We start from the raw sequence: 115,343 nt of genomic DNA, 5'->3' as shown, positions 1-115,343 counted from the left end.
CACCGCTTGAGAGAAGTCAGTTTGGAGAGAAGAACCTGATCTTCATGGGAAAACCTTTGAAGCTGTTTGCGCATGATCATGGTGGTATGGGGCATCATATCCGCCTGATTGTACCACATTTTCCTCAGCAGTTCGGCCAGAAGCGCTGGAGATTTTTTCAGGATAACCCGGCCGGTACCCAGGGCCTGCTGCAGGATGGGACCTGAAACCTGCTGCAGATCCACAAGATCCACGCTGCGCTGTACTGCCGTTTCAAGGGCAGCAGCCAAGGACATTTTTTCCTCAAAGGACAGCGCATGTCTGCATGCTATGGCGATGTCAATGTCACTTGTTTCGGACATCCGTTCCTGAGCCGCCGATCCGAACAGGGTGGCAACAAGAATTTCCGGAAAGTCCTTGAGGACATGTTGGATGGAAGAAACAATGCAGTCATGTTCGGTCATCATGGCTAGCTCGCTCGTTGTGCCCGGTAGATGCATGGTCCGGTGGGGTTACGTGAAAAACGATATCCTTTGCACCCATGCAACGCAAGTGCCCTGTCTTCCAGCAGCCTTTCTTCATGAGGGTACCAAGGCTTTCGTACCCTCGTCTTTCTGCAAGGCGAACAGGAAACCTTGCTCCCACCCCTTTATCTTGACAGATCTTAATCTGCAGGGCAGTTCTCATGCCAAATCCACAGGTTCCCCTGATGCAAGGGGATAATTGGGAAGTCCGGTGCAAATCCGGCGCTGGCCCGCAACCGTGAGAGGGGACGAACACCGCAACAAGCCACTGTTGCCTGCATTGGGGCAGACAATGGGAAGGCGCGGCAACTAGGATGATCCTCGAGCCGGGAGACCAGCCTGTGGAATGTGGTTTTTTGTATGGCTTCGAGGCCGAGCCAGGACATCCTCAGACGAACTCCTTTCCACTCGTTTTCACGTCCGTTATTTTCCTCGAAGCCTCCTCTTCACTTTTGGCATGAAGAAGGAGGTTTTTTCATGCGTTTTTATCTTTTTTTCGCATTGTTATGTTGTTTGTGCGCATCTCCGGCCATGGCCGAAGATGATGGTAGCAGCCCGAACCCAGACCAGGTCTTTGAAATGGACGAGTATGTGGTCACGGGAACGAGCACCAAGGATCAGATCAAAAACATCCCCCGCAATGTAAACGTAATCACGGCCGAGGATATTGAAAAATCCACGGCCCAGAACCTGCCTGAACTGCTGGGCCGGGAGGCAGGGATACAGCTTATTGACGACACCGGGGTGCCTGGTCGCAGCAAGGTAGATATCCGAGGTCAAGGTGAACATGCTGCAACCAATGTTCTGGTTCTGGTGGACGGACACCGCATCAATTCCGTGGACATGAGCGGGGCCAATTTTACAACTATTCCTCTGTCCCAAATCGAACGAATTGAAATCCTTCGAGGCCCGGGCGGGGCATTGTACGGCAACAATGCAGTTGGAGGTGTCATTAACGTCATCACCAAATCCGGAGAGGGCACCCCTTTCGGTGGATCTATCGGCGCAGAGTTCGGAAGCTATAATACAAAAAAATATCAAGCGGCCATCCATGGATCAAAAGATATTTTCAGCATGAACGCCATTGGCTCATATTCTGATTCGGACGGCTATCGAGAAAACGGAGGGATGGAAAAAAAGGATGCACAATTCAAGTTCGGCCTTGACCCTACAGACATTTTCTCCATGAACTTCAGTGTGGCCGTCCATGAGGAAGAGTATGGTATGCCCGGAGGAGTGAACCTCGATGATATCGATGATCGAGACAAACGCCGGGAAAAAAATCCTTGGAATTCTGATGAGGCACATGGATCTATCGAGCAACAGCGCATCCAGGCCAGCTCGACTATCAACCTGGAAGACTATGGTTCATTAGACCTGGATCTCGGCCTTCTATTCAGGGATAATCCCTATACATGGGGATACGGAACTACATATAAGATACAAGAAGACACCTACAACTACGCATTGAGATGGGACAAAAAAATCTTCCTTTATGGACGCGAACATACCGTACAGTTGGGTCTGGACGGTCTTTATTCGGATTACAACAGCTGGGAAGAGATACAGACCTATGCGAAGGAAAACGGTTTGTTTGTGGCAACAGCCTGGTCTCTGACCGATGATCTTACCCTAACGATCGGCAGCCGCTATACCCATTACAATCTTGATCGCAAATCTTTTGAGAACAAGAATTGGAACCACATTTCATATGACAGCGGGCTGATATACTCGCTGGGCAGTCTTGGAAACGTCTATGGATCGGTTGCCACCGGATTTCGTACCCCCTCCGTAGACGACATGAACTACGCAGTGGAAGACATCGAACCCCAAACCACGATAAATTACGAAGTGGGAACCCACCTAAAACCTTGGGAGAGTATCGCCTTTGATGTTGCTGTATTCCGCCAAGAATCCAAACATGAAATATACACAATCCAACCCGATCCCACGGTATGGGACTGGGTGACGGACAATCGCGATGAACCCATTCTTCGTCATGGCATTGAGGCCAGCATAAAATACTGCCCGATACGACCTTTTACGTTACGATTCAACTACACGTGGATACACGCTCGGTTCAAGGATTCCAACAATGTTGTCCCGCTGGTTCCTGAACATTCAGTCAATGCAGGTGTTGATTGGCGCTTTATCGAGCAGGCCTGCATCTCTCTGGACGGAAAATATGTGAGTTCCAAATATGATGGCAATGACAGCGACAACGATACCTATGAAAAAATTGATGCATACACGGTTGTCGACGCCAAACTGACGTGGGAATGCACACAAGCTCTCAGACTCTATGCCTGTGTGAACAACATATTCGACGAGCTGTACGCTACAACTGCGTACGGAGAAACCTACTACGTCATGCCCGAACGAAACTTCTATGCTGGAATGGAATGGAAATTCTAACCCCATAACCTAATAAACAATATCCCTGGATCCGGATCTATTTCGGCTCCAGGGATATTGCCCCTTTTCAGGAATCTGCATGGAACCGTTGCGTCACACAATCTTTTTTACCCTTGTCACCACCCTGTTTCTGTGTGCCGCCGGGACCGCCTCTGCCCAACCCTCCCGTATCCTCACGGATCAGACCGGACGCAAGGTCACTGTTCCCGCCCATCCGTCACGGATCATCGCCCTGGCTCCCAGCGCCATGGAAATTGTCTGCGCCCTTGGCGGTAGGGATAGGCTCGTGGGACGGACACGGTTCAGCGACCATCCACCCGAGGCGGTCGATCTCCCTGTGGTGGGCAGCTATGTGCAATTGGATGTGGAAAAAATCGCGTCTCTTCGTCCTGATCTGTGCATTGCCCTCAAGGACGGAACTCCCTATGTCACCGTACAGACCCTGCGCCGATTGCATATCCCGGTCTTTGCCGTGAACAATGACAGTCTGGATTCGGTGATCCAGGCCATTGGCCTTGTGGGCCAGGTGATCAACCGACCAAGGGAAGCCGCAGAGGTAATGGCGTCCCTGACCCATCGTATCAAAAAGGTTCAGGAACGCATAGCCTGCGCCCCAACGCGTCCGGGAGTCTTGTACCAAATTGACAGCAATCCCATTATTACCGCCGGACAGGGAACCTATATCAACGAACTCATCACCCTGGCCGGAGGACGCAACGTGGCAGCGGCCTTTACGGGCTACCCCCGTTTTTCCATGGAACAGGCCCTGACCCTCATGCCCGAAGTCATTATCATCCCATCCATGGATCGCTCCGGAGCCTGGAAGGAAACAGCCGCAACCTGGCAACAATGGACACACATCCCGGCGGTTCGCCAGCATCGCATCCAACAGGTGAACTCGGACCTCTTTGACCGTCCCTCGCCGCGCATGGTTGACGGCCTGGAAATCCTTGCCCGCATCCTGCACCCGGAATGCTTTGAAAAATCAGCAGACAGCACCCAGATGACAGGCAACAAAAAATAAAACCCGGCTCACAACAACATCCGGATTCTGAAAGAGTTACCAGTTTTTTTGTTTTTTCTCCCACAAAAAAGATACTGCGCACTGCGCACTGTGTACTGTGTACTTAAGTGCACTGCGCTCTGTGTTCTGCGTACTTGATAATAAATACCATGCTCACTCCCTGGCGCATTCTGAAAACCAACCTGCCCATGGCCCTGCTCCTCGTCCTTGCCTGCTGGCTGGGCCTGTCTGCGGGTTCCAGCGGTTTTTCCCTGCTTGATCCGGCCAGACTGTTTCTGGATAGCGGAATGGATCCGGTGCGCTCGGCCATCATTCTTGATCTTCGTCTTCCCCGGGTCTGCCTGGCCGTGCTTGCCGGAGCCACCCTTTCCACCGGCGGTCTGGTCATGCAGGCCCTGCTCAAGAATCCCCTGGCCGAGCCCTACATCCTTGGGGTGTCCGGTGGCGCGGCCGTGGGGGCCATTGGCGCCATCATCCTTTCCCTGGCCCACGTGGCCACCATGGCCATCTCCTTTGCAGGCGGACTGGCCAGCCTCTTTCTGGTTCTGACCGTTGCCGGACGCCGGGCCTCCACCGGCACGGAAGCCATTCTCCTTTCCGGGGTCATGATCAATGCCTTTTGCTCGGCCCTGATCCTGTTTTTCATCTCCATGGTCCCTGCCGACAAGGCAGCAGGCGTCCTGCACTGGCTCATGGGCACCATCCCCTCTGCTGATCCTTCCTCCATCATCCTGACCCTGGGAGTGGTTCTGGCCGGATCAATACTGATCTTCGCCCTGGCCCAACGAATGAACATCTTCCAGCTCGGTCACGAAACAGCCGCATCCCTGGGCATTGACGTGCGTACAACAGCCGTCATCCTGCTCATAACCATCACCCTGATGGTTGCCGCGGTTGTCTGCCAAACCGGGCTGCTGGGTTTTGTGGGCCTGGTGGTTCCCCATCTTTTGCGCCTTGTTCATGGCCATGACCACCGGATTCTTGTACCCTCATGTATCCTGGGCGGCGGCGCCTACATGGTCCTGTGTGATACCCTGGCCCGGAGCCTGCCCTCCCGTGGGGAACTTCCCGTGGGCGTGCTCACGGCCATGATAGGAGCTCCCCTGTTCATCTTTCTGCTGACGAGAAAACGATCATGACCAGTGCCCTGGCCACACGACATCTCGCCTTTTCCTACAACGGGACCCGGGTTCTCCACAACATCACCCTGGACATTCCCAGGGGCAGTCTGTTCACCATCATCGGCCCCAACGGATCAGGCAAGACAACGCTGCTTCGCCTGCTTGCCGGTCTGTGTCGTCCCCTCTCCGGACATATTCTTTTGAATGGCCGGGAGCTGCAACGCTTCAAACGCAGACTCCGGGCCCGCACCCTGGCCATTGTTCCCCAATCCCTGCCCCAGTCCTTCCCCTTTACCGTACAGCAGGCCGTGCTCATGGCCCGGGCGCCCCGCCAGGGCCTCTTGGGCTTTGAAACCCGCACCGATCTGGACATGGCCCAGAACGCCATGCGCTATACCGGCGTGGACCATCTGGCCCACAAATCCATGGACAGGATCAGCGGCGGGGAACGCCAGCGCGCCTTTATTGCCCGGGCCCTGTGCCAGGAACCGGACATCCTGCTTTTGGACGAACCGACCGCCGCCCTGGACTATGCTCACCAGATCAGGATCATGGACCTGCTGGCCGACCTGCGCGCAACCAAAGGCACGACCATTGTTCTAGTTTCCCATGACCTGAACCTCTCGTCCATGTATGCGGACCACATTCTTCTGCTGCATCAGGGCAAGGTGGCCTGTCAGGGAAGTCCCGAGCAGGTTCTGCAATCAGCCATCCTTGAACCGGCCTATGGATGCCGGCTGTTCGTGGATACCCATCCCCAGACAGGCAGACCCCGCATCATGCCCATGCCGGGAAATATCCCGGGGCATCGGGCTTCAACCCCATAGCTGCCAACCACACAACGCCCGCCCCCCCTGCAAAACCACCAGCCAGGGCCTGTTTATATCCCTTTTCGGGTCATGAGAGCCAGATATTCCGTCCCCGCCCCATGGCCGGGCAACCACGTCATATTCATGACTTTCACGAGCAATCAAACCTGTCTTACACGCTCCCTTCAAGGATTTTCAACCTACTTGGCACTATCCAAGCTCATCATTATTTGCTACGGGTCCGGGGTCTTTTCTAAGAGGACACAAGCCTTGCGGTAAGGGAAGATTACCGTGATGGCGACCTTTCCCTCCCTTGTTCACCCCAACCATGGACCTCCTGCTTATGGACCGAACCAGACGCCACTTTCGTATTTGTCTGACACGTACCATGCCCCGTCTCACGGTACTCCTGCCAGTCCTTGTCTTTTTTCTTGCTGGTTGTGCCGCTGTCGGCCCCGACTACACACCGCCCCAAACGGACATGCCGTCCGCCTGGCATACCCCTCTTGATCCGGCCCTGGAGACCAGGGAACACCTGGTTCTGGAATGGTGGAAATTGTATAACGATCCCTTGCTGACCAGATTGATCACCGAAGCTGCCACAGGCAATCTGGGCCTCAAGGAGGCTGTGGCTCGGGTGGATGAGGCCAGGGCTCAACTCGGCATCGCCCTGGGTGAGGAAGTTCCGTCCCTGGATGCCGATGCCGGTATCACCCGTTACAGGACCAGCAAAAACAACTATGGGCTGGGCAAAACCGATACCCTGTATGCACCAGGAGTCTCAGCCAGCTGGGAAGTCGATCTGTTCGGGCGCATCCGCCGTTCCGTGGAAGCAGCAGGAGCCGAATTCCAGGCAACCCGAGAAGATCGCACCGATGTGATGATCTCCCTGTACGCCCAGGTGGCCCGGACCTATCTGAATATTCGTACCTATCAGGCACGGCTGGCCGCTGCCGACGCAAACATCGCATCCCAGAAACAGGTTCTGGGTTTGACCCGTTCCAAATTCAAATACGGACTGGCAACAAGCCTGGACGTGGCCCAGGCCGAACGGGTCCTGGCCAGCTCCGAGGCCACGATTCCGCCCCTGCGTATTGAATTATCCAAAAGCATTAACACCATGGCCGTACTTTTGGGGCGTCAGCCCGGTGCGCTGTATGATACACTGAGCATTCCCAAGGACATCCCCCTGCCTCCCCAAAAGGCCACTCTGGGCATGCCCGCGGATCTCCTCAGGCAACGCCCCGACATCCGCCGGGCCGAACGGCAGCTGGCCGCCCAGACCGCACGTATCGGTGTGGCCAAGGCAGATCTCTATCCGAGCCTCTCCCTGACCGGATCCTTTGGCTATGAATCCGTGAACACCAACGACCTGTTCGAACCGGCCAGCAATGTGTTCGCCTTTGGACCATCCCTGCGCTGGAACATTTTTTCCGCCAACCGCATTCGCAACCGGGTCAAGGCCCAGGATGCCGTGGCCCGGCAGTACATGCTCCGCTATGAAAGCACGGTGCTCAATGCCCTCAACGAAGTGGAAAACGCCTTGCGTGCCTATATCGAAGACCGGGTACGTCTGGAGGCCCTGTCCCGGGCCGTGGACGCGGCCCGAAGGTCGGTAACCCTGTCCACCCAGTTGTACAAACAGGGACTGGTCAATTTCCAGGACGTCCTGGATGCCCAGCGGGACCAGTTCTCCCTGGAAAACGAACTGGCCTCGGCCAGGGGCAGCAGCGCGGCCAATTTCGTCAACCTGTACGCGGCCCTGGGCGGCGGGTGGAACCCGGACGACCCCGAGGCCCTCTTGCCCACCCTCAAGGAAACCGTCTTTGAGTAGGCAGGAAAAAGGATACACGACACCCGCTTTTCCCGGGCACAGCGCACTTCCCACCCACCACCGCGCACGTTTTCAACAACAAGGAGTACCCCATGCATAACGACCACAACCACCACCGCACCTGTTTCGCTGTAGCCCTGCTGGGCATCGCTCTTTTTCTTGCAGCCGGCTGCAAGAAAAAGGAAAACACCTATGTGCCCCCGCCACCGGCAAGCGTTACCGTGAGCAAACCCCTGGTCCAGACTGTGACCAACTACGCCGAATTCACCGGAACCACCGAGGCCCAGCAATCCGTTGAAATCCGGCCCCGGGTGGAGGGGTATCTGGAAAAAATCCTGTTTACCCCCAGCTCATACGTCAACAAGGGTGATCTCCTGTTCGTCATTGATCCTCGTCCCTATGAAGCCAAGCTCAGGGAAGCCCAGGCAGAACTGATGGTGCGCAAGGCGGAACTGGATCTGGCCAAGGCCACCCTGATCCGCAAGGAAAATGCCTACAAGGACAGAGCGGTCAGTGAAGTGGACGTGATCGAGGCCAGGGCCAAGAAGGAACAGGCCCAGGCCCAGGTGGAAAGTGCCAAGGCCAGTGTGGAAACCGCCAGGCTGAACCTCAATTACACCCATATCAAGGCGCCCATCAGCGGACGCATTGACCGCAGTCTGGTGGACAAGGGCAACCTGGTGGGCGCGGGCACCCCCACCCTGCTGGCCACCATTGTTGATGATGATCCCATGTACGCCTACTTCACGGTCAGCGAGCGGGATCTGCTGTACTATCAGGAACACTGCAAGACCGAAACCTTTTCCCTGAACACCGAACAAAAGGCCTTTCTCGGCCTCGCCAATCAACCCGACTATCCCACCCAGGGACATATCGACTATATTGACAACCGCCTGCAATCCACTTCGGGAACCATGCAGGTCAGGGCTGTATTCGACAACGCCAACCACTGGCTTCTTCCCGGCCTGTTCGCCCGCATCCGGGTTCCCCTGGGTCAGGTGGAAGGCGCTCTTTTGATTCCTGATCTTGCTCTGGGAGTGGATCAGCAGGGGGAGTATGTCCTGGTTGTGGATAAGGACAACAAGGTGGAATACCGTTCCGTGACCACGGGAACCCTGGTCCACGGCATGCGGGTGATCACCAAGGGCATCGGACCGGACGACCGGGTCATCGTCAAGGGAGTGCAAAAGGCCCGCCCCGGGGCAACGGTCAATCCCACGGAAGTCAAGCCGGATACGCTGGTCAAGACATCCGCCCCATCAGAAGCCGCATAAGGAGCCCCCATGTTCAGCCGTTTTTTCATCAACCGCCCCATTTTTGCGGCCGTGATCTCCATTGTGATCATCATCGCCGGACTGGTGACCCTGCGCTCGCTGCCCGTGGCCCAGTATCCGGAGATAGCCCCCCCGACCATTTCGGTCTCCACCAACTATCCCGGGGCCAACGCCCAGGTTCTGTCGGAAACCGTGGCTCAGCCCATTGAAGAGCAGGTCAACGGGGTAGAGGGCATGATCTACATGTCCTCCACCTGTGCCAACAACGGGGACTATTCCCTGACCGTGTCCTTTGACATCGGCACGGATCTGGACATGGCCCAGGTCCTGGTCCAGAACCGGGTCAGTCAGGCCACGGCCCTGCTTCCCGAAGCCGTGCAAAGCATGGGCGTGACCACCCAAAAACAATCCACCAACATTCTGCTTTTTGCCACCCTGACCTCGCCCAACAACACCTTTGAACCCCTGTACCTGAGCAACTATGCCACCCTGCGCATCAAGGACGAACTTTCCAGGATCGACGGGGTGGGTTCGGTATCGGTTTTCGGGGCGGGCGATTACAGCATGCGCATCTGGCTCAACCCCAACAAGCTCAAGGCCCGTGGCCTCACCACCACCGACGTGCTCAACGCCATTAACGAGCAGAACGTCCAGGTGGCCGCAGGGCAGATCGGCCAGCCCCCGGCGCCCCAGGACCAGGATTTCCAGTATTCCATAACCGTCAAGGGCAGGCTGACCGACGTCAAACAGTTCGAATCCATCATCGTCAAGACCTTGCCCGGCGGAGCCATGGTCCGCCTCCGGGACATTGCCCGGGTGGAACTGGGTGCCCAGACCTACGACCTGGCCAGCCAGGCCAATGGCATCCCCACGGCCGCCATTGCCGTGTATCAACAGCCCGGCGCCAATGCCCTGGACGTGGCCAAGGAGGTCAAGGCCCGACTGGAGGAACTCAAGCAGAGTTTTCCCAATGATCTGGAGTACTCCATCCCCTTTGACACCACGGAATTCGTGAACGCGTCCATTGACGAGGTTGTGGAGACCATCTTCATTGCCATTGTCCTCGTGTTCATTGTCATCCTGGTTTTTTTGCAGGACTGGCGGGCCACCCTGATCCCGGCGGCAACCATTCCCGTGTCCCTCATCGGCACCTTTGCCGTCATGGCGGGATTGGGAGTGAGCATCAACATGCTTTCCCTGTTCGGCATTGTTCTGGTCATCGGCATTGTGGTGGATGACGCCATTGTTGTGGTTGAAAACGCCACCCGCAACATGGACGACCTCCGCCTCCCGCCCAAGGAGGCGACCATCAGGGCCATGAACGAGGTCACCGGGCCCATCATTGCAACCACATTGGTCCTTTTGGCCGTGTTTGTACCCACGGCCTTTCTGGGCGGCATCACCGGCGCCCTGTACCGCCAGTTCGCGTTGACCATTGCCACGGCCACGGTATTCAGTGCCCTCAACGCCCTCACCCTTTCTCCGGCCCTGTGTGCCATCATCCTCAGGCCCACCTCAACGCACCACAACATCTTTGCCCGGGCGTTCAACTGGACCTTTGACAGATTCCAGAAAGGCTACGGGGCCATGGTTTCGACCATGGTCCGACGAGGCTTCCTCGTCATGATCCTCTTTGCCGGGCTGACCGGAGCCGCAGCCTGGGGATTTCTCCAACTGCCAACGGGATTTGTGCCCTCGGAAGACCAGGGGTACGCCATGGTCAGTGTCCAGCTTCCTGACGCTGCCTCCCAGAAACGGACACTTGGGGTCATTGAAACCCTGAACAAGAAAATCGCCCAGCTTCCCGGGGTACGCAGCTGGATCTCCGTGCCCGGCTATTCCCTCCTCGACGGAGCTGTGGCCTCCAATGCGGCCACCATCTGGGTGGTTTTCGATTCCTGGGACGAGCGCCTTCCCAAGGGACTGGACGTCAAGGCCATGATCGGCCAGCTCTGGCAGATCGCAGGCACCATCCAGGAAGCCAGCGTATTTGCCTTCTCGCCTCCGGCAATCATGGGCCTTGGTCAGGCCGGGGGATTTGAAATGAAGATCCAGGACAAGGGAGATGTGGGGCTGACCGCACTGCAGCAGATGACCCAGGACATCGCCCTGGCCGCCAACGGGCAGTCCACCCTTTCCCAGGTCTATTCCACCTTCAGGGCCAACACGCCCCAGCTGTTTACCGACGTGGACAGAACCCAGACCAAAAGCCTGGGCATTCCCCTGTCCGATGTTTTCAACACCTTGCAGGCCAATCTGGGATCAAAATATGTTAACGATTTCAACATATTCGGAAGATCCTACCAGGTTCGCCTCCAGGCTGATGCCCGGTTTCGCACCAAGGTGGAAGACATCAAGAAGCTCGAGGTCCGGAACAAGGACGGGGACATGATCCCCCTGGGCACCGTGGTTTCGGTGCACAAAACCCTCGGCCCCCAGCTGATCACCCGGTACAACATGTACCCAACGGCCACCCTGAACGGCCAGGGTGCTCCCGGTGTGAGTTCGGGTCAGGCCATGACCATGATGGAAAACATCGCCCAGGCCAAACTGCCCACGTCCATGGGCTATGCGTGGTCGGGCATGTCCTACCAGGAAAAGGTGGCCGGATCGGCCACCATGGTTATCTTTGCCCTGGCCATCATCTTTGTCTATCTGGTCCTGTGCGCCCAGTACGAGAGCTGGACCCTTCCCCTGACCATCATCCTCTCGGTTCCCCTGGCCCTGATCGGAACGGTCATTGCCGTGTACATCCGGAACATGGACGTGAATGTGTACACCCAGATAGGTATTGTCCTGCTCATTGCCCTGGCCTGCAAAACAGCCATTCTCATTTCGGAATTTGCCAAGGAAGGACACGAGTCGGGTCAGGGAATCGTGGAGGCGGCCCTGGAAGCGGCCAGGCTGCGCTTTCGTCCCATCCTCATGACGGCCTTTGCCTTTATTCTGGGCGTGTTCCCCCTGGTCATTGCCACGGGCGCGGGAGCGGCCAGCCGCCAGGCATTGGGCACGGCCGTGTTTGCCGGCATGATCTCGGCCACATTCCTGATGATCTTTTTCGTACCGGTCTTCTACGTGGTCATCCAGGGCATGAGTGAACGATTCTGGAAACGAAAACACGTTCCGATCATGCAGCACAACAAGCCCAGCCACGACGTTGACGAACTCTGAAAAAGAGGAGAGCTTCCCCTGGGAAGAAAGGAAACATGATACCAAGAATGCCGGGAACTGCATGGTGCAGTTCCCGGCATTCTTTTGCGCAGCAGGCTCTGCCCGCCCTACCTGTTGGAAAACAGACCCGCCGGATTCAAAGCCATCAATAAATTGTCTGTCTACCAGCTTACCGGTTCATAAGCTGCCCCAAGACACGTCTTTACACACCGTCATATCCTGTAGTGTGTCGTGTCTATCCTGTACCAGGCAACAATCCTTTCCCCATTGACAACTGTCTCCCACCCGGCGTAGCACCATGTCACTTATTCTCAGGGCGGGGTGCAATTCCCCACCGGCGGTATCCCGGTTTTTCCGGGGAGCCCGCGAGCGCTTCCTGACGGCAGGAAGGTCAGCAGACCCGGTGAGAGGCCGGGGCCGACGGTGACAGTCCGGATGAAAGAGGATGAGACAGCTTCAACGCGCCACGGTTTTTCGCGGCGTCTCTTCTTGATGCCCTTGCGGCTCCTGTCTTTTCTTTCGCCCTGATTCTGGTACCCCATACATCCAAGGAGACCTACCATGAATCAGTCCCTTCTCGACCAGTTTGGTTCCCCCATTCAACGTGTGCAAGCGGCCCTTGAAGCCCTTCGGTCCGGGCAAGGCGTGCTTGTCACGGACGACGAGGACCGCGAAAACGAAGGCGATCTCATTTTTGCGGCCGAATCCCTGACCCAGCCCCAGATGGCCATGCTCATCCGGGAATGCAGCGGCATTGTCTGCCTGTGCATGCCCGAAGAAAAAATCCGCCGGTTGAACCTGCCCATGATGGTGGACAAGAACGAAAGCGCCTACAACACCGCGTTTACCGTATCCATTGAAGCGGCCCAGGGAGTGACCACCGGCGTGTCCGCAGCCGACCGGATCACCACCATCCAGGCGGCCATTGCCGACGACGCCACCAGGGAATCCATCCACTCCCCCGGCCATGTCTTCCCCCTCAAGGCCTGCCCGGGCGGTGTTCTGGAACGTCGCGGTCACACCGAGGCCACGGTTGACCTCATGCGGCTGGCCGGTCTCAAACCCTATGGTGTCCTGTGCGAAGTGACCAACCCCGACGGAACCATGGCCCGGCTTCCGGAAATCGTGGCCATTGCCAACAACCACGGCCTGCCGGTCCTTACGGTGGAAGATATTGTCACATACCGCCAAACCGTCCAGGAAGGGGCTGCCTAGGCGCCTGCCTTTCGATATTCCGTTTCAAACCAACAGGGCTCCTCACCTGTACTCAACAGCACAAAGGGGCGGTTCACCCTGAACCGCCCCTTTGTGCTTGCCAGACACACCGCCACAGGCCTTGCAAACACGGGTTGGCACCTACCGCTCATTCCAGAGGCTGGTTTGATTCCTTGCCGGCTTTGGGGTACGTGCGTACCCGCCTGTCTCTCCTGTGAAGTCCGGCCGATACCGAGATTCCCACTCACGTCATCCACACGACCATGTTCAAAAACATCCGTATCCAGCTCAACATCCGCCAGAAAATCATCATCGGCATGATCCTGTTTTCCCTCTGCTTCGGAGGAATAGCCGCCCTTTCCTATGCCAATATCGTCAAGGTGGAAAACAAGATCATGCTTGTGGAAAAAGCGGATGATTTCAGTAACGTGATCCTGGAAATCCGACGGCTGGAAAAAAACTATTTTCTGTACGGCAACCCCTCATGCATCAAGGAGAGCCAGACCTACATTCAAAAGGGACTCAAACTGCTCAATTCCCTGTCGGGTTCTCTGCACGCCCAGCGGGATATCGGGACCCGCATTGCGGGTTTGCAGCACGAGCTGGAAAAATACGGTGCGCTCCTTCAGGCCATCTGTGAACAGACCATTCCCCAGGATCAGGTTGAGGCCTTTGCCGCCCAACTGCGTGAAAGCGGGCAGAACCTGGTGGCCCAGTCCAAGGAAATAACCCGGTTTGAACGTAACGACATCGTGCGCATCAATACCACCATCAGGCACAACATCCTCTTATCCATCCTTGTGGCCCTGCTGTTGGTCATTGTCCTCATTGTTTTTGTCACCAAACAGGTCATTGCCCCCCTCAAGCTGGTGGAAGACGCTTCCCGGGCCATTGGGCAGGGAAAATTCACGCCGTTGCAGATTGCCAATACCCATGACGAAATCCAGCGGGTCATCATGGCCTTCAATTCCATGGTCACGGAACTGGAAACCCGACAGAATCAGCTTGTTCAGGCTCGCAAGCTCTCCTCCCTGGGGACATTGACCTCGGGCATTGCCCACCAGCTCAATAACCCCCTGAACAACATCTCCACATCGTGCCAGATCCTTGTGGAAGAATCCAACTCCAAGGACGCAGATCCCTTTGCAGGCAAACTGCTCCACAATATCGAGCAGGAAACCAACCGCGCCCGGGACATTGTCAAGGGACTCCTGGAATTCTCCAGGCATCAGGAATTTTCCATCGCCCCCACCAGACTGCACGAAACCGTGGAAACGGCCATCAAACTCATTTCCAGTCAACTCCCCTCAAACATTTCCCTTGTGCACCACATCCCCCGGGACATGCGTCTGCTCCTTGACCGCCAGCGCATGCACGAGGTGTTTCTGAACATGATCATGAACGCCATTCAGGCCATAGAACCGGACACGGGCACCATTACCATCAAGGCCGAAGCCCGGAACGATCGGGCCCTCATCACTGTCTGCGATACAGGCTCGGGCGTTTCACCGGAACATCTGGACCGCATCTTTGATCCCTTTTATACCACCAAGGATGTGGGCAACGGCACGGGCCTGGGCCTTTCTGTTGCCTACGGCATCATCAAGAAGCACAACGGCACCATAAGCGTCACCAGTACGCCTGGTCAGGGCACCTGCTTTCTCATCAACCTGCCCATGGCCCAAACCGACAGCACCGGCGCTGCCAAAGATACCGCCCATGAACAGCACACGCATCCTCATCGTTGACGATGAAGCCATAGCCCGGGAAAATCTCTGCCATGCCCTTGGCAAGGACGGCCATGTCACGGATGTGGCCTCTTCAGGCGAACAGGCTTTGAAGCTGCTGCGCAACAACGACTATGATCTTGTCATCTCGGATCTCAAGATGCCGGGCATCTCGGGCATAGCCCTGCTCGAGCAGGTACGCACCCTGAGCCCCACCACCGAGATGATTCTCATTACCGGCTATTCTTCCGTGAGCACGGCGGTGGAAGCCATGCGCAAGGGAGCCTATACCTACATCGAGAAACCCATCAATCTGGACGAGCTCCGGGTTCATGTGGAGCGGGCCCTGGAAAAAAGGGCTTTGTCGGCCGAGGTCATTGTTCTTCGCCAATCCCTGAAGGCCACCCGGGACCCCCTGCCCATCATCGGACAAAGCCCGGCCATGGCCTCGTTGAAAACCAAAATCCGGCAGGTGGCCCTGATGGGTTGCAACGTGCTCATCCAGGGAGAAACCGGCACGGGCAAGGAGTTGGTGGCCAAGGGCATCCACAAACTGAGCCCGCGCTGCGATGAACGGTTCATGGCCATCAATTGCGGAACCTTTACCGAAGAACTCATGGACAAGGAGCTTTTCGGGCACGAACGCGAGGCCTTCACCGGGGCAGGCAAGGGACAGCCCGGCCTGCTGGAGGTTGCCAACAAGGGAGTGGTTTTTTTCGATGAAGTGGGTGAACTGCCCCTGCACTTGCAGGTCAAGCTCCTCAGGGTCCTTCAGGAGCGGACCTTCATCCGCGTGGGAGGAACCAGGGAAATTTCCCTGGATATCCAGGTGGTGGCAGCGACCAATTGCAACCTGGCCGCCCTGGTGGACAAGGGGGCCTTTCGCCGGGATCTTTTCTATCGTCTCAATGTGGTCACCCTGACCGTGCCCCCGCTGCGGGAACGCAAGGCCGATCTCCCCTTGCTCCTCAATTATTTTCTGGAAAAACACGCCACCAAACAGCACAGGATCACTCGCATCGCCCAGGACACCCTGGAGGCCCTGGAAAACTACAGTTTTCCAGGCAATGTCCGTGAATTGGAAAATATAGTGGAAAGGGCCCTGGCCCTGGGAGCGGGCGAAACATTCACTCCGGACCTCCTGCCCGAGGAAGTGCGCACCCGGTCAGCGTCCCTCCAGGACACGAAAACATCCCACCTCATGACCCTGGAGGAAATGGAGCGCCACTATATTGCTGACATTCTTGCCGCTGTTGGGGGCAACAAGACCCGGGCTGCCGCCATTTTGGGCATCGACCGGGTTTCCTTGTGGCGCAAGCTCAAACGGTTGCACGTTGAAAAGGAATGCGTGTAACCACCATGCACAACGCCCGTTTCCACCATGGCCATGCACGTGAAAACGGGCGTCAGATCCATGGGGCCCACGCCCCCTGCAATTCCCCGGCTAGCTCCCCTCCTGCACCAGAGCCACCTTGGCAAACTCGCCCACCTCGTCAGCCAGCACAATCTCCAGATCCTGCACCACATCGGCATCCAGGGCCTCGATTTCCGCCTTGTTTTTCCGCGGAAAAACAAGCTGTCTGATCCCGGCCTGGGACGCAGCCAGCACCTTTTCCCGGATACCTCCCACGGGCAGGACATCCCCAAGGAGTGTCAATTCACCGCTCACGGCCACATCCTGGCGCACGGCCCGGCCCGTCAACAGGGAAAGCAGGGCCACGAAAATGGTTACTCCTGCCGACGGCCCATCCTTGCTCACCCCTCCGGACGGCAGATGGATATGGATATCCGAAACATCGAAAAATCCCGGATCAATATGGTACATGGCCGCGTTGCTGCGAAGATAGCTGAGGGCCGCCTGGGCTGATTCCCTGAGCACATCTCCCAGGGAACCTGTCAGCAAAAGCTGTTTGCTTCCCTTCATCCTGGCCACTTCCACAAAAATGATTTCTCCACCGGTGGCGGTCCATACAAGGCCCGTGGCCATGCCGACGCGGGGGGCCGAAAGAGCGCGGGTCTGGGTGAACAAAGGCGCCCCCAGCAAGGCAATGATACGCTCTTCATCAAGCACAACCGGAACGTTTGAATCGGCTTCCTGACGGTCCACACGCTGTCGGGCGATCTTGCGACACACATCCGCGATCTTGCGTTCCAGCCCGCGAAGTCCGGCTTCACGGGTATATCCCCTGATCAGGGAACGCACCCCTTCATCGGTCAGCCGGACATCCTGCGTGGTCAAGCCGTGACGCTTGAGCTGGGCAGGGACAAGAAACTGGCGGGCAATGGCCTCTTTTTCCCTGTACGTATAGCTGGAAAATTCGATCACCTCCATGCGGTCAAGCAGAGGTGCGGGCAGATTTTCCGCCATGTTGGCCGTGGCAATGAACATCACCTGGGAAAGATCAAAGGGGATATCCAGATAATGGTCAACAAAGGATGCATTCTGTTCCGGGTCCAGAACTTCCAGAAAAACAGAGACGGCATCTCCCCTGAAATCCTGGATGGTCTTGTCCATTTCATCGAGCATGATCACGGGATTGCGCACTCCGACCTTCTGGATTTCCAGAAGAATCCGCCCGGCCATGGCCCCCACATAGGTCCTGCGATGACCTCGCAGTTCGGCTTCATCCTTGAGACCGGCCAGGGAAAAGCGGACAAATTTGCGTTCCAGCGCCTCGGCAATGGCCCGTCCGATGGATGTCTTGCCCGTACCCGGAGGGCCGGTAAAACAGAGTACCGGACCATGCAGATGCGAGGCCCGTTCCCTGGCCTCCATCAAGGTGCGCACCTGTTCCCGGAGCTTGGTCAGATTGACCGGCTTGCTCAAGTAATGATCCGCGCCCTTTTGCAGGGCCGTAACCGCCGTATCCACCGTGGCATACCCGGTAATCATGATCACACTGGTATCCGGCCATTGTTTCCGGATCGTTCCCAGCAACTGAATGCCGTCCATGCGCTCCATCTTCAGATCCGTGATCACGATGTCCGCAGGCTGCTTATCCATATAATATACGGCCTCAAGTCCGTTTTGTGCCATGGAAACGTCATATCCGTCCTTTTCAAGCACATAGGCCAGATTGGTCCGGGCGATCTCTTCATCATCCACCACAAGGATGGTTGGACGCTGCCTGCCGATCAATGTTTTCACGGCCAGAAATTCCAGAATCCGTTCATGGATGGCATCCAGGCCAAGATGTCGGGATTTGAGAATGGTTGCCGCACGGTTGAGATCCAGGTTGTCCCGGGTGACCGCCTTCCAGGGCAGCGAAAGCAGGAACTCGAGGTAATTGATGCTTATGCCGGACTCCGGTGCAGACCGGTCCATACCGGTTAAACGCTCCCATTCCAGCTGGGCGGTTTCCCTGACCATGGCCGGAAGATCCTGGGCTGTGATGCGATCCCGCAATTCCTGCAGATACCCGGGCATCTCGGGAGCCGGCTGTTCCGCAGACGCAGATTCACAAGCCTCGGATTGTTCAGTGGACGGTGTCTTTTTCTTGAAAAACATGAAGCACCTGCCGTTGGCAAAGAGGTTGGTGGTGTTGCAACCCATCAGGAAACAGCAGCTCCCCGCGTGGTCGATTTCACAAAAAACCCGTAACCACCTACCGTTTTTTGCATGGTCTTGCATGCTTTTTTTCTTCTGCCCACTGTTGCACCGATGCAAAACGCAACATGTTCCTCCGATCCCAGACTTTTTTATATTCTCTTGTTTTTCGACAGCTTAGCCATGCCTTCTCAACGCAAAAACCGTTGCATGTCGCAACAGCCCTTGTGTTCCCTGATTGCACAATAAAAATTATCTTTTATTTTCAAATGGTTAAAGAGAAAAAGAATTTGGCACAATCCTTGGTTTACCCGGGTATGTTCAAAAAAGAACAAGCAGGAGGGAGCCGTTGGTGCACGCCCCATCCAACCTCCCACACCCAAACCAGGAGGGCTCATGGCACTCATGACAGGGATCAGACAAGGTATGGAACGACATTACCGCAATCTGGCCAAAACCAATTGCAACACGTGCGACATGGGCACGTGGACGATCAACAAATCCATTGCCCAAGCACACAACACCTGGGGAGAACAGATGAAAGTATTTTTTGCCAAATTCAAAAAAGACACGGGTGAGTATGCGGCCCGTTCAGCAAACACCGCCCCCACTGCCACCCGCACCGCGTCCGAAAACAACACAGCCCGCACAGGTTCAAAAATCCTTGTCGTGTGCAAAAGCACGACCTTTTCAGAAGAAATGATGCACTATGCCGCCAGTATGGCATCAAGGACCCAAAGCGATATCGTGGCCTTGAGTCTCGATGAAAAGGGCAGTGATTTTGATCAGTTTTGCAAACAGGCCTCGGCCAATGCCGCCGACTTTGCCCGCAAGGCCCAGGAACTGGGTCTCAGATTTTCCCATCTTGTCCTGCACGGCCAGGAAGAAAGCGTCCTGGATTCCCTGTACGCCAAGGATCCCGGGTATCGATACGTCATGGACGATGTGCCCGCCCTGACCGGCAAAGCCCATTCCATCCCCGTGTACAGCAGGGTGTCCCTGCGGGTGGGCTGAAGCAGAAATTTTTCCAGATCACACAACCAGACACAATCAGATCATACAGATGCTTTATGGCGTTTAAGGAAAGTAACACATGACTCCAGAAATCATGCTCGTCATGGCCGTTCTCGTACTGGCCATTTTGATGTTTATTTTTGAATGGGTCCGGGTGGACATCGTGGGCATCATCATGATGGTCCTGCTTCCCCTTTTGGGGCTGGTCACACCCAAGCAGGCCATCAGCGGCCTGAGCAGTAATGCGGTGGTGTCCATCATCGCCGTGATCATTATTGGTGCCGGACTGGACAAAACCGGGGTCATGAATGGCGTGGCCCGGGTCATCCTCAAATTTTCGGGAAAGAGTGAAAACAGGATCATGGCCCTTATTTCCGGGACCGTGGCTTTCATCTCCGGCTTCATGCAGAACATTGGTGCCGCAGCCCTGTTTCTTCCTGCAGCCAAGCGCATCGCCACCCAGACCCGCATTCCCGTAGGACGGATTCTGCTGCCCATGGCCTTTTGCGCCATTATCGGAGGCTGTCTGACCCTGGTGGGTTCCAGCCCCCTTATCCTGCTCAACGACCTCATGATCGTTGGGGGCAAGCATTACGAACCTTTTGGCCTCTTTGGCGTAACCCCGGTGGGCATCTGTCTGGTGGTGGCCGCCATTGTCTACTTCATGTTCTTTGGCCGGTTTATCCTTCCGGTCCGCAAGGCGGATGAAGATGCCGACGGCCCCATGTCCGGCCTCCTTGCTGCGACCTATCAAGGGGTCGGAACCCTTTTTGAACTCCATATCCCCGAAGATTTTACCCGCCAGGAATCGTTGAAAAACATGGATCTTCGCCCCCTGTATTTCACCACGGTGGTGGCCATTGCCAGGGACCAGGGCAAACAGAAACTCTTCGCGCCCTCCCCGCAGGAAGAAATACGCGCCGGCGATCACATCGCCGTTGTGGGACCCCGCGAATACGTGGCATCAATGGCCAGGGATCTCGGGTGGGACCTTCTTCCGGATCTGACCACCTTTGGAGAAGACCTCTCCGGGAACAATGCCGGAATCATGGAGGGAATCCTGACTCCCCGGTCGGAACTGGTGGGGCACACCATGGGCGAATATGGATTCCGTCGCAATTACCAGGTCTCTCCCCTGGCCATCTTTCGCGGGAAAAAAATCTTTGTCAGCGGCCTCACGGACATTGTTCTCCAGGCCGGAGACGCCCTGCTTCTGCACGGACAGTGGAAAATGTTCCATCTGCTCAAGGAAAAACCCGACATGGTCTTTACCGAAGACGTCAAGGGGGAAATCCTGCGTACGGAAAAGGCCAAAATGGCTGTTGCCTGGCTGGTCATCTCCCTGGTCATGATCCTGGGATTCCATGTCCAGCTTTCCATTGCCCTTTTGACCGGAGCCCTGGGCATGGTTCTGACCAAGGTCATGACCATTGACGAGGCCTACCAATCCGTGGACTGGATGACGGTGTTCCTTCTTGGCGGACTCATCCCCCTGGGCATGGCCTTTGAAAACACGGGGGCTGCCAAATTTATCGCCGATTCCATCATGGGCGCCCTGGGCACCCCCACCCCCATGCTCCTTATGCTGGTGATCGCCCTGTTGACCTCGTTCTTCACCCTGGTGGCCTCCAATGTGGGCGCAACCGTGCTCCTGGTGCCCCTGGCCATGAACATGGCCCTGCGGGCCGGAGCCGACCCCCGCATTGCCGCCCTGACCGTGGCTGTAGCCGCATCCAATACCTTTGTGCTGCCCACCCACCAGGTCAACGCCCTGGTCATGCGTCCCGGAGGGTTCAGGACCATCGACTATGTTCGGGCCGGAACAGGCATGACCGCCCTGTATCTGGTGGTCATGCTCGGAGCCCTGGCCTTTTTTTACGGACTCTAACCCTAGTAGAGGGAACAACATCCTCCCTATGGTTCGCCGGTTTGATGCCTCGGCCGGCCTGCATCGCTTCGGAGCCACGTCCCGCACACATCGACCTCACAACCTCCGCATTCCTCTGCACCGTCGCCACACCCAAGGGACACGGCCAAAGCAAAACAGGAACGGGCGGTCCACCAGTGACCGCCCGTTCCTGTTCTTTTTGCATCCAGTCAGTTTCATTTCACCGAAGCAAACACCTTTTGCAGCAGTTTTGATCCCTGACCCATGGGATCCTGGCGCAAGGCAGCCTCGTTTTCGGCCATGACGGCGAACAACCCGTCCAGGGCCTTTTCCGTGACATAGTCGTCGATATTGCCCATGCTCATCCCGCCCAGACCGGCCATTCCCTTGGCCTTGTCCTGCATGGTCTTGAGATACTTGGTCACGTTGACACTGTCCGTGGCCTCCTTGACCAGAGGCGAAAATTCCTTGGTCAACTGTTCCCCGGTATGTTCCTTGAAATACATGGTGGCGGCATCGTCCTTGCCATTGAGGATCTTCCGGGCATCCTCCAGACTCATGGCCTTGACCGCATCCACAAAAAGAGGAGTGGCCTTGGGAACAGCCTTTTCAGCAGCCCGGTTCATGCTGACCACAAAATCCTTGACCAGCTGATCCTGTCCCGTGCTTTCAAGCCCCTTGGCCACCATGGACAGATAGCCGGGAACAGGGATGAACACCTTGGGGTTTTCAAGAAAACCATTCTGGCGTCCCAGGGCATCCACGGATCGCTGGGCCGCCGAGGTCAAGGCTTCCTTGAGCCCCATGACGACCTCGTCGTCCGTGGCAGAGGCTCCTCGCGGAGCAGCCGAGACCGATCCCTTGAGAGAATCTGCAACATTGCCAACCGTATCGGTCCATCCCGCCAGGATGGGCGCAGACACGCCCAGGCAGAGCATACCGGCCAGAACAGCCATGACGAGCTTGTTCATACTTTCCCCCGATTGTTAAATGAAAGACGGGTTGTGGCCCTTCAGGAAGGAGCACTGTCCTCCTGATTGCCAACAGGACCTTCCAGACACCCGAAAAACATGCTTAAGCTTTTTTTTTCACAATCATTGCATTCCCCCAAAGAAGACGTATAAGAGTGTTCTGTCCCCAAGACGCCACGTCTTGGGCTTTCCATCTCAACCACTTATCACAAGGGAGGTCTTGTGCTTTTTGTCAGCGCCATCGCCCAGGCAATGGAACGTCACTATAACCACCTCGCAACTTACGGCTGCAACACCTGCAGCGCAGGAACGTGGAGCATCAACAATGCCCGGCATGCCAGCAAGCACGCCCATGGACCAAACGTCCGCTCTGTCCTCGCATTCCTCCGACACCTTCCCCATGGATCCAAGCGGTAACCCGCTTTCTTGCAATCCCCTCCGACAGTAACTCTCTCTTCTTCAGCCATCGGGAGGATCAAAATGGACACAGACAGTGTCTGGTTTTGATTCTCCCTTTTTGGTTTGCCCTACAGCCGGACCAATCCTTCGGCCACCTCCTCAAGGCCCGGACGATCAAGAATGCGTATGCAGGCGCCATTGCCCCTTACAAGCCCCTGGGACTCCATCTTCCTGAGTGTTCGTGAAAGGGTTTCGGGAATGGTTCCCAAATATTTGGAGAGCTCGGTTTTGGACAGATCAAGGGTAAAGGTATCGGTTTGGCCCGCAGCTGCCAGCAAGAGAAAATGACTGGCCAATCGCGCAGGAACCTCCTTGAGACTCAGCTCTTCGACCTTGTTCACAAAGGATCGCAATCGTCTGGAAAGCAGGGCCAGCATCTGCAAGGCGAGATCCGGTTCCCTGGCCAGAAGCTTGCGGAACGCATCCCTTGGGAAAAAAAGCAACCGGGAAGGTTCCAACGTCACGGCCGAAGCGGGAAACCTGTCCCCGGCAAACACCGCCACTTCGCCAAAGGCCTCTCCGGATCCAAACACGTGCAGGATGTGTTCTTTGCCTGAAAAGGATGTCCTGAAAATTTTCACCCTGCCCGTCTTGACCAGATAAAACCCGGTACCCGCATCACCGGCCCAGAAGATGGACTGTCCCTTGGTCACGTGCATCTCCCTGGCAATCTCGGCCAGAAAGGCCAGATACTCTTCCTGCAACCCGCCAAAAAGATCCACTCGCGTGAGAAAATCAATGATAGTTTCAGTATGCATGCCCCCTTTCACCGCAGGGATTGACTCAGGTCAAGGGTTCGCATGATACCAGCGCGTAGAAACAGTCTGTCACACCAGAAAGTTTTTGCTTCATCCATCCTGTATCCCCGTGCCGTCATGCCGACCATCCTTCTGACAATCACAAGCATCGTTCTTCTGGCCGCCCATACCCTCCGTTGGGGGGAAGCCGGCATGGCCGTCTCCCTTGTCCTTTTCGCCACCCTCATGGGGACCAGACGACAATGGGTTCGTCTGGCAGCCCTGCCGGTACTGGTCTGGGGACTGTTCATCTGGTCCCGGACAGGTATCTTTCTGCTGCATTTCCGCATGGCAGCGGATCTTCCCTGGGTACGTCTGGCAGTCATCATGACTGCGGTCATGAGTGTTACCCTGCTGGGGTTGCTCGGCCTGGCCATGGGACCGGGCCGCCGCTTCTTTGTCCGGCAGCCCCCCCACGACACGGCCCGGGCCGCTGTTTTCATCCTAACGGCCGGTCTTTTGCTCGGCATCCGGCATCTGTCGGCCATCCCCTTGCTGCTGGCCGACAGGTTCATCCCGGGACTCGGTCCCCTGGAAATTTTCGCTCTGGCCCTGTACGCCGTCTGGGTTTGCGGTCGGCTGCTCGAACCCAAAACCCAGGCCTCAACCCGACGAGTTGTCTGGCTGCTCTTTTCCGTGATATTTTTTGCCCAGCTTTTCCTTGGTCTTCTCGGCATGGAAAGTTTTCTGATGACGGGCAAACTCCACCTGCCGGTTCCGGCCCTCATCCTTGCAGGGCCCCTGTTTCGGGGCGAGGGATGGTTCATGCCCATCCTGTTCGGATCAACCCTGCTCATGGTGGGTCCTGCCTGGTGCAGTCACTTGTGCTACATCGGGGCCTGGGACCATTGCATGGCCCAACACAACCGACCCCACCCTCTGCCCGGGTGGACGCGAATCCTGCGCTGGTCCATCCTGGTGCTGGTTGTCCTGACCGCCCTGTTGCTCCGCTTCATGCAGGTTCCCGCTCCTGACGCCGCCATGCTAGCCGGCATGTTCGGCCTGATCGGCATCGGGATCATGATCCTTGTTTCCCGCAGGATGGGGACCATGGTCCACTGCACCACCTTTTGTCCCATTGGCATTCTTGGCAATTATCTGGGCAAACTGGCACCCTGGAGAATGCGCATTGCCAGCTCCTGCACACGCTGCACAACATGTTTTCGAGCATGTAGGTACAATGCCCTGGACCTGAGCGCCCTCAGCCAGGGCAAACCGCACACCACCTGCACCCTGTGCGGGGACTGTGCGAGCGCATGCCCACACGGGGCGCTGACTTTTTCAGCCCCCCTCATGAGACCGGCAAGGGCCAGACAACTCTTCATGATCGTGGTGACCACCCTGCACACCCTTTTCCTCGGCGTGGCCAGGATATGAAACACCAAACATCCTCATACGCTTCCCAACAGCTCCTGCCCGCCCCAGACCTCCAGCAATCATACAAAAAAGGGTTACATGAGTTCATATCATGCAACCCTTTTCATCCCACTTTTGTCTGCATTCAGTCCGGAATCATTACCGGGACAACAACATCAGGACTTTTTGCCTTTCCGGAACAGCACAAAAGGAAGTCCGCCTGCCAAAAGGAAAAGGGCACCCGGCACCGGAGTGGGGCTCATCCCCGACACCTTGACGATCATATCATTGTAATCGGGCTCCATCTTCTTGCCATGCTTTCCCCTTTCCTGAGGCCCGTAGTTATGCTGCGGGTCTCCCATCATCATGTCTTCCCAATAGAGATAGTACTTGCCATGTTTCCAGGAAGTCTTCATGTAATCCATGCCGTTGTTGTCATGGCCTGCCATGGGATCGCTCAGGAAAATGCCGCCATTTTCTCCTGCACTGGAATCCAGATAAAAACCAAACGCATTTGTTAATGAGAACCCTGCACTTGCCAGCATGTCCCCTGTCAAGGTTGCCTTGGCTCCCGGTCCTTGCTCTCCCGAAAAAATTTCATAAAACAGAGGATGACCTTCCGAAGTTCCCAACTGATAGATTCCAAAGGTATTGATCGGCGCATAGCTGGCGTATTCCGCCTTCAGGCAAAAGGTTGCCTCACCGGAATCATCAAGTGTCCAATAGGAATCATAAGGAACAACAATGGACGCATGAACCGTCGAACACAAAAACAACACGCAACTTGCCACCACCAATTGCAACAGACATTTTTGCATACAATCCTCCTTTCGGGTTTGAGATGGAAAATGCTTTCACCATCCTCCCCATAGAAAAAGTATGCCAAAAAAAAGGCCTTGTCTTTCTTGATCTTTTTTCACCAGAATATATTTTTTCCGGCTCTTCCAGACACCTGAACACTGCTTGCTGACTTTTCCGGGACCCCCCAAACCATCCACAAAGACGCTGCATCATATGGACGGTCGGCAATCACCCGTTCCGGGCCTTCCAATCGACCAGGAGACAGAACAATGCATGTACACGACAAGGTTTTCGAACCAACGCCCTTGGAGCTTGCGCAGCACATGGACCACACCCTGTTGCGACCGGATGCCACCCATGCGGACATCCTTCATGCGTGTGAACAGTCCATGGCCTACCGGTTCATTGGCTTGTGCATAAACCCGTGTTATGTCACCCTGGCATCCCGGGCATTGCAGGGCTCGTCTGTCCGGGTGATCTCGGTGATCGGATTCCCTCTGGGGGCGCAGACTCCGTACGGCAAGGCTATGGAGACCCAAAAGGCCCTTGAAAACGGCGCACGAGAAATCGACATGGTCATCCACCTCGGGGCCCTCAAAAGCAGAGAATACAAGGTGGTTCAAGAGGATATTGCAACCATTGCCGGATTCTGCCACCAGGAGCAGGCCCTGCTCAAAGTGATCATTGAAACCTGTCTGCTCACGGACGAGGAAAAACGGATTGCCTGTGACCTGTGCGTGGCCGGAGGGGCGGACATGGTCAAGACCTCCACGGGATTTGGCGCGTTTGGCGCAACAATTGAAGATGTCCGATTGCTCCATGAGCTGGTTGCTCCAAACGGTCTGGGGGTCAAGGCGTCCGGCGGGATCAGAATCCTTGATGACGCCTTGTCCATGCTGCAGGCAGGGGCCGTTCGACTGGGTACGAGCAGCGGGGTGGCCATTGTCCGGGAATTGCATCAAAGGATGCAGGCACAACACACCCCTTGAAAAACCGGTTTACATCTGCTGTTTTTGACTTGCATCAAGGCTTCCTCCCGGCAAACACCCTATACCGGCATCACAACATCAACACCGATTCCAGGGAGTGCCTCATGCAAACAATCCGAAAAATCATAGAAATCGATGAAGAACTGTGCGATGGTTGCGGACAATGCGTACCCAACTGCGCCGAAGGTTCCATTCAAATCATAAACGGCAAGGCCAAAGTGGTTGCCGACAACCTGTGTGACGGCCTGGGAGCCTGTCTGGGACATTGCCCCCGGGGAGCCCTGAGCATTGTGGAACGGCCAGCGGACGCATTCGATCCCGAGGCAGTGGAACGATTCCTGGCTGCCAAGGCAACACCTCAGGCAAAAACACCGTCCCAATGTCCCTCGGCCCGGATGCAGACCTTGCAGCCCTGTCCCGCTGACAGTCCCGGGAGCTCGGCAGGAGGCTCGGCCCTGTCCCACTGGCCGGTGCAGATCCGGCTGGTTCCTGCACAGGCACCCTTTCTCAAGGACGCTGACCTGCTCGTGACTGCAGACTGCGCCGCCCTTGCCAGTCCCACCTTTCATGCCGACTATCTCCAGGGGAAAGTGGTTATGATGGGATGTCCCAAATTCGACGACACATCCCTGTATCTTGACAAATTCATCGAAATCTTCAGGAACAATCCGCCCCGCTCCATCACGGTCCTGCGCATGGAAGTCCCCTGTTGCGGAGGCCTGCCGGGCCTGATCCAGGCAGCCCTGGAAAAAACCAGGGCCGACATCCCCGTCTCCATCGTCACCCTGTCCACGTCGGGCAGGGAAGTACAGCCTTTGTAAACGCGCAGCCGGAACCGCCTGGCACCTTGTGACCACCCACCGCATCCGGCCAAAGGGTGCGGCTTTATCCTTCAACCATCGGGAGGAACCCATGAAAATGATCAATTTGTTCGAGGAGGGAAGCTTCAACGAGATAGCCTTCAAGACCCTGCTGGTCCACGACTCCGAAAACTTCAAGATCCTCAATTTCAACTTCAAGGCTGGCCAGGACCTTCCGGTTCACTCCCATGACATTGACGGCGAAGTAAGCATTGTTGTCCTGGAAGGAACAGGAGTCTTCCTGGCTGCCGATGACAAAACCCTTCCGGCCAGGCCCGGCGACGTCCTGGTTTGTCCCATCAAAACGCCCCATGGCGTTCGGGCAACCACCGATATGCGGGTTCTCGTGACCATAGCCCCGCCCATCTGATGGCCCTGCACCAAGACCATATGCAAACAGGCCGTTTTCCCAAGGGGAAACGGCCTGTTTGCATATTTGTGGCAAGATCAGTCAGGCATCAATAAACCAGCTGCAGCCAGGACTCTCTATTGGCTGGTCAACCACCCTTGCCCTGCAAAAGGGCCAGCAGCTTGAGGGCACCCTGGTGGGTCGGGTCCCTGTCCAAAACCATGCGAACATACTTGTCTGATTCGGCCATCTGCCTGACATGAAAATAAATACGGGCAAGGTTGAAGGGTACGCTGATATCGACGTTCAGAAGATCAGGATTCTTGTCCAAGGCCATGGTGGCATGCTCAAGGGCCTTGAAATACATTTTGCCCTGCAGATAGGCCATGGCCAGGTTGTAGAACAAGCCGGCATTGTCCGGATCGACCTTCAAAGCTTTTACATAATAGTTGATCGCCTGCTTCCATTTCCCCTGTTTGCGAAGATGCCGGCCGATTTCATTAAACATCCACATATCCTGAATGGAAAAATCATCCGATTTCAAGGTCATGGCCTCATTCATGTACCCGATACCCAGCTCGGGATCAATGGCCATAACCTTCTGCCCCACGTTCATGAGGGTCGCGACAATCTGGTCCCGTGCATGCCTTCGAACAACCGCCACGGCTGCATCAAAATGCTTCCGGGCGCGCACAGCATCTCCTAGGTCCGCACAGATGTCCCCAATGAGAATCTTGCGCTGGTGATTCAGGGGCGACAACCTGTCCAGTCTTTCAAGGACTGCGATGCGTGCCTCACGATCATTGATTTCAGCATACAGGTCAGCCAGCCGCTCAAGGGGCTCAAGGTACATCCTGGCCTTGCTTGCAGCCTGTTTATACCTGGCTTCCGCCTCATCATACCGCTTGGCCTTGCGGGCCATGTCGCCCAAAAGGATATTGGCAATGGAGCTTTCGGGATTGACCTCAAAAATGCGGTCAATGTGTGATTGGGCCGCATCCGTATCACCTTTGGCAATAGCCTCTGCTGCCTTGTCGACCAATTCCCTCAGGTTGTTGGGTTTGATGGTATAGACGATTTTCTTGATAATGGAATTGACAGAAACAGGCTTGATAATGATGTTGTCGGCGCCCATCTCGTGAAACAGGCAAAGAACATCACGATTCAGTTCCGAACTCAGACAGATTATCCAAACCTTCTCCCCCAAAGCCTCCTTGATTTGCCGGAAATACATCGTGTTGTTTACTTCGCCCATGGAAGCCTCCACCAGCAGGACAAGCTTGTGAAAGCGCTTGAGCATGGTATGCATACGGCGGACATAATGTGTTGCACGCGTCTCGCAGTACATGCAGTCCTTGGGCATGCCCAGGGTCTTAATCAATCCTTTGAAAATACGCACAAACGTCGTATCACCGCTGACAAGAAGAAACCCACCGGCCTGGTCCACAAAACTGCGAATGGTTTGATCCAGAACTTCCCGCTTACCCAACAAATACAACTCCTTCTTATTCTTGTGTTAACGCCTTTAAGGACGAAATGCCGGCACGTCTTCATACATTCTGCAAGCCGTGGTATCGGCACCGGATTCCCTGACGCAATGATCCTTGAGGTCATTAAGAAGTCGCCTGGCAGGGACGTGACCATGATCATTGATACAGGCAATCTTCGCGTATTGGGAAGCTTCTGAATATTGCCCGAGCTTATAATATATCATACAGATATTATAAGGGATATCAGCATCAAGATTGAGAAGCTCCGGATAATGCTCCAGGGCCGCTTCAATATACTCCCGAGCCTTCTGATACTGCTCACCCTGAAAATAGGCCATGGCAAGATTATACGCCAGTCCCCAATCGTCAGGAACAATCTCCATGGCCCTCTTATAGTATGTGACGGCATCCTTCCATTGTCCCCTCTTGCGCAACACGCCACCGATTTCGGTGAACATCCAAAGATCACTGGCACGCAAATCATCGGCCTTAAGCTCAAGGGCCTCCTTCATGTAAGCGAGACTGCGTTGAGCATCTACGCCCTTGAGCTTGGTGCCCACTTGCATTCTGGAATAGCTGATCATCTCCCTGGCCTGCATACCGACCAATTGAAGAGCCTCCTCGTAACAGGCAACACACTGCCCGGCCTTTCCGAGTTTGGCATAGACATCGCCAAGGGCTATTTTGCGTTCAAAATTGAGTGGAGAAATCTTATCCATTAATTTCAATATACTAAGCTGTTCTGTCAAACGACCGAGTTCACCATACAAATCCACGAGCCGTTCCAGAGGCTGCAAGTGCATCCGGGCGTTTTGCGAAGCCTTGCGATAGCATTGTTCCGCCAGATCAAACTCCTTGTTACGGCGGTGAATATCGCCCAAAAGGATATAGGCAATGGTGCTTTCGGGATTGGCCTTGAGGATCTCCTGGGCAATGACCCGAGCGGTCCGAAAATTGCCGCGAGCAATGGCTTTTTTTGATTTAGCCACTAACGCTCTGAAATTATTTGGCTTAATTGAAAATGCGATCTTCTTGACGATGGTATCGATGGATACGGGCTTGACCATGGTATTGTCGGCACCCAGTTCCCGAAACAGACTGAGAGTATCGCGCCCGCTTTCGTTGCACAGGCAGATGATGGTCACCCGATCATCCAGAATATCCTTGATATGCCGGAAGTACTGCGTATTGTTGCGCCCTTCGAGAGTGGCTTCGATAAAGACGATAACCCGGTTGAAACGATCAAGCATCCTGCGGATTTCCCTGATATAATGCCGGCCCAAGGGATCATGGTGCATGCTTGTGTCAGCCAGTCGCAAAACCTTCATGAAACCTTTGAACATCCGCAAAAACACGTCGTCCTGGCTCACGATCAGGAAACCACCACCATTGTCGACAAAGTACCGTACGATTTGATTAAGGGATTCTCTTTTTTTCATTGCATGCTCACAACAACTACCCGCAAGAATACGTTACCATTCAACACCGATGAATGACGAACATTCAATCGTTGATGTTGACCGGATAGGTACACGCGCGCAGAAAGGACAAGCCTTACTGCTCCCGAAGGTGTAAGCCGATGGATTACTACTCACAACCTGCTAAACGGGTTACACGGACCACATGGATAAAAGGACGATAATGAACAGAGAGGGCAACATGCTGGAAATGCGAATTTGCTTGATTTCCAGTATGTTGATTCCGATACCTAAGATGAGGACCCCGCCTGTTGCCGTGAGTTGGGCAATAATATCCGGGGAAAACAGGGATTGGCACGAGGTGGCAAACAGCGTCAGTACCCCTTGATACAGCAAAACGGACACTGCGGAAAAAAGCACGCCAACACCGTAGGTTGTGGCCAGGACCACCGAGGTGAACCCATCGAGAACAGACTTGGTAAACAGCACTGAATGATCTCCACGGATACCCTCGTCAAACGAACCCACAATAGCCATGGCTCCGATACAAAAAATCAGGGAAGCCGAAATGAATCCGTCCGTGAACAGGGGGTTCTTGGACCGAATCATCCCCTTAAGACAAAGGGCCAGCCGCTCGAACAATTCTTCCAGCCGAAGCAGTTCCCCAAGGATCCCGCCCAAAAGCACGGCAATGATCACCATCAGGGCATTCTTCATGTCAAAGGCCATTTGCATGCCAATGACCAGGACACACAAGCCCACCCCCTGGAAGGAAACAATCCTGATGCGCTCGGGGAAACGCCCCCGGAGGACCAGTCCCACCACGCTACCCAAGGCTATGGCCGAAGCATTCACCAATGTACCAACAGGTACAATCATGTCCTTCTCCCGTGTACTTCATTTTCATTATGCGGCCGTATCCGCTCACAGCATGCTTCGGCACCCAAACCATCACAGACCGGCAAGGCCTTCGATCCGACGTTGGTACGCCAGAACCCCCTGGACCATCCCCTCGGCGAGCCGGTCCAGATAGGCCGTGGAGCGCAGACGCTTGGCCTCCGCCGCATTGGTGATATACCCCAGTTCGGCCAGGACAGCAGGCATTTTGGAGCCCATGAGCACATAAAAGGGAGCGCCCTTGACCCCGTGATCATTGACTTTGTACTTGGTCCGGACCTTGTTCAACGACTTGGTATGGATATCCTTGGCCAGATCTCTGGACTCGGTGATCTTGGAATTGAGCATCAGGTCGGTGAGGATGACCTGAAGATCACTGATTTTCTTCACCGAGACGGCATTTTCACGCGCAGCTACGCGAACAGCATCCCGTGACTTGGCCAGGTTGAGATAGTAGAGTTCCAACCCGTGAGCCCGCTTGTCCGGGCAGGCATTGCAGTGCACGGAGATGAATAGGTCGGCGTCTCTGGCATTGGCCATGGCCGTACGTTCCTCAAGAGGCACAAACACATCCGTGGTTCGGGTGTACAAGACCTTGAACCCCTTTTTCTCCAGCTTCTTTCCAAGGATCTTGGCCATCTTCAAATTGATGTCCTTCTCCCGGATCTTGTTGGCCACGGCACCAGGGTCCTTGCCTCCATGACCGGGATCAACCATGATCGTTTTGATCTTCAATCCCAGTTGTTCCACCAGACTGCGGGCCACACTTTTGCTCTGGGCATTTTGGGAGACAATGGTCGTGTTACTCGTGGACGCGCTGCGGGTGTCTGCAGGGGAAGGCTTTGTCCCGCCAGTCTTGTCCCCATAGACGTCAATAACCACCCGAAAAGGATTGGACAGGGAAAAAACCCTGAAATTATCGATGGAATCAATGTCCAGGACGACGCGGGCATCCTCTTTGGAATGCCTTCCCACCCGAATGGAGCGCAAGATGCCGTCGGCAACATGCTGCTCGGTTGCAATCTCCCTACCTACGCCCGTGTTTTTCAGATCAACAAAAAGGCGGTGCGGTGTTTTCAGGGAAGAATCAGGTTTGAGCAGGTGGTTGTAAAACCCGGTCTGTTCATCAAGATCCAGAACAACCCGGGTATAATCCTTACTTGACCAATGCCTGACCCTGACCAGATGAGCCGCCGTTTGGGTACCAGGCTTGGGCGATGCATGCGAACTCCGGGAAACGGTCTTCTTGGCCGGAGTTCTGGAAGTCGATGGAGCCGATGACAATGCGGACTTGGACGCGGATTTGGACGAGGAGGCACGAACCGTCTTCCGATTCGTTTTGTCCAGCTTTTCGAGCATCTTTTTGGCCTTGGGAGCCATATCCCCTTTGGGATACTTGTGGACGATCGAAAGCAATGACAGGTAGGCCTGATCCTTGTCTTTGAGCTGGTTCATTTCCACCTGGGCCCTGCGGAACAACGCGTCGTCAGCCCAGGAATGATCAGGAAACCGGAGAACCACCCGGGTGTAATAATCCACAGCCTTGAGGGCGTCGGACTTGAGCATGGAGATCTTGGACATCTCGTCATAGACACGACCAAGATAGAACAGGGATTTGGGCGCGTAGGAGCCCTTGGGAGACTGGGTGTAGGCGCGCTGGAAATGGTCCTTGACCGCATACCAGTGGGAACGATACTTCGCCTTACGCGGATTATCGAGCAGGCGGTGAAAATCCCTCCATCCCTGCTTGAATTCCTGGGAAGGATATGCGGAAAAGGCAGAGTCCGTTCCCCCTATGAGGAAGAACAGACAGACCAGAAGCATACAGGAAAGTATACGGGTATGTTGCGGCATGGAACCTTGGTAGAGCGATGTCGGGATGCTGTCAAAGGTTTACCCCAAGGCATGACCGGCATTCAAGATGGTCTTGCAAATCCATTTCCTCGGCACAAAGGAACAAACATGAATCAGCAAACATCGTGGCCGGCCCTGTTGATCACCATCATGGCATGTCTGCTTGTGGGTACGGGCTGCGGCCAAAAAATCGCCGTCGACCATGGCCGGCCTGCGCCCCCCAGGACGTCAACTCCTCCGAAGCACAAGGCCACGCAAAAAACCTATACGGTCATGGGGCAGACCTATACCCCCCTGCCTTCGGCAACCAACTACACGGAAACAGGCATTGCCTCCTGGTACGGCAGCAAATTTCATGGCCGATTGACCGCAAGCGGCGAAGTCTACGACATGCATCAGCGCACGGCCGCCCACAGGGTCCTCCCCATGCAGACATGGCTCACAGTGACCAATCTGGACAACGGCAAAACAACCCGGGTTCGCGTCAATGACCGGGGGCCGTTTGTCAAAAACAGAATCCTTGACCTCTCTTTTCAGGCGGCCAAGGATCTGGGTATTGTGGGACCGGGAACCGCCCGGGTCCGCATCCAGGCTGAAGGGACCCGGACAACGTGGCTAACCGGCCCTTTCTACGTGCAGGTGGGCTCATTCACCATCAAGGACAACGCCCTGAAGGTGTGCAGCAAGATGCAGCAACAGGGGTACGCCCAAAGCCGCATCCACCCCATCAACCTGAACGGACAAACATTCTGGCAAGTCCATGCAGGGAGCTTCGCGACCATGGCCGACGCCCAAAGCGCTTTGAAGCGACTTGCGGTACAATCCCCTTCAAGCTTTATTCTTGCGGATTGAGTTCTGCCCTGAACTTTCTGGAAATGCGAAACACGACCACCTTGCGGGGCGGCAGGATAATGCTTTCGCCCGTCTGGGGATTTCTTCCCTTGCGCGCGTTTTTCTCATAAGCCTCAAACTTACCGAATCCACTGCTCAACAGGGCGTAATCCTTTTTGATGGCCCGTTTCATAATGGAAAGCAGGCTTTCCACCTGATTCTTCACTTCAGCCCTGTTGCGGTTGGTCTTCTCGTAAATAGCGTTGACAATATCGGCTTTGGTCAATGTTCTCGAACTCATCGCTTTCTCCTGACAGGGTTAAATCGTTGGCAAAGGCTCCAAAGGATGGTTGATTGATCGTGTTCGTTCATGCGTTTTGAATAAGTGGCAAGACATGCTTATAGGCATCTTTACACAAATCGACAAGGTTTTTCAAGAGAAATAAGCAGTTAAACCACTATGATGACAAAAGGCGTATCTTTGTTCCCGGACATGGAAAAACGGCCAAAAATCCGCCCTGGCTTTCGGAGCCAAGGGCACCATGCAGGGCAGGCCAACTTATAACCATATGATATCATTCAACCATCCAGAACCTTCCCGCAAGCATCCCCCAACCTTTCCCGTATTCCTGCCTTTTCAGGGATGCCCGGGAAGATGCATCTATTGCTCCCAGAACCTGCAAACCGGTCAGCCGAGCCAATCCCTGTCCGCGCGCCTCAAGAACCTTGCAGATGATCTGGAAGCGCGCAAAAAGCGCCATTTGCCCCCCATTGGTCTGGGCTTTTTCGGAGGAACCTTCACGGCCATACCCCGGGAATGGATGCTCAGGTTCCTTGACGTGGGATTGACCTACAAGAAACAGGGGGTCATCTCCCACATCAGGTGCTCAACCCGCCCCGATGCCATTACGCCGGACATGCTGCAGATATTGGCCCGGGCAGGTCTGGACATGGTCGAACTGGGCATTCAGAGCTTTGACCAGGATATCCTTGACCGGGCCCTGCGGCACTGCGACCAAAAGACAGCCCTTGCGGCATGTACCATGATCCAGGAGGCTGGGCTCGAACTCGGCCTGCAAATGCTTCCCGGCCTGCCGGGACACAACTGGCAGACCTGGCAGGAGGACATACGCACATGCTGCACCATCCGCCCGCAGATCATCCGCCTTTATCCCTGCCTGGTACTTGAAGGAACCGTTCTGGCGAGCTGGTTTCGCCAGGGCACATACATTCCCCTGGACATGGAAGAAACCCTTTTCCAGCTTGCCTGGGCCATCAGACAACTCTGGTCCCATGGCATTGCTGTCATCCGCATAGGACTGACCCCCGAGCCCCTGCTTTTGGACAATGTCCTGGCCGGTCCCTGGCACCCCAGTCTGGGCAACATGGTCCGATCCAGAGCCCTTGCGGAAATCATTGAAGAACAGGTACACAGGTTGGGACATCCGCCCCGCTCTCTGAAGGTACCCACTAGGTACAGTGGAGAACTCTGGGGATACCGCAAGGGAAATGAGACCCGACTCGCCCGGGCGGGCATCACCAGAACAATGGTCCAATACACCCCTAACCCGTTCTTCACCCTGCAATAGGAACCGGTCAATATGCGGACCATGCAGCGCATGGCGCAATACCGGCTCTCTTTGAAATGAGGCCACAACCGTCCGATGGCACAGGGCTACACCCTCACGGACGCTGTCTGTTACCATACGCGACCATCACCCTGGTGCGCGCATACCTTCCAACCCACGATCACCATGACCACTTTATCGAACACGCTTCGTATCCATACCATAAGCCTCGGTTGTCCCAAAAACAGGGTCGATACCGAAGTCATGCTCGGCACCATGCTTTCGTCCATCCAGGCCGTAGACACTCCCGAACAGGCCGATGTCGTCCTCGTCAACACCTGCGGATTTATCGAGCCCGCCGTACAGGAGTCCGTTCAGACCATTCTGGAAACGGCCGACGCCATTGCAGACCTCAATCCCAAACCCCTCCTTGTTGTCACCGGCTGTCTGGTCATGCGCTACGAGCAGGAACTGCGTCAGGAACTTCCGGAGGTTGACCTGTTTGTGACCATTCCCCAACAAAAGGAGCTTCCAGCCCTCCTCAAGCAGGCTCTGCACCGGAACATACCCAACGAGAGAAGCCGGGCCTTGTCCACGTCACCGGGATACGGGTATCTGAAAATCAGCGAAGGCTGTGACAACGCATGCCGGTTCTGCACCATTCCTTCCCTGCGGGGGCCGCTGCGCAGCCAGCCCGTGGACACCATCGTGAACCAGGCCAAACACCTTCTGTCCCAAGGGGTCAAAGAACTGGTGGTCATTGCCCAGGACGTGACCGCCTACGGGAAGGATCTGGGCATGCAACACGGACTGGAAACCCTGCTTGAGCGCGTACTGCCCCTGGACGGGCTCGAGTGGCTCCGGCTCATGTACCTCTACCCGGCCGGTCTGACTAATGAACGTCTTGCATTTCTGGCCTCGTGCGGCAAACCTCTTGTTCCCTATCTGGACATCCCCTTCCAGCACTCGCATCCGGACATTCTCAGGACCATGGGACGCCCGTTCATGCATGACCCCCTGGAAATCGTCTCCCGAATCAGAACCCACATGCCCGATGCAGCCATTCGCACCACCATGATCGTGGGGTATCCCGGGGAAACAAACGCCCATTTCCAACATCTCGTGCAAACGGTCCAGGCCATCCGCTTCACCCACATGGGAGTATTCACCTTCTTTCCCGAAGAAGGGACTCCGGCAGCGGCCATGAAAGGACAGGTGGACCAAACGGTCAAGGAAGACCGCAAAACACGTCTTATGGAAATCCAGGCCGAAATCAGCAGGGAAAACCTGTGCGCGTATGCCGATACCCTCCAGCCGGTGCTTGTGGACGAACCCTGTCCGGAATGGGAAGGACTCTTTACGGGACGGACCTGGTTCCAGGCGCCGGAAGTGGACGGGGTCACCTATGTCAGCGGCCCCGGGGTTGAACCGGGAAAACTTGTCCAGGCACGCATCCACGAAACCAAGACCTACGATCTGGTCGGCCTGGTCGAGTAGTCTTCGGAAAGTGACAAACCAGACCATCTTGCCTATGCATAGGGTTTCTCCCAACCAGCACCCTGCCATCAACGCCCATCTTGCGAGGTTTTCATGCAACCATCCATGAAATTCAGTGCCCGCCATCCCCTGGTATTCGGTTTTCTGCTCATCTTCCTGGCCGTTATCCTGCTGACGGGCAGCATGTACCTGTTCGCCTCCCTCTTTTTTCCCAACGAACGCCCTGGCTGGCTGAGCAGAGGGGACAAGATCGGCGTGGTCAATGTGTCCGGAGTGATTGCCTCCTCCCGGGCCATTACGGCCTGGATCGACAAACTGCACCGGGACGACTCGGTCAAGGGGGTCATCATCCGGGTCAATTCGCCCGGCGGCGTGGTCGGACCGTCACAGGAAATTTTTCAGGCCGTCAGGCGCCTTGCCAAGGACAAGCCAACCATAGCCTCCATGGGAGCGGTGGCCGCCTCAGGAGGGTACTATGTGGCTGCCGGGGCTTCGGAAATCTGGGCCAATCCGGGCACCCTGACCGCCAGCATCGGCGTGAAGGTCAAACTCACGGATATCGGTGAAATGATGCAGAAACTGGGCATCAGGGAACAGACAATAACCAGTGGAAGCCTGAAAAACGCCGGAACCATGTTCAGGCCCATGACTCCGGAAGAAAAGCAGTATTTCCAGGAGCTGGCCAATGATCTTCACGGACAGTTCATTGCCGATATTGCCGCGTCCCGGCACATGGATCCCGCAACCATCAGGCCGTTGGCCGACGGAAGGGCCATGACCGGCAGGCAGGCCCTTGCAGCTGGCCTGGTTGACAAAATGGGCGGATTCGAAGATGCGGTACGCGGTCTCAAGAAAGGACTGGGCATTACCAAAGAAACCGTGCTCCTTGAAGGTCCCCCGGTCAAAAAACCACTGCTTTCCCGTATCCTGACCTCACTCAACATCATCCCGGAAAACGCGATCCCTTTTGGCCCGCAATGGGTACTCAGCTATGAATAAACTCACAATCATCATCCGACACGTGCAGGAAGGAGGACGTCTCAACCAGGAAGATGCCCTCCATCTGGCTCGCACCGCATCCATCCACGACCTGGGTCAGCTGGGGCACATGCGCAGACAGGCCCTCCATGGCAACAAGGCCTATTACGTCTACAACCAGCATCTCAATTACACCAATGTCTGCCAGAACGCCTGCACCTTTTGCGCCTACAGCAAACGGGAAGGGCAACCCGGAGGGTATGTCTACTCACGGGAAGAGATCCGTGACCGGCTCATGGCACGTATCAAGGAACCCATCCGGGAAATACATATTGTGGGAGGACTCAACCCGGCCCTGACCTACGACTATTTTCTGTCCATGCTCCAAACGGTCCGCGAAGTCCGACCCGAGGCCACCATCAAGGCGTTCACTGCCGTGGAAATCGCCTTTCTGGCCAAAGAATACAATAAATCCGTGCAACAGGTACTTTCGGATCTGCAGGAAGCAGGACTGAAGTGCATGACCGGAGGCGGAGCCGAGGTATTTGACACGAATCTGCGTCAAAAGATCTGCCCGGAAAAAATTCCCGGAACCCAGTGGCTGGACATCCACCGCACAGCCCATTCCCTTGGCATCTATTCCAACTGCACCATGCTTTTCGGCCATGTGGAAACCTGGGAAAATCGCATCGACCACCTCCATGCCCTCAGAAAACTGCAGGATTCCACGGGTGGTTTCCTCTGCTTCATCCCCCTGCCCTACCAGCCGGACAACAATGCCTTGGAGGCCAGTGGACCTGACGGGGAAGACTTTTTGCGCACCATCGCCATCTCACGCATCTACCTGGACAATATCCCCCACATCAAGGCCTACTGGGCCTATGCCGGGGTCAAAGCCGCCCAGATGGGCCTGTGGGCCGGAGCTGATGATTTCGACGGGACCATTGTCGAAGAAAAAATAGGTCATGCTGCCGGCTCGGCATCTCCCAAGGGGTTGGGTCAGGACCAGCTCTGCCAGTACATTGCCGCAGCAGGATTTACCCCCATCCAGCGGGATACCTTTTTCAACCAAGTCTAAATTGTCGCTGTTTCCCTTGACTTTTTTCCCTTCTCGGGGTTTGAAGCAAGTGATTTGTATCTGGTGATAACAAGCGAACCTGTTCGAGGAGGACCTGGCCATGGAAATGCTTTCCACATTGATCAACGGAATGCTGCACAGCTCGATTGCCGGAACCGTCGGGGTGTTGGGCATTCTGACCTATCTTGCCGCCATCATCATTGCGGCCATCTACCGCATTCGCGAAGGGATGAAGGAAGCCGAACATCATTAAAAAATTTCCTGTTGCCGAGGCGACAGAAACCAATGGAATCATCGACCACGAAAAAAGGCGCAGCAATCTGCGCCTTTTTTCGTACACGCCGTGCCAAACAGGACGTATCCCATGCGCGAAATCATCCTCATCAGCATCACCGGCCAAGATCAGCCGGGTCTGACTCAGGCATTGTCCACGGTACTTGCCCGGTACAAGGTGAACATCCTGGACATCAGCCAATCCGTGATCCACAAATCCCTCTCCCTGGGATTGATGATTGAGGTGCCAAAAGAATCGGAATCCTCACCCATCCTCAAGGACCTTCTCTACGCTGCCCACAACCTGGGAGTCAGCCTGACCTTTACCCCCATTGGCCCGGAACAGTACGAAACATGGGTGCAGGCCCAAGGAAAAAAACGCTACATTCTGACCCTGCTGGGCAGGGTCATCACGGCCGAGGCCCTGGCAGCAGTGGCCACCATCGTTTATGACAACGCTCTGAACATCGACGGCATGACCCGTCTCACCGGGAGGACCTCGTTTGCCGATCCCGATGATCATCCCAGGGCCTGCATTGAACTCTCCCTGCGCGGCACCCCCAGGGATCTCTCAGCCATGCATGCCCACTTTTTGGACATTTCCCGAACCATGGGCGTGGACATCGCCCTGCAGGAAGACAACATATTCCGCAGAAACCGGAGGCTCATCGCCTTTGACATGGATTCCACCCTCATCCAGGTGGAGGTCATTGACGAACTGGCCAAAGCTGCGGGCGTTGGGGATCAGGTTGTGGCCATCACTGAATCGGCCATGCGGGGAGAAATCGATTTCAAGGAAAGTCTGACCCGGCGCGTTGCCCTGCTCAAGGGGCTGGACGCAACCGTGCTGGAAGACATCGCAACCCGGCTTCCCCTGACCGAAGGGGCGGACCGGCTCATCTCCACCCTGAAACAACTGGGCTACAAGGTGGCCATCCTCTCGGGAGGATTCACCTATTTTGGCAAACATCTTCAAAAAAGGCTTGGTGTGGATTACGTCTTTGCCAACGATCTGGAAATCAGGGAAGGCCGGTTGACAGGAAACATTTGCGGAGACATCGTGGATGGTCCCGGCAAAGCCCGTTTGCTTCGGGAAATCGCCCACAAGGAACGCCTTGATCTCAACCAGGTCATTGCCGTGGGAGACGGGGCCAATGATCTGCCCATGCTCGATCTGGCCGGTCTGGGTATTGCCTTTCATGCCAAGCCCGTGGTCCGCAAGGGAGCAGGGCAGGCCATCTCCAACCTCGGGCTGGACGCGGTGTTGTACTTCATGGGCATCAGGGACAGGGAAACCGTTCTTACCCTGCACACCCCAAAGGGTTGATCAGAAACCCACCTTTTGGCAGAAGCCAAGACCGGACGCCTCGTCATTGCCCTTGCGTGCGACCTCACCTCTGGCCAAAGGTTGGCGGTTGGCCCACGAAAAACAACCCTGCCATCCAGGCCAGGAGAGCACATCCGGCCCGGCGTCCGTCAGCTTGCACCATGCATTTTTTAAGACATCTTTGAACCATGACCACTGATTACACAACACTTGCCCAACGTCTGGACCAGGCCCATGAGTGGCCCTGCTGCTATACCTTCAAGTTCATTGTCCCCAAGGCCAGACAGGAAGAGGTGGTCTGCCTGTTCGGGCCTGAAGCATTCATAGGCAAGACCGCCTCACGCACGGGCAAGTACATGTCCATAACCGTGGAAACCGGCATGGAATCATCCGCCCAGGTCATTGACGTCTACAAGCGGGCGGCAACCATCCAGGGGATTGTCATGCTCTGACCTGCGAATCAGTTGTCCGCGCTCCCGGGGATGAACCAGGCTCTTGTGCCATGCTTTTCGCGCCATTGACCCCAAGGTACACCAACATGTTCACCAAACTCTTTATCGCCTTTGCCGTGCTCCCGGTCCTTGAGATCTACGTTCTCATCCACGTGGGATCGCTTATCGGTGCACTGAACACCGTGATGCTGGTCATCATATCGGCTTTTGCCGGGGCCTGGCTGGCCCGAACCGAGGGCATGCAGACCATGCTGCGCATCCGGGAAAGCATGAATCGGGGCATCATGCCCACCAATGATCTTGTGGATGCGGCCATCATTCTGGTGGCGGGGCTGGTTCTGCTGACCCCCGGGTTCATCACCGACACCTTGGGCCTTTTGCTGCTCTTTCCTCCAACCCGGAAGATATTCAAGGACTGGCTCATGCGGGCCCTTAAAGACTGGATGAACAACCATCCCCCCACCATCACCTATTACGGACCATAAATCTCAGCAATCAGGGTCCTGTCATGACCTATACCCATCTTTCCCAATGTCTGGATGACCTGGAGCGTCACGGCCAGCTGGTGCGCATTGATCAGGAGATAGATCCCCATCTGGAAATGGGGGCCATCCAGCGGCGCGTCTTCCAGGCCGGCGGTCCGGCCCTGCTGTTTACCCGGGTCAAGGGATGTTCCTTTCCCATGGCCGGCAACATCTTCGGGACCGTGGACCGCATCCGGTTCATTTTCCGCAAGACCCTGCCCCGGGTCAGACGCGTACTTGCGGCCAAAGCCGATCCTTCGGTGCTCCTCAAACGCCCCTGGCAGGTGCCTTCCCTGGCCCTTGCCGCCTATCACGCCCTTCCCAGGAAAGTCTTTACCGGACCGATTCTGGAGCACGAAACCACCCTTTCCGACCTTCCCCAACTGGTCTCCTGGCCCATGGACGGAGGTCCGTACGTGACCCTGCCCCAGGTGTATACCCATTCTCCCCAACGACCGGGAATGCGCTTTTCCAACATGGGCATGTACCGGGTCCAGCTGGCGGGAAACGAATTTGTCCCCAACAAGGAAGTCGGTCTGCATTATCAGATATGCAGAGGCATTGGCGTCCATCATGCCGAGGCCATTGAAAAAAGCCAGGCACTTCGCGTCAACATCTTTGTGGGGGGCCCGCCGGCCATGACCCTGGCGGCCATCATGCCCCTTCCGGAAAACCTTCCCGAGCTCTTTTTCGCCGGTATGCTGGCAGGGCACCGTATTCCCATGGTGACACGATCCGGACATCTGCCCATGCCTGCTCAAGCCGATTTCTGCATCTCGGGCATTGTGGATCCCCATGCCCAAAAACCCGAAGGACCCTTTGGTGACCACCTGGGCTATTACAGCCTGACCCATCCCTTTCCCGTACTTAAGGTGACATCGGTGCTGCACCGGCCCCATGCCATCTGGCCCTTTACCACGGTGGGCCGCCCCCCCCAGGAAGACACCATCTTCGGGACCTTTATTCACGAACTCACCAGGGATCTCGTGCCCACCGTGTTTTCGGGCATTCACCAGGTCCATGCCGTGGATGCGGCCGGTGTACACCCCTTGCTCCTCGCCCTGGGAAGTGAGCGGTACGTTCCCTATGCCCCGGTGCGCAAACCCCGGGAACTGGTCACAAACGGACTGGCCCTTTTGGGATCGACCCAGACCTCCCTGGCCAAGTACCTGTTCATTGCCGCCCGCGAAGATGATCTGTCCCTGTCATGTCACCACGTGCCTGCCTTCTTCCGCCATGTTCTGGAACGTCTTGACCCCACCAGGGACCTCCATTTTGTCACCAAAACGACCATGGACACCCTGGACTATTCGGGAACGGGCTTAAACGAAGGCTCCAAGGTCATGTGGACGGTTGCAGGACCGCCCGTCAACCGCCTTGCAACCCAGCTGCCCACCCGGTTTCATCTCCCCGGGGCATTTACCAATCCCAGGGTGTTTGAACCGGGAATGCTGGTCATTCAGGGCCCCAGACACCAGCTTCCCAGAGACACAGCCGACCCGCTTGTGGACGTTTTGTGCAACACCCTGCAAAGCCAGGGGGACGATTTCGGCTTCCCCTTGCTGGTCATTGTGGATGACCCGGACTTTACCACCCGAACCTGGGATAACTTTCTCTGGGTCACCTTTACCCGTTCGGATCCGGCCACCGACATCTACGGCGTGGGCAGTTTTATCCGTTGCAAACACTGGGGGTGCACGGGCCCGGTGATCATTGATGCGCGCATCAAATCCTTTCACGCCCCGCTTCTTGATCCTGATCCGGCCATCGAAAAAAAGGTCGATGCCCTTGGCGCGCCGGGTGGTCCCTTGCATGGCATCATCTAAATGCTACCGAGCCTGGAGACATCCTCCCGTCAAGCCTGTTGTCTTCCGGTTCTGGGTAGACCATGCCAGCCCGCATCCCAAGGAGCACACGTCAGGCAGACACCTCTGCTAGGCCAAAATCAGGTCCATCCCTGCGTTGCATCCCGCCAACCTTTGGAGTAAATGGCCTTTGGAGTGTATCTGCTTCTAACCCATCCTCCCCTTCGAACCCATCCGATTCATGGAGAATCATTGATCATGCTCAATAAACAGCGCCTGCTCACCCCCGGTCCAACCCCCTTGCCCGAAGACGTCCGCCTGGCCATGGCCCAGGACATGATCCATCACCGCAAACCCGCGTTCAAAAAGATCATGGGCGAAATCCAGCAGGGGCTGCAGCACCTTTTCGGCACGTCGCAACCTGTTCTTCCCCTGACCTGTTCCGGCACCGGGGCCATGACGGCGGCAGTGACCAATCTTTTTCAACCGGGAGAAACGGTCCTGGTCATCGAAGGGGGCAAATTCGGGGAGCGCTGGTCCGCCATTGCCGAATCCCATGGGCTGGAAATGGTCATCCTTCCGGTTCCCTGGGGAAAACCCGTCAAGGTCATCGACGTCTTAAACAGCCTTGATCGCTGGCCAGCCATCAAGGGCATCCTCATCCAGGCATCGGAAACCTCCACAGGTGTTCTCCATCCCATTCAAGAAATCGGAGAGATGACCCGCAAACGCGACGTCCAGCTGGTGGTGGACGGAATCTCCGCAGTGGGTGTTTCCCCCTGTCCCATGGACGAATGGGGCATTGATTGCCTGCTGACCGGATCACAGAAGGGACTCATGCTCCCTCCGGGTCTCGCGTTCATAGCCCTTTCCCAACGGGCCTGGGAACGGGTGCACACTGTCAAATCGAAACAGTTCTATTTCAACCTGCCCAAGGAACGGCTGCAACTCGAACAGCAGCAGACACTGTTTACCCCGGGGATCAGTCTTCTGGTCGGTCTGGCCAAAAGCCTGGAACACTTCAAGGGGGACAAACTGCAACAGCTCTTTCGCAAGCAATGGGCCCTGACCATGATGGCCAGGGCCGGTATCTCGGCCATGGGTCTTGAACTTCTGGCCCTGGAACGATTCACCTGGGGGCTGACCTCCCTGCTCATGCCTCCGGGCGTTGACGCATCAGATGTTCTCGCAACCATGGCCCGGGATTACGGAGTCGTGGCCGCAGGCGGCCAGGGTGCCATGAAGGGAAAAATGATCCGGCTGGGTCACATGGGCCATGTGGACTGGAGCGATCTTCTGGCCGGTCTCTACGCCCTGCGTCAGTCCTATGTGGCTTGCGGGGGCTATTCCGGCTGTCAGAATTATCTGGAACTGGCCATGAAAGCCTACGAACAGGGGCTTGAACAGCATGTTTCCGCGTAGGCACCAGCTTGCAATAATCCGTTGATTGTACACACGAGAGCAGGGAGCCGACCCCATGAGTCTGCCCCTTGCGGAAACGATTCAGCCCAAGGAGTGCTCATGTCCGAACACAACGCCCCATGCGGGGAACATGAATCCCCGGATGCAACCCACCAGCGACGAGAGGCCGAACAAAAAGCCGCCCAGGAATACCACGAAACAGCCAAGGCAACAGATACCGGGCAGATGCCCAAACTCGACTTTTCCACCTTTGTCATGTCCCTGAGCTCCACGGTTCTGGTACATCTGGGCGAGATTCCCGACCTCCAGACAGGCAAAGCTGCCGTGAACATCCCCCTGGCCAAACAGACCATCGACATCCTGGGAATGATCCAGGAGAAAACCAAGGGCAACCTGACTTGCGAGGAAGAACGGCTGATCCGGGATCTTCTGTTCGAACTCAGAGTCAAATTCGTGCAACGCACAGCTTAATCGGACGGCCGGGATACCACCCGAGCCCATAGTTTCTCCCCGGGGCGTGACGCCGACGCACACAACCATCTCGCCGGGAACCAAAAGCACAGGGCCAGGATGCAGTGACCGACCAAAGGGCGATGATGGTCGGTTGGGCAACAAGGACCAGGAACAACGGACGTGTTGACCCGTCATGCATATGCTTTCGGGCTTGCAGAATACGTATCGCCAGGACGGATACTCTCGCCATGACACCAGACAACCCCCTGCAACACAAACCTTCAGCCGCCAGAAAGGCATTGGTCCTCGGAGGAAAAACCGGGCTGCTCGGGCAGGCCCTTGCCCACGTTCTCAAGGAACAACACTGGGACCTGCTTTGCCCCGGACGGGATGATCTGGACGTTTTTGATCAGACCAGCCTGGAAGCGTATATTGAACGGCACCGACCAAGCCACCTTTTCAATACCATCGGCTACACCCAGGTGGATCAGGCCGAAGAGGAAACCAGGGCAGCCTCCAGGCTGAACACCAGTTTACCCATACTCCTGGCCCGCATCGCCAAATCGTGTAACCTGTATTTCATCCACTACAGCACCGATTTCGTGTTCGACGGTAAAAAATCCATCCCCTACCTTCCCCAGGACGAACCCAATCCCCTGTCCGTGTACGGAACCACCAAGCTGGAAGGCGAACAGGGCGTCATGGCCCTTGGATGGGACAAAACCCTCATCATCCGGACAGCATGGCTCTTTGGCCCCTACAAGACCAATTTCGTGGACAAGATTCTCACCCTGGCCGCCACCCGCCGTTCCCTGGACATTGTCCACGACCAGGTCGGCTGCCCCACGTACACCATGGACCTGGCGTGCAACACCCTTGCCCTGGTCAAGGCAGGAGCACAGGGCATCTTCCATCTCACCAACACGGGACACGCCTCATGGTGCGAGCTGGCAGCCGAAGCCATTGCCTGCACGGGCGTCCCCTGCCATGCCAGGCCCATCTCCTCGGCCGACTTTCCCCAAAAGGCCGTCCGGCCAGCCTACTCGGTTCTGGACTGTTCGGATTTTGTCCGCGCCACAGGGTTGACACCGCGCCCCTGGATTCAGGCGTTGCGCGCCTATCTGTTTGAAAAAGACCATGCCTGCCTCACTGATCCAAGAGATTGATCCCTTGCCCACCAAAAGAACATGACGGTTCCCCAACTGTCTTGACAGCAAAATAATGAATGCGTATTTATATTTGGCACTCTATCTTAATGAGTGCCAAACAGGTGAATCATGGAACTTTCTCCCCGAGAAATCGATGTCCTGACGATCGTTGTCGACGAATACATTGCCACGGCAAAGCCAGTGGGTTCGCGGATTGTGGCCAAAAAATCACGCAGTAAGCTCAGCCCTGCGAGCATCCGCAACACCATGGCCGACCTGGCCGACAAGGAATTCCTTGATCAACCGCACACCTCTGCCGGCCGTGTCCCGACCATAAAAGGACTCCGCTACTTCCTGGACACCATTCTCCAGATCCCCCCCCTTTCCGGGCACGAAATGGATGCCATTTCGGACAACCTGGGTCACGTTGGCTCGGATCCTTCAGATATTTTCCGCAACACCTCACGGGTGCTTTCCTCCATTTCCAGACAGGCATGCCTTGTTCTGGGACCAAGTCAGGGCCACGTGCAGTGGAAACACATTGATTTTGTGCTCCTTACCCCGGGCAAAATCATGTCCATTCTGGTGCTCCAGGGCGGCATTGTTCGGAACAAGATCATTGACGTGGACATGGAGATCACCTCTGACGAACTGGTCAAGTACGCCAATTATCTCAACAGCCATTTCCAGGGGCAGCCTCTTGGTACGGTGCGGGAGAAAATCCGCGCCCAGATGCGTGCCGCCAAGCAGGTGTTCGACGCCCTGTACCAACGTGCCCTGATCCTTGCCAACAAGACATGCGCCACCGACACCCAACGCGAAATCTTCGTGGAAGGCGCGAGCAACCTCCTTGCCCAGCCGGAATTCAGTGACATCGAGGCCATGCGCGATATCTTCAAACTGCTTGAGGAACGCTCCAGACTTCTGGAACTCGTTGACACCATTTCCGATGAGGATGATTCGCGCATTGTCATTGGCCAGGAAAAATCCTGGGAAGATCTCGAATACTGTTGCCTGGTATCGTCCCCGTATACCATTTCCGATCAGACCGCCGGGATGATCAGCGTCATCGGTCCGGTGCGCATGAACTACGCGAAAATCATCCCCATGGTTGACTTTACAGCTCAAGTACTTAGTCAGATGCTTCAGTCGCGTTTCTAGCCCTTTTTCAGGGCGACGAATCACATCATTACCATTTATTTCAGAACGCACGCATGGACAGAACCTTTTTGTCATGCGAGTTGCCAATCATTGTCCATGCAGCGGGCCTCGACGCTCCCCAGGCTACCCTTGCGTCAGGTACTGTCACCCAAGGAGAAGGTCTCATGAAAAAAAACAACCAGGAAACCATGTCGGCCAGCGAACAGGCTTCCGAGAAGCAGGAAACCATCAAGGAAGAGGAAGAGATCAAGGAACCCTCTCTGGAAGAGGAGTATGCCCGGGTATGCGCCGAACTTGAAGACCAGAAAAAGGAGTCTCTGCGCATTCTGGCGGATGCGGAAAACCTCAAAAAACGCCTTGTCCGGGAAAAAGAGGAATTCTGCAAATTCGCCACCAGCGGGATCATCGAAAGCATCCTCCCTGTGGTGGACAATCTCGAACTGGCCCTGCAGCACGGCAAAAACGACCAGGCCTGCGACAATCTCGTTCAGGGCGTGGAAATGACCCTGAACATCTTCAAGGAAGTGCTGCAAAAAAATGGTCTGACCATTATCGGTCAGGACCATGTCGGCGCACCCTTTGATCCGTCCATCCATGAGGCCATGTCCCAGGTTGTTGATCCCCAGATGGACAGCGGTTGTGTCAATCAGGTTCTGCAGACCGGATACAAGCTCCACGACAGGCTGCTTCGACCCGCCAAAGTTGTTGTGACCAAGCAGTGTGACACCGACGACAAGTGATGTCCTGAACACGGCATATTCCAGACTTTTTACGTGCCTTCCCCTTTACAACATCATTTGGCGCATTATGATTCACTGCGAACGCCAATGCCTTGAGCTTGCGGACACGGCACGGGCAAGACAACAATCCACCCGACTCGGCATGTTGCTTTGTCTCACTGCTGCCGGAAGAGCCCATTGACACCATTTTTCGATACCATTCATTTTTCAGGAGGACAGTATGGGAAAGATTATAGGAATAGATCTCGGAACAACCAATAGCTGCGTCTATGTCATGGAAGGCAAGGACGCAAAATGCATTACCAACCCCGAAGGTGGGCGAACAACGCCTTCCATTGTGGCCTTTACCGACAAGGAACGCCTTGTGGGCGAAATTGCCAAGCGTCAGGCAGTCACCAACCCGGAAAGGACTGTTTTCGCGGTCAAGCGACTCATGGGTAGAAAATTTGACGACCCGCAGATCCAGGCCTGGGCCAAGAAAAGCCCCTACAAGATTGTTGCTGGCCCCAATGGTGACGCCTACGTGCAGATCGACGACAAAAAATACAGCCCTGCAGAAATTTCGGCCATTATCCTGCAAAAGCTCAAAAAGGATGCCGAGACCTACCTGGGTGAAACCGTCAGCGAAGCGGTCATTACGGTTCCCGCGTATTTCAATGACAGCCAGCGCCAGGCCACCAAGGATGCCGGGCGTATCGCCGGCCTCGAAGTCAAGCGTATCATCAACGAGCCCACAGCCGCTTCCCTGGCTTACGGCGCCGAGAAAAAGGCCAATGAAAAAATCGCTGTTTTCGATCTGGGCGGCGGTACCTTTGATATCTCCATCCTGGAAGTAGGCGACAACGTCGTCGAAGTCCGGTCCACCAACGGCGACACCTTTCTGGGCGGTGAAGATTTCGATGAAATCGTCATTTCCTACCTGGTTGACGAATTCAAGAAGGATAATGGCATTGACCTGAGCAAAGACAACATGGCGTTGCAGCGCCTCAAGGAAGCTGCTGAAAAAGCGAAAAAGGAATTGTCATCATCCATGGAAACGGACGTGAACCTGCCCTTTATCACTGCCGACCAGAACGGTCCCAAGCACCTGAACATCAAGCTGACCAGGGCCAAACTGGAATCCATGTGTCAGGACCTGGTCGCCAGGGTCGAAGGCCCCTGTCGCAAGGCCCTGGACGACGCTGACCTCAAGCCCAACGAAATCAACGAAGTCTTGCTGGTTGGCGGTCAGACCCGCATGCCTCTGGTCCAGTCCAAGGTTGCCGGCATCTTTGGCAAGGATCCCAACAAGAGCGTCAACCCCGACGAAGTGGTGGCCATGGGTGCGGCCATTCAGGGCGGCATTTTGGCCGGTGATGTCAAAGATGTTCTGCTCCTCGACGTCACCCCGCTGTCCCTGGGCATAGAAACCCTTGGCGGCGTATTTACCAAGCTCATTGAACGCAACACCACCATTCCCACCCGCAAGAGTCAGACCTTTACCACGGCGGCAGACAACCAGCCCTCGGTCTCCATCCACGTGCTTCAGGGCGAACGGCCCATGTGCGCGGACAACATGACTCTGGGACGCTTTGAACTGACCGGTATCCCTGCTGCCCCCCGCGGCGTACCCCAGATCGAGGTCACCTTTGACATCGATGCCAATGGTATTGTCAATGTTTCGGCCAAGGATCTGGGCACGGGCAAGGAACAGTCCATCCGGATCACCGCTTCCAGCGGCCTTTCCGAGGAAGAGATCCAAAACCTGGTCAAGGATGCCGAAGCACACGCCGACGAAGATAAAAAGCGTCAAAAGCTCATTGAAGCCCGCAACCATGCCGACAGCTTGATCTACACCACGGAGAAATCCCTCCGGGATCTCGGTGAGCAGGTGGACGCCGCCCTCAAGAGCGAAATCGAGACCAAGATAGAAGCCCTCAAGAAAACCATGGAAAACGATGACGCCGAAGCCATTACCAAGGCTACCGAGGAACTGGCCCAGTCATCCCACAAGGTGGCCGAGAAGCTCTACGCCCAGAAATCCTCCGAAGGCCAGCCCGGTGCACAACAGCAGCCTGGTGCCGAGCAGGGCAGTGCAGGTAAATCCGACGATGAAGACGTTGTGGACGCCGACTACACCGAAGTCAAATAGCCTTGACAGGCTCATACCACCTTCCTAGAGTACAAGGCCTGGTCCACTGTTCCCGTGGTCCAGGCCTTTTTTGCATCATTGACCCTTCCCTTTTTCCTGTCCGGCATCCATGAAAACACATATCCTTGTTGTTCTGCTTCTCGTGCCCCTGATTTTTTCCCTGGCATGCGGCAAAAAAACCATCACCCAACCCGGGCCCCAGATGGAAAAGGCGACCTTGCCGGACAGAATACACCTTGCAACCAGGGCCGATGCGGCATGGCAGGCAGCCAACTATCCGGAAAGCCAGCGCCTTTATGCTGCCCTGCTCAAGGAACCCTCCCTGTCCAGGCAGCTCATGCCCGTTGCCTGGGAACGACTGGCCATGAGCGCCGTGCACAATCACGACTGGAACACGGCCCAGGAAGCCCTTGGCCAATGGGCACAGGCCATCCCCGAAGCCATGAGTTCCTGGCCCTGGAACGCGACCAAGACCGCCTTGACGGAAAAACGCCAAGGCGCTCCTGCCGCAGAGCACTTTTTGATGTCCCTGCTCAAGGATACGGCCCTGCCCCGGACCACCAGAGCCAATGTCGCCACGGAACTCATCCGTCGTTTCAGTGAGCAAGACAAACTCGCCAGCGCTCTTGCCATCTACGGTCTGCAATACGATCTGGAAACCACCGCCCAAAAGCGACAATCCCTGGAAACCGAAGTCCTCCAGCTGGTACAGGGCAAACCCCTCTCTCTTCTGGCAGAGGCAGCCAACGCCACCCGACAGGATTCCATCACCACCTTCCCCAAGAATGTTCTCACCGGCGTTTACGACCTGAAACGGCTGGAAGAGGACACGACCCTTTGGCCACAGGTTTGGCAGAATCTCATTGCCCTCAGGGACAAGAGCCAATGGGCCGGCCCCTTTCCTTTTGGCCGGGATCTTGATGCGTTGCTGACCCGAATGGGTCATCCCCGGCAGCACATTGCCCTGGTCATTCCCCTCCAGGGGCCCTACGCCTCCATCGGCTGGCGCATCGCCCAAGGAGTCGGGGCTGGTCAATGGTACCTCACCAGTCAGGGAATGGATCTTGAGGTGACCATTATCAATTCCTCGATGCCGGGCTGGGAAAAGGAACTGGAACAACTTGATGCCACGTGCCGCGTTGTGGGTGGTCCCTTGCGCAAAACAGCCTGGGAATCCGTTCTTGAACACGGTCTGGTAAAAAACCGGGCATTTTTCGCGTTCATGTCCACAATAGACGAGGAAGGGGCCAAGGCCTGGAGATTCTTCGGGAGTCCCCGGGATCAGGTTCGGGCCATGGTCAAATCCGCCCTGGCCAACGACATTACCCGGTTTGCCATTTTATATCCCAGGGAACCCTATGGTCGTGCCATGGCCAGACACTTCTGGGAAGAGGCCACAAGCCAGGGCGGAACCATCAACGGCATGGAAAGTTATGACCCCAGACAACCAGCCGCCTGGGGAAAAACCGTTGCCGAACTGCTTGAGGCCGATAGTCACAACAAGGACGATCTCAACCCGGAACCGGACTTCAAGGCGGTCTTTTTGCCCGACACCCTTAAGAACGCCAAGCTCATTGTCCCCCAATTCTTTTTCTACAATGAAAACCGCATGCTCTTTCTGGGATCGCAGCTTTGGGAACAGGGCAAGAATCCCGATTCCCCCCTGGAAGCGAGTTACTTTGATCTGGCCGTGTATCCGGGAGGATGGTGGAAGAACAATCCGGGCCTGGGGATGAAGGAACTCAACCGCATTCTCCAGAAAACCGGACAGGACGATCCCGAATTCTGGACCGCCCTGGGTTTTGACTTCACCCGCTTTGCCGCCGGGCTGGGTTTTCTAGGATCTCCTCTTGATCCGCAAACGGTCAACGAAGCCCTGCGGTCCCAGCAAGCCTTTTCCTGGACAATAGCGCCCCTCTCCTGGGACGAAAGGGGCGTGGCCACACAGGACTATTTCGTCTTCCAGCCAACCGAAAAGGGGCCACTTCCGGCAGATCCAGAACGCATCACCCACAAACGCTCCCAGCGGGAAGCGCGCCGTCAGGCGCGAATGGCCGCCCTCAATGCGACGATTGAAGCCGACGACAACCCGGATCCAAACAGCTCCCCGAACACGTTTTCCAGTAAGCCGGTACATTCCGGTTCACGAATACCGGTTACGGACATCCGGATTTCCGAGTAACACCCCTCACCAACCAGTATCAAGGACAGCACCTCATGGGTATCACCATAGATGAAGTCAATAAAATAGCACTATTGGCAAGACTGGACATGACAGAAGAGCAGGCCGCTTCCTGCGCCACCCAGATGGACACCATTCTGGCCTACATGGATACACTCAACGAACTGGATACCTCTTCGGTCGAGCCCATGTATTCCCCCGTGGACCATGTCAGCGTCTTCAGGGATGACAACGTGGTCCAGACCACCTCCAGGGAGGCGATCCTGGGCAATGCACCGGAAGAGGATGGCCGGTATTTCATTGTGCCCAAGATCGTCTGATCTCTCTCCATGCCCCCTGCTTGCCCATACGGATCCATGTACATCCTGCTCGGGCCAAGCCATTTCGATCACGCAACCGTTGCCACAAGGAAACTCCATGGCCTCACTTCATACGCATACATTGACCCAGATCAGGAATCTTCTTGCCTCAGGCGAGGTCACCGCCCAGGAAGCCACCCGGGACTGCCTCGAGCGCATCCAAACCACGGAGCCTCATCTCCATGCCGTGCTCTTTCGCAACGATGAACAGGCCCTTGAGCAGGCCCAGGCCATGGATAAACAAGGGCCCAATCCCCAGCAGAAACTCTGGGGCGTGCCCATCCTCCTCAAGGACATCCTGGCGACCCAGGGCATGCCCACCACCTGTGCTTCAAAAATTCTCCAAAACTTCACCCCCTGCTACGACGCCCATCTGGTGACCAGACTCAAGGAACAGGGAGCCATCATCCTGGGCAAGAACAACCTGGACGAATTCGCCATGGGTTCATCAACGGAAAATTCCGCCCAGGGCTCCACCAGAAATCCGTGGAATCTGGACCACGTTCCAGGAGGTTCCAGCGGCGGATCGGCCTCCAGCGTGGCCGCCTGCCAGGCATTCGCCTCCATCGGCACGGACACGGGCGGATCCATCCGCCAGCCGGCATCCTTCTGCGGCATTGTAGGGCTCAAGCCCACTTATGGCCGTGTTTCCAGATTCGGTCTCATTGCCTATGGAAGTTCCCTGGACCAGGCAGGCCCCTTGACCCGAACCGTGGAAGATGCGGCCATCATCCTCTCCGTCATTGCCGGACATGACCCCCGGGATTCCACCAGCGTCAACACCCCTGTGCCCGACTATGTCGCAGGTCTCTCTGCCATGAAGGACCTCTCGGGAGTACGCATCGGCATGCCCCGGGAATACTGGGGCAAGGGTCTTGCCCCGGAAGTGGCCGAAGCCTGCACCAGGGCCATGGACACGGCCAGGCAGCAGGGAGCGGAAATCGTTCCGGTCTCCCTGCCCCACACCTCCTATGCCATTGCCACCTATTACATTATCGCCATGGCCGAGGCGAGTTCCAACCTGGCCCGCTTTGACGGAGTTCGCTACGGTTTCAGGGACAAGGACGCCCAGGATCTTCTGGAAATGTACACCAAATCCCGTTCCCAGGGCTTTGGCGACGAGGTCAAGCGACGGATCATGCTGGGGACGTATGTTCTGTCTGCCGGATATTACGATGCGTATTACAAGAAGGCGGCCCAGGTCAGACGAATTATCCGGGAGGATTTTCTCAAGGCCCTGCAAAGCTGCGACGTCCTGGGCGGTCCAGCCTGCCCGACAACGGCATTCGGCCTGGGTCAGAACACGGACGATCCCCTGCAGATGTACCTGACCGATATTTTCACCACCTCCCTGAACCTGACCGGGCTTCCCGGCCTGAGCCTGCCCGTGGGCGTGGGCAGAGACTCCGGTCTTCCGGTTGGTCTCCAGCTTTTCGGAGCGGGATTCCAGGAAGAACGTCTTCTGGCCATTGCCCATGTTCTGGAGCAGGCCATGGACCCCTTGCCTCGTCCCCAAGGGATTGAAGATGTTCTCAAATAGCCTTTGCAGGGGGCCGGCACCAAAGGTGCCGGACCCCTGATTGCCTGTTCGTCTCACGCACAACCCCCTTCATCATGACATCCATTGCCCTGGCCCTGAGCGGCGGAGCCGACAGCCTGTTGAGCCTGGCCCTGCTCAAGGAACAAAACGCCCACGTCTTTGGTCTCCACGCCCTGTTTCTTCCTGCGACCGCCAAAGACCTCGAACGCATCAGCAACCTGCGGACACAATGCCGGCTTCTGGGAGTGCGCCTTGAAACCATTGATTTGAGCGACGCGTTTGAAAAACAGATTATCCAGCCCTTTATCCGGGCGTATACACAGGGCAAAACCCCTAATCCCTGCGCCTGGTGCAACAGGGACATGAAATTCGGCCTTCTCTTTGAGGCGGCCCGCAAACTCGGCGCCGACCAACTGGCCACGGGTCACTACTGCCGTATCCAACCCTCTGTTGCCGGACCCGGACTGTTCAGGGGGCTGGACCCATCCAAGGACCAGAGTTATTTTCTGTCCCTTGTCGGGGCCTCAGCCTGGAAACAGGTTCTCTTCCCCCTTGGGGAACGCTTCAAGAAAGACGTTCTCCCAGCACTGAAGCGACGCGGACTCAACGCTGCCAGCGAGGAGGAAAGCCAGGAAATCTGCTTTATACCCGATAATTACCGGTCGTTTTTGTCCAGCCGGGGCATCCTTCTTCCCGGCCCCGGTCCTGTGGTGACCCGCGAAGGCAAACAGATCGGAACCCATCAGGGGCTGTGGCGCTACACCCAGGGGCAACGCCGGGGGCTGAAGATCGCCTATGCCCATCCCTTGTACGTCATTGACAAGGACATCCGGACCAACACCCTGATAGTCGGCTCCCGGGACCAGCTCTGGGCATCAACGTGTACCGCCATCCATGCGAACATCATGGTTCCCCCTGCGCACTGGCCCGAGCATCCCCTGGTACAGACCCGCTATCGCCAGCAGGCCGGCCGGGCCCGGGTCAGGCTCGTGGGGAAGACCCTTGAAGTCGAATTCATCACCCCCCAGGAGGTGCCCACGCCCGGGCAGGTACTCACGGTCTATTCCCGTGAGGGCCAGGTACTGGCAGGAGGGATCATCGTCTGAACCTGGCGCGACAACGGCTCGTCCTTTGGCAGGAGCTATTGTCTTTCCTGCCCGTTTCAGCTATTCAGAAGCCTTGTCCTTCTCCCTGTTCCACCTTCTACCGTGAAAATCATGTCCCCATTTACCATCCATATGCTGACCCCTTTTGCCTCGGCTGGCAGGCTGCTCATTGGCATCATGAATGCGTGCGGGGCCTATGCCATTTTTTCTGCCCAGGGACTGGTGAAAATTTTTTCCCTGCCCTTTCAGGCTTCCAAAATTCTGCAACAGATCTATTTCATCGGGGCCAGATCCGTTTCCATCATCGCCCTGGTCGCCCTGTTTACCGGCATGGTTCTGGGACTTCAGCTTTACTACACCCTGACGCAATTCGGTTCCGAAGGGGCCCTGGGGTCGGCCGTGGCCCTTTCACTGGTCAGGGAACTCGGACCCGTGCTTACCGCCATCATGATCACTGCCAGGGCAGGTTCGAGCATGACCGCTGAAATCGGGGTCATGCGCATCTCCGAACAGATCGACGCCCTGGACACCATGGCCATTGATCCCATCCGCTTTCTGATCAGCCCCAAACTGGCCGCGTCCCTGATATCCTTTCCGCTGCTCACGGCCTTGTACGACGTGGTCGGCATCATTGGCGGCTACATCGCCGGAGTCGTGCTTCTTGGCCTGAACAAGGGCATCTATTTCTACCGGGTGGAATCAAGCGTCGTCATGCAGGACGTTACCGGCGGGTTCATCAAGTCCATTGCCTTTGCCTTTCTGGTTTCGACCATCTGCAGCTTCCAGGGATATTTCACCCACACCCGTCAAGGCGGTTTCGGAGCCAAGGGAGTAGGTATGGCCACCACCTCGGCAGTGGTCATTTCCTGCGTCTGGGTCCTCATCGTCGATTACGTACTCACTTCCTTCCTCTTGTAAAACAGTTATGCCCACACCTCTTGTAGAATTCAAAAACGTTACCAAACGTTTCGGGGAACGAACCATCCTCGACGGGATCGATCTGACCATCTACGAAGGCGAGATCACCACGATCATCGGGAAAAGCGGTGTTGGCAAAAGTGTTTTTCTCAAGCACATCATTGGTCTGCTCACTCCGGATGCCGGAGAAATCGTTTTCATGGGACAGCCTCTGGCCGCCATGAGCCGCAAAAAACGCCAGGCCATGAAACGCCAATGCAGCTACATGTTTCAGCACAACGCCCTGTTCGATTCCATGACGGTGTTTGAAAATATCGCCCTGCCCCTGCGGGAAAAAACCACCCTGCATCCCCGGGAAATAGCCCAAAAAGTAAAAGACAAGATGGAACAGCTGGAGCTTGGTGAAGTGGGCCACAAATACCCGACCCAACTTTCCGGGGGCATGCAAAAACGGGTTGCCCTGGCAAGAGCCCTGATCAATGAGCCCAAGATCGTTCTGTTTGACGAACCAACCACCGGCCTTGATCCCATCAGGAAAAACGCGGTTCTTTCCATGATCGCCCACTACCAGCAGAAGTTCAATTTCTCGGCTGTCCTTGTCTCCCATGACATCCCGGATGTCTTCTACATTTCCGACCGCATTGCCATCATTGATGAGGCCAGAATTCTGTTTCACGGATCTCCCCTGCAGCTGGAGCAGACCCGTCAACCGGTCATCGACGAATTCATCAACAGCCTGGAGCTTTTGAAAAATGACCTGACCGGCCTGTGCACCAACAGCCAGCTTCACAACCATTTCGAACTGGCCCAAAGGGAATGCGTTGAACAGGACAAACCCTTTTGCATCCTGACCATGCACATGCATGGTCTTGACGCCGTGACCGAACGCATAGGCGCCCTTGCCGCGCACCGTGTCATGGAAACGTTTGCCCGTACATGGCAGACCATCCTTGCCCGGGACATCCACGTGGCCTTGTATGGCCGCTACACAGCCGTGGGAGTGCTGCCGGGGATATCGACAAAGGAATGTCACGACATCGCCACGGTCATTGCCCGGGCTCCCCATCAGGGACACGAGCTGTTCATCGAGGGGTTCAAGGACAAGGACGTCACGGCCACGCTACAAATGGGATGCGCCCCTGGCGATCCCGAAGAAAATTTGGACAGGCACATTGCCCGCAGCAGGGCGAATCACATCACCGTGACCGAAGTCGCATGCACCGGTCGCAGGAACTAACGGTTGGGAGATCGCGTCATGTCATCCATGAAACGATTCAAACAGGAATCCATTGTCGGCATCTTTTTCATCATCGGCTGCCTTTGTGTTGCCTATCTTACGGTCAAGCTCGGCAAGATGGAGCTTTTGGGCGGCGACTATTATACAATCACCGCAAGGTTCACCAATGTCACCGGCCTCAAGACCGGTGGTTTTGTCCAGATGGCCGGAGTTCCCATCGGCCAGGTGCAATCCATTACCCTGGATCCGGAAAATCAGGTGGCCATGGTGTCCATGAAGATCCAGAAAGACGTGCCCATTGACGAAGACGCCATCGCCTCGGTCAAAACCAGCGGCCTCATCGGCGACAAGTACATCAAGATCTCCCCGGGCGGGGGTCTTGAACCCATTCCCGAAGGCGGCGTCATTGTGGATACCGAGTCCACGGTCGATTTCGAAGAGTTGATCAGCAAATACATTTTCGGCAAGGTATGACCAACCCGTTCGCAGACATGCGGACCTTTTGACAACGAGGAATATTGTTCATGCCACGAATCTTCTGCATTCTCGCGTTCCTTTTGACCCTTTCAACGCCCCTTGGGGCTGCCACCGGGCCCATGGAGCATGTCAAGACCCATGTGGAGCAGGCCCTGTTCATCCTGACCGATCCACAATACAAAAACGAAGCAAACCTCACAAAGCAGGAGGAGATGCTGGTTCTGGTGGGTGAACAGCTGTTCGACTTCAATGATGTCACCCGTCTTGCTGTCGGCCGGTATTGGAAATCCTTTTCCAGTGAGCAGCGTCACCAGTTCAGGGATCTCTTTGCCCAGCTGCTGCAAAAGATCTACATGGACAAAGTCCGGGCCTATAAGGGCGAACCAGTGGTCTTTGACAAGGAAATCATGCTCTCGTCCACCAAGGCCAGGGTGAATACCCATATCCTGTGGAACGACAAGGAAGTGCCCCTGGACTACATGTTGCGTTTCAAACACGACCAGTGGCGAGTGTATGACGTCATTGTGGAAGGCGTCAGCCTGGTCAAGAACTATCGTTCCCAGTTCAGCTCCATTTTGTCCAAAAATCCTCCAGACGTTCTGCTCGAACAGGTCAGAAAAAAAATCGAACAACCCGCGGACCCGTCATGATCTCCCAGGTGTTTTTCATGGCCACGCCTTCTTGGTGTCATCGTTGTACCCGTTTCGGGAGGTACCTGGCACTGCTGATATGCCTGGCGCTGTGTACGGCCTGCGGATCCAAGTCAGCGTCTGTTGTTGCCGAGCCCGTTCCCCTGTCGTCCCAAACGGCTGTATCTCAAGCAGACACGCCCCCTTCACCGGAAGCCCGAACCGCCACGGATGCAGGCCTGCAGGCTTCTGCAACAGACACGGATGTCTGGGACGATGAGCTGGAAGACGACTGGGAGACGGACTACGATGAACTGGACGATGAGGCATTGATGGAGGCGGAAGATCCCGCATCCACGATTGCAGATCCCCTGGAGCCCTTCAACCGGGCCATGTTTGTTGTCAACGACAAGCTCTACTTCTGGATTCTCAAACCCACTGCAAATGTGTACGCGGCTGTTTTTCCCCAGCAGATGCGTACCGGAATCTACAATGTCTTCCACAATCTGGCCTTTCCCATCCGCTTTGTCAGCAGTGTTCTCCAGCTCAAACTGGACAAGGCCGCCAGAGAGGTGGGCGCCTTTGCCATGAACACCACCTTTGGCATCGGTGGACTGGTCAAGGTTTCCGACCATATCGAACCCCTTCAGGATATTTCTCCCGAAGACATGGGCCAGACCCTGGCCCACTACGGCATTGGTGACGGATTCTACATTGTCTGGCCGGTGTTCGGCCCTTCAACCCTGCGTGATACCACCGGAAAAATCGGAGAATATTTTCTTGATCCCATCAATTATATTGATGAATGGGAAATCCGCTGGGCCATCAAGGGCGCAGATACCCTCAACTACACATCCCTGCACCTTGGGGAGTACGAAGACCTCAAGGAGGCGGCCTTTGACCCTTACGAGGCCCTCAAGGACTTTTATCTCCAATACCGCCGCCATCTGGTCAGGGAATGACCATCTCGACTTTCCCCAAAACCATCAAAAAAAGCGCTGTTTTCATGAAGAAGACAGCGCTTTTTTTGATACACGTTGTGTGGAAAGGGAACTCAATAATGATCGTGCTTGTCGGCAAGGCCCAGCCGGGCGACAACCCGTTCAGCAGCCTCCCGCGTAAAGGCCTGCTCGTCCAGGTCCTCCTTGCGGCTCGCAGCAATGAGTTCCTGGGGGGCGTTGTGCAGTTCCCTGCCCGGCGTGATTTCATACTCACGGGCAAAGGAGTTGGAAAAATACATGTCTTGAAACCCGATGAACTTGAGGGCATGGGCCGTTGCATCGAGAATGGCCAGATCATGGGGGTCGAGAAACCCCTTTTCCCTGGCCTTGAGCAACCCGGCAAAGCATTCCCCGCCCTGGGTACAGGCAATGTGACCATGCCGGTTGACCCGAAGCATGCCTTCCATGATCTCCTGTTCCCGTACCTGAACAACATGGAAAACGCCTCCCAGCTGTTCATACTGGTCCACGAGAAATCTGACCCGGGGGAAGGAAACCGGATTGCCGATCATGGCTGCCTGGGCCACGCTCGGCCGCACCTTGACCGGGGCATAGATTCTCGCCTCGGCAGGCTGGTCATAGTACTTGAAAACAGGATCGGCGTGGGAGGACTGGACCCCGATGATTTTGGGAAGGTCTTCAATGATTCCGAGACGATGCAATTTCAAGAAGCCGGACATGACCGCCGTGACATTGCCGGCATTGCCAATGGGCACGAATACGGCCTTGTCACCCATGTTCCAATCATACCACTGGGCCACCTCAAAGGCATAGCTCTCCTGACCGAGAATGCGCCAGCCGTTTTTGGAGTTGAGCAGTGCAACCCGGTAATGATCGGCCAGATACTCGACAACCTTCATGCAGTCGTCAAACACGCCGGGAACTTCCAGCACCAGGGCGCCGCTCCCCAGAGGTTGCGCCAACTGCTGCGGCGTCACCTTGCCCTTGGGCAGCAGGACCACCGATTTCAGGGGATCGCCCACGTGCGAGGCATACAAGGCTGCCGCTGCCGAGGTATCCCCGGTGGAAGCACAGATGGTGATGACATCTTTCCAGCCATGTTTGCGCACAAGGTGACGAAGATAGCTGAAGGCGCAGGCCATGCCCCTATCCTTGAAAGATCCGCTGGGATTTTGTCCGTCGTTTTTGTACGCTAGGGGCTGACCAGCATAGGCCTCAAGCTCCCGGGAAGCTCTCACAATGGGCGTATTGCCCTCTCCCAGGTAAATGATGTCCTCAGCCTCGAGAACCGGAGCCATGAGTTCGTAAAATCGAAAAATGCCGCGCAAGGCGGTATTTTTGGTCGCGGCCCGTGCATCAAAAATTTTCCGCCATCCCGGCCCGTCATGCTTTTCGGCCAGGCTGGAAAACGAGGTGTCTTCCAGCAGAAAAACCCCGCCACAGTCAGGGCAGGTGTAATACAGGGCATCAATGGGGTACGTGGCGCCGCAGGACAGACACTTGTAGCGCATGGTCCCCCGGTAGGAGGGAAATTCGTTTGTCTGATTCATGGCAGAGAGATAAAAGGGTGAATGGTTCAGAAAATAAAGGACAAGGGACTGACCGGAGCAATAAACAGGTCAGCCAGCGCACCGAGAAGAAAAATGATGGCCACCACGCCGTTGAGGGTGAAAAAGGCCAGGTTCACCCGGCGCATGTCGGTTTCCGAGATCAGGGTATGCTCAAACAGAAGAAGGATGGAAACAAGTCCCCAGGCAACATGATACAACCACCCTGCCCCCTGGAGCCACCCCGCCAGACCGAAAAAGATCACGGTGTTCACATGGGAGAAGGTCGACAGGGTCAGTGAAGCCGGAATTCCCCAACGGGCAGGTGCGGAAAAAAGACCGTGTTCCCTGTCAAAATCAGCATCCTGGCAGGCATACAGGATATCAAATCCGGCCACCCAGAAAAGGACTCCCAGCCCAAGAACCACGGGAACCGGGGCAATAACAGGTTCAAAAGCGATCCAGCCGGCTATGGGAGCCAGAAAGTGGACCGAACCAAGGGCATAGTGACACAGCGGAGTAAATCGTTTGGCAAAGCTGTAGCAGGCCGACCAGATGAGGGCAAAGGGGGCAAGCACAAAGCACAGCTCATTGAGACCCCAGCACGCGGCCCAGAACCCCAGGGCACAAACCAGCAAAAACATCTTGGTTTGCAAAGGGGTGAGTTCCCCCGTCACCAGGGGCCGATTCCGGGTCCGGGGGTTGGCCGCGTCAATGGCCGCGTCAGCCAGCCGGTTGAAGCCCATGGCAAAGGAACGGATCAGGACCATGGCCAGGGTCAACAAAACGAAAACCCTGGTCCCGGGCCATCCTCCGGCCGCCCAGAACACGCCGACATAGGCAAAGGGGAGAGCAAAGATGGAGTGTTCTATCTTGATCATCCGGGAAAGGACGATCAATGTGTGCAAGCCTGGCAACAGCCTTTTTTTGGGATCAAAACGCATGGTGCATTTGCCTCACATACTGGGTTGTCTCCACCATCCCCGCTACCGGGATGGTCCAACAGAAAAGTATCGACTCGGCCAGCCGCCTATTTGGCATACCCCACGGCCCGCTTTTCCCGGATGACCGTCACCTTGATCTGTCCGGGATAGGTCATCTTTTCTTCAATTTTCTTGGCCACGTCCTTGCAGAGCAGATAGATTCTGTCGTCATTGACCTGTTCACAGTCAACCATGACCCGAAGCTCGCGGCCCGCCTGGATGGCATAGGCCCGATTCACCCCGTCAAAACTGGTGGCAATGCCTTCGAGCTCTTCGAGGCGTTTGACATAGTTTTCCAGCAATTCCTTGCGGGCACCAGGACGTGCACCCGACAGGGAGTCGGCTGCCTGAACAAGCACGGCCAGCACCGTCTGGGGCGGCACATCTTCGTGATGGGCTGCAATGGCGTGGATGATTTCCTTGGACTCGCCATATTTCTTGGCCAGATCGGCACCGATCTGGGCATGCGGCCCCTCCACCTCATGGTCAACGGCCTTGCCCAGGTCATGGAGCAAACCGGCCCGCTTGGCCTTTTTGACATCCATGCCCAGTTCAGCGGCCATGACCCCGCACAAAAAGGCCACTTCCAGGGAATGGTGCAACACGTTCTGGGAATAACTTGTCCGGTAATAGAGCTGACCCAGTAGACGAACAATTTCCGGATGGATGCCGTGCACCCCCACGTCAAAGGTGGCCTGCTCGCCGATTTCCCGAAGCTTGACGTCCATTTCCTGCTCGACCTTGTTGACCACATCCTCGATTCTGGCCGGATGAATGCGGCCGTCACTGATGAGACGTTCCAGGGCCTGCTTGGCAATCTGCCGCCTCAGAGGGCTGTATGCTGAAAGAACAACGGTCTCGGGCGTGTCGTCAATGATCAGATCAACACCTGTGGCCGCTTCAATGGCCCGGATGTTCCGGCCTTCACGCCCGATGATCCGCCCTTTCATGTCTTCGCTGGGCAACTCCACCGTGGAAACGGTCTGCTCGGAAACATAGTCCCCGGCATACCGCTGAATGGCCGTGGCCAAAATTTCCCTGGCCTTGCGCGTTGCCTTTTCCTGGGCTTCGATCTCAATAACCCGAATCATCTTGGCCGCTTCATGCCGCGTTTTGCTTTCGATTTCCTTCATGATGCGCTGTCTGGCCTCTTCGGCTGTCAGTCCGGAAATCTGCTCAAGCTTGCGTTCCTCTTCAAGAACGAGTTGGTCCAGGTGCTTGGACTTGTCACTGAGGGATTGTTCCTGCTTGGCCAGTTTCTTTTCCGTGCTGACCAGCTCGCTTTCACGTCTGGTCATGGCTTCCGTCTTGCTTTCCAGACGTTCCTGCTTTTCCTGAATCCTGGCCTCGAGCTTCTTGACCTCGCGTTCCCTGGCCTTGATGTCCTCTTCCATCTCCTTTTTCTGACGGAAAATTTCATCCTGCCCCTGGAGAAGGACCTCCTTCTTGTGCGCTACAGCTTCCTTGCGCGCCTCATCAAGGATTCGCTCGGCCAGATCCCTGGCATCGTTTTCCTGTTTTATATATAATTGGCGCTGGACAACAAAACCAATACCCGCACCGATCCCAATACAGATAAACGCGGTGATGATAATCGAACTGAGCATGACAGCCCTCCATGACCTCCCGCTGAGCACCTCCTAACCAATTGATGTCGCGGAAAGATTTATAATGATGCCTCAAGAGACTCCTTGAGGCTTGTGTGTTGGACATGATGACGCAGAAGCCCGTCTCGGGCATGCAAGCGACCTCAAAGCATGAACGAACAAACCCGCGTGGGCAGCTCACTGGGAATGGAGAAGGTGGCGGAAAGCCTTGGCAAGGAGAGGGAAACAATCGCCCCCCGGCAGGGAGCCATTGTTCAGGTAGGGTTAGATTACCCGGGAAGCCGTGTCATGTGTCAATTTGAACCTCTTATGCAGAGGTGGGCACCTCCCCGATCCATCAGGCTTCCCACCAATGTGGCGGGCCTGCACACAGAAATCGGATTTGGCTCCCTAGACAACGTTATTGGCTCAAAAATAACAGTCATGATCACGCACTTCCCAGGAAAATTTCACATCTACAAATCTTTCTGATTGATACTATCTATCTTATGTAACAGCTGCTCGAGCTTTTGCTCAAGTTCCTGCAGCCGATCAGTACATTGCAGAAAGTCATCAGCAAGGCTCAGCGCCAAGACAACCAGCAATTTTTCCTTGCTCAGATTCCGTCCCATTTCCAACAGGGGCTGAAATCTCTCCTCCAGAAGCAATCGGGCCTTGTCTACCCTCTCGGGACTTGCGTCCGTCTTGAAGGAAGTATCCAGCCCAAGCAGGCTAATCCTATACCCAGCCATTCCTAGTCGAGGTTGACCTCCTGAATCCTGCCCAGAAGGTGTTCAATTTTATCAAGCACGGCTTCCTTGACCTGCCGTTCCTTGTCGAGTTGATCCCTGAGGAGCATGTTCTCAGCCTCAAGGGTTTCCTTTTTTTCGATCAATGTTTCGATCTTATTGGTAAGCTGAGTCAGTACTTCCATGTGTTTGGTATGTTTTGTAGCGGCTCGGGCAAAATCAAGCCATCTCATCTTTTCAGATTTTTTTGTTTCGCCCGGGCTATGCATAGTGATTCATCAGGAACATCTTTGGTTACCACGGTGCCCGCCCCCACAAGAACGTCACGCCCAATGCGCACGGGTGCCACCATGGCGGTATTGCTGCCAATAAAGGAGCCGTCACCGATATGGGTCATATGCTTGTTGGTGCCATCGTAATTGCAGGTAATGGTCCCTGCACCGATATTGACCCCTTTCCCGATGACCGCGTCTCCAATATAGGTCAGATGACTGGCCTTGCTGCCTTCACCCATGACGCCCTTTTTGATCTCGACAAAGTTGCCGACGCGGACATCCCGGTCAAGAACGGTACCAGGCCTCAGCCGCGCATACGGGCCAACCGAGCAGTCTTTTCCAACCTGTGCATTGTGTATATGTGAAAAAGAATGCACTTGGCAACCATTTAGTTGGCTATTTTCAATCCTGCAATGGGAATGGACCCGTGTTCCGGGGCCAAGAACCGAATGCCCATAGATTTCGCAAGGTCCGGTAATGTCCACCCCCGGGGCCAGCTCCACCTTGGGGCCGATACGGACCACCTCCCTGTTGCGGATGATAACGCCCTGGTCGATCCAGTCCTGCACAATATGCGGACACAAGCGGTTTTCCGCATCCACCAGCTCCTGGGGAGTATTGATGCCGAACAGCTCGGGACCATCTCCCTGTTCAATGGCAACCACCCGCATGCCCGTACTGCAGGCAAGATCCACCAGCTGGGTGATATACAGTTCCTGTTGCGCATTATCATCGGTCAACAAGGGCAACAGCTTGTTCACCGCGTCCACACGTAACAGATAAATACCTGAATTCACTTCATGGATTTCATCTCCCGGATCCATGCGTTCAAAATCCCGGGCCTCCACAATGGCGCTCACACTTCCGTTTGATTTACGCACCACCCGACCGTAACTCCCGGGATCGTCCATGACAATGCTCAAAAAGGCAATGTCCGCGTTCTCTTCCAGGCCCAGGTTCACGAGGTCCTCAAGGGCCTGCTCGGACACAAAAGGGGTATCCCCATTGGCAACCACAAGATGGGACACACCGGAGTTGCGGATAGTCGGCCAGGCAACCTGCAGGGCATGGCCGGTCCCCCGCTGGGGCGACTGGAGGATGAAACGTTCCTTGGCATGGGGAAATGCCGTTTCAAGGGCTTCATGCCCGAATCCTACAATGGTCCAGACCCTCTTGCCGAACAAAGGATCAAAACGCGCATAAACATATTCCAGAAGGGGCGTTTCTAGAATGGTCTGCAGAACTTTGGGCCGCGTCGAATACAGCCGGGTTCCCTTTCCCCCGGCAAGGATCAGTGCACCTATGGAAGCATCAAACATATGGTTTCTCGCTCTTTCCGAGTCTTTGTCCGTTCGTGGCAACAATATGGATGGGTAGAAACGGGTATACATCAGAATTTCTGGAAAAAATATAGACTCTTGTAGATAAACTCCCTTGGCCTGTCTACCAAAAAAGGGGCGGGCCCGAAGGCCCGCCCCCTGATTGACGATTCGTGTTCCCTCAGAAACTACATACGACACGTTCCTTCGGCAACGGCGGACTCGCGACACCGCATGCGGTGCACGGACCGTGCGAGCTGGGCCTGGGCCCGAGCGAAATCGACTTTTTCCTTCTGCTGAGCAAGACGCTTTTCCGCCCGATCAGCTGATTTCCGAGCACGCTCAATGTCAATCTCTTCGGCCTTTTCTGCAACTTCAGCAAGTACAGATACCTTTTCGGGAGATACCTCGGCAAACCCGCCGGCAATGAACACATAGTACTTTTTGCCGCCCTGTTTGTAATAGAGGCTCCCGATGCCAAGAGCTGACAGAAAAGGTATGTGATTGGGCAAAACGCCGAACTCCCCATTGATGCCAGGAGCACCAACGTACTCGACGTCTTCACTGAGCAACTTCCTGTCGGGAGTTACTATTTCGAAATGAATCGTGTTAGCCATATCAACTTACCTTTCTGGTCACAGGTTCTTACATTTCCTTAGCGTGTTCAACAGCCTCTTCAATGGCGCCTACATAGTAGAAAGCCTGCTCGGGCAGATCATCGTAATCGCCCTGCAGAATGCCCTTGAAGCCCTTGATGGTATCTTCGAGCTTGACATAGCGTCCTTCCTTGCCGGTGAACTGTTCGGCAACAAAGAAGGGCTGCGAGAGGAATCGCTGCATCTTACGCGCCCGGGCAACGGTCAGCTTGTCTTCGTCCGAGAGCTCGTCCATGCCGAGGATGGCAATGATGTCCTGCAGATCCTTGTACTTCTGCAAAACCATCTGCACTTCACGGGCAACCCGATAATGCTCTTCACCAACCACATTGGGATCAAGAATACGGGAAACGGAATCCAGGGGGTCAACAGCCGGGTAGATACCGAGCTCGGCGATCTGACGGGAAAGAACGATGGTTCCATCAAGATGCGAGAAGGTAGTTGCCGGAGCGGGGTCGGTCAAGTCATCAGCAGGCACGTAAACAGCCTGGACCGATGTGATGGAACCCTTGTTGGTGGAGGTGATACGTTCCTGAAGAGCACCAAGGTCGGTACCCAGGGTGGGCTGGTAACCAACAGCCGAAGGCATACGACCGAGCAGTGCGGACACTTCGGAACCGGCCTGGGTAAAACGGAAGATGTTGTCAATGAACAGCAGCACGTCCTGATTTTCTTCATCACGGAAATACTCGGCAGCAGCCAGAGCGGTCAGGGCGACACGAGCACGGGCTCCCGGAGGTTCGTTCATCTGACCATAAACCAAAGCGGCGCGCTCCAGAACCCCGGCATCCTTCATTTCGTGATACAGGTCGTTTCCTTCACGGGTACGCTCACCAACACCGGCGAACACGGAGATACCACCATGCTGCTTGGCGATGTTGTTGATCATCTCCATGAGAATAACGGTCTTACCAACACCGGCACCACCGAACATGCCCATCTTGCCGCCCTTGGGGAAGGGGATGAGGAGGTCAATAACCTTAACCCCGGTTTCCAGCACTTCGATCTTGGTAGACTGATCCACAAAGGCCGGAGTGGGACGGTGAATGGGATAGTATTTTTCAGCATTGATGGGGCCCATTTCATCCACGGGCTTACCAACAACGTTCAGAATACGACCAAGAGAAGCCTTGCCAACGGGCACGGAAATGGGAGCGCCCGTGTCCCTGGCTTCCATGCCGCGAACCAGACCATCGGTCCCGTCCATGGCGATACAACGAACAACATTGTTACCCAGATGCTGGGCCACCTCGACCACCAGGTTGTCCGGCTCATCGCTCAGGGTCGGACTGGTGATGGTGACAGCGTTCATTATGTTGGGAAGCTGGCCTTCTGGAAACTCCAGGTCGACGACAGCTCCGATAACCTGTACTATTTTACCGACATTTTTTGCACTCATGCCTTTATGTCCCCCTATGCATTTTTCAGCGCTTCAGAACCGCCGACGATATCCATCAACTCTGTGGTGATACCGGCCTGGCGGGCCTTATTATATGCCAACGTAAGACTTTCAGCCAGATCGTCACAGTTCTTGGTGGCGTTATCCATTGCGGTCATGCGGGCCGCATGCTCACTGGCTGACGTGTCAAGAAGCCCTCGGTAGATCTGGACCTTGACATAGCGCGGCAAGAGTTCGGCCAGAAGGCCTTCTACAGATGGCTCGAAGATATACTCGCTCGAAGCACCTGCCGCTTCCTCGACCTCGTTCTGCTCGACCGGCAAGATCTGGTCGGCCACGCTTTCCTGTTTCACGATATTGACGAATTTGCCATAGATCACATGCACTTCGTCAAAGGCACCGGAAACGTATTTGTCAATGGCCTGCATCCCGATGGAGTTGGCCAGCTGGAAATCGAAATTGTTCATGGCGTCCACATGGGCCTCAACAATTTCGAAGGAAGTCTTCTTGATAAAGTCTCTGCCTTTTTTACCTACGCAGATAAATTGGACCGTCTTGCCCTCGCCGGATTTTTTCTGAGCCAGTTGCAGGGCTGCATTGCACAAGGAGGCGTTAAAGCTCCCGCACAACCCCTTTTCCGACGTGACAAGAATGATGCCGACCGTTGTCCTCTCTTCGCGTTGTTCCAAAAGAGGATGAACGCTCGCATCAGCCCGGGAGGCAAGATCGGTGAGAATCTCCTGATATTTATCGGCATAGGGACGGAACCGCTCGATGCGCTGCTGCGCACCGCGCAATTTGGCAGACGAAACCATATTCATGGCCTTGGTGATCTGCTTGGTCTTCTTGACCCCGCTGATCTTTGTCTGGATGTCCCTGAGTGATGCCATTTACTTCTCCTTGTCTCTCTAGGCTTTAAAGGTCTTCTTGAACTCTTCGATGGCAGCCACGAGCTTTTCTTCGGTTTCCTTGCCCAATTCCTGAGTATCCTTGATTTCCTTGAGCAGGTCAGCCTTCTGGGTGTTCATGAATTCCTGCATGGCAGCCTCGAATTTCTGAACATCTTCCACGGGGATCTCGTCCAGAAAACCCTTGGTGCCTGCGTACAGGGTAACCACCTGGTTTTCCACCGGCATGGGCTTGTACTGGGGCTGCTTGAGCAGTTCCACCAGACGTTCACCACGGGTCAATTTCAGCTTGGTGGATTTGTCCAGGTCAGAGCCGAACTGGGCAAACGCGGCCAGTTCACGATACTGGGCAAGGTCCAGACGAAGGGTACCGGAAACCTTTTTCATGGCCTTGATCTGGGCGGCACCACCCACTCGGGAAACAGACAGACCAACGTTGATGGCCGGACGAACACCAGCGTTGAACAGGTTGGGCTCCAGGTAAACCTGACCATCGGTGATGGAGATAACGTTGGTCGGGATGTAGGCGGAAACGTCACCAGCCTGGGTTTCAATGATGGGCAGGGCGGTCATGGAACCGGCACCCAGGGAATCGTTGACCTTGGCGGCACGTTCCAAAAGCCGGGAATGGAGATAGAAAACATCGCCGGGGAAAGCCTCACGTCCCGGAGGACGACGGAGCAACAGAGACATCTGGCGGTAGGCCACAGCCTGCTTGGAAAGGTCATCGTATACGATCAGGGCGTGCTTGCCGTTGTCGCGGTAGTATTCGGCCATGGTACAGCCGGAATAGGCAGCAATGTACTGCAGGGAAGCAGGCTCGGAAGCGGTGGCGGAAATAACGGTGGTGTATTCCATGGCACCGTACTTTTCCAGGGTGTCAACAACCTGGGCCACCGTGGACTTCTTCTGACCGATGGCAACATAGAAGCAGTGAACGTCAGTGTTCTTCTGGGCGATGATGGCGTCGATACCAACGGCGGTCTTACCGACCTGACGGTCGCCGATGATCAGCTCACGCTGACCGCGGCCAATGGGGGTCATGGCGTCAATGGCCTTGAGACCGGTGTACATGGGTTCGTGTACCGACTTACGGGCGATGATACCGGGAGCCTTGATCTCGATGAGACGGGTTTCCTTGGCCTCGATGGGGCCCTTGCCGTCAATGGGCTGACCAAGGGCGTCAACCACGCGACCCTGAACGGCTTCACCAACGGGCACCTGGACGATGCGGCCGGTACGCTTGACAGCGTCGCCTTCCTTGATTCCCTTGTCCTCACCGAGAAGAGCAACACCAACGCTATCTTCTTCGAGGTTGAGGACCATACCCATGACGCCGCCGGGAAATTCCAAAAGCTCCATGGCCATGGCGTTTTCAACACCATAGACGCGGGCGATTCCATCACCTACGGACAGGACAACGCCTGTCTCGCTCATCTCAACCTTTTTATCGTAATCCTTGATCTGGCCTTCGATGATTTGGCTGATTTCTTCTGCTCTGATTTGCATAGCCTCTACTTACCCCTCTTTATATTTTCTTTCAAAATGTCTAGCTGGGCCCTTATGCTGGCATCCAGGACCTTGTCCCCGACCTTGAGTTTCAGGCCTCCCAAAATGTCGGGATCGACCCCGTATTCCAAGACAATTTTCTGACCAGACTGCGCTTCGAGCTGCTCTTTGATCTTTTTCTTCAAGGGTTCGTTCAACTCGATGGCCGTGACAAGATCGCCGCGAACAATGCCCTGCACTTCATCCAGAAGAATACTGAAGTAGGCCTGAATATCGGGCAGACAATCCAAGCGATTCTTGTCGGCCAGCAAAAAGCAAAAATTCTTGACCAGCTTGCAGGACTTGGTCTTGGCCACTACCTTTGAAACGACGCCTTTTTTCTCTGCAACCGTAAAGACAGGATTACGAAACAACTTCATGAGTTCCGGAGCGCTTTCCAGCACCTCCGTGAGCTGCAAAAGATCGCTGCCATACTTCTTCAGCTCGGCCTCACCGTGTTCCTGACCAATGGCAAAGAGTGCTCGGGCGTACCTTCGTGCAACTATGTTCCCTGTCAATTTAGCACCACCTTGGTTAGATACTCATTGATCAGACCTTCATGGTCCTTTTTCTTCAGCTGCTTCTGCACCATGATTTCTGCGGCTTCGACGATCTTTTCTGCCATTTCGGCCTTGATGGACTCGACAGCCAGCTTGGCTTCCTGTTCAGCAGCGACCTTTGCCTGTGCCTTGATCTGTTTCGCGGATGCATGGGCCTGATCGATAATGGCCTTTTTGAGCGCGTTGCCCTGCGCTTCGGCATCTGCGAGGATCCGGGCCTTTTCAGCCTCGAGGTTGGCAATACTCGCTTCCACATCGCTCAACTTTTTGGCGGCCTCATCCTTGCGGGCGTCCATATCCTTAAGATCGGTCTCGATCTGATATTTCCGTCCCGAAAAGAATTCGCCCACCCGCTTGCCTGCGATCTTGTACAGAATCCAGGCCAGGATCACGAAATTGATGAACCTGTATAGCAAGTTGAGCCACTTGGAAGAGTCTCCCCCACCGTGCTCTGCTGCCACAACCGCTCCCGCAGAAACGAGCACCAGAAGGAAAGCCATCCCCACCATCTTCAGCGTTCTCAATGCTCCGCCCTCCTTTTTCTTGGTTTAGGCTTTACTTAGAATTTTGCCGGTAGCCGCCTTGGCGTACTCATCGACTTTGCCTTTGAGGGTAGCCAGGGCCGCTTCGGTCTCGGAAGCGATCTCTTGTCGCGCAGTGCCGAGAAAGGAAGCAGCTTCCTTGGATGCACTTTCGACAATGGTTTGTTCTTCCCCATACCCTTCTTTCTGTCTGCTCACGCGAACGGCTTGCGCCTCGCCACGTGCAGCTGCCAATGCCTCTTCGTAGTTCTTGAGCTTCTGCTCGGCCTCGGCATTGAAGCCCTCGACTTCAGCCAACCTATTGGCCAGATGCTCTGCCCGCCGCTTCAAAATACCCCGGATGGGCCGGTAGAGAATCAGGTTCAACACCATCAGCGTGATCAGGAAGTTCACGAACTGAATAAAAAACGTTACATTGAGTTCAATCATGCAGCCCCCTCTGACTATGTGAATTTTTGTTCAATGTCAGCGCGCCTACTAGCCAATTTCCCATTTTCTGTCAAAGGCTTTTTCAAATTGTTTGACCTTGAAATCGCCTTTCAACCCTTGTCATTCCTGCAAGTTCTCATTTTCACGTGTTCGCTATGCTGATTATTCCCTCCCGGGCAGGATCCCGGGAATCCTGCCCCTCCAAGGCCTCGGACATGTTCCCTCCCTCTTCATCAAAATTCACTTTTCCACACAACTCGGCCCCTTCTTCAACCACACAGGCCGGCGCATGCAGGATGCCGTGAAAATGCGACTGCTTGTTCAAGACAGCTTTTTTGCTTGCCGTGACCTGGCCATGAACGGTGCCGTTGAGAATCAACTGCCCCACATGAAATATGCCCTCGAGACGGGCATCCTTGCCAACCACCAACGTCCCCTCGGATGAAATCTCTCCACGAAAGTCCCCGTCAATGCGCACTGCTCCCTGAAAGGACAGTTTGCCCTCATAGCTGGTGCCCACCCCCAAAAACGCATTTATCTGATCTCGCGCCATGTTGTATCTTCCTCATAACCTTAACGTGTCGACCCGGCCCATGCCTGCCGAATCAAAAAAATCCCGCTTCCCGTCGGGGCGAGCTTGTGCACCAACCGTCACTGCTTGAACACGTACCGACGCATGGAAACATTGAGCACCAGACCGATGAGACAGAAATTGACCACCGAGGCGCTCCCCCCGTAACTGATGAAGGGCAATGGTATTCCCACAACCGGCATAAGCCCCAACACCATCCCCATATTGATGAGAATCTGCAGAAAAAAATAGAAAAACACCCCAGTGCACAAAAGGGCCCCGAAACGATCCTTGGCCTCTTGGGAACTGAGCACAATCTGGTACAAAAACACGCAAAACAGGATCAAAAGCACCAGGGCCCCGGCAAAACCCCATTCTTCCCCGAACACGGCAAAGGCAAAATCCGTATGTTTTTCCGGCAGAAAACTGAGCTGGCTCTGGGTACCTTCGAGAAACCCCTTGCCCCAGAAACGACCCGAGCCAATGGCTATCTGAGACTGGATGATATGGTATCCCGCACCAAGGGGATCCCTGCCGGGATTGAGAAAGGTCAAAATACGCTGTTTCTGGTAATCATGCAGAAAAAACCATCCAAAAGGCAGCAGCAACGGTCCGAGGATCAACAACACTTTGAGAATCTTGGCTTCAATCCCTTTGTAAAAGACCATCCCGCCCAGAAGAAGAAGCACGGTCAGGGCTGACCCGAGATCCGGCTGCGAGGCAATGAGGGCAGCCGGCAACAGTCCCACAAACATGACCTGAATCAGCAACAGCCAATCGAGTTTGCCGGGAATTTTGGCCAGACACTTGGCCCCAAGCACCAACACGCAAATCTTGGCCAGCTCGCTGGGCTGCAGATTGAACAGGCCCAGACTGATCCACCTTTTTGCGCCATAGATGGTCTTTCCAAAAGCCGGCACAGCCAAGAGCAGCAGAATCATAATGAAAAACATGGGCCAGGCAAGGAACTTGAGGTGCCGGTAGTCGAAAAGCATGGTTACGAACATGGCCAGGGCACCGACCCCGCCCCATACCAGCTGCTTTTGATAGTACGAATCCAGGGCCATGCCGCTTTCGGTACGCAACACACTGGCCGAATAGAGATTAAGAACGCCAAGGGCCAACAACACCACAGTCGTTCCCAGAAACACCCAGTTGATATGAAAGATCAATCGTCGGTCAAACATGCCGTTTTGCCCGCAAAAAGATATTCATACACGGTCCTGACCACAGGACCGGCATCAGAACCACCGTGGCCACCGTGTTCCACCAGAGCAACCACGACGTACTTTTTGCTCCTGCACATGCCGAAGCTTGCCATCCATGCGTGGTCCCGCATTTGATAGGGGATCTCATGGGTCTCCTTTTTCTCGTATTTTTCCTGCAGATTGACCACCTGAGCGGTTCCCGTCTTCCCGCCGATCCGACACCCCTTCATCTTCAGACGCCGGGCTGTACCATGGGGATCTTCAACCGTTGCGATCATGGCATCCAGGATGCGCTGCCTTGTCATATCCCCGAAGGGAAGCTGTCCATTGGACAGCACGGGTTCTTCCTTGAGCAGATTGGGGCGCACAAGACGTCCGCCATTGACAAGGGCGCTCAGATACACCGCAACCTGCAGCGGAGTGACCAGGACTGACCCCTGTCCAATGGACACATTGAGGGTTTCCCCCTTTTGCCAGGAACGCCCATATCGCTTCCATTTCCAGGCCCTGTCAGGAATCAACCCGTTTTTTTCATGGGGCAGGGAGATGCCGGTGGCCTTGCCGAACCCGCATCGTTTGGCAAAAGCGCTGATCTGTTCGATGCCCAGGGATTCTCCCAGCTGGTAAAAATATACATCACAGGATTCGACCAGGGCCCGTTTCATGTCGACGAAACCGTGTCCCTGACGTTTCCAGCATCTGAATACCCGGTTGCCTAGGCGGTAGCTGCCCGGGCAAAAAACCCTGTCCTCAGGGCGAACCGCATGCTGCTGTAGCCCGCATGCCGCCATGACAAGCTTGAACACCGAGCCTGGAGGATAGGTGCTCTGGATGGATCTGTTCTGCAGGGGATGCCTGGGGTTGGAAAGCAGAGCCTTCCATGCACTGACGCCGATACCGCCCACAAACGCATTGTTGTCGTAGGAAGGCTCACTCACCAGAGCAAGGACCTTGCCGGTTTCGGCTTCAAGCACAACAACAGCGCCGGCGTGGGGCTTCAAGGCCTCGGTGACCACGTTTTGCAGGGCCAGATCAATACTCAAAAGAACATCCTGACCGGCAACAGGAGGAGCCAACTCCTTTTGGGCAAGGATTCTGCCTGCCGCGTCCACTTCACATTCCTTAAGCCCCTTCTTGCCACGCAAGACATTCTCCAGGACAAATTCCAGACCGAGCTTGCCGATATTGTCGCCCAGAGCCAACTGCGGATCAGCATTGAGTTCTTCTTCATTGGCCTGGGCAACATAGCCGAGGACATGCGTCATTCCCGGTCCCTGAGGATAATATCGTTTGGGACGAACGACAATATTCAGGCCCGGCCAGTCAATGGCATGGGACTCGATTGTTGCCACCTGATCAAAGGAAATATGGGGAACCAGGATCTGATTATCAAAAGGCTTGACCCGTTTTTTCCCCCTTTCGTAATCCTTGCGCAATTGTTCCAGGGGAATGCGGGTCCATGCGGCAACCTGCCTGAGGGTTGCATCGATGTCGGGGCAATCTTCCCTGACCAGACTCAGGGCATAAGAAGGCTGATTCTCTGCCAGCAAAACACCATGTGTGTCGCGAATCAGCCCCCGGGGCGCATACAGACTGTACCTGCGAATTCTGTTGTCCCGGGACTTGCGATCAAAGTATTCCCCCTTGTACACCTGCAAATACCAAAGACGCAGCCCAAAAAGACAGAACAGAAAAATGACCAGGACATACAAAAGGGTCGTATTTCCCGGCATTCCCTGTAAATGATCGCTCTCAACCCTGGGCATAAGGCACCACCCTGCAGTACAATGGATAGATGCATGCCCAGGTCAGGACATAAGCAAAAAATTGCACGGCCAGGAGAGGAAACGGCGTCAGGGAAATAGAAAGATCCTGCAAGGTACCCAACCCCCACACAACCATTTCCCGCCACAAAACGGTAATGCCAGCAAGAACCATAACGAAAACGGGATTTTCCGGTTCCAGCAACCATCTCCCTGCAAAGAACAACGCGATAAGCCCCACGTCGAAAAGCAACACCGAGCCGAAGGACAAGGAACCCGCCCCCTCCTGCATGATCCCCCAGATACAGGCGGACCAGAGCGCGCTTTTCCACCGACCGGCCTGGAGGAAGACAATCAGCCCCGGGCTGAAAAAATCAATGCCGCCAAACCATTCCTGGGCCCAAATGGCCAGCACGGTATACATGGACCACCACAACCAAACACTCACGTGCCACCCACTTGCTGTCGGCTCACATCCATGTTGTCGATCCGGTCATCTATTCGCGTTGCATTGGCTTCGGGGACGAGCAGAAGAACCTCCTCCTGACGTTGTGCCCGCACAAGAGGCTGCGCGAGAATATCTTGAAAAAGCGAAATGGAGGAACGGGTCACCTGGCTGACACGCGCAACAGGAAGACCTTTGGGGAATATCCCCCCCAGGCCCGAAGTGACCAGGATCTCGCCTTCAGACAAAACGTCGTTCAAAGGGACATATTTCACCAGAAGAGGCTGGCCCTCACCCTGACCTTCAACAAGGGCCGGGATCCTGCTTGTTGCGCCCATGACCGGAATATGACTGTTGGGATCAACAAGAAGAAGAACCGTGGAAAAATGCAGCCCCGGACGATGCACCCGACCGATGACCCCCTGCGGAGAGATGACCGGAGTATCAAAACGCAGTCCCGCACGCTTCCCCTTGTCAATAACGAGAGACTGCAAGACTGCATTGCCGCCGATACGATGGCCAACAACCCTGGCCCCGATCCTCTTCCATCCAGAAGGGGGATCGAACCCGAGGAGGTTTTCGAGCCGATCAACCCGGAATTCCTTTTCGCGCAGATCATGGAGGGTCATGCGCAGATCATCCATCTCCTGGCGTAACCGTTCGTTTTCCTGCCGCACGCCCACCAGATAGACATACCGTTCCCAGAAACGAACCACTTCCCGATGCACCGACTTGCCTGGCACAAGCACTGCACCTACAGCCTCAAGACCAGTAGATGTAACAAATCTGTCCAGAACGCCGGTCTTGGCATTCCAGGTATAAATGGTGATGTAGGTGGCGAGGCAGGCCAACGCCACAAAGACTGCCTTACGAGGGCTGAAGGAAAGAGATTTAATCGATGGTTACCTCTTTGAGAACATCCATATTGTCCAGTACCTTGCCCGAACCCAGGACCACGGTTGAAAGGGGATCATCCACCACAATGATCGGCAACGAAGTCTCTTCACGCAGCAACTGGTCCAAGCCCTTAAGCAATCCCCCGCCGCCCGTGAGCACAATGCCCCGGTCAACGATGTCCGCAGCCAATTCCGGTGGCGTTTGTTCCAGGGCAATACGCACCGCCTGAACAATGCCGTCCACCTGTTCGGCTATTGCCTTGCGGATCTCCTTGGAGGTTATGGTGATGTTCTGGGGTATTCCGGAGACCAGATCCCGTCCCTTGACGTCCATTTCCCTTTCATCCTCCGAGGGAAATGCCGAGCCAATGGTCTTCTTGATCTCTTCAGAGGTACTTTCCCCAATGAGCATGTTATACTTGCGCTTGACATGCTGCATGATCGCCTCATCCATCTTGTCCCCGCCGACCCGAACAGACCGACTGTAAACAATACCTGCCAGGGAGATGACCGCGACCTCTGTGGTGCCGCCGCCAATATCCACGACCATGTTGGACGTGGGTTCGGTAATGGGAAGCTCCGCCCCGATGGCAGCGGCCATGGGCTCTTCAATAAGATAGACCTCTCGAGCTCCGGCACTTTCAGCCGACTCCTTGACCGCACGCTTTTCCACCTGGGTGATGCCCGTAGGCACACAGATGACAATGCGGGGACGCACCAATCGCCTGCTATTGTGGACCTTGGAGATGAAGTGCCGCAGCATGGCTTCGGTAACCTCAAAATCCGCAATGACTCCATCCTTCATGGGCCTGATAGCAACGATATTCCCTGGTGTGCGTCCAAGCATGCGCTTGGCCTCGGCACCAGCAGCAAGGACTTTGTTATTCCCCCGGGCATCACGCTTCACGGCAACCACTGACGGCTCACGAAGAACAATCCCCTTTCCCTTGACGTACACACACGTATTGGCGGTACCAAGATCAATAGCCAGATCGTTGGAAAATCTGCCAATGATTGCATCAAAAATCCTGGACATAAAACCTCACTTCCCTGCATAAGCACTTCGTTGAGGATCATTTCCGAGATGGCTGATCCCACGAGGCGGGCCTGCGCGCAAGGTGTCACGCCGGTCCGAGCCGATTGGCTGCATAAAAAACATGTGTCACCTACCAAAAGAGACCGGGTCAGGCAACACGATAGAACCTGAGCTTGCGATCAAGACCGACACGCTTTGACCACCTGCCAAGGACCACGTATCCATGCGAACATTTTCCCGATATTTTACCCTGTCCACCTATTTTCACAACCGACACGGAAAACGAATTCAGAAAATCCCCCTGGACGCAGGGTTTTCATGTCCCAACCGGGACGGCACCCTTTCGTCCAGGGGATGCTTGTTTTGTAATCCGCTGGGTTCGGGAACAGGACAGAGCATTGCCAACATTCCCCTGGCGGATCAATATGCCCATTGGCGCACCCGATTCCAGCAAAAATACAAGGCACACGCGTTCCTGGCCTATCTGCAATCCTTCTCCAATACCTATGGACCGCTGACCAAACTGACCAGAGTGCTCGACGCCCTGCACGACCTGCCGGAACTTGAGGGGATCTGCCTCGGCACCCGACCGGATTGTCTGGACCAACCCAAACTTGCGGCCCTGGCCGCCTTTCCGGGAACAGAAAACTGGCTCGATCTCGGTCTGCAGTCATCCAACAACCAGACCCTGGAACGCATCAACCGGGGCCATGACGCCCAATGTTTTGCCCGGGCCGCCCGCATGGCCGGATCCATGGGGCTCAAGATCTGTGCGCATGTCATTGCCGGTCTGCCAGGAGAAAACATGGACGATTTCCTGGCAACCATCGGATTCGTCAACCAACTCCCGGTCAGAGGCATCAAAATCCACAACCTCTATGTGTGCAAGGGTTCCGGTCTGGTCCGCTGGTGGCAACGGGGGGACTACCGTCCCCTTGACATGGATGAGTACACCCAATGGGTGGTTCAGGGATTGATTCGTCTCAGACCGGACATTGTTATCCACAGGATCAATGGCGATCCCCAACCTGGCGAGCTGGTGGCCCCCAACTGGGCCCTGTCCAAATCACAAATCATACAGAAAATTGTCCGACATCTTGAAGACCGTGATCTCTGGCAGGGCAAGCTTTCCGGCAAGGCGAATGACCGTCCCTACTGGTTCGACCGCAATGGCGGGATTCCCGACGGCATAGATTGACAGGCCTTTGTGCTCCCGCCTCCATCTCCCTCCCGGGCAGTAAACAGCCATCTCAGAAACGTCTTTTCAGACAGACAGCCGACCAGACGCACCAGTCCAAATACGAAAATCAGGGAAAAGAGCACCCGGCCCACCAGGATGCCGGACAGACCGCCGCCCAGGGACATCATGAGCAGAGTGTCCTCGATCAGGCTGTGGGAAAGTCCCATGAGGGAGAGGGCAAAAAAGATATCCCGCTGGCCCACGCGTTTTTTCTTGACCTCGTGCAGGATGAGTCCCCCGCCGTACCCGATGCCCATGACCATGCCCACGATGGTCAGGGGCGCAGCTTCCTTGCCAATGCCCAATACCCGCAGCAAGGGACCGAGCAGTCCAATGAGCAGCCTGGTAATGCCCATGGCCGACAGCAGGCGCATGAGCACGAGAAGGCCCAGAATGATCACGAAAATCCAGGCCAGGTTCCGGATCTGGCCAATCCCCCAGGAAACAAGATCCTGCGCGCCCGGATCCACCCCAATGAGCAGGACGCTTTCCTGGGAAAGCCATCCTCCCCACGCATAAACATGATGCAGAATCATGCCCAGCACAAAGGCTGAACCCACACGCATGAGAGCCTGAAACCACCATTTGGGACCGGATTTGCGAACAATCTCCAACTCAACAGGCAGGGAATGCGCCACCAGAATCATGGTGGCCAGGACCGTAGTCTGGGCAGCACTCAGACTTTCCTGGGGCGCCAGGGAAGCGTAGACAATGATCCCGCTGTAGATGTTGTTGATCATGGCCGTGGCCCAGACCAATCCCATGCTCCCGGGAAGGCCCACATACCCCATGATGCCGGACAGGGGATCGGCCAGCAGGCCAATGACGCCCCACTCCTGCAGCACCTTCACCACCACGATGATGGGGATCATGATCCGGAACAGATCACGGGTCACGCTCAAGGCCTCAACAAGCAGGGACTTGAGGGAAGCCATACTTGATGCGATCACGCCCGTCCCCGGTTCAGAAAATTTGTTTGAGAAGATTTTCATCGGCCCCGGAATCCAGCATGGAGGGTCCGGATGTTTCCCCCGGCAAGGGGGCCGCATCCGTTTGGGTTGGTTCGGTTCCCTGCTTGAATGGCAGGAAAATGCTGTTGGAACTTCCAGGACGGGCCAGCTTGCCCGTTTTGGGATCAATCCGTGCCATGACGATCCCGGGAGGCTGCGCAAAATCCTGAACCGGATAGTTGTCCTCAACAGCCTTGCGGTATTCCACCCAGATGGGCGAAGCCGCCCTGGAGCCGGTTTCGTATTTGCCCATGGGCTTGACCTGATCAAAGCCCACATACACACCCGTAAGCAGATAGGGGGTAAATCCCATGAACCAGGCGTCCTGCTCGTTGTTCGAAGTTCCTGTTTTTCCGGCCACGGGGCGTTTCAATACCCGGGCACGCCATCCGGTCCCGTATTTGACCACCTGCTGCAGTAGATTGGTGATGATGTAAGCGGTCTGCGGACTCATGGCCTGGGACGGAACCACCTCGGGCGCATACAATTCCTTGCCCCAGGCATCGTCCACCCTGGTTATCAACCGGGGTTGGACAGTGGTTCCGCCACGGGCAAAGCAGGTAAATGCCGTGCACAATTCCATGGGGGTCACGGGTCGGGAGCCCAGGCTGACGGAAAGATCTTCAGGAAAATCGCCTTCAAGGCCAAGGTCGTGGGCCCGCTTGATGATCTTCTTGATCCCCAGCTGCTGGGCAATGCGAATGGTGACCAGGTTCCTCGATTTGACCAGGGCAGTTCTCAGCAGGGTCGGCCCATAGAACACACCCTCGAAATTTTCGGGCTTCCACGTGGAATTGGTGGAATGGTCATCATACACAATGGGCGCGTCCAAAACCACCGAAGCCGGGGTAAACCCGTTATCCAGGGCAGTAGAATAAACAATGGGCTTGAACCCTGACCCCGGCTGCCGCGAGGCCTGGGTCGCCCGATTATACTGACTCTTGAAAAAATCGTACCCCCCCACAAGGGCCAGGACGTCTCCGGTATGGGGGTCCAGGGAAACCAACGCTCCCTGCACCCTGGGTTCCTGTTCCAGGGCCAGCTGCCACACGCCCTTGTCTTTGGGCGGGGTTGCAATAGAGGCCCAGACAACATCTCCGGGGTGGAGCACCTTGCGGGCATCCCTGATTCTGGGAACATCCTCGGGGGCCTTGGTCACATCGGGAACCCTGGCCCATCCCATGGTCCCCACACCAATAAAGCCTTCATGCTCTCCAAACAGAACCCGGGCACCGCTCTTGTCCACCGATTCCACCAGCACCTGCAACCATTCCCCGGGCACCAGGGCATCAACCACAAACGTGGCGTTACCAAAAAAATCCTTGTATTCCGAAGGCTTCAGATTCTTGATGGGACCCTGCCATCCCCTGCGCTTGGTGGATGCGCGCAGGCCGTTTCGCAGGGCGGTTTCCGCCGGCAATTGGTGCGCAAAATCCATACCCGTGTGTACGTTCAATCCGCCATTGTAGACCACGTCCTCTCCGAACCTGTCCAGCAGACGCCGGCGCACCTCTTCCAGGTAATACGCCCCCTGCTGCCAGGAAGGATCGGCCATGCTCTTGAAAACGAGCTTGGTCTCCATGGCCTCCTGAAAGGCCTGCTCGCTGATCCATCCAAGATCCCGCAGCCGGTTGAGCACATAATGCTGCCGCTTGATGGCCTTGGCAGGATGATTGAGGGGCGAATATCTGGAAGGGGCCTTGGGAAGCCCGGCCAAAAGCGCTGCCTGGGCCAGGGTCAGATCCGAGGCATGGGTGGCAAAATACTCCCGGGCGGCAGCCTCAACGCCGTAGGCACCCGATCCCATGTAAATCTGATTCAAATAGATGGTCAGGATCTCGTCCTTGGTCAGGTATTTTTCCAGACGATAGGCCAGGATGGCCTCCTTGACCTTGCGGGCATAGCTTCGTTCCGGAGTCAACAGCAGGGACTTGATGACCTGCTGGGTGATGGTGCTTCCACCCTGAACAATCCCTCCGGCCAACACGTTCTTCACCGCAGCCCTGAAAATCCCGGGAATATCCACCCCCTCGTGCTCGTAAAACCCGCTGTCCTCGGCTGCCAGAAACGCCTTGCCCACAAAGGGGGACATCTCGCTCAAGGGAACCAGAAAACGCTTTTCCTTGTAAAAATAGCCAAGGACATTGTCGTTTCGGGTAAAAACAGTCGTCACCAGGGGGGGATTGTAATCCGTAATCGTTGTAAACCCGGGGAGATCCCTGACGGCCCAGAAATAGATTCCCGTCCCGGCCGACACCCCGATCAAAACGAGTAACAGACAGACAAACCCTACAATCTTGAATACTCTCATGCCATATTCCTTCATGCCACCATCATGGCCGTGAACGCACAATTCATGTGCGGATCAAAGGGCTGCGCGCAGCAGCCCGCATGCTCGTGAATCAGCTTCATCATTGCCGGACCGGCCAAAAGCCGGAAGGCAGGCTTGTGTCAAGGGGAAATTCAGGAGGGACGGATGGAGGCGAACCGCAAACGCCCCTTGCCCAAAAGATCGTGCATGTGAACAATGCCCTTGAGGACCATATTGTTGTCCACAATGGGCAAAACAGTGATTTCCCGGGATTCCATGAGGTCGAGAACTTCAGCGGCTGGCTGATCGGGAGTCCCTTTCAGGGGATGTGCCACCATGCATTCCTCAATGGGTTTGTCCGGGTCGAGTTCGTCGGCACAGACCATGCGCCGGACATCCCCGTCGGTCAGAATGCCTTGCAGGTGATCGCGCCCATCAACAACCACCACTGTTCCGAATCCGCCCTTGTTCAAAACCGTCAGGGCCAACGCAAGAGGGGTGCCCGTACGGACCGTTACCATCTCGGGGTGATGCATGAGTTCGGCGACCTTGGTACTCAGCCGCTGACCCAGGGCACCCCCGGGGTGATACCGTTTGAAATCACAGGCATCAAAGGACTTCCACTCGATGAGACATACGGCCAGGGCATCACCCAGGGCCAGAGTGGCCGTGGTACTTGCCGTGGGAGCAAGCCCCATGGGACAGGCCTCGCGCGGAACCTTCACGCACAGGGAAACATCGGCCAGCCCGGCCATGGTCGAATCCGTGTTCCCGGTGAGGGCGATGATCCTGTGCACCAGTCCCTTGAGGGTGGGAAGAATCGCGTTGAGTTCATCGGTCTCACCGCTGTAGGAAATGGCCACCACCACGTCTTCGGGCCGGATCATACCCAGATCCCCGTGAGCACCTTCCACCGGGTGGAGGAAAAACGCAGGGGTACCCGTGCTGCTCAAGGTGGCCGCAATTTTCCGGCCAACCAGACCTGACTTGCCAATGCCCGTAATCACGACCCTGCCCGTGCAGGTGGCCATCCAGCCCAGAGCCGTGACAAAATCAGGGCCCAGGGCGGCCTGTACCGCTGCAAGCCCTTCGCGCTCAATGGTCAGAACCCGGGATGCCAGGTCAATCCATTCCTTCGAGGTTTTGGGAGAAATACCGGTCTCGGTCACACCTTGCCTCCCGGATCACTCATCCGTGCATTCAAGACACATTTTGCCGCACCCCTGTCCGGGAAGAACCGGATAGGCTCCGTCAAAACAGGCAAGACAATATCCATCATTGCGGCCCAGGGCCTGCTTGAGCCCGTCAATGGAAAGATAATGCAGGGAATCCAGGCCAATGAACTTGGCGATATCAAAAATGGCATGATTGGCGGCAATGAGTTCGCCCTTGGAGGAAAAATCAATGCCATAATAACAGGGATGCTTGATGGGCGGGCAGCTGACCCGCATGTGGATCTCCTTGGCCCCCATTTCCCTGAGACTTTTGACCCGGGTTTTGATGGTCGTTCCCCTGACAATGGAATCTTCCACAATGACAATCTTCTTGCCCTTGATCATGCTCTTGACGGGATTGAGTTTAACCCGGGCGGCAAAATCCCGCATGCCCTGTGTGGGCTGGATGAATGTTCTGCCCACGTAGTGGTTGCGGATCATGGCGTTTTCATAGGGGAGACCCGACTCCTGGGAATATCCCACAGCCGCATACATCCCGGAATCCGGAAAAGGCATCACATAATCGGCCTTGACAGGGGCTTCCCGGGCCAGAATGGCGCCCATGCGTTTTCTGGCCGCATACACCTCTTCATCAAAGACAATGGAATCGGGTCGGGCAAAATAAATGAGCTCAAAGGCACAGGAAGCGCTCATGGCCGGTTCGGCGTACTGGATACTGTGCAAGCCCCCTTCCTCAACGACCAGCATCTCCCCGGGGCGAACACAGCGCATGTACTCGGCCTCCAGCAGATCAAAGGCACAGGTCTCCGAAGCCAGGACATAGGAAGTACCCACCCTGCCAAGGGCCAGGGGCCGAAATCCCCAGGGATCGCGGATGGCAATGAGCTTGTTGTCAATTTGCAGAAGCAGGCTGAAGGCCCCCTTGATTTCCCGGCAGGCCTTGGCCACGGCGTCTTCAATGGTCGATCCGTTCAGGTACTTGGCAATGAGATGCATGATGATCTCGCTGTCCATGGTCGTCTGGAACAGGGATCCGGTGGATTCCAGCTCCCGGCGCATCTCCATGGTGTTCACCAGATTGCCGTTGTGGGCCACGGCCATGTGCATGCCCTTGTACCGGACCATGAACGGCTGGGCGTTGCGAATCAGGGAGGCACCCGTGGTCGAGTACCGGATGTGGCCAATGGCCACATCACCCTTGAGCTGGTGGCCGAGATGCTGTTCCTCGAAAACATCGGCCACAAGGCCCATGCCCCGCTGTTCGCGAAGCTTTTCTCCGTCCCAGGTCACGATCCCGGCACTTTCCTGCCCCCTGTGCTGCAGAGCGTACAACCCGAAATAGGTCATTCTAGCCGCTTCTTCATGCCCGTAAATGCCGAACAGGCCGCAATATTCTTTTTTCATGGATTGAAAGTGGTAACACGTTTGAAGGGATAGTCAGTGAGTACGCAGCAGACAGGAAGGTGTCTCTGCCAGCACATCGTATTCACCCAACTGTTGAGTACAGCTCTTTCACCGTTTGCACAAACACCCGCAGCACCGCGCATGAATCCGGACATGATCCGGTCGTTGCGGTTCAATGCTTGCAAGATGCCCGTGACCTCTGCCATGTCGGCCTTGCGTCTCAAAGGGGCAAGAAACCATGCTGGCATGGAATAACATTATTACATGAGCCGCCGCTTGAGCTCGCTCTCTCGGTAATACTCCTGCAGGGACTTGACCTCCATCTCGCAGCAAGCCCGTTTTTTGACCGCCCAGGCCAGAGCCTTGGCGCCGGAAAGGGTGGTCGTATAGGGCAACCCGTAGAGCACGGCAGCCTGGCGCAGGGCAGAAGAGTCCTGAATGGTCTTCTTGCCCGAAGACGTATTGATCACAAACTGGATTTCACCGTTCTTGATGGCGTCCACCACATTGGGCCGCCCCTCATACACCTTGTTCACCAGCACGGTGGCAACGCCATGCTCCATCAAATAGGCCCGGGTTCCACGGGTGGCCATGATCCGAAATCCCAGATCACTAAAAATCCTGGCCGGTTCCACAATCTCGGCCTTGTCCTTGTCGTTCACCGAAATGAAGATGGTTCCCGAAGTGGGCGGATAGAGCCCCGCAGCCATGAGGCTCTTCATGTAGGCCAGGCCCACAGAAGGATCAATGCCCATGACTTCGCCCGTGGACCGCATTTCAGGGCCGAGAATGACATCCACCCCGGGAAAACGTTCGAACGGGAGCACGGCCTCCTTAACCGAGTAATAGCCGCGTTTGCGAAGGGCCCATGGATCAAGGTCCTTGAGTTTTTCTCCGAGAAGCACCTTGGTGGCGAACCGGGCCAGAGGCACGCCCGTGGCCTTGCTCACAAAGGGGACGGTTCGCGAGGCCCGGGGATTGACCTCGATGATATAAATCTGGTTGTCCTTGATGGCGAACTGGATGTTCATGAGCCCCACGACCCCCAGCTCCCTGGCCAGGGCCTTGGTCTGACGGCGGATTTCGTACACCAATTCATCGTCCACGGTATGGGGCGGAAGCACGCAGGCCGAATCTCCGGAGTGGATGCCTGCTTCCTCGATATGCTCCATGATGCCGGCAACATAGCAATCTTCACCATCGCTCAGGGCGTCTACATCCATCTCGATGGCGTTTTCCAGAAACTTGTCCACCAGAATGGGGTGTTCCGGAGAGACCACAACAGCCTCGCGAAAATAGGTTCGCAGTTCACTCTCGTCGTAAACGATTTCCATGGCCCGACCGCCCAGCACATAGGAGGGACGGACAACCACGGGATAGGTGATTTTCTCGGCAATGGCCACGGCCTGCTCCACGGACATGGCCGTGCCGTTTTCCGGCTGGAGAAGATCGAGTTTTTGGATGAGGGCCTGGAAGCGTTCCCGATCCTCGGCCCGATCAATGCTGTCCGGAGATGTTCCCAGAATATGCACCCCGGCCCTCAAAAGGGGAACGGCAAGATTCAGGGGCGTCTGCCCGCCAAACTGGACAATCACCCCGTCGGGCTGTTCCTGTTCGATGATGTTCAGGACATCTTCCTGGGTCAGGGGTTCGAAATAGAGACGATCAGAGGTGTCGTAGTCCGTGCTCACGGTCTCGGGATTGGAATTGACCATGATGGATTCCACGCCCATTTCCCTGAGGGCGTAGGAGGCATGAACACAGCAGTAGTCGAACTCGATCCCCTGGCCGATACGGTTGGGTCCGCCCCCCAGGATGACCACCTTCTTGCCTGCACTTGTCCGTGCCTCGTTTTCCCGCTCGTAAGTGGAATAAAAATAGGGTGTATAGGCCTCGAACTCGGCCGAACAGGTATCCACCAGTTTGTAGGTGGGCAGGATACCGGCCTGTTTGCGCATCCTGCGAATGTCGTTTTCATCCTTCTTCCACAAGGTGGCCAGCTGTTTGTCCGAAAACCCGTTCTTCTTGGCCTTCCGGAGCAGGGCCACAATGGTTTCATTGTCTGCGGAAACATTATGGTCCAGGCCGCCCTGCTTGATCTCCCGCTCCAGATCGATGATCTGCTGAATCTGATCCAAAAACCAGGGATCAATGGAGGTGGCTTCCACAATCTCATCAACTGTGATGCCGGAAAGCAGTGCCCAGCGGAGCTGATAGAGACGGTTGGAGCTTGGCTGGCGCAGGGTTGCCAACTGCTCTTCCCTGTCAGGCCGTTCGGCATAAAAATATTTGCCAAGACCGGGAAGCCCGGTTTCCAGGGAGCGCACTCCCTTTTGCAGGGCCTCCTTGAAAGTCCGGCCAATGGCCATGGTTTCACCCACGCTTTTCATGGCCGTTGTCAGATAGTCCTTGGTGCCCGGAAATTTTTCAAAGGTGAACCTGGGGATCTTGACCACACAGTAATCAATGGCCGGCTCAAACGAGGCCATGGTTTCCCGGGTGATATCATTGGGCAGTTCGTCCAGGGTGTATCCGATGGCCAGTTTGGCCGCGATCTTGGCAATGGGAAACCCCGTAGCCTTGGAGGCCAGGGCCGAGGACCGGGAAACACGCGGGTTCATCTCAATGACCATGAGCTCCCCGTTGGCCGGGTTGAGGGCAAACTGGACATTGGACCCCCCGGTTTCCACCCCGATCTCACGCATGATGGCCAGGGAGGCATCGCGCATCATCTGATATTCCTGGTCCGTCAGGGTCTGGGCAGGCGCCACCGTGATGGAATCGCCCGTATGCACACCCATGGGATCAAGATTTTCAATGGAACAAATGATCACGCAATTGTCCTTTTTGTCCCGCATGACCTCGAGTTCGTACTCCTTCCATCCGAGCAGGGACTCCTCCAGCATGACCTCGGTGGTCAGGCTGGCCGCCAGCCCCTGGGCGGCAATGGACTCGAGATCCTCCCGATTGTAGGCAACGCCGCCGCCGGTTCCTCCCAGAGTGAAGGCCGGACGGACAATGATCGGAAAGGAGAGTTTGGCAGCCCACTCCCGGACATCGTCCATGGTCCGGGCGATCCCGCTTCGGGGAACCTTCAGCCCGATATTGTCCATGGCCTTTCGGAACTGCCGACGACTCTCGGCCTTTTGAATGACCGGCAGGGAAGCCCCGATGAGCTCCACCCCGTACTTGTCGAGAACGCCATTGGCGGCAACGGCCACTGCCGTGTTCAGCCCGGTCTGCCCGCCAAGGGTGGGCAGCAGGGCGTCGGGACGTTCCTTGGCAATGATCCTGGCCACGGTTTCCGGCTCAATGGGCTCCACATAGGTCCTGTCGGCCAGTTCAGGATCGGTCATGATGGTCGCGGGATTGGAGTTGACGAGAATGACCTCGTACCCTTCCTCCTTGAGTGCCTTGATGGCCTGGGTCCCGGAATAGTCAAATTCACAGGCCTGTCCGATGACAATGGGACCGGAACCGATAAGCATGATTTTGTGGATGTCTGTTCTTTTGGGCATGGATTATTCGTGCGGGGATGGAGTGTAGGAAAGGGGTTTGACTCGTAAACGAAGCACGGACCGGGTGTATGCTATTAGCCCCTGACGGGCAAGGGATTTGAGACAGGCTTCGCACCCGGCCATGGGGAGCCCGGTCATTCTGGGCAGGGCGTCCCGAAAGGTGACAAGTTTTCCCTGGGAATCCAGATACAACAAGGTGGCCAGGACCATTTTCTCGTCCTGACACAGATCGGGATTGCCCAGAACAGCCTTGCGAAATCCCTCGGGGAAATGAACGAGCCGCTTCAATCCGGCTTCACGAAAAAATACGTCCAGGGAAGGCATGAATCCTCCCGGATCCAGAAGTACACAGTACACAGGACGCAGGGCACAGGATGACAAACAACAAAACGCGGATGCCTTGCTCCACCTTTCATCCGAACTTTTCTGCGCACTGTGCACTGCGTACTGTGCACTTTTGTTTTTTTTTACGAAACCCTGCTCCCGGGGGCAACATTGCCGCTTGGGGCCAGCAACTCGAGCCCGCTGTCGGTCCTCACCGCCAGGACCATGCCCTGGGAGGTCACCCCACGGAGCTTGCGGGGTTTCAGATTGGCCACCACAACCACCTGTCTGCCCACCAGTTCCTCGGGCGTCCAGGATTCTGCCAGACCGCCCACAACCTGGCGTGGTTCGGTCTCGCCCAGATCAATGGTCATGAGCAACAGTTTGTCCGTCTTGGGCACGGGCTCGGCCTTGACAACAGTTCCCACTCGCAGATCCACCTGCTGGAACGCCCCGGAGTCAATGCACGGGGTTTCCTGCTGATCCCTCCCTGATGGCTTGTCTCCCTTGTCCGCCACCGATTCTTCCTGGTCCAATCGCAGCTCCTGACGGGGAAAGATATTGGATTTTGCCGCCACCTTGGTTCCGGGAACCAACCCGCTCCAATGGCCGGATTCTCCGGCCAGATCCACGGCCTGGAGATCAAAATCAATCCCCAGCTGGGAAAGCATGGTTTCACAGGCTGTTGGCATGACCGGCCACAAATGCAAGGCCACCTTGCGCATCCCTTCGAGCAGAATGTACATGACCGTTTGCAGCCGTGCAGTATCGCCCTGCTTGGCCAACGTCCACGGAGCCTGGGAATCCACGTACTTGTTCAGAAAACGAATCAGCTCCCAGAGGGCATCCAGGGAACGGGACACCTGAAACCGGGGAAAGAGCTCCCTGAAATTGTCCAGGGCATTGGTGCCCAGCTCAATGGCTTCCCTGTCATCCTGCGTGAGTTCCCCGCACGCAGGGACCACGCTGCCAAAATATTTTTTGGTCATGGAAAGCACTCGGCTGAACAGGTTGCCCAGATCATTGGCCAGATCGGCATTGAGCCGGCCAACCAGGGCCTCTTCGGAAAAGGAGGCATCCGATCCAAAGCGCATCTCCCTCAAGAGGAAATACCTAAACGGATCAAGCCCGTATTTGGTGGCCATGGTCAAAGGCTCGACCACATTGCCCAGGCTCTTGGACATCTTAGTCTCATTCACCGTCCAGTATCCGTGCACCCGAAGTCCCTTGTACAAAGGGATGCCTGCAGACATGAGCATGGTCGGCCAGAACACGGCATGGGGTTTCAAAATGTCCTTGGCCACAAGATGATGGGCACCCGGCCAGAACAAGGCAAACTTCTCCCCATCGGGATAATCAAGGGAGGAAATATAATTGAGCAGGGCGTCAAACCACACATAGGTGACAAAATTGCTGTCAAAAGGCAGTTCGATCCCCCATGTCAGCCGGGACTTGGGCCGTGAAATGCATAGATCCCCCAAATCCTCCTTGAGCATGGACAAGACCTCATTGCGGTACCGTTCCGGCTGGATGAACTCGGGATGGGTCTCGATATGCTCCCGGAGGCGGTCAAAATACTTGCTCATCCGGAAAAAATAATTCTTTTCCTTGATATAGGTGGGCTTGGTCAGGTGATCAGGACACTTCCCGTCCACCAGTTCCTTTTCCGTGTAGAACCGTTCGCACCCGTAGCAGTAATGCCCGCCATACTCATGGAAATAGATGTCCCCGTTGTCATAGACCTTTTGCAAAACCTCCTGGACGATCTTCTTGTGCCCGGGATCAGTGGTGCGGACAAAATAATCGTTGGAAATGTTCAGCCTGGGCCACAGGCTGCTGAACAATCCGCTGATGTGATCGGCATATTCCTGGGGGGACTGCCCGTTCTTTTCAGCGGCCTGAACAATCTTGTCCCCGTGTTCGTCCGTGCCGGTCAGAAAAAAGGTCTTTTCGCCAGCCAGACGGTGGAACCGGCTCTGGGCATCGGCCACAATGGTGGTATATCCATGCCCCAGATGGGGCTTGGCGTTAACATAATAGATGGGCGTTGAAAGAAAAAACGAATCCAAGGCCAATTCTCCTTGTTGGGTTATTGCTTGAAAAAATCGTCTGCACGCCGACCGTGCCTCGGGACAATCTCACAAACGACTCACGAAGAAGTCCCGGGCTTTGTCTGACCGGGCTTCTTGCGGGGACGGCGCTTGCGGGAGGGTTTGCGACGCTTGTTTCCCCCCTTGGGAGGACCATCAGGAGGAGTATCCTTGTCCTGCTTGATGGGTTGCTGGGCTCTGGGCTTGCCCTGTCTTTGTTTCTCGTCAGGAGTGCCTGAAGGCCGGGACGCCTTTCTGGGCTTTCTTGCTGGCTTGTTTCCCCCCTTGGGACGAGCCGGTTTGTCCCCACCAGCTGCCTGTTTTTTCCCTCCGGCCCCGCGATCACCATTTTTCCCCTGCGGCTTTGCTGCATCCCGTTTGCGGGAAGAGGGTTCCGGTCTTCTGGTTTCATGAACAGGCTTGCCCGGAGCATGGGGTTGTCGGGACACCGGTCTGCCCGTGACGATCTCGTGCCATTCGTCCAGGGAGACTTCGCGTTCCTGATTGTCTTCGGTGAGCACGACCACGGAATCCCGGAACAGATTGCTGCGCAAGGTTTTCATGGGCCCAAGGGAGGTGTTGAACCGCTTGCCCATTCTGGGAACCCGTTTCTGGAAATCCGCGTACGTGTCTTTTTCATAGGCCAGACAGCAGAGCAATCTGCCGCAAACACCTGAAATTTTGGCCGGGTTCAAGAAAAGGTTCTGATCCTTGGCCATCTTGATGGTCACGGGTTCAAACTTGCGCAAAAAACGCCGGCAACAGCAAACCTGCCCGCAATTGCCCATGGCCCCCAGCATCTGGGTTTCATGGCGCACCCCGATCTGACGCAGCTCGATACGGGTACGGTAGGCACGCACAAGATCCTTGACCAGCTCTCTGAAATCGATCCGACCGGGAGCCGTGAAATAGAAAACCATCTTGCTCCGATCAAAATAGACCTCTACATCGACCAGCTTCATCTCCAGCTTGTGGGTGGCGATGCATTCCCGACAATGGGCAAAGGCCTCACGGGCCAGTTTCTTGTTTTCTTCCTGCTCCTTGAGATCTTCGGGGGTGGCCAGACGAAAAATGGGCTTCAGAACATCTTCCGCCATGTCAGCGGGAGGCGCGGTGCGCTGATCCACCACATGGCCCAGGCCCAGGCCTTCATCGGTCTTGACCAGGACCACATCTCCCACATTGACCACATAGGGACGGGCATCAAAATAATAGACCTGCCCCTGATCCCGGAACTTCACTCCTACAACATGCCCCATATATCACTCTTCTCCGAGCAATCTTCGGGCGATGACCTTGGCGGCTCTGCGGCCCGCCCCCATGGCCATGACAACCGTGGCCGATCCGGTCACGATGTCACCACCGGCAAAGACCATGGGAATACTGGTCTCCCCGGTCTGGTCATCACCATCGATATAGCCCCATTTAGTCTGTTTAAGTTCCGGTGTTGCGTTGAGCAGTACCGGATTGGGTCCCGTGCCCAGCGCCAGAACAGCAAGATCCACAGGCAGGACATAGGTTTCCCCTTCAATGCAACACGGTCGGCACCGGCCGCTTTCGTCGGGCTCACCCAATTCCATCCTTTGAAGACGGATGCCCGTCAGGTTGCCCGCATCATCCCCCTCAAAGGCCAGGGGCTGGGCCAGACATTCCAGGCAGACGCCCTCTTCCAGGGCGTGTTCCAGTTCTTCCCTGCGTGCAGGCATTTCATTTTTGGTCCTCCGGTAGACAATACTCACCTTTTCGGCACCCAGCCGAAGGGCCGTACGGGCGGCATCCATGGCCACATTCCCCCCGCCAAACACGGCCACATGCTTCCCCAAGGGAACCGGGGTATCATACTCGGGAAACCGGTACCCCTTCATCAGGTTCACCCGGGTCAGAAATTCGTTGGCCGAATACACGCCGATCAGGGATTCTCCTGGAATATTCAAAAATTTGGGCAGCCCGGCGCCCACGCCGATGAAAACCGCCTTGTACCCCTGTGCAAAAAGGTCATCAATGGTCACGGTCATGCCACCGACCTGATTGGTCAAAAATTCCACACCCTGCTTCTTGAGAAATTCCACTTCGGTGTGGACAATGGACTTGGGAAGTCGAAACTCCGGAATCCCGTACGTCAGCACCCCGCCAAGCTCGTGCAGGGCCTCGAACACGGTCACCTTGATGCCCCGGGCCGCCAGATATCCGGCCACGGTCAAACTGCTCGGCCCGGATCCGATGGCCGCCACCTTGAGATCCTCGCGGAGCATGGGGCAATCGTCACGCCCGGTAATGGCATCGCAAGGGTTCTTGGCGTAATAGGAATCCGACACGAACCGCTCCAGCCGCCCGATGGCAATGGGCTTGCCCGTGGGAGCCAGTTTGCAATGGCCTTCGCACTGATTTTCCTGGGGACAGACCCGACCGCATACCGCAGGCAGGCTGTTGGTTTCCTTGATGATCCCATAAGCCGTTTCAATATCACCCCGGGCAACGGCCCGGATAAATCCCTTGCAGTCAACCTCCACGGGACAGCCACTCTGGCATGTGGGTGTTTTGCATTGCAGACAGCGTGAGGCCTCCAGCATGGCCTGTTCCCTGGAATAGCCCAGAGCCACTTCCCTGAAATTGGTACACCGGACCGTGGGGTCCTGCATGGGCATATCAACGCGTGGTCGGATTTTGCTCTTTTTAGCCATGGCATTCACAATAGGTATTGTAGGAGGCCTGCTCCTGTTCGCGAAAAGAACCCAAACGCCGCATCAATTCATCAAAATCCACACTATGGGCGTCGAATTCAGGGCCGTCCACACAGGCAAACCGGGTCTTTCCCCCAACAGTCACCCTGCATGCCCCGCACATCCCTATGCCGTCAACCATAATCGGATTCAGGCTGACGATGGTCCTGACCTTGAAGGGCCTGGTGGTCTCGGCCACGGCACGCATCATGGGTACGGGGCCGACACCAACGACCTCGCCGACATGAGCATCCTGGGCAAGACGCTTGGCCAACACCTCGGTGACAAAACCCTTGTGGCCGTAGCTGCCGTCATCCGTGGCCACCAGAACTTCATCACAGAACGAGGCCAGTTCCTTTTCAAAAAGCAGCAGATCCTTGCTCCGGGCACCGATAATGGCCACCACCCGGTTGCCGACCCTGTGATGTCCCTTGGCAATATGATGCATGGCGGCAATGCCTGTTCCACCTCCCACACAAATGACCGTGCCCACCTTGTCCAGTCGGGTGGGTTTGCCCAAAGGACCGCATACATCAAGAATATCGTCGCCCTGAACCAGTTTTTCGAGCATGGCCGTGGTCTTGCCAAGTACCATGTAGACAATGGTGATGGTTCCGGCCTGGGGGTCCGTGTCTGCAATGGTCAAGGGGATGCGTTCTCCCTGGGGCGAAAGCCTGAGCACCACGAAATTGCCGGGACGGGCCTTGGTGGCGATCTCCGGAGCGGAGATGATCATTTCGCTCACCCTGCCCGGAATGAGTCCCTTTTTCTTGACGATCGTATTTGGCATATACCCTCCTGCGCTGACCGTTTTTCCCCTCTATCCCGAAAAAACAGGGCTTCGTGAAAACCGGTACTTTCATTGCATAATGAAAAAGTTTCCTTGTTGCCTTGTCAAAACACCGACGCCATCGTATCGGTAAAGCAACCTTTAGACAACGGTTGCAACACGACACGGTGAACAGATGCGTATCCCCCCGGCATATCAGACACAAGCCCTGAACGGATCCCTTGGCGGGGGACAGGAAACAAGGGCCAGGCACGCGAACAACATCAAGGAAACATCGCTTTCCATGCGTCTGGGCAAGCTGGGTATCACCTACTCCACCCAGGATGCCCTGCCGACCCCATCCTCCACACGGGCAGAAACCTTTTCCAGACCGACAACAAGCTTTGCCCAGGAATTTTCCCTGGCCCTGGCCAGGGAATCAAAGACGGTATCGTTTCTTCCAGGCCCGACCAGCCAAGCCTCTCCAACATCATCTCCCCTTGCCAAAGCCAGGGCTTTCCAGGCCTATGACCGGCAGGCCGATTTGCTCCAGGCGGCCCATACTCCGGATTTTTCCGCCGTGGCCTGATCCTGGCCCAGACACTACATGGAACAAGAATGACAGGACCGACAGGGTCATAATGCTCCCTGTCGGTCCTTCCTGTCTGCGTTATGCGCCCACAAGCTCCCTGAGCCGGGCAAAGGCCTTGTCAATGCCCGAAGGATCGGTCCCTCCGGCCTGGGCCAGATCCGGACGTCCCCCCCCTCCACCACCAATGGCTGCGGCAACCGGCTTGATCAAACCGGGGGCAGTGAACCGGTCATGCAGATCCTTGCTCACAAAAAGAAGCAGGACAACCTTTTCACCAATATGGGCCGTCAGGGCGATCACACCGCTGGTCAGCTTGGAGCGGAGATCGTCCATGAGGGTCCGCAGGGCGTTCACATCCTGGGCCTCGGTCTGGATCGTCAGGACCTTGACACCGTTGATTTCTTCCACTCCCTGCATGAGATCCCTGCCCTGGGAAGAGAGGAGCTTTTCCTGCAGGGACTTGTTTTCCCGACTCAATTCCTTGAGCTGAGCTTTGAGGCTGTGCACCCTGGCAACCAGTTCGCCGGGCTGACTCTTGAGTTCCCGGGCAATCTGTTCATGCTCGGCCCGAAGGGTTTTCCAGTGCTTCAGAGCCTCCCATCCGGTCAGGGCCTCAATACGCCGAACCCCCGAGGCAATGCCCGATTCCGAAAGAATGCAGAAGCTGCCAGCCTGGCCCGTGGACTTGAGATGGGTGCCTCCGCACAGTTCCACGGAAATCCCGGGCACTTCAACAACACGCACCTGCTGGTCGTATTTTTCCCCGAACAGGGCCATGGCATCCTTGGCCTTGGCCTCTTCCAGGGACATGATCTGCGTGGTCAGATCCACGTTGGCCAGAATGGACGCGTTGACTTCATCCTCGACCCTGGCGATCTCCTCCGGGGTCATGGCCGCAATATGGGTGAAGTCGAAACGCAACCGTTCGGGAGTGACCAGAGAGCCTGACTGCTTGACGTGTTTGCCAAGGACCTTTTGCAGGGCCGCCTGGAGCAGATGGGTGCAGGTATGGTTGCGGGCCGTGGCAATGCGCACGCCCTCTTCCACCTGGAGAGCGGCTTCCTGATCCAGGGTGACCTCGCCCTTGCTGATTTCCACCTCGTGAACAATGAGCTGGGGTGATGGTTTGAGGGTATTGACCACCTGCACCGAACCCGTGGGCGTGGTAAGGGCCCCCTGATCCCCGGTCTGTCCGCCCGATTCCCCGTAAAACGGTGTCTGGGCCGTCAGAATATATCCATGATCACCCTGGGAAAGAACATCCACGCTCTGCCCGGTTGCATCCAGAAGGGTGACGATGCGACTGGTGGCACACAGAGTATCATAGCCCACAAAACGGGTCTGCATGCCCGCTTCCAGCAGCCTGGCAAACTGGGCGGCAACATCCTTTTCACCGGAGCCGGACCATGCCTCCTTGGACTTGCGTTTCTGTTCGGCCATAAAGGTGTTGAATCCGGCTTCGTCCACGGACATACCCTGTTTTTCGGTCACGTCGTTGACGATATCCAGGGGGAACCCATAGGTGTCGTACAATTTGAAGGCCACTTCACCGGAAAGGACCTGCCCGCCCTTGTGACGAACCCGATCCATCTCCTGCTCCAGAATGGCCAACCCCTTGTCCAGGGTCTGGCTGAACCGCTCTTCTTCCTTTTTGATCACCGAGACCATGAAATCCTGGTTGTCCAGAAGCTCGGGAAAGGCACTGCCCATCTCCTTTACCACGGCCCGGGCCTGTTCGTACAAAAAGGGCTGCTCCATACCCATGAGCCGCCCAAAACGGAATGCCCGGCGAATGAGACGACGCAAAACATAGCCCCGCCCCTCGTTGGAAGGCAGGATTCCGTCGGCAATCAAAAAGGCCATGGACCGGCTATGGTCGGCAATGACCCGCAAGGCCGTATCCGTATCATCGGATTCCCCGTACTGCACCCCGGCCCGGTCAGCCATGGCCGTGATGAGGGGGACAAACAGATCCGTGTCAAAATTGGAGTACACGCCCTGGCACACGGCCGCAATGCGCTCCAGCCCCATCCCCGTGTCAATGCTTGGTTTGGGCAGAGGGGTCATGGTGCCGGTCTCGTCACGGTTGAACTGCATGAACACCAGGTTCCAGATTTCCAAAAACCGGTCACAATCGCACTTGCCGATGCCGCAATCAGGACCGCAGGCCATGTGCTCGCCCTGGTCGATATGCAGTTCCGAACACGGGCCGCAGGGACCGGTGTCCCCCATGGACCAGAAATTGTCCTTTTCCCCGAGGCGATAAATGCGGGATTCCGGCAGACCGGCCACCTTTTTCCACAGCTCAAAGGCCTCGTCATCGTCCTTGTACACCGTGGCATACAGCTTTTCCTTGGGCAGCCCCAGTTCCTTGGTGATAAACTCCCAGGCAAAACTGATGGCCTGTTCCTTGAAATAATCCCCAAAGGAAAAATTGCCCAGCATCTCGAAAAAGGTATGATGCCTGGCAGTACGCCCCACATTCTCCAGATCGTTGTGCTTGCCGCCCACGCGCAAACACTTCTGGGAGGTCGTTGCCCGGGAATACGCACGCTGTTCCTGTCCTTGAAAGATTTTCTTGAACTGAACCATGCCGGCGTTGGTAAACAAAAGGGACGGATCATCCCTGGGAATAAGGGACGAGCTGGGTTGGCGAATATGCCCCTTGTTTTCAAAATACTTGAGAAATGTTTCGCGAATTTCTGCTGCGGTTATCAAAACGGGTTCTCCTTCATGCTTCCTTGATGCTTCAAAAAAAGTCACGTGCGGGCTCAATCCCTCACGGCCCGCCCTGTTCAAACCATGGAAAGGGGCTGTATTATCATGCACAATGCGCAGTCAGCAAACGGAAAGGAGTATCTGCTGCGCACAACCACACTATGCTCCCTCTTCTTCGGGAACAACGGGTTCCTGGGCAGCAGGCTCCTTGACCCCCAGCTTGACCAGCAGGGCATCCTCGATCTGCTGCCGGATATCGGTATTTTCCTGCAGAAAGGCGCGCACATTCTCCTTGCCCTGTCCCAGACGCTCGGAACCAAAGGCGTACCAGGAGCCGCTCTTGTCCACCACCTTGTAATCAACGCCCAGATCCAGGAGCTCTCCTTCACGGGAAATACCCTGACCATAGAGGATATCGTACTGGGCCTCTCTGAAGGGCGGTGCCACCTTGTTCTTGACCACCTTGACCCGGACCCGGTTGCCGTACACCTCGTCCTTGTCCTTGAGGGTCTGGATCTTGCGGATGTCCAGACGAATGGAGGCATAAAACTTCAGGGCATTGCCGCCCGTGGTGGTTTCAGGACTGCCATAGCCCATCATGCCGATTTTCATGCGGATCTGATTGATGAAAATAATGGACGTCATGGAACGGTGAATGGTCCCGGTCAGTTTGCGCATGGCATGGGACATGAGCCGGGCATGACCGCCCACCTGGGTTTCCCCCATGCTTCCTTCAAGCTCAGCTTGGGGAATAAGGGCTGCCACCGAGTCCACCACCACCACATCGACCCCACCGGAACGGACCAGCAGATCCGCGATTTCCAGGGCCTGCTCCCCGTAATCGGGCTGGGAAACCACCAATTCGTCGGTATTCACCCCTAACCGCTTAGCATATTTGACATCAAGGGCATGCTCGGCGTCAATGAATGCGGCAGTACCTCCCTGCTTCTGGGCTTCGGCAATGACGTGCAGGGCCTGAGTGGTCTTGCCCGAAGACTCGGGACCATAGATCTCAATAACCCTGCCACGGGGAATTCCCCCGATACCCAGGGCCAGATCCAGACCAATGGACCCCGTTGGAATGGATGGAATGGTCTGATGCGCGGAGTCGGCCAATCGCATGACCGCTCCCTGGCCGAACTTGCGTTCGATGGTGGTGATGGCCGTATCCAGGGCCTCTTTCTTCATCTGCTCGGGAGGAATGTTTGTCGTCTTGCGAGCCATAGGGTACTCCATGTGATTGTGATTGCATCAAGGACAGCGAACAAAACAAAGAGCATGGAAGATGAAAACCCTTCCTGCTCCCCAAAAATACAAAAGGAACCCTTTCCAGCCGAGAACGGAGTCGGTTGACCATGCCAGCAACTCAGCCTTCCGGATTTCGGGACCGAAACAGGTTTTAATACCAAAATCATTTCCGTAGGGCAAGTACGCATCAGGCAAAGAAGCCTAACTATCTGGTAAATAAGATTTTTTATTGTCAAGGAAAAACAGGACCATCAACCGATACCCCCCTTTGCAAACCCTGGGCGACCTTGCCCCCAAATCCAGGATTGCCTAACCAGGAAGACTCGGCTAGGTCCGCCCCATGCAAACACGACGAACACAGTATCAGGCATTATCCTTGTTTTCGGGCGGCCTGGACAGCATTCTGGCCACCAAGGTCATCCAGAGCCAGAATATCCCTGTCCTGGGCATCCATTTTGTGTCCCCGTTTTTCGGGGATCCGGACGCGGTCAAACGGTGGGAAAAGCTGTATGGCGTTCCCATTGCTATCCATGATGTGGGAGAAGACTTTGTGCGCATGCTCCTTGCTGGACCCACCCAGGGATTCGGCAAGGTTCTCAATCCGTGCATTGATTGCAAAATTCTCATGTTCACCAAGGCCAGGGAACTGCTGGCCCATTACGGAGCCAGCTTCATCATTTCCGGCACCGTGGTTGGTCAGCGCCCCATGTCCCAGCGCAGGGACGCCATCAATATTGTTGATCGGGACGCCGGCGTCAGGGACCTGGTTCTTTCCCCGTTAAGCGCCCTGCGCCTCAAACCCACCCCCATGGAGGAACAGGGCCTCGTGGACCGTTCCAAACTCCTGGGCTTGTGGGGACGAGGCCGCAAGGCCCAGCTCAGGATGGCCAGGGAGATGGGGATCACCGAAATACCCACGCCAGCCGGTGGGTGCCGCCTCACTGATGCCGAAGCAGCTGTCAGGTATGTTCCCGTGTTCAGGAACCATCCGAGCCCTGCGGCAGCGGATTTCCACCTGGCCAATGTGGGCAGGCAATATTGGAAACAGGGCCTTTGGCTGACCATAGGCCGGGATCAGCGCGACAACAAACGCCTTGAGGGACTGCACCAGGACAGTGATTACCACTTCCGGCTGGCCGATTTTCCTGGCCCCATAGGTATCGGCCGCCCCTTGCCCAAAGTTTCCTGGGATGAAGACCGTCTCCGGGAAGCTGCGGCCCTGGTGGCCTCGTTTTCCCCCAAGGCCAAACAATCCCTGCGCCGCGTGGATGTGGTGATTGGCCATGGTGCAAACAAGCAGATTGTCTCGGTCATGCCCGACCGGGGTGACAAGCAGGGATGGGCTCCCCCCCAATGGACTGAAGCCCAAGAGTGGAAACAATCATGGATACGGAAATAATCGTTAACATCGCCATGCTGGCGCTCAGTGCCTTTCTCCTCTGGAAAGGCGCCAATTGGATTGTTGACAGCGCCGCGGCCATTGCCCGCAAGTACAACATGTCCGAACTGGTTATCGGGCTGACCGTAGTGGCCTTTGGTACGTCAGCGCCCGAATTCCTGGTTTCGGCCACAGCCGCCTTCAAGGGCCTCGGCGACATCTCCCTCTCCAACATCGTGGGCTCGAACATCTTCAATCTCGGGCTCATCCTCGGGCTCATGGCCGTGATCAAACCCATCACCACCCATGCGACCCTGGTCTACAGGGATGGCCTTTTTTTGTGGGCCATGACCATCCTTGTCATGCTCTTCTCCCTGAATCTGTACATGGGCCGCATCGAAGGAATCGTGCTGCTGAGCCTTCTTGTGGTCTATATCGGATTTCTCATCATCCGGGGACGCAAGGAACTTTCCGGCCTTGAACTGCCCTCCCAGCGACCAGCAACCTGGAAAGATTACCCCCTATTGCTGGCCGGATTTGTGAGTATTTCCCTGGGCGGTCACTTCATGGTGGAATCAGCCACCTTTCTGGCCGAGTTCATGGGGGTGAGCAAATGGGTCATTGGCGTGACCATTGTGGCGGCAGGTACCTCCCTGCCGGAACTGATCACCTGCCTGGCTGCTTCCCTGCGGGGCAAAAGCGATATGCTCCTTGGCAATCTGCTGGGCAGTGACTTCTTCAACTTTGCCGGTGTGCTGGGCATGACGTGTATCCTCCGCCCCCTGGACATCTCCCCCACAGCCCTGCCCAGCCTGTACGCATTGGTGACCATGGTCTTTCTGGTGCTCATTTTCATGCGCTCCGGATGGAAGGTCGGCAGGCTGGAAGGCACCTTGCTCATTCTCATCAATCTGGGCCGCTGGATCTGGGATTTCATGGGTTAGGGTTGTTGCCGCCCTCCCTTTCCTGCTCATAGCAATGAAAAAGGTCGCCAATGGCGACCTTTTTCATGATGGCAAACGAACAGCAAACCCCTGTATCATCCTAAGACCCTTCAAGGGCTTCAGCTGGCAAAGGATCATCTTCCTCGTCTCTGGGAGCCCCGAAATGGATCACATTTCTGATAATGCCTTCCTGATGCAGATAAGCCAGAATACTGTTTGCTCCCGACAGAACCAGCCTGACCCCGGGGCGCTCGTCAGCAATGAGCATGGGCACTCCGCTGAACCGACTGCGGGCAAAATAGATGGTGGCCTGCTCAACGGCCTCGCGCAGGGACTCGGGAATGGCCGTGTCCGGCACCTGTTCCTCACTTTCCCAGTGAAGAATCTCCAAAAACGGATTTTCTGCCGTCATCTTGGCCGACAAAATATGGGACAATCGGAGCAGATCCTCCTCCTGACCATCCATGACATGAAAGGTCCAGTCGGCCTGATCCGTCTTGTTCACGGCCAGATTGGCAATCACCTTGCTGCAATGACCGCAGTGCAGGCTGAAAAAAAGATGATACCTGGGAATATGGTTTGAAGTGCCTCCGGTTCTGGACTCGGGCCATGACAGAAATGCGGTCTCGGACAAGGCCGGAAGCTGGGTGGTAAACTGAAGGACCGAATTGGCGGCAAACCCTCCGCACCACACGGCAACTCCAAGGAGAAGCATGAGCCAGGACTTGCGCACCCAGGCGAACAGGGCCACCACCACAAACAGGGCCGCGCCAACGCCCATGCACAGCTGACAATGCTCGCCCAACCCCACGAACTGGAAACCAAGGAGCCCGCCATCAAAGGCCATGGCCCCCATGAGAACCAGGGTCACCAGCCCCCACAGCCATTTTTTGTCATACCGTCCGGCAAAAAAGACCAGCAGCCAGAGAACCCAGAAAAAAATGGCCCCTGCCTTGACCAGCATGAGCTCCCCAAAGCGGACATATTCCCCCACCACCTGACAAGAGGCTGTGGAACACAGGCTGGCATGACGGGTGGCCTGGAGATAGACATCAACAGTCAGGGTGATGGCAAAAAGGACAAGAAATACTTTAAGTAAAGTCCGTTTTACCGTTATCAATTGCATTAGAAACAATTCCATTTGAAATATTTAATCCAAAAAATGCGACAGCCTGTGACCAGCAGATCACAAACTGTCGCACAATCATGCAATCACTTTGAAACGAGCATCAAGATGTGGCATTACATGAAACTTCATTTTCGCCGCTAATTTCGCAATTAACTGTATAGCTATCAATTTCTCCAGAAAAAGGATCCATCGTCACAATACCAGTAGTTCCATTGATCGATAACTTTGTACTGTTACCATCTCCAACATTGCAATTCATGGTATCATTGCCTTCCGTGGCAAATAATGCGGCGAGCTCTGTCACGCAAGTTGTCAGATTTGCCTGCGCTTTTGCCGCTACAGCATTCTTCTTATATTTGGTAAACTGCGGAATGGCCACAGCCGCCAAAATACCAATGATGGCAACAACAATCAGAAGTTCCACCAGGGTAAAACCTTTTTCGTTCTTCCGTACCATGCCATGCCTCCTCGTGTTGAAATCGAACAATAATTTGGGTGTGGGTTGTAATCGTTTCCCAAAATTATGACAACCCTTTTCATCCTTGACTCGGCAGCTAGATCATAGGCGTTTCCTCCTTCCCGTTTGCGGGACTTTGATCGCCTACCCGTGTGGGGAATGTGGCCAACAAAAAAACCGACTTACCTTGCTTTGCAGGTAACCCGGTACAATATTCCCCTACCAGGCAACCCGGCTATCTTGATCAGTGCAAGACCCGTGGCTTTCCGTCCCTGCCTCGCGACAGGTTTGGCTTTGGCTGCTACGGCTTCCCGGAATCTTCCGGGGCCGACACATGGTTTATGTTGGCTGCTGGAGTATCTTCTACGGACATATTCTTTTTAGTGTCAACACCCAATTGAACAGGCATCGGCTCCCGCCTGCTTCCCCTGCGCCCTGATTTTCATGCATGATCCAAGGTTGTTGCCTAAAGTACCATGGAGCCGGAACGTGCATACCCTCTACAGTCTGAAGCAGCCGCAACAAACCTTGAACCATGCAGACACCCGGCCCCATGATCTTCAGGGTCCCGGCCTGATTCAGCCCGCCATGAGCTTTGTCCGCCCTTGACTTGCCGTTCCTGACCCTTATATATTCCAACTTACAATCGACAAACGAAACAACCTTTTCCCTTTTTTCGGAGGCTCCACCATGGCAGATTTTCGTACCGCAGCTACCAGAACCGTTCCCCAGACCGAGGTCCTGAACGCGTTTCTGCGCGGAGTGTACCAGTGGATGGCCGGTGGCCTGGCCCTGACCGCCATCACCGCCTATCTGGTCGCATCCAGCCCCACCCTTGTCCAGGCCATCTTTGGCAATCCCATCCTGTTCTGGGGATTGATCATTGCCGAGTTCGGGCTGGTCATGGGCATCAGCGGCGGAATCAGCAAACTTTCCGCATCCACGGCCAGCGGGCTCTTCCTGCTTTACAGCGGACTCAACGGCGTGACCCTCTCGGCCATTCTCCTCGCCTATACGGGCAGTTCCGTTGTCGGCACCTTTGTCATCTGCGCCGGCATGTTCGGGGCCATGAGCGTCTACGGCATGGTTACCAAAAAGGATCTGACCTCCATGGGCAGTTTCATGTTCATGGGTCTGGTGGGCATCATCCTGGCGTCCATCGTGAACATCTTCCTCAAAAGTCCGGGTCTTGAATTTGCCATCAGCGGCATCGGCGTGCTGGTATTTGTGGGCCTGACCGCCTATGACACCCAGAAGCTCAAGGTCATGGGCCAGTCCGCGCCCATGGATGACGGCACCGCCATCCGCAGGGGAACCATTCTCGGAGCCCTGACCCTGTACCTGGATTTCATCAACCTCTTTCTCATGCTCTTGCGCTTCTTTGGCCAAGCCAGGGAGTAAGTGCTCGTTGTGATGCAGTTTCCCTTGGGGCAGGCTCGTTTGGGGCTTGCCCCTTTTTCTTCATCTCCTTGAGGACGCATTCAGTGAATCCCCTCATCTGGCAATCCCGCCTGGCACCTCTGCTCTCGCCTCTGGGTCACCTGTATGCCTGGCTCATGCAGATTCGCGCCCGGGCGTTTGAACATCATCTGATGGCCTCGTGGCGTCCGGACGTTCCCTGCATTGCCGTTGGCAACATCTCCTGGGGAGGTACCGGCAAAACACCTCTGGTTTCCTGGCTTCTCGACTGGGCGAAAACAGCCGGTATGCATCCGGTGGTCCTCACCCGAGGATATCACGCACACCCCCCCCACCTTCCCTTTCATGTCACCCCGGACAGCTCTCCCGACCAATCCGGTGACGAACCCCTCATGCTGGCCCGACGCCACCAACATGCTCATGTGGTGGTCGATCCCAAACGGATACGCAGCGGGCCCTGGGCCCAGCGCTCATTGGCCCCCGACCTGTTCGTTCTGGACGACGGGTTCCAGCATCTTGCAGCCTGCAGAGACATCAACATCGTTGTATTGGCAGAACAGGATCTGGATCAGGGATGGAACAGGGTCCTTCCTGCCGGTTCCTGGCGGGAAGGCAAAAAGGCTCTTGCCCGAGCCCACGCCTTTGTCGTCAATGTCACGGGTTCATCCCTTGATCGGCTTTTTCCCATGGCCATGGATCGGCTGCAATCTTTTGGCCGTCCCATCTTCTTTGCCCGCCTCGTGCCCACGGGCCTCACCCGGATCCAGACAGGAGAACGCATCCATCATCTGGACAATGCACCATATGTATTGTTCACGGGGATCGCCAACCCTGAACGCGTCCAATGTACAGCCAGGGAACTGCTGGGATATGCTCCCATAAAAACCCTGTTTTTCCCGGATCACCATGCCTTTTGCCGGGACGACAGGGCCCGGATCACGCAACTCGCTCTTGCGTCCCGGGCCACGAACATTGTCTGCACGCCCAAAGACGGCATCAAACTCGGCAACTGGGACTGCCCACACCTGTTCGAACTGACAACCCGCCTTGCGTTCATTGCCCGCGCCAACACATCCCTCTGGTTCGCGCAATGGCTTGCACAAAAACTCGAGAATCTGTAGACCACAAGGCAGGAGTTCTTTTAACAAAGAACGCCATCAGACTTTGTCAGCAGGATCATTCTCACCCATATCCATCCCCACCCTCTCAACCAGCAGGACGCCCCATGGCCAGACACAGAAAAAAAGCCCCTTCCCAACACGCCCGTCAAAAAATCTCTTCCAAATCCATCCTCGATTTTTTTCATGAGGCCAACCGCCCTTTGCGGGTCAGGGATGTTCTCGCGGCCTTTTCCACGGGCAATAACGAGAAAAAACAGATCAAATCCATTCTGGACACCTTGGTCAACCAGGGCAAACTCCTGCGTTCGGGACATAAGCTCGCCCTGGTGGGCAAACTGCCTCTGGTCAAGGGTACATTGGAGGTCCAGCGTTCCGGTGTGGGCTTTGTCATTCCCGAAGACAAACGACGCAAGGATATTTTTGTTGCTCCCGATAACTTTGGTGAGGCCTGGCCCAATGACACGGTTCTTGTGGCCATCCTTCCCGGGCGTCGGGGCAGAAGCCAGTCAGGCAGAATCGTCCGGGTTCTCAAGCGGGCATTGTCCGTGCTTCCCTGCCTGGTTCTCAAACGTGTGGGCCCGGCGTCCTTTGTCTGCCGACCGGCTGATCCCAAGATTCCACTTCTGTTCACGGCTGACTGCAACTCGCTAACCGTTCTTCCCCATCCCAACGACATCATCCTTGTTTCACCGGACGAGCGCATCGACAAATCCATGTGGATGGGTACGGCTACCTCCATTCTGGGAGAAGAAGGCACCCTGGCTGTTCAGGAAAAACTGGTCAAGATCGGCCATGCCATACCGGGTCCCTTCCCGCCCTCAGCCATGCATCAGGCTGCGGATCTCCCCAGCCAGCCCTGGCCCGATGATTTCAAAAACCGCAAGGACCTGCGTCACCTGGGCCTGGTAACCATTGACGGAGCCAGTGCCAGGGACTTTGACGATGCCATCCATGTGGCCCGCACAAATACGGGTTTTCGCCTCCACGTGGCCATTGCCGATGTCTCCCACTACGTACTTCCCGGATCCCCCCTGGACAGGGTGGCCCTGGAACGGGGTAATTCCTACTATTTTCCCCTGTCGGTGGAACCCATGCTTCCCGAGGCCTTGTCCAACGGCTTGTGCAGCCTGAATCCCCATGAACCCCGCTTGGCCATGGTAGCGGAGATCGAATTCTCGTCTCAGGGCATCCCCCAAAAAAGTTCCTTTTATTCTGCGGTGATCATGAGCCATGCCCGATTGACCTATGCCCAGGTCAACGAGGCTCTGTTTCTGAACAACGCCGAGGTACGCCAGGAACTGCAGGACGTTCTGCCCATGCTTGAAACCGCTGAAATCCTGGCCCGCAAACTGTTGGCCAACCGGCAGCAACGCGGCTCCATCGACTTTGACCTGCCCGAGCCGGAGATCATCCAGGATCCCGACGAACTGGCCATTCAGGTTGTGCCCAAGAAACGCCACTTCGGCCACCAGATGATCGAGGAATTCATGCTCGCGGCCAATGAAGCCGTGGCCGAATACCTGACCGCCTGCAAGGTCCCCTTTCTCTACCGGGTCCATCCCAACCCGGACCAGGACAAGCTGGACGCCCTCATGAAACTTCTGGCCCGCACCGACCTGGGCGAACAGCTCCCCAAGGGACGATCTCCCAAGGAACTGCAGGAATTGCTCCTTGTGGCCAAGGAATCGGACATGGAATTTCTGGTCAACCGTCTGCTTCTCAGGTCCATGATGAAGGCGGGATACAGTCCCAATAATCAGGGACATTTCGGCCTGGCCTCCGAGTGCTACTGCCATTTCACCTCACCCATCCGGCGCTATGCGGACATCAACGTGCACCGAGCCCTCAAGGCCTGCCTCGCCCATCAGGAGGCCCGGCTTCCAGGGAAAAAAAGCCTGATAAAACTGGGAGATGCCATCAACCAATGCGAACGCAAGGCCATGCAGGCCGAACGGGAAATACTCAAACGGGCCACCATCCTTCACCTACGTGAACGCATTGGCGAGGTCTTTGTGGGTGTCATCTCAGGGTTGGCTGATTTCGGATTCTGGGTGGAACTCGAAGACATCCTGGCCGAGGGGCTGGTTCGCATGTCCACTCTGGGCGACGACTATTACGCATTCCTGAACCGCGAACAGATCATTCTGGGACAGCGTACCGGCAAAACATACAAACTGGGCCAAAGGGTACACGTCCGGGTGGAAAATGCCAGTCTGGGGAGATTGGAGATCGACCTGGGGATAGTCGAGGAGGGGAACAATCAGGGGACAGGAGCCAATGCCCGGAAACAGCGTCAACCGCGTTCATGATCCACGAACGCGGGACCATGAGACGCCATTTTCCCTGTTTCCCGGACACAGCAAGGGTTACTGGAAGGGGGCAACCCAATCATCAGCAGGCAGGCCATACAAACCACTGGAAAAAGCACCCTGGCCGACAGACACAAACCGGAATTCTGCTGGAACGCTCTTTTGGTGGCCCAAGAGAAGGTGCATCGCAACCAATCAGCTGACAGGATGTCTTATTTTCCAATGCAAAAATCCTTGAAAATGGCATTGAGCACCTCATCCGAAGTTATTTCTCCGGTCAGCTCCATAAAGGCCGTACAGGCCGCATCCACGTGCACGGCCAGAAGATCATAGGGAACACCTGCCTTGAGGTCGTCCAGCAGGGCTTCCAGGGCCTTGGCCCCTTGTTCCAACCCCTGTTTCTGACGAAGATTGGGAACCAGGCCTCCCTGATCGGCCTCAGCCTGCCCTCGGGTCAGGCACTGGATAATGACCGCTTCCAGGCGATCCAGGTGTGTTCCCTGTCTGGCCGAAAGCATGAGCGGCGCATATCCTGCCTCTTCCCAGGTTCTTTTCCAGCCGGGCTCCTCGCCGCAAACATCCACCTTGTTGCCCACAACCACAAGTTTTTCTCGGGGCAGGCTCCGGGCCAGGCTCTCATCCTCCTGATCCGGGCCTCTGCTGCCATCAATGAGCAGCAGAACCAGATCGGCCTCTTGCAGCAGCGCCCGGGTTCGCTCTACCCCCACCTGCTCCACCTGATCTCTGGTTTCACGCAGTCCGGCCGTGTCCACAAGGCGAATGGTCATGCCGCCAAGGACAATGGTCTCTTCCAGGTAATCCCTGGTGGTCCCCGGCACATTGGTCACAATGGCCCGGTCCCGGCCCAGCAACCCGTTCATCAGACTGGATTTGCCCGCATTGACCCTTCCGGCCAGAACAACCAGGGCGCCTTCACGCCAGCACCTGTTTCTGGCATAGGCCGCAATCAGTTCCCGGGTTTCATCGAGAACCCCCTCAACCCGCCTGGCAAAGGCTTCCGGCTCCAGACACTCCACTTCGTCTTCGGGAAAATCAACGGCCACGCACAATTCAATCTTCAGTTCTTCAAGGGCATTACGCAAGGCTCGAAGCTTGTCTCCCAGCAGACCGCCCAGCTTGGAGGCCGCCATGGCCAGCCCCTGCACGGACCGTCCCTCGATCATCTCGGCCACAGCCTCGGCCTGGGTCAAGTCAAGACGACCGTTCAAAAAGGCCCGCTTGGTGAATTCCCCGGGACATGCCGGGATGGCCCCCAGTTCCAGAACCCGTTCAAGCACGGCCTGAAGGACCAGCGGACCGCCATGACAGTTGATCTCGATCACATCCTCGCCCGTATACGATCCCGGACCCGGCATGTAGCTGATCAGCACCTCATCCAGGGTGGTCCCCCTGGCATCCAGAACCGTACCATGATGCAGGACATAGGGCCTGAAATCGGTAAATCCCGAACGTGACGAACGAAAAATGCGCTGGCCAAGGAGTTTACTCACTGGCCCGCTGATCCTGATAATGCCGACTCCTCCGGATCCAAGGGGAGTGGCTATGGCGGCGATTGTCGATTGCATGCCTCATGTCCTTTTTTCATAGCAAACAAGGCAGAGCCGTTGGCCCTGCCTTGTTTGCTATTGTTCGACTTCCAACCGGTCAACGGTCATGATTCCTGATGATCCACAAGGGGCTCGGACTGTTCAACCGGTTCAACAGGAACGTTCCCATTGCCAGGAGCAGGGTTCTTCTTGCGCCGGGCCATGATCAGCACGCGCTTCATGGGGCCATCCCCCTTGCTGCGGGTCAGAATATCGCGATCATCCTGCAGGGCCATGTGCACCACACGACGATGATAGGAACTCAGGGGACGAGTGCTTTGTGTTCTGTGACTGGTCTTGGCCTTTTGGGCGAGCAACTGGGCTGTCTTGCGCAACTGCTCATCCTGTTTTTCCCGATAATCGCCGGCATCAAGCTGAATCCGTGCAACCCCGGGAAACTTCCGGGAAACAATCCGGTTGAGCAGGTATTGCATGGAGGAAAGGGTCTGACCGTCACGTCCGATGATCAGCCCGGAATTGACATCATCCTCGATAACCACCTCAATGGGTGTCTTGTCCATGTCTATGCGGATTTCGCCCTGATCGGAAATATTGGTCAGAAGAATCCGTGTGCTCTCAAGAATGCACGTGCGGGCCGCTTCCACATCAATGTCCGCAGGAACAGGACGGGACTCGGCAGCCTGTTTTTCCGGAGCGGGCATGGATTCTCTGGGCACGGCAGGAGTCTCAGAGGTCTCAACCGGGCGAGTCGCCCTGCGCTGCACGGGCTTGCCCTGTCCTGCCTGGCCATTGCCCCGGGGCTGCTTGCCCGGCCCTTTACCCCTGGACGGAGATGCGTCCTGAACCTCAACCGGTTTGGCTGCCTTGCCGTTGGTGTTTGGACGCGGGGACCTGGGCTTGGAAGACTTGGCCGGTTTTCTGGTTGCAGGCTCCTTGGTCCTGGGAGCACTTTCCATGCGGGACTCGGTATGATCAGATGCTGCTGCCGATTTGGGTTCTGCAATCTGACGCACCCGCGCCTTGATTTTGGCCTTTTTGACCCCTACCAGTCCAAAAATACCCGAGGATCCTCCGCTGAGGATTTCAACTTCCAATTCCTCTCGCGAGCATTTGAAATGCCGACACGCCTCGGCAATGGCGTCATCCACATTCTTGCCCTGAAAACTTTTGTACTCGCTCATAAAAAGACTCCTTGATAGCGCCTCCGCAGCAACCGGCCTGCTCTCTTGTCATCGTCAAAACCTGGACACCCGGCACACGGGATACATGTACTCTGGGGTGAAGGGGACGGGCTGCAATGGAGCAGCCCGTCCGCCGGTATGGAATCAATGCGAAACGTTGCGTGAGGCGGGTTGGTACATTTACACCCTGGGCCACTACAGCTTACGGGCAATCATCCATTGTTGGGCAATGGAGAGAATGTTGTTGACCATCCAGTAGATAACAAGACCGGATGGAAAATTCAGGAAGATGAAGGTGAACACAATGGGCATGAACAGCATGATCTTGGCCTGGGTCGGATCACCTGCCGTAGGCGTCATCTTCTGCTGCAGGAACATGGTTGCTCCCATGATGATGGGCGTGATGTAAAACGGATCCTTGGCCGAAAGATCAGCCAGCCAGACGAGATCCGTCATGGGAAGATGAGCGATGAACGGGGCATGACGCAATTCAATGGCCCCGAGCAAGGCCTGATACAGGGCAAAGAAGACGGGGATCTGCAGTATCATGGGCAGACAGCCCCCGGCCGGATTGACCTTGTGGGCCTTGTACAGGCGCATGACCTCCTTGTTCATCTGATCCCGGTCATCCTTGTACTTCTCCCGGACCTGGGCCATGAGCGGCTGGATCTTCTTCATCTTTTCCATGGACTTGTAGCTCTTTTGGGACAAGGGCCAAAAAAGGATCTTGATGATGATGGTCAGGATGATGATGGCCACACCGTAGTTGCCCACATAGGTGTACAGAAAATTCAATCCCTTGATAAGGGGTTTGGCAATGATATCGAACCATCCGTAATGGATGGACCTCTTGAGTTCATTGGGCGCACTGGCCATGGCCGAATTCTTCTTGGGCCCGAGATAATAGGTGCAGGAAAGACGCTGGCTCTGGCCGGGCTCAATGATCAGATTCTGCCCCACGAGCAGACGGTAGACATCCCCTTCCAGCTTGGCCTTGATGCCCATATCCCCGGACAGGGGGGCCAGAGCAAGAATGAAATAGTTGTTCTCAATGCCGGCCCACTTGAGCCCGTTTCCCGAAGGAAGGGCCAACCCGGCCTTTAAATCGTCCTCATCATTTTCCTCTTCCAGACCCAGGTCGGAGAGATAGGCCACAAGATTCCGGTTGTACCGGTCATCCTTGCTGGACAGGCCGGTGCTGGCCATCGAAAATTCCAGCTCACCCATTACCTGGGCCGGGGTGGTGTTGACCACCTCAAGGGTTTCTTCAATCTCGTACCGGTCAGCCCCGAACGACAGGGTTCTGATGAAAGTGACCGAACCGAGTTTGCCGGTAAAGGTCAGGGTACCTTTTTCCTGACCGTTCAAGGTCAGATCCTGGCCGGAAAAACCCCATGTTCCATCGCTCCACACGGGCATCCTGTTCCAGCGAATACCCAGCGGAGCCCGGTTCAGGGCCTCGGAGGTAATCAGATCGATATGGGGAGAATCCTGCGCAATGGTTTCCGTATACTGCTTGAGGACAAAATGTTCCAGAATGCCGCCATCCGTGTTCAAAACCGCCTTGTACAAAGGCGTGTTCACGACGACACTCTTCCCCTCGGTAGGAATGAACGTCACCGCCGGAGCAGCAACCGGAGTCTCAGGAGACGTTTGCGCAGGTGCTGCTTGGGGTGCTGCGGGAACCGGAGCCGTTTGCGACTGCTGGGGCTCGGAGGACGGAACCGGAGCGTTTGGAACAGGTGGAAACAACCAGTTCCAAATCAGCAAGACTCCGATCGACAGGGCTACGGCAAGTACAACGCGACGATTATCCATGGGATGCTTTCTCTTTGATGCGGCTGATGGTTGGATGGTGCTTGGGCAGGGGAACAGGATCCAGTCCGCCCTTACACCCGGGATGACAACGGAAGATTCTCTTCATCGCCAGCCAGACGCCCTTGCAAGGTCCGTGTACCAGAACCGCTTCTCTGGCATATTCGGAACAGGTGGGGACAAAACGACAACACGGGGGGTACAAGGGGGAGATCAGGGCTTGATAAACAGAGATGACTCTGGCGAGAAGATGGCGCATGGGAACCGGAGGGTCAAAGGCCGTTGGTTTCAGACGATGCCACACGACCAGAGATTTGTGAAAAGATCAATGTTCCCAGATCCTTTGCAACCTGCTCATAGGCAAGATCAAAGGCTTGAACATTCCGTTTGGGAATTACCACATAGTCGATCCCGGAGGGAACACGATCCTGATGCAGGCGAAAAAATTCGCGCACAACCCGTTTGATGCGATTGCGCTGCACAGCATTGCCCACTTTTTTGCTCACGGCAAGACCGAGCCTCCAGGGATCCTGGTCCTTCCGGTGGCGGACAAAGAGGATGAAATGGGGCGTAAAATACCGACGGCCCAGATTGTAACACGCTTCAAACTGGGACCGTCGGAGAAGATGATGCGTTTTGGGAAATGCTAGACGGCTAATCGCTTCCGCCCCTTTGCCCGTCTTCTCTTGAGGATGGCCCGACCGCTCTTGGTGGCGGAACGAACCAAAAAGCCATGGGTCCGTTTCCTTCTGGTTTTGCTTGGCTGATAAGTACGCTTCATATTGATGTCTCCTCGAAAATAAAAAAGTAACTTATTTTTTTATCCATGATCTGCATTGACGTCAAGCCAATAGGTGTCTTTACCGTTGTCAGACGGAAAATCCGTCACGATCACGGGATTCCTTACCCTCTACCTTGATCATTCTGTACAGCAGGACGATCCCGGTGATGATGGCCAGAAATTCCCCGACCAGCAGGACCACGTCCTGACGCAGGAACGCCAAAAGGCCGATAATGCATGTTCCCAGCAATCCGGCAGCACAGGCCAGGACGACCTCCCTCTGATGAGAGGGGAACTTCACATGCGTGTCAAAAAACAAAAAAACCAAAAAAATCAATTGCAATCCCAGCCCGAGGGCAAGCAAAGCAACAGTAACTAGAGGACTCATAAACCTGCCGTTGTTCGTGAAAACTGTTCCCAGCTGCAAGGGCGGAACTTTGAGCACAGTTTTCAACAAAAGACAAGCCCCAAATGGACTGTTTTCCAGCCACGTGTTCCACCCACGAGTCTCGAACAGGGAACGTAGGCCCGTGGACCGGCATCGCGTTCATGAGGATAAATCGGTTGACATCCTCCCAGGGAAGGCCTAGAAATGTCTTCCTTGATGCGGGGTGGAGCAGCATGGTAGCTCGTCGGGCTCATAACCCGAAGGTCGTAGGTTCAAATCCTGCCCCCGCTACCAGAACCATTACAACCTGAAAGCAGATCGCTTTCAGGTTTTTTTATGTCCATCCGCTGGGCGTATCCCCACCAATCTGCCCGGCATGTCCCGTCCAGCTCAAAGACTGATGCACCGGAACCCGGGCACGGCCTCTTCACGCATGATCTTTTTTCCTTTTCCTGCCGGCATCAGGACCGTCTGGCGCATCTCATGAGGCAGAAACTATCCCGTTATGCTGGCAGAAAACGTGCGCAAGCCTCATCCGTCCCGCACCCCAGGTGCCCGGCAACGCACAAGGGGCTTTCGGCATGTAACCGAAAGCCCCTTGTTGGGTTTGCTGGAGCCCACGACCGGACTTGAACCGGTGACCTCTTCCTTACCAAGGAAGTGCTCTACCTGCTGAGCTACGTGGGCGTCTTGATGGCGGAAAAGACCTCCTAGAGAAAGTCACTGAAAATTT

98 protein-coding genes, 2 tRNA genes, 1 other RNA gene and 3 riboswitches (1 of these 104 cut by a window edge) are annotated in these 115,343 nt (G+C 55.7%); of the genes, 49 read left to right on the top strand and 52 right to left on the bottom strand.

The window, feature by feature from the left end; all coding sequences use genetic code 11:
* Positions 1–446, bottom strand: partial view of a type VII toxin-antitoxin system HepT family RNase toxin gene (hepT, locus tag DPF_RS13900; protein ID WP_176724198.1) — the 5' portion only. Its footprint begins 391 nt before the window's first position; 446 of the gene's 837 nt are visible here — the first part of the coding sequence; the start codon lies at positions 444–446; its stop codon lies beyond the left edge, outside the window.
* Positions 447–660: 214 nt separating this feature from the next.
* Positions 661–860, top strand: a riboswitch (cobalamin riboswitch).
* 120 nt (positions 861–980) lie between these two features.
* Between hepT and DPF_RS07370 the strand changes: the two genes are divergently transcribed.
* From DPF_RS07370 to DPF_RS07325, 10 genes are all read left to right on the top strand, one after another.
* Positions 981–2,918: a TonB-dependent receptor gene (locus DPF_RS07370; protein ID WP_069858502.1), complete on the top strand. Its 1,938-nt coding sequence runs from the start codon at positions 981–983 to the stop codon at positions 2,916–2,918.
* Positions 2,919–2,997: 79 nt separating this feature from the next.
* Positions 2,998–3,942: an ABC transporter substrate-binding protein gene (locus DPF_RS07365; protein WP_069858500.1), complete on the top strand. Its 945-nt coding sequence runs from the start codon at positions 2,998–3,000 to the stop codon at positions 3,940–3,942.
* Between the two features lie 149 nt (positions 3,943–4,091).
* Positions 4,092–5,081, top strand: a complete 990-nt coding sequence (locus DPF_RS07360) for a FecCD family ABC transporter permease (protein WP_069858498.1) — start codon at positions 4,092–4,094, stop codon at positions 5,079–5,081.
* Positions 5,078–5,890, top strand: a complete 813-nt coding sequence (locus DPF_RS07355) for an ABC transporter ATP-binding protein (protein WP_069858497.1) — start codon at positions 5,078–5,080, stop codon at positions 5,888–5,890. The genes DPF_RS07360 and DPF_RS07355 overlap by 4 nt, the downstream gene beginning before the upstream one ends.
* A gap of 325 nt (positions 5,891–6,215) precedes the next feature.
* Positions 6,216–7,706 carry an efflux transporter outer membrane subunit gene (locus tag DPF_RS07350; protein ID WP_218069966.1) on the top strand — a complete coding sequence of 497 codons (1,491 nt, stop codon included), beginning with the start codon at positions 6,216–6,218 and terminating at the stop codon, positions 7,704–7,706.
* Between the two features lie 92 nt (positions 7,707–7,798).
* Positions 7,799–8,980, top strand: coding sequence for an efflux RND transporter periplasmic adaptor subunit (locus tag DPF_RS07345; protein ID WP_069858496.1), 1,182 nt, complete (start codon positions 7,799–7,801; stop codon positions 8,978–8,980).
* 9 nt (positions 8,981–8,989) lie between these two features.
* Complete coding sequence (locus tag DPF_RS07340; RefSeq protein ID WP_069858495.1) at positions 8,990–12,151, top strand: efflux RND transporter permease subunit; 3,162 nt, start codon at positions 8,990–8,992, stop codon at positions 12,149–12,151.
* A 303-nt stretch (positions 12,152–12,454) separates the two neighbouring features.
* Positions 12,455–12,602: riboswitch (FMN riboswitch) on the top strand.
* A 110-nt stretch (positions 12,603–12,712) separates the two neighbouring features.
* Positions 12,713–13,366 carry a 3,4-dihydroxy-2-butanone-4-phosphate synthase gene (ribB, locus tag DPF_RS07335; protein WP_069858494.1) on the top strand — a complete coding sequence of 218 codons (654 nt, stop codon included), beginning with the start codon at positions 12,713–12,715 and terminating at the stop codon, positions 13,364–13,366.
* 263 nt (positions 13,367–13,629) lie between these two features.
* Positions 13,630–15,114, top strand: coding sequence for a sensor histidine kinase (locus DPF_RS07330; protein WP_069858492.1), 1,485 nt, complete (start codon positions 13,630–13,632; stop codon positions 15,112–15,114).
* On the top strand, positions 15,086–16,447 hold the full coding sequence (locus DPF_RS07325) for a sigma-54-dependent transcriptional regulator (protein ID WP_069858490.1): 1,362 nt from the start codon (positions 15,086–15,088) through the stop codon (positions 16,445–16,447). Before DPF_RS07330 ends, DPF_RS07325 begins: the two co-directional genes overlap by 29 nt.
* 90 nt (positions 16,448–16,537) lie before the next feature.
* Here the strand turns inward: DPF_RS07325 and DPF_RS07320 are convergent, their stop codons facing one another.
* Positions 16,538–18,601: a S16 family serine protease gene (locus DPF_RS07320; protein WP_069858828.1), complete on the bottom strand. Its 2,064-nt coding sequence runs from the start codon at positions 18,599–18,601 to the stop codon at positions 16,538–16,540.
* Positions 18,602–19,036: 435 nt separating this feature from the next.
* On the opposite strand from DPF_RS07320, the gene DPF_RS07315 reads away from it, so the two are divergent.
* Both DPF_RS07315 and DPF_RS07310 read left to right on the top strand, forming a co-directional pair.
* Positions 19,037–19,654 (top strand): universal stress protein, encoded by a 618-nt coding sequence (locus DPF_RS07315; RefSeq protein WP_083254538.1) that lies wholly within the window; start codon positions 19,037–19,039, stop codon positions 19,652–19,654.
* Positions 19,655–19,733: 79 nt separating this feature from the next.
* Positions 19,734–21,542: an SLC13 family permease gene (locus tag DPF_RS07310; protein WP_069858488.1), complete on the top strand. Its 1,809-nt coding sequence runs from the start codon at positions 19,734–19,736 to the stop codon at positions 21,540–21,542.
* Between the two features lie 215 nt (positions 21,543–21,757).
* Here the strand turns inward: DPF_RS07310 and DPF_RS07305 are convergent, their stop codons facing one another.
* Positions 21,758–22,513 carry a DUF4197 domain-containing protein gene (locus DPF_RS07305; protein ID WP_083254537.1) on the bottom strand — a complete coding sequence of 252 codons (756 nt, stop codon included), beginning with the start codon at positions 22,511–22,513 and terminating at the stop codon, positions 21,758–21,760.
* 527 nt (positions 22,514–23,040) lie between these two features.
* Entirely contained in the window at positions 23,041–23,730 is a 690-nt protein-coding gene (locus DPF_RS07295; protein ID WP_069858484.1) for a Crp/Fnr family transcriptional regulator, read from the bottom strand.
* Positions 23,731–23,772: 42 nt separating this feature from the next.
* Here DPF_RS07295 and DPF_RS07290 point away from each other — a divergent pair, with 42 nt between their 5' ends.
* Positions 23,773–25,146, top strand: a complete 1,374-nt coding sequence (locus DPF_RS07290; protein ID WP_231702148.1) for a 4Fe-4S binding protein — start codon at positions 23,773–23,775, stop codon at positions 25,144–25,146.
* A gap of 155 nt (positions 25,147–25,301) precedes the next feature.
* Here DPF_RS07290 and DPF_RS07285 read toward each other — a convergent pair whose 3' ends face one another.
* Positions 25,302–25,943: a hypothetical protein gene (locus tag DPF_RS07285; RefSeq protein WP_069858483.1), complete on the bottom strand. Its 642-nt coding sequence runs from the start codon at positions 25,941–25,943 to the stop codon at positions 25,302–25,304.
* Positions 25,944–26,195: 252 nt separating this feature from the next.
* On the opposite strand from DPF_RS07285, the gene deoC reads away from it, so the two are divergent.
* The 3 genes from deoC (at position 26,196) to DPF_RS07270 (ending at position 28,145) form a co-directional block, all read left to right on the top strand.
* Positions 26,196–26,915, top strand: coding sequence for a deoxyribose-phosphate aldolase (gene deoC / locus DPF_RS07280; RefSeq protein WP_069858481.1), 720 nt, complete (start codon positions 26,196–26,198; stop codon positions 26,913–26,915).
* Positions 26,916–27,019: 104 nt separating this feature from the next.
* Positions 27,020–27,736 (top strand): ATP-binding protein, encoded by a 717-nt coding sequence (locus DPF_RS07275; RefSeq protein ID WP_069858820.1) that lies wholly within the window; start codon positions 27,020–27,022, stop codon positions 27,734–27,736.
* 91 nt (positions 27,737–27,827) lie between these two features.
* Positions 27,828–28,145, top strand: a complete 318-nt coding sequence (locus DPF_RS07270; RefSeq protein ID WP_069858479.1) for a cupin domain-containing protein — start codon at positions 27,828–27,830, stop codon at positions 28,143–28,145.
* Positions 28,146–28,272: 127 nt separating this feature from the next.
* Here the strand turns inward: DPF_RS07270 and DPF_RS07265 are convergent, their stop codons facing one another.
* The 4 genes from DPF_RS07265 to DPF_RS07250 form a co-directional block, all read right to left on the bottom strand.
* Positions 28,273–29,616, bottom strand: coding sequence for a tetratricopeptide repeat protein (locus DPF_RS07265; RefSeq protein WP_069858477.1), 1,344 nt, complete (start codon positions 29,614–29,616; stop codon positions 28,273–28,275).
* 33 nt (positions 29,617–29,649) lie between these two features.
* Positions 29,650–31,053 carry a tetratricopeptide repeat protein gene (locus tag DPF_RS07260; RefSeq protein ID WP_069858475.1) on the bottom strand — a complete coding sequence of 468 codons (1,404 nt, stop codon included), beginning with the start codon at positions 31,051–31,053 and terminating at the stop codon, positions 29,650–29,652.
* Between the two features lie 171 nt (positions 31,054–31,224).
* On the bottom strand, positions 31,225–31,908 hold the full coding sequence (locus DPF_RS07255; RefSeq protein WP_176724208.1) for a DUF554 domain-containing protein: 684 nt from the start codon (positions 31,906–31,908) through the stop codon (positions 31,225–31,227).
* Positions 31,909–31,983: 75 nt separating this feature from the next.
* On the bottom strand, positions 31,984–33,783 hold the full coding sequence (locus DPF_RS07250; RefSeq protein WP_069858470.1) for an N-acetylmuramoyl-L-alanine amidase: 1,800 nt from the start codon (positions 33,781–33,783) through the stop codon (positions 31,984–31,986).
* A gap of 108 nt (positions 33,784–33,891) precedes the next feature.
* On the opposite strand from DPF_RS07250, the gene DPF_RS07245 reads away from it, so the two are divergent.
* Positions 33,892–34,635: a septal ring lytic transglycosylase RlpA family protein gene (locus tag DPF_RS07245; RefSeq protein ID WP_069858468.1), complete on the top strand. Its 744-nt coding sequence runs from the start codon at positions 33,892–33,894 to the stop codon at positions 34,633–34,635.
* On the opposite strand, the gene DPF_RS07240 is transcribed toward DPF_RS07245, so the two are convergent.
* Positions 34,619–34,915 (bottom strand): integration host factor subunit alpha, encoded by a 297-nt coding sequence (locus DPF_RS07240; RefSeq protein ID WP_069858466.1) that lies wholly within the window; start codon positions 34,913–34,915, stop codon positions 34,619–34,621. The two genes, DPF_RS07245 and DPF_RS07240, sit on opposite strands and share 17 nt — an antisense overlap.
* A 268-nt stretch (positions 34,916–35,183) precedes the next feature.
* On the opposite strand from DPF_RS07240, the gene DPF_RS07235 reads away from it, so the two are divergent.
* The 24 genes from DPF_RS07235 to DPF_RS07125 all read left to right on the top strand — a co-directional run bounded on the left by DPF_RS07235 (position 35,184) and on the right by DPF_RS07125 (position 60,581).
* On the top strand, positions 35,184–36,203 hold the full coding sequence (locus DPF_RS07235; protein WP_069858464.1) for an elongator complex protein 3: 1,020 nt from the start codon (positions 35,184–35,186) through the stop codon (positions 36,201–36,203).
* Positions 36,204–36,368: 165 nt separating this feature from the next.
* A complete protein-coding gene (gene rimO / locus DPF_RS07230; protein ID WP_069858462.1) occupies positions 36,369–37,679 on the top strand; it encodes a 30S ribosomal protein S12 methylthiotransferase RimO in 1,311 nt (436 codons plus the stop codon).
* A gap of 93 nt (positions 37,680–37,772) precedes the next feature.
* Entirely contained in the window at positions 37,773–38,678 is a 906-nt protein-coding gene (sppA, locus tag DPF_RS07225; RefSeq protein ID WP_069858460.1) for a signal peptide peptidase SppA, read from the top strand.
* On the top strand, positions 38,671–39,735 hold the full coding sequence (gene mqnE / locus DPF_RS07220; RefSeq protein ID WP_069858458.1) for an aminofutalosine synthase MqnE: 1,065 nt from the start codon (positions 38,671–38,673) through the stop codon (positions 39,733–39,735). Before sppA ends, mqnE begins: the two co-directional genes overlap by 8 nt.
* A gap of 100 nt (positions 39,736–39,835) precedes the next feature.
* The gene (locus DPF_RS14040) at positions 39,836–39,988 is read left to right on the top strand and encodes a hypothetical protein (RefSeq protein WP_176724171.1); all 153 of its coding nucleotides are present in this window, start codon (positions 39,836–39,838) and stop codon (positions 39,986–39,988) included.
* A gap of 111 nt (positions 39,989–40,099) precedes the next feature.
* A complete protein-coding gene (gene serB / locus DPF_RS07215; RefSeq protein WP_069858456.1) occupies positions 40,100–41,335 on the top strand; it encodes a phosphoserine phosphatase SerB in 1,236 nt (411 codons plus the stop codon).
* A gap of 188 nt (positions 41,336–41,523) precedes the next feature.
* On the top strand, positions 41,524–41,787 hold the full coding sequence (locus tag DPF_RS07210) for a DUF493 family protein (protein WP_069858454.1): 264 nt from the start codon (positions 41,524–41,526) through the stop codon (positions 41,785–41,787).
* 86 nt (positions 41,788–41,873) lie between these two features.
* Complete coding sequence (locus DPF_RS07205; RefSeq protein WP_069858453.1) at positions 41,874–42,272, top strand: FxsA family protein; 399 nt, start codon at positions 41,874–41,876, stop codon at positions 42,270–42,272.
* A gap of 23 nt (positions 42,273–42,295) precedes the next feature.
* Positions 42,296–44,137, top strand: coding sequence for a UbiD family decarboxylase (locus tag DPF_RS07200; RefSeq protein WP_069858451.1), 1,842 nt, complete (start codon positions 42,296–42,298; stop codon positions 44,135–44,137).
* Between the two features lie 237 nt (positions 44,138–44,374).
* Positions 44,375–45,538 (top strand): pyridoxal-phosphate-dependent aminotransferase family protein, encoded by a 1,164-nt coding sequence (locus tag DPF_RS07195; protein WP_069858819.1) that lies wholly within the window; start codon positions 44,375–44,377, stop codon positions 45,536–45,538.
* 99 nt (positions 45,539–45,637) lie between these two features.
* A complete protein-coding gene (locus DPF_RS07190) occupies positions 45,638–46,009 on the top strand; it encodes a DUF1844 domain-containing protein (RefSeq protein WP_218069965.1) in 372 nt (123 codons plus the stop codon).
* Positions 46,010–46,239: 230 nt separating this feature from the next.
* Positions 46,240–47,157 (top strand): dTDP-4-dehydrorhamnose reductase, encoded by a 918-nt coding sequence (gene rfbD, locus DPF_RS07185; protein ID WP_069858449.1) that lies wholly within the window; start codon positions 46,240–46,242, stop codon positions 47,155–47,157.
* 111 nt (positions 47,158–47,268) lie between these two features.
* Positions 47,269–48,300 carry a heat-inducible transcriptional repressor HrcA gene (gene hrcA / locus DPF_RS07180; RefSeq protein ID WP_069858447.1) on the top strand — a complete coding sequence of 344 codons (1,032 nt, stop codon included), beginning with the start codon at positions 47,269–47,271 and terminating at the stop codon, positions 48,298–48,300.
* A 164-nt stretch (positions 48,301–48,464) separates the two neighbouring features.
* Positions 48,465–49,040, top strand: coding sequence for a nucleotide exchange factor GrpE (gene grpE / locus DPF_RS07175; protein ID WP_083254535.1), 576 nt, complete (start codon positions 48,465–48,467; stop codon positions 49,038–49,040).
* Between the two features lie 220 nt (positions 49,041–49,260).
* Positions 49,261–51,171, top strand: coding sequence for a molecular chaperone DnaK (gene dnaK / locus DPF_RS07170; protein WP_069858445.1), 1,911 nt, complete (start codon positions 49,261–49,263; stop codon positions 51,169–51,171).
* 109 nt (positions 51,172–51,280) lie between these two features.
* Positions 51,281–53,353, top strand: coding sequence for a penicillin-binding protein activator (locus DPF_RS07165; RefSeq protein ID WP_069858443.1), 2,073 nt, complete (start codon positions 51,281–51,283; stop codon positions 53,351–53,353).
* 35 nt (positions 53,354–53,388) lie between these two features.
* Positions 53,389–53,673 (top strand): Asp-tRNA(Asn)/Glu-tRNA(Gln) amidotransferase subunit GatC, encoded by a 285-nt coding sequence (gatC, locus tag DPF_RS07160; protein WP_069858441.1) that lies wholly within the window; start codon positions 53,389–53,391, stop codon positions 53,671–53,673.
* A gap of 97 nt (positions 53,674–53,770) precedes the next feature.
* On the top strand, positions 53,771–55,252 hold the full coding sequence (gene gatA, locus DPF_RS07155) for an Asp-tRNA(Asn)/Glu-tRNA(Gln) amidotransferase subunit GatA (protein ID WP_069858439.1): 1,482 nt from the start codon (positions 53,771–53,773) through the stop codon (positions 55,250–55,252).
* A gap of 74 nt (positions 55,253–55,326) precedes the next feature.
* The gene (gene mnmA / locus DPF_RS07150) at positions 55,327–56,358 is read left to right on the top strand and encodes a tRNA 2-thiouridine(34) synthase MnmA (protein WP_069858437.1); all 1,032 of its coding nucleotides are present in this window, start codon (positions 55,327–55,329) and stop codon (positions 56,356–56,358) included.
* A gap of 111 nt (positions 56,359–56,469) precedes the next feature.
* Entirely contained in the window at positions 56,470–57,276 is an 807-nt protein-coding gene (locus DPF_RS07145; RefSeq protein WP_069858435.1) for an MlaE family ABC transporter permease, read from the top strand.
* 7 nt (positions 57,277–57,283) lie between these two features.
* Positions 57,284–58,513, top strand: a complete 1,230-nt coding sequence (locus tag DPF_RS07140) for an ABC transporter ATP-binding protein (protein WP_069858433.1) — start codon at positions 57,284–57,286, stop codon at positions 58,511–58,513.
* 27 nt (positions 58,514–58,540) lie between these two features.
* Positions 58,541–58,987, top strand: a complete 447-nt coding sequence (mlaD, locus tag DPF_RS07135) for an outer membrane lipid asymmetry maintenance protein MlaD (RefSeq protein ID WP_069858431.1) — start codon at positions 58,541–58,543, stop codon at positions 58,985–58,987.
* Positions 58,988–59,037: 50 nt separating this feature from the next.
* Positions 59,038–59,640, top strand: coding sequence for an MlaC/ttg2D family ABC transporter substrate-binding protein (locus DPF_RS07130; protein ID WP_069858429.1), 603 nt, complete (start codon positions 59,038–59,040; stop codon positions 59,638–59,640).
* Positions 59,641–59,657: 17 nt separating this feature from the next.
* The gene (locus DPF_RS07125) at positions 59,658–60,581 is read left to right on the top strand and encodes an MlaA family lipoprotein (RefSeq protein ID WP_176724197.1); all 924 of its coding nucleotides are present in this window, start codon (positions 59,658–59,660) and stop codon (positions 60,579–60,581) included.
* A 92-nt stretch (positions 60,582–60,673) separates the two neighbouring features.
* Here DPF_RS07125 and thrC read toward each other — a convergent pair whose 3' ends face one another.
* The 20 genes from thrC to DPF_RS07025 form a co-directional block, all read right to left on the bottom strand.
* On the bottom strand, positions 60,674–62,131 hold the full coding sequence (gene thrC, locus DPF_RS07120; protein WP_069858427.1) for a threonine synthase: 1,458 nt from the start codon (positions 62,129–62,131) through the stop codon (positions 60,674–60,676).
* A gap of 26 nt (positions 62,132–62,157) precedes the next feature.
* Positions 62,158–63,072 carry a UbiA-like polyprenyltransferase gene (locus DPF_RS07115; protein ID WP_069858426.1) on the bottom strand — a complete coding sequence of 305 codons (915 nt, stop codon included), beginning with the start codon at positions 63,070–63,072 and terminating at the stop codon, positions 62,158–62,160.
* Positions 63,073–63,158: 86 nt separating this feature from the next.
* Complete coding sequence (gene rny / locus DPF_RS07110) at positions 63,159–64,718, bottom strand: ribonuclease Y (RefSeq protein ID WP_069858424.1); 1,560 nt, start codon at positions 64,716–64,718, stop codon at positions 63,159–63,161.
* Between the two features lie 266 nt (positions 64,719–64,984).
* Positions 64,985–65,166: non-coding RNA, 6S RNA (ssrS, locus tag DPF_RS07105), on the bottom strand.
* Positions 65,167–65,173: 7 nt separating this feature from the next.
* Positions 65,174–65,449, bottom strand: coding sequence for a cell division protein ZapA (zapA, locus tag DPF_RS07100; RefSeq protein ID WP_069858421.1), 276 nt, complete (start codon positions 65,447–65,449; stop codon positions 65,174–65,176).
* 2 nt (positions 65,450–65,451) lie between these two features.
* The gene (locus DPF_RS07095) at positions 65,452–65,631 is read right to left on the bottom strand and encodes a hypothetical protein (protein ID WP_141721082.1); all 180 of its coding nucleotides are present in this window, start codon (positions 65,629–65,631) and stop codon (positions 65,452–65,454) included.
* A gap of 44 nt (positions 65,632–65,675) precedes the next feature.
* Positions 65,676–67,040, bottom strand: coding sequence for a bifunctional UDP-N-acetylglucosamine diphosphorylase/glucosamine-1-phosphate N-acetyltransferase GlmU (gene glmU / locus DPF_RS07090; RefSeq protein WP_069858417.1), 1,365 nt, complete (start codon positions 67,038–67,040; stop codon positions 65,676–65,678).
* A 188-nt stretch (positions 67,041–67,228) separates the two neighbouring features.
* The gene (locus DPF_RS07085) at positions 67,229–67,657 is read right to left on the bottom strand and encodes a F0F1 ATP synthase subunit epsilon (RefSeq protein WP_069858415.1); all 429 of its coding nucleotides are present in this window, start codon (positions 67,655–67,657) and stop codon (positions 67,229–67,231) included.
* Positions 67,658–67,685: 28 nt separating this feature from the next.
* Positions 67,686–69,095 carry a F0F1 ATP synthase subunit beta gene (gene atpD / locus DPF_RS07080; RefSeq protein WP_069858413.1) on the bottom strand — a complete coding sequence of 470 codons (1,410 nt, stop codon included), beginning with the start codon at positions 69,093–69,095 and terminating at the stop codon, positions 67,686–67,688.
* A gap of 14 nt (positions 69,096–69,109) precedes the next feature.
* Complete coding sequence (locus DPF_RS07075) at positions 69,110–69,985, bottom strand: F0F1 ATP synthase subunit gamma (RefSeq protein WP_069858411.1); 876 nt, start codon at positions 69,983–69,985, stop codon at positions 69,110–69,112.
* An 18-nt stretch (positions 69,986–70,003) separates the two neighbouring features.
* On the bottom strand, positions 70,004–71,512 hold the full coding sequence (gene atpA / locus DPF_RS07070; protein ID WP_069858409.1) for a F0F1 ATP synthase subunit alpha: 1,509 nt from the start codon (positions 71,510–71,512) through the stop codon (positions 70,004–70,006).
* Positions 71,513–71,517: 5 nt separating this feature from the next.
* On the bottom strand, positions 71,518–72,069 hold the full coding sequence (gene atpH, locus DPF_RS07065) for an ATP synthase F1 subunit delta (RefSeq protein WP_069858407.1): 552 nt from the start codon (positions 72,067–72,069) through the stop codon (positions 71,518–71,520).
* On the bottom strand, positions 72,066–72,611 hold the full coding sequence (locus DPF_RS07060) for a F0F1 ATP synthase subunit B (protein WP_231702147.1): 546 nt from the start codon (positions 72,609–72,611) through the stop codon (positions 72,066–72,068). The genes atpH and DPF_RS07060 overlap by 4 nt, the downstream gene beginning before the upstream one ends.
* 48 nt (positions 72,612–72,659) lie before the next feature.
* A complete protein-coding gene (locus tag DPF_RS07055) occupies positions 72,660–73,082 on the bottom strand; it encodes a F0F1 ATP synthase subunit B (protein WP_069858403.1) in 423 nt (140 codons plus the stop codon).
* A 142-nt stretch (positions 73,083–73,224) separates the two neighbouring features.
* Entirely contained in the window at positions 73,225–73,635 is a 411-nt protein-coding gene (locus DPF_RS07050) for a bactofilin family protein (protein ID WP_069858401.1), read from the bottom strand.
* Positions 73,636–73,733: 98 nt separating this feature from the next.
* The gene (gene rodA / locus DPF_RS07045; protein WP_069858812.1) at positions 73,734–74,840 is read right to left on the bottom strand and encodes a rod shape-determining protein RodA; all 1,107 of its coding nucleotides are present in this window, start codon (positions 74,838–74,840) and stop codon (positions 73,734–73,736) included.
* Entirely contained in the window at positions 74,822–76,627 is a 1,806-nt protein-coding gene (gene mrdA / locus DPF_RS07040; protein WP_069858399.1) for a penicillin-binding protein 2, read from the bottom strand. The genes rodA and mrdA overlap by 19 nt, the downstream gene beginning before the upstream one ends.
* Positions 76,614–77,072, bottom strand: coding sequence for a hypothetical protein (locus DPF_RS07035; RefSeq protein ID WP_141721081.1), 459 nt, complete (start codon positions 77,070–77,072; stop codon positions 76,614–76,616). Before DPF_RS07035 ends, mrdA begins: the two co-directional genes overlap by 14 nt.
* The gene (gene mreC, locus DPF_RS07030; protein ID WP_069858396.1) at positions 77,069–77,926 is read right to left on the bottom strand and encodes a rod shape-determining protein MreC; all 858 of its coding nucleotides are present in this window, start codon (positions 77,924–77,926) and stop codon (positions 77,069–77,071) included. Before mreC ends, DPF_RS07035 begins: the two co-directional genes overlap by 4 nt.
* Positions 77,927–77,960: 34 nt before the next feature.
* The gene (locus DPF_RS07025) at positions 77,961–79,001 is read right to left on the bottom strand and encodes a rod shape-determining protein (protein WP_069858394.1); all 1,041 of its coding nucleotides are present in this window, start codon (positions 78,999–79,001) and stop codon (positions 77,961–77,963) included.
* Between the two features lie 223 nt (positions 79,002–79,224).
* Here DPF_RS07025 and mnmL point away from each other — a divergent pair, with 223 nt between their 5' ends.
* Positions 79,225–80,199, top strand: a complete 975-nt coding sequence (gene mnmL / locus DPF_RS07020) for a tRNA modification radical SAM protein MnmL/YtqA (protein ID WP_069858392.1) — start codon at positions 79,225–79,227, stop codon at positions 80,197–80,199.
* Here the strand turns inward: mnmL and DPF_RS07015 are convergent.
* From DPF_RS07015 to DPF_RS06970, 10 genes are all read right to left on the bottom strand, one after another.
* Positions 80,154–81,191 carry a hypothetical protein gene (locus DPF_RS07015; protein WP_176724196.1) on the bottom strand — a complete coding sequence of 346 codons (1,038 nt, stop codon included), beginning with the start codon at positions 81,189–81,191 and terminating at the stop codon, positions 80,154–80,156. The two genes, mnmL and DPF_RS07015, sit on opposite strands and share 46 nt — an antisense overlap.
* Positions 81,192–81,204: 13 nt before the next feature.
* Positions 81,205–83,562, bottom strand: a complete 2,358-nt coding sequence (locus tag DPF_RS07010; protein WP_069858388.1) for a penicillin-binding protein 1A — start codon at positions 83,560–83,562, stop codon at positions 81,205–81,207.
* Positions 83,563–83,714: 152 nt separating this feature from the next.
* Positions 83,715–84,731: a KpsF/GutQ family sugar-phosphate isomerase gene (locus tag DPF_RS07005; protein ID WP_231702146.1), complete on the bottom strand. Its 1,017-nt coding sequence runs from the start codon at positions 84,729–84,731 to the stop codon at positions 83,715–83,717.
* A 15-nt stretch (positions 84,732–84,746) separates the two neighbouring features.
* The gene (gene purF, locus DPF_RS07000; RefSeq protein ID WP_069858386.1) at positions 84,747–86,141 is read right to left on the bottom strand and encodes an amidophosphoribosyltransferase; all 1,395 of its coding nucleotides are present in this window, start codon (positions 86,139–86,141) and stop codon (positions 84,747–84,749) included.
* 260 nt (positions 86,142–86,401) lie between these two features.
* A complete protein-coding gene (carB, locus tag DPF_RS06995) occupies positions 86,402–89,659 on the bottom strand; it encodes a carbamoyl-phosphate synthase large subunit (protein ID WP_069858384.1) in 3,258 nt (1,085 codons plus the stop codon).
* Between the two features lie 3 nt (positions 89,660–89,662).
* Positions 89,663–89,983, bottom strand: coding sequence for a hypothetical protein (locus DPF_RS06990; protein WP_141721080.1), 321 nt, complete (start codon positions 89,981–89,983; stop codon positions 89,663–89,665).
* 143 nt (positions 89,984–90,126) lie between these two features.
* A complete protein-coding gene (metG, locus tag DPF_RS06985; protein WP_069858380.1) occupies positions 90,127–92,052 on the bottom strand; it encodes a methionine--tRNA ligase in 1,926 nt (641 codons plus the stop codon).
* Between the two features lie 80 nt (positions 92,053–92,132).
* Entirely contained in the window at positions 92,133–93,332 is a 1,200-nt protein-coding gene (gene ricT / locus DPF_RS06980) for a regulatory iron-sulfur-containing complex subunit RicT (protein WP_069858378.1), read from the bottom strand.
* Positions 93,333–93,335: 3 nt separating this feature from the next.
* Positions 93,336–94,754, bottom strand: coding sequence for an NADPH-dependent glutamate synthase (gene gltA, locus DPF_RS06975; protein WP_088178311.1), 1,419 nt, complete (start codon positions 94,752–94,754; stop codon positions 93,336–93,338).
* Positions 94,747–95,583, bottom strand: a complete 837-nt coding sequence (locus DPF_RS06970; RefSeq protein WP_069858374.1) for a sulfide/dihydroorotate dehydrogenase-like FAD/NAD-binding protein — start codon at positions 95,581–95,583, stop codon at positions 94,747–94,749. The genes gltA and DPF_RS06970 overlap by 8 nt, the downstream gene beginning before the upstream one ends.
* Before the next feature lie 175 nt (positions 95,584–95,758).
* Between DPF_RS06970 and DPF_RS06965 the strand changes: the two genes are divergently transcribed.
* Positions 95,759–96,151, top strand: a complete 393-nt coding sequence (locus tag DPF_RS06965; protein WP_069858372.1) for a hypothetical protein — start codon at positions 95,759–95,761, stop codon at positions 96,149–96,151.
* Between the two features lie 81 nt (positions 96,152–96,232).
* Here DPF_RS06965 and alaS read toward each other — a convergent pair whose 3' ends face one another.
* Positions 96,233–98,872 (bottom strand): alanine--tRNA ligase, encoded by a 2,640-nt coding sequence (alaS, locus tag DPF_RS06960; protein ID WP_069858370.1) that lies wholly within the window; start codon positions 98,870–98,872, stop codon positions 96,233–96,235.
* 159 nt (positions 98,873–99,031) lie between these two features.
* Entirely contained in the window at positions 99,032–100,096 is a 1,065-nt protein-coding gene (gene recA / locus DPF_RS06955) for a recombinase RecA (RefSeq protein ID WP_069858368.1), read from the bottom strand.
* Positions 100,097–100,460: 364 nt separating this feature from the next.
* Here recA and DPF_RS06950 point away from each other — a divergent pair, with 364 nt between their 5' ends.
* Both DPF_RS06950 and DPF_RS06945 read left to right on the top strand, forming a co-directional pair.
* On the top strand, positions 100,461–101,519 hold the full coding sequence (locus DPF_RS06950; protein ID WP_069858366.1) for a tRNA(5-methylaminomethyl-2-thiouridylate) methyltransferase: 1,059 nt from the start codon (positions 100,461–100,463) through the stop codon (positions 101,517–101,519).
* Positions 101,504–102,442, top strand: coding sequence for a calcium/sodium antiporter (locus DPF_RS06945; RefSeq protein ID WP_069858365.1), 939 nt, complete (start codon positions 101,504–101,506; stop codon positions 102,440–102,442). The genes DPF_RS06950 and DPF_RS06945 overlap by 16 nt, the downstream gene beginning before the upstream one ends.
* Positions 102,443–102,542: 100 nt before the next feature.
* Here DPF_RS06945 and DPF_RS06940 read toward each other — a convergent pair whose 3' ends face one another.
* The gene (locus tag DPF_RS06940; protein WP_069858363.1) at positions 102,543–103,568 is read right to left on the bottom strand and encodes a hypothetical protein; all 1,026 of its coding nucleotides are present in this window, start codon (positions 103,566–103,568) and stop codon (positions 102,543–102,545) included.
* A 103-nt stretch (positions 103,569–103,671) separates the two neighbouring features.
* The gene (locus DPF_RS14375) at positions 103,672–104,028 is read right to left on the bottom strand and encodes a pilin (RefSeq protein ID WP_069858361.1); all 357 of its coding nucleotides are present in this window, start codon (positions 104,026–104,028) and stop codon (positions 103,672–103,674) included.
* A gap of 222 nt (positions 104,029–104,250) precedes the next feature.
* Positions 104,251–104,331, bottom strand: a riboswitch (cyclic di-GMP riboswitch).
* A 387-nt stretch (positions 104,332–104,718) separates the two neighbouring features.
* Here DPF_RS14375 and DPF_RS06930 point away from each other — a divergent pair.
* The 3 genes from DPF_RS06930 (at position 104,719) to rnr (ending at position 108,877) form a co-directional block, all read left to right on the top strand.
* Positions 104,719–105,429, top strand: a complete 711-nt coding sequence (locus DPF_RS06930; RefSeq protein ID WP_069858359.1) for a Bax inhibitor-1/YccA family protein — start codon at positions 104,719–104,721, stop codon at positions 105,427–105,429.
* Between the two features lie 83 nt (positions 105,430–105,512).
* Complete coding sequence (lpxK, locus tag DPF_RS06925) at positions 105,513–106,568, top strand: tetraacyldisaccharide 4'-kinase (RefSeq protein ID WP_069858357.1); 1,056 nt, start codon at positions 105,513–105,515, stop codon at positions 106,566–106,568.
* A gap of 104 nt (positions 106,569–106,672) precedes the next feature.
* On the top strand, positions 106,673–108,877 hold the full coding sequence (gene rnr, locus DPF_RS06920) for a ribonuclease R (RefSeq protein WP_069858355.1): 2,205 nt from the start codon (positions 106,673–106,675) through the stop codon (positions 108,875–108,877).
* Between the two features lie 212 nt (positions 108,878–109,089).
* On the opposite strand, the gene mnmE is transcribed toward rnr, so the two are convergent.
* From mnmE to DPF_RS06890, 7 genes are all read right to left on the bottom strand, one after another.
* Complete coding sequence (mnmE, locus tag DPF_RS06915) at positions 109,090–110,463, bottom strand: tRNA uridine-5-carboxymethylaminomethyl(34) synthesis GTPase MnmE (RefSeq protein ID WP_069858353.1); 1,374 nt, start codon at positions 110,461–110,463, stop codon at positions 109,090–109,092.
* 86 nt (positions 110,464–110,549) lie between these two features.
* A complete protein-coding gene (jag, locus tag DPF_RS06910; protein ID WP_069858351.1) occupies positions 110,550–111,626 on the bottom strand; it encodes an RNA-binding cell elongation regulator Jag/EloR in 1,077 nt (358 codons plus the stop codon).
* A 195-nt stretch (positions 111,627–111,821) separates the two neighbouring features.
* Positions 111,822–113,444: a membrane protein insertase YidC gene (gene yidC, locus DPF_RS06905; RefSeq protein ID WP_069858349.1), complete on the bottom strand. Its 1,623-nt coding sequence runs from the start codon at positions 113,442–113,444 to the stop codon at positions 111,822–111,824.
* A complete protein-coding gene (gene yidD / locus DPF_RS06900) occupies positions 113,437–113,700 on the bottom strand; it encodes a membrane protein insertion efficiency factor YidD (protein ID WP_069858346.1) in 264 nt (87 codons plus the stop codon). Before yidD ends, yidC begins: the two co-directional genes overlap by 8 nt.
* Before the next feature lie 13 nt (positions 113,701–113,713).
* The gene (rnpA, locus tag DPF_RS06895) at positions 113,714–114,031 is read right to left on the bottom strand and encodes a ribonuclease P protein component (protein WP_231702154.1); all 318 of its coding nucleotides are present in this window, start codon (positions 114,029–114,031) and stop codon (positions 113,714–113,716) included.
* A gap of 56 nt (positions 114,032–114,087) precedes the next feature.
* Positions 114,088–114,222 carry a 50S ribosomal protein L34 gene (gene rpmH, locus DPF_RS13725; RefSeq protein WP_083254532.1) on the bottom strand — a complete coding sequence of 45 codons (135 nt, stop codon included), beginning with the start codon at positions 114,220–114,222 and terminating at the stop codon, positions 114,088–114,090.
* Positions 114,223–114,310: 88 nt separating this feature from the next.
* Positions 114,311–114,610 (bottom strand): hypothetical protein, encoded by a 300-nt coding sequence (locus DPF_RS06890; protein WP_141721078.1) that lies wholly within the window; start codon positions 114,608–114,610, stop codon positions 114,311–114,313.
* A 217-nt stretch (positions 114,611–114,827) separates the two neighbouring features.
* Here DPF_RS06890 and DPF_RS06885 point away from each other — a divergent pair.
* A tRNA-Met gene (locus tag DPF_RS06885) sits at positions 114,828–114,904 on the top strand.
* 317 nt (positions 114,905–115,221) lie between these two features.
* On the opposite strand, the gene DPF_RS06880 is transcribed toward DPF_RS06885, so the two are convergent.
* A tRNA-Thr gene (locus tag DPF_RS06880) sits at positions 115,222–115,297 on the bottom strand.
* Positions 115,298–115,343: the final 46 nt, after the last annotated feature.

Origin of the sequence: Desulfoplanes formicivorans (assembly GCF_001748225.1) — a bacterium.
In the GTDB taxonomy this organism is placed as follows: Bacteria; Desulfobacterota; Desulfovibrionia; order Desulfovibrionales; family Desulfomicrobiaceae; genus Desulfoplanes; species Desulfoplanes formicivorans.
This window is presented reverse-complemented; position numbering and strand designations above follow the sequence as displayed.

What these genes read in the sequence shown, in the direction of transcription:
- DPF_RS07370 (WP_069858502.1), top strand. Translation starts at nt 981, where the DNA reads ATGCGTTTTTATCTTTTTTTCGCATTGTTATGTTGTTTGTGCGCATCT.
- DPF_RS07365 (WP_069858500.1), top strand. Translation starts at nt 2,998, where the DNA reads ATGGAACCGTTGCGTCACACAATCTTTTTTACCCTTGTCACCACCCTG.
- DPF_RS07360 (WP_069858498.1), top strand. Translation starts at nt 4,092, where the DNA reads ATGCTCACTCCCTGGCGCATTCTGAAAACCAACCTGCCCATGGCCCTG.
- DPF_RS07355 (WP_069858497.1), top strand. Translation starts at nt 5,078, where the DNA reads ATGACCAGTGCCCTGGCCACACGACATCTCGCCTTTTCCTACAACGGG.
- DPF_RS07350 (WP_218069966.1), top strand. Translation starts at nt 6,216, where the DNA reads ATGGACCGAACCAGACGCCACTTTCGTATTTGTCTGACACGTACCATG.
- DPF_RS07345 (WP_069858496.1), top strand. Translation starts at nt 7,799, where the DNA reads ATGCATAACGACCACAACCACCACCGCACCTGTTTCGCTGTAGCCCTG.
- DPF_RS07340 (WP_069858495.1), top strand. Translation starts at nt 8,990, where the DNA reads ATGTTCAGCCGTTTTTTCATCAACCGCCCCATTTTTGCGGCCGTGATC.
- ribB (WP_069858494.1), top strand. Translation starts at nt 12,713, where the DNA reads ATGAATCAGTCCCTTCTCGACCAGTTTGGTTCCCCCATTCAACGTGTG.
- DPF_RS07330 (WP_069858492.1), top strand. Translation starts at nt 13,630, where the DNA reads ATGTTCAAAAACATCCGTATCCAGCTCAACATCCGCCAGAAAATCATC.
- DPF_RS07325 (WP_069858490.1), top strand. Translation starts at nt 15,086, where the DNA reads ATGAACAGCACACGCATCCTCATCGTTGACGATGAAGCCATAGCCCGG.
- DPF_RS07320 (WP_069858828.1), bottom strand. Translation starts at nt 18,601, where the DNA reads ATGTTTTTCAAGAAAAAGACACCGTCCACTGAACAATCCGAGGCTTGT.
- DPF_RS07315 (WP_083254538.1), top strand. Translation starts at nt 19,037, where the DNA reads ATGGCACTCATGACAGGGATCAGACAAGGTATGGAACGACATTACCGC.
- DPF_RS07310 (WP_069858488.1), top strand. Translation starts at nt 19,734, where the DNA reads ATGACTCCAGAAATCATGCTCGTCATGGCCGTTCTCGTACTGGCCATT.
- DPF_RS07305 (WP_083254537.1), bottom strand. Translation starts at nt 22,513, where the DNA reads ATGAACAAGCTCGTCATGGCTGTTCTGGCCGGTATGCTCTGCCTGGGC.
- DPF_RS07295 (WP_069858484.1), bottom strand. Translation starts at nt 23,730, where the DNA reads ATGCATACTGAAACTATCATTGATTTTCTCACGCGAGTGGATCTTTTT.
- DPF_RS07290 (WP_231702148.1), top strand. Translation starts at nt 23,773, where the DNA reads ATGATACCAGCGCGTAGAAACAGTCTGTCACACCAGAAAGTTTTTGCT.
- DPF_RS07285 (WP_069858483.1), bottom strand. Translation starts at nt 25,943, where the DNA reads ATGCAAAAATGTCTGTTGCAATTGGTGGTGGCAAGTTGCGTGTTGTTT.
- deoC (WP_069858481.1), top strand. Translation starts at nt 26,196, where the DNA reads ATGCATGTACACGACAAGGTTTTCGAACCAACGCCCTTGGAGCTTGCG.
- DPF_RS07275 (WP_069858820.1), top strand. Translation starts at nt 27,020, where the DNA reads ATGCAAACAATCCGAAAAATCATAGAAATCGATGAAGAACTGTGCGAT.
- DPF_RS07270 (WP_069858479.1), top strand. Translation starts at nt 27,828, where the DNA reads ATGAAAATGATCAATTTGTTCGAGGAGGGAAGCTTCAACGAGATAGCC.
- DPF_RS07260 (WP_069858475.1), bottom strand. Translation starts at nt 31,053, where the DNA reads ATGAAAAAAAGAGAATCCCTTAATCAAATCGTACGGTACTTTGTCGAC.
- DPF_RS07250 (WP_069858470.1), bottom strand. Translation starts at nt 33,783, where the DNA reads ATGCCGCAACATACCCGTATACTTTCCTGTATGCTTCTGGTCTGTCTG.
- DPF_RS07245 (WP_069858468.1), top strand. Translation starts at nt 33,892, where the DNA reads ATGAATCAGCAAACATCGTGGCCGGCCCTGTTGATCACCATCATGGCA.
- DPF_RS07240 (WP_069858466.1), bottom strand. Translation starts at nt 34,915, where the DNA reads ATGAGTTCGAGAACATTGACCAAAGCCGATATTGTCAACGCTATTTAC.
- DPF_RS07235 (WP_069858464.1), top strand. Translation starts at nt 35,184, where the DNA reads ATGATATCATTCAACCATCCAGAACCTTCCCGCAAGCATCCCCCAACC.
- rimO (WP_069858462.1), top strand. Translation starts at nt 36,369, where the DNA reads ATGACCACTTTATCGAACACGCTTCGTATCCATACCATAAGCCTCGGT.
- sppA (WP_069858460.1), top strand. Translation starts at nt 37,773, where the DNA reads ATGCAACCATCCATGAAATTCAGTGCCCGCCATCCCCTGGTATTCGGT.
- mqnE (WP_069858458.1), top strand. Translation starts at nt 38,671, where the DNA reads ATGAATAAACTCACAATCATCATCCGACACGTGCAGGAAGGAGGACGT.
- DPF_RS14040 (WP_176724171.1), top strand. Translation starts at nt 39,836, where the DNA reads ATGGAAATGCTTTCCACATTGATCAACGGAATGCTGCACAGCTCGATT.
- serB (WP_069858456.1), top strand. Translation starts at nt 40,100, where the DNA reads ATGCGCGAAATCATCCTCATCAGCATCACCGGCCAAGATCAGCCGGGT.
- DPF_RS07210 (WP_069858454.1), top strand. Translation starts at nt 41,524, where the DNA reads ATGACCACTGATTACACAACACTTGCCCAACGTCTGGACCAGGCCCAT.
- DPF_RS07205 (WP_069858453.1), top strand. Translation starts at nt 41,874, where the DNA reads ATGTTCACCAAACTCTTTATCGCCTTTGCCGTGCTCCCGGTCCTTGAG.
- DPF_RS07200 (WP_069858451.1), top strand. Translation starts at nt 42,296, where the DNA reads ATGACCTATACCCATCTTTCCCAATGTCTGGATGACCTGGAGCGTCAC.
- DPF_RS07195 (WP_069858819.1), top strand. Translation starts at nt 44,375, where the DNA reads ATGCTCAATAAACAGCGCCTGCTCACCCCCGGTCCAACCCCCTTGCCC.
- DPF_RS07190 (WP_218069965.1), top strand. Translation starts at nt 45,638, where the DNA reads ATGTCCGAACACAACGCCCCATGCGGGGAACATGAATCCCCGGATGCA.
- rfbD (WP_069858449.1), top strand. Translation starts at nt 46,240, where the DNA reads ATGACACCAGACAACCCCCTGCAACACAAACCTTCAGCCGCCAGAAAG.
- hrcA (WP_069858447.1), top strand. Translation starts at nt 47,269, where the DNA reads ATGGAACTTTCTCCCCGAGAAATCGATGTCCTGACGATCGTTGTCGAC.
- grpE (WP_083254535.1), top strand. Translation starts at nt 48,465, where the DNA reads ATGAAAAAAAACAACCAGGAAACCATGTCGGCCAGCGAACAGGCTTCC.
- dnaK (WP_069858445.1), top strand. Translation starts at nt 49,261, where the DNA reads ATGGGAAAGATTATAGGAATAGATCTCGGAACAACCAATAGCTGCGTC.
- DPF_RS07165 (WP_069858443.1), top strand. Translation starts at nt 51,281, where the DNA reads ATGAAAACACATATCCTTGTTGTTCTGCTTCTCGTGCCCCTGATTTTT.
- gatC (WP_069858441.1), top strand. Translation starts at nt 53,389, where the DNA reads ATGGGTATCACCATAGATGAAGTCAATAAAATAGCACTATTGGCAAGA.
- gatA (WP_069858439.1), top strand. Translation starts at nt 53,771, where the DNA reads ATGGCCTCACTTCATACGCATACATTGACCCAGATCAGGAATCTTCTT.
- mnmA (WP_069858437.1), top strand. Translation starts at nt 55,327, where the DNA reads ATGACATCCATTGCCCTGGCCCTGAGCGGCGGAGCCGACAGCCTGTTG.
- DPF_RS07145 (WP_069858435.1), top strand. Translation starts at nt 56,470, where the DNA reads ATGTCCCCATTTACCATCCATATGCTGACCCCTTTTGCCTCGGCTGGC.
- DPF_RS07140 (WP_069858433.1), top strand. Translation starts at nt 57,284, where the DNA reads ATGCCCACACCTCTTGTAGAATTCAAAAACGTTACCAAACGTTTCGGG.
- mlaD (WP_069858431.1), top strand. Translation starts at nt 58,541, where the DNA reads ATGAAACGATTCAAACAGGAATCCATTGTCGGCATCTTTTTCATCATC.
- DPF_RS07130 (WP_069858429.1), top strand. Translation starts at nt 59,038, where the DNA reads ATGCCACGAATCTTCTGCATTCTCGCGTTCCTTTTGACCCTTTCAACG.
- DPF_RS07125 (WP_176724197.1), top strand. Translation starts at nt 59,658, where the DNA reads ATGGCCACGCCTTCTTGGTGTCATCGTTGTACCCGTTTCGGGAGGTAC.
- thrC (WP_069858427.1), bottom strand. Translation starts at nt 62,131, where the DNA reads ATGAATCAGACAAACGAATTTCCCTCCTACCGGGGGACCATGCGCTAC.
- DPF_RS07115 (WP_069858426.1), bottom strand. Translation starts at nt 63,072, where the DNA reads ATGCGTTTTGATCCCAAAAAAAGGCTGTTGCCAGGCTTGCACACATTG.
- rny (WP_069858424.1), bottom strand. Translation starts at nt 64,718, where the DNA reads ATGCTCAGTTCGATTATCATCACCGCGTTTATCTGTATTGGGATCGGT.
- zapA (WP_069858421.1), bottom strand. Translation starts at nt 65,449, where the DNA reads ATGGCTGGGTATAGGATTAGCCTGCTTGGGCTGGATACTTCCTTCAAG.
- DPF_RS07095 (WP_141721082.1), bottom strand. Translation starts at nt 65,631, where the DNA reads ATGGAAGTACTGACTCAGCTTACCAATAAGATCGAAACATTGATCGAA.
- glmU (WP_069858417.1), bottom strand. Translation starts at nt 67,040, where the DNA reads ATGTTTGATGCTTCCATAGGTGCACTGATCCTTGCCGGGGGAAAGGGA.
- DPF_RS07085 (WP_069858415.1), bottom strand. Translation starts at nt 67,657, where the DNA reads ATGGCTAACACGATTCATTTCGAAATAGTAACTCCCGACAGGAAGTTG.
- atpD (WP_069858413.1), bottom strand. Translation starts at nt 69,095, where the DNA reads ATGAGTGCAAAAAATGTCGGTAAAATAGTACAGGTTATCGGAGCTGTC.
- DPF_RS07075 (WP_069858411.1), bottom strand. Translation starts at nt 69,985, where the DNA reads ATGGCATCACTCAGGGACATCCAGACAAAGATCAGCGGGGTCAAGAAG.
- atpA (WP_069858409.1), bottom strand. Translation starts at nt 71,512, where the DNA reads ATGCAAATCAGAGCAGAAGAAATCAGCCAAATCATCGAAGGCCAGATC.
- DPF_RS07060 (WP_231702147.1), bottom strand. Translation starts at nt 72,611, where the DNA reads ATGGCTTTCCTTCTGGTGCTCGTTTCTGCGGGAGCGGTTGTGGCAGCA.
- DPF_RS07055 (WP_069858403.1), bottom strand. Translation starts at nt 73,082, where the DNA reads ATGATTGAACTCAATGTAACGTTTTTTATTCAGTTCGTGAACTTCCTG.
- DPF_RS07050 (WP_069858401.1), bottom strand. Translation starts at nt 73,635, where the DNA reads ATGGCGCGAGATCAGATAAATGCGTTTTTGGGGGTGGGCACCAGCTAT.
- rodA (WP_069858812.1), bottom strand. Translation starts at nt 74,840, where the DNA reads ATGTTTGACCGACGATTGATCTTTCATATCAACTGGGTGTTTCTGGGA.
- mrdA (WP_069858399.1), bottom strand. Translation starts at nt 76,627, where the DNA reads ATGCCCAGGGTTGAGAGCGATCATTTACAGGGAATGCCGGGAAATACG.
- DPF_RS07025 (WP_069858394.1), bottom strand. Translation starts at nt 79,001, where the DNA reads ATGTCCAGGATTTTTGATGCAATCATTGGCAGATTTTCCAACGATCTG.
- mnmL (WP_069858392.1), top strand. Translation starts at nt 79,225, where the DNA reads ATGCGAACATTTTCCCGATATTTTACCCTGTCCACCTATTTTCACAAC.
- DPF_RS07010 (WP_069858388.1), bottom strand. Translation starts at nt 83,562, where the DNA reads ATGAGAGTATTCAAGATTGTAGGGTTTGTCTGTCTGTTACTCGTTTTG.
- purF (WP_069858386.1), bottom strand. Translation starts at nt 86,141, where the DNA reads ATGAAAAAAGAATATTGCGGCCTGTTCGGCATTTACGGGCATGAAGAA.
- carB (WP_069858384.1), bottom strand. Translation starts at nt 89,659, where the DNA reads ATGCCCAAAAGAACAGACATCCACAAAATCATGCTTATCGGTTCCGGT.
- DPF_RS06990 (WP_141721080.1), bottom strand. Translation starts at nt 89,983, where the DNA reads ATGCCTTCCCTGGACGTATTTTTTCGTGAAGCCGGATTGAAGCGGCTC.
- ricT (WP_069858378.1), bottom strand. Translation starts at nt 93,332, where the DNA reads ATGGGGCATGTTGTAGGAGTGAAGTTCCGGGATCAGGGGCAGGTCTAT.
- gltA (WP_088178311.1), bottom strand. Translation starts at nt 94,754, where the DNA reads ATGGCTAAAAAGAGCAAAATCCGACCACGCGTTGATATGCCCATGCAG.
- DPF_RS06970 (WP_069858374.1), bottom strand. Translation starts at nt 95,583, where the DNA reads ATGCCAAATACGATCGTCAAGAAAAAGGGACTCATTCCGGGCAGGGTG.
- DPF_RS06965 (WP_069858372.1), top strand. Translation starts at nt 95,759, where the DNA reads ATGCGTATCCCCCCGGCATATCAGACACAAGCCCTGAACGGATCCCTT.
- recA (WP_069858368.1), bottom strand. Translation starts at nt 100,096, where the DNA reads ATGGCTCGCAAGACGACAAACATTCCTCCCGAGCAGATGAAGAAAGAG.
- DPF_RS06950 (WP_069858366.1), top strand. Translation starts at nt 100,461, where the DNA reads ATGCAAACACGACGAACACAGTATCAGGCATTATCCTTGTTTTCGGGC.
- DPF_RS06945 (WP_069858365.1), top strand. Translation starts at nt 101,504, where the DNA reads ATGGATACGGAAATAATCGTTAACATCGCCATGCTGGCGCTCAGTGCC.
- DPF_RS06940 (WP_069858363.1), bottom strand. Translation starts at nt 103,568, where the DNA reads ATGCAATTGATAACGGTAAAACGGACTTTACTTAAAGTATTTCTTGTC.
- DPF_RS14375 (WP_069858361.1), bottom strand. Translation starts at nt 104,028, where the DNA reads ATGGTACGGAAGAACGAAAAAGGTTTTACCCTGGTGGAACTTCTGATT.
- DPF_RS06930 (WP_069858359.1), top strand. Translation starts at nt 104,719, where the DNA reads ATGGCAGATTTTCGTACCGCAGCTACCAGAACCGTTCCCCAGACCGAG.
- rnr (WP_069858355.1), top strand. Translation starts at nt 106,673, where the DNA reads ATGGCCAGACACAGAAAAAAAGCCCCTTCCCAACACGCCCGTCAAAAA.
- mnmE (WP_069858353.1), bottom strand. Translation starts at nt 110,463, where the DNA reads ATGCAATCGACAATCGCCGCCATAGCCACTCCCCTTGGATCCGGAGGA.
- jag (WP_069858351.1), bottom strand. Translation starts at nt 111,626, where the DNA reads ATGAGCGAGTACAAAAGTTTTCAGGGCAAGAATGTGGATGACGCCATT.
- yidC (WP_069858349.1), bottom strand. Translation starts at nt 113,444, where the DNA reads ATGGATAATCGTCGCGTTGTACTTGCCGTAGCCCTGTCGATCGGAGTC.
- yidD (WP_069858346.1), bottom strand. Translation starts at nt 113,700, where the DNA reads ATGCGCCATCTTCTCGCCAGAGTCATCTCTGTTTATCAAGCCCTGATC.
- rpmH (WP_083254532.1), bottom strand. Translation starts at nt 114,222, where the DNA reads ATGAAGCGTACTTATCAGCCAAGCAAAACCAGAAGGAAACGGACCCAT.
- DPF_RS06890 (WP_141721078.1), bottom strand. Translation starts at nt 114,610, where the DNA reads ATGAGTCCTCTAGTTACTGTTGCTTTGCTTGCCCTCGGGCTGGGATTG.